111 protein-coding genes, 2 tRNA genes and 2 pseudogenes (2 of these 115 only partly in view) are annotated in these 112,582 nt (G+C 59.6%); 62 read left to right on the top strand and 53 right to left on the bottom strand.

The features are described from left to right. From clpB to rluD, 3 genes are all read right to left on the bottom strand, one after another. A protein-coding gene (clpB, locus tag LRO94_RS04785) for an ATP-dependent chaperone ClpB (RefSeq protein WP_032886186.1) crosses the window boundary here: on the bottom strand, nt 1-1,791 show its 5' portion. It extends 774 nt beyond the left edge of the window; 1,791 of the gene's 2,565 nt are visible here — the first part of the coding sequence; the start codon lies at nt 1,789-1,791; its stop codon lies off the left edge, out of view. A gap of 131 nt (nt 1,792-1,922) precedes the next feature. Continuing rightward, nucleotides 1,923-2,648 (bottom strand): peptidoglycan editing factor PgeF, encoded by a 726-nt coding sequence (pgeF, locus tag LRO94_RS04780; protein ID WP_032886185.1) that lies wholly within the window; start codon nt 2,646-2,648, stop codon nt 1,923-1,925. Continuing rightward, nucleotides 2,645-3,607: a 23S rRNA pseudouridine(1911/1915/1917) synthase RluD gene (gene rluD, locus LRO94_RS04775; protein ID WP_032886184.1), complete on the bottom strand. Its 963-nt coding sequence runs from the start codon at nt 3,605-3,607 to the stop codon at nt 2,645-2,647. Before rluD ends, pgeF (LRO94_RS04780) begins: the two co-directional genes overlap by 4 nt. A gap of 149 nt (nt 3,608-3,756) precedes the next feature. Between rluD and LRO94_RS04770 the strand changes: the two genes are divergently transcribed. After that, on the top strand, nt 3,757-4,782 hold the full coding sequence (locus LRO94_RS04770) for an outer membrane protein assembly factor BamD (protein ID WP_032886183.1): 1,026 nt from the start codon (nt 3,757-3,759) through the stop codon (nt 4,780-4,782). A 124-nt stretch (nt 4,783-4,906) separates the two neighbouring features. Next, on the top strand, nt 4,907-5,140 hold the full coding sequence (locus LRO94_RS04765; RefSeq protein WP_032886182.1) for a PP0621 family protein: 234 nt from the start codon (nt 4,907-4,909) through the stop codon (nt 5,138-5,140). Here LRO94_RS04765 and thiO read toward each other — a convergent pair. The 5 genes from thiO to pilV all read right to left on the bottom strand — a co-directional run bounded on the left by thiO (nt 5,127) and on the right by pilV (nt 8,437). After that, the gene (gene thiO / locus LRO94_RS04760) at nt 5,127-6,236 is read right to left on the bottom strand and encodes a glycine oxidase ThiO (RefSeq protein WP_099601964.1); all 1,110 of its coding nucleotides are present in this window, start codon (nt 6,234-6,236) and stop codon (nt 5,127-5,129) included. The genes LRO94_RS04765 and thiO overlap by 14 nt on opposite strands. 63 nt (nt 6,237-6,299) lie before the next feature. Then, nucleotides 6,300-6,701, bottom strand: a complete 402-nt coding sequence (locus LRO94_RS04755) for a type IV pilin protein (protein ID WP_099601962.1) — start codon at nt 6,699-6,701, stop codon at nt 6,300-6,302. Nucleotides 6,702-6,712: 11 nt separating this feature from the next. Next, nucleotides 6,713-7,243 carry a pilus assembly PilX family protein gene (locus LRO94_RS04750; protein WP_179179534.1) on the bottom strand — a complete coding sequence of 177 codons (531 nt, stop codon included), beginning with the start codon at nt 7,241-7,243 and terminating at the stop codon, nt 6,713-6,715. A gap of 7 nt (nt 7,244-7,250) precedes the next feature. Continuing rightward, on the bottom strand, nt 7,251-7,958 hold the full coding sequence (locus LRO94_RS04745; RefSeq protein WP_179179535.1) for a prepilin-type N-terminal cleavage/methylation domain-containing protein: 708 nt from the start codon (nt 7,956-7,958) through the stop codon (nt 7,251-7,253). Next, entirely contained in the window at nt 7,955-8,437 is a 483-nt protein-coding gene (gene pilV, locus LRO94_RS04740; RefSeq protein ID WP_179180098.1) for a type IV pilus modification protein PilV, read from the bottom strand. Before pilV ends, LRO94_RS04745 begins: the two co-directional genes overlap by 4 nt. 201 nt (nt 8,438-8,638) lie before the next feature. Between pilV and LRO94_RS04735 the strand changes: the two genes are divergently transcribed. After that, nucleotides 8,639-9,157: a GspH/FimT family pseudopilin gene (locus tag LRO94_RS04735; protein ID WP_050442823.1), complete on the top strand. Its 519-nt coding sequence runs from the start codon at nt 8,639-8,641 to the stop codon at nt 9,155-9,157. Nucleotides 9,158-9,173: 16 nt separating this feature from the next. Here LRO94_RS04735 and ispH read toward each other — a convergent pair whose 3' ends face one another. The 6 genes from ispH to murJ all read right to left on the bottom strand — a co-directional run bounded on the left by ispH (nt 9,174) and on the right by murJ (nt 16,701). Next, nucleotides 9,174-10,121 (bottom strand): 4-hydroxy-3-methylbut-2-enyl diphosphate reductase, encoded by a 948-nt coding sequence (gene ispH / locus LRO94_RS04730; protein WP_032886178.1) that lies wholly within the window; start codon nt 10,119-10,121, stop codon nt 9,174-9,176. A 189-nt stretch (nt 10,122-10,310) separates the two neighbouring features. Then, complete coding sequence (gene fkpB / locus LRO94_RS04725) at nt 10,311-10,748, bottom strand: FKBP-type peptidyl-prolyl cis-trans isomerase (protein WP_179180099.1); 438 nt, start codon at nt 10,746-10,748, stop codon at nt 10,311-10,313. Nucleotides 10,749-10,755: 7 nt separating this feature from the next. Next, a complete protein-coding gene (lspA, locus tag LRO94_RS04720) occupies nt 10,756-11,265 on the bottom strand; it encodes a signal peptidase II (protein ID WP_179179536.1) in 510 nt (169 codons plus the stop codon). Then, complete coding sequence (gene ileS / locus LRO94_RS04715) at nt 11,258-14,089, bottom strand: isoleucine--tRNA ligase (RefSeq protein ID WP_179179537.1); 2,832 nt, start codon at nt 14,087-14,089, stop codon at nt 11,258-11,260. The genes lspA and ileS overlap by 8 nt, the downstream gene beginning before the upstream one ends. Nucleotides 14,090-14,103: 14 nt before the next feature. Continuing rightward, the gene (gene ribF / locus LRO94_RS04710; RefSeq protein WP_032886174.1) at nt 14,104-15,042 is read right to left on the bottom strand and encodes a bifunctional riboflavin kinase/FAD synthetase; all 939 of its coding nucleotides are present in this window, start codon (nt 15,040-15,042) and stop codon (nt 14,104-14,106) included. A gap of 120 nt (nt 15,043-15,162) precedes the next feature. Then, nucleotides 15,163-16,701 (bottom strand): murein biosynthesis integral membrane protein MurJ, encoded by a 1,539-nt coding sequence (murJ, locus tag LRO94_RS04705; RefSeq protein ID WP_032886173.1) that lies wholly within the window; start codon nt 16,699-16,701, stop codon nt 15,163-15,165. A gap of 253 nt (nt 16,702-16,954) precedes the next feature. Between murJ and rpsT the strand changes: the two genes are divergently transcribed. Continuing rightward, on the top strand, nt 16,955-17,233 hold the full coding sequence (rpsT, locus tag LRO94_RS04700) for a 30S ribosomal protein S20 (protein ID WP_016976313.1): 279 nt from the start codon (nt 16,955-16,957) through the stop codon (nt 17,231-17,233). Between the two features lie 207 nt (nt 17,234-17,440). Here the strand turns inward: rpsT and LRO94_RS04695 are convergent, their stop codons facing one another. Continuing rightward, nucleotides 17,441-17,926 (bottom strand): FKBP-type peptidyl-prolyl cis-trans isomerase, encoded by a 486-nt coding sequence (locus LRO94_RS04695; protein WP_032886172.1) that lies wholly within the window; start codon nt 17,924-17,926, stop codon nt 17,441-17,443. On the opposite strand from LRO94_RS04695, the gene LRO94_RS04690 reads away from it, so the two are divergent. From LRO94_RS04690 to LRO94_RS04680, 3 genes are read left to right on the top strand one after another with little or no spacing between them, the layout of a single operon-like run. Next, complete coding sequence (locus LRO94_RS04690; RefSeq protein ID WP_032886171.1) at nt 17,895-18,230, top strand: DUF3565 domain-containing protein; 336 nt, start codon at nt 17,895-17,897, stop codon at nt 18,228-18,230. The genes LRO94_RS04695 and LRO94_RS04690 overlap by 32 nt on opposite strands. Before the next feature lie 60 nt (nt 18,231-18,290). Then, on the top strand, nt 18,291-20,390 hold the full coding sequence (pta, locus tag LRO94_RS04685; RefSeq protein ID WP_099601957.1) for a phosphate acetyltransferase: 2,100 nt from the start codon (nt 18,291-18,293) through the stop codon (nt 20,388-20,390). Beyond that, complete coding sequence (locus LRO94_RS04680; RefSeq protein WP_032886168.1) at nt 20,391-21,290, top strand: acyltransferase; 900 nt, start codon at nt 20,391-20,393, stop codon at nt 21,288-21,290. It abuts the gene before it with no gap. A gap of 174 nt (nt 21,291-21,464) precedes the next feature. Here the strand turns inward: LRO94_RS04680 and cysN are convergent, their stop codons facing one another. From cysN to LRO94_RS04665, 3 genes are all read right to left on the bottom strand, one after another. Further along, entirely contained in the window at nt 21,465-23,363 is a 1,899-nt protein-coding gene (cysN, locus tag LRO94_RS04675) for a sulfate adenylyltransferase subunit CysN (protein ID WP_122680396.1), read from the bottom strand. A 9-nt stretch (nt 23,364-23,372) separates the two neighbouring features. Continuing rightward, entirely contained in the window at nt 23,373-24,290 is a 918-nt protein-coding gene (gene cysD / locus LRO94_RS04670; protein ID WP_032886164.1) for a sulfate adenylyltransferase subunit CysD, read from the bottom strand. A 136-nt stretch (nt 24,291-24,426) separates the two neighbouring features. After that, entirely contained in the window at nt 24,427-25,185 is a 759-nt protein-coding gene (locus LRO94_RS04665) for a Nif3-like dinuclear metal center hexameric protein (protein ID WP_032886163.1), read from the bottom strand. A 102-nt stretch (nt 25,186-25,287) separates the two neighbouring features. Here LRO94_RS04665 and algW point away from each other — a divergent pair, with 102 nt between their 5' ends. Both algW and LRO94_RS04655 read left to right on the top strand, forming a co-directional pair. After that, entirely contained in the window at nt 25,288-26,442 is a 1,155-nt protein-coding gene (gene algW, locus LRO94_RS04660) for a Do family serine endopeptidase AlgW (RefSeq protein WP_032886161.1), read from the top strand. 112 nt (nt 26,443-26,554) lie between these two features. Next, a complete protein-coding gene (locus tag LRO94_RS04655) occupies nt 26,555-28,660 on the top strand; it encodes a TonB-dependent siderophore receptor (protein WP_179179538.1) in 2,106 nt (701 codons plus the stop codon). Here LRO94_RS04655 and hemH read toward each other — a convergent pair. Beyond that, the gene (gene hemH, locus LRO94_RS04650; protein WP_179179539.1) at nt 28,655-29,680 is read right to left on the bottom strand and encodes a ferrochelatase; all 1,026 of its coding nucleotides are present in this window, start codon (nt 29,678-29,680) and stop codon (nt 28,655-28,657) included. The two genes, LRO94_RS04655 and hemH, sit on opposite strands and share 6 nt — an antisense overlap. A 14-nt stretch (nt 29,681-29,694) precedes the next feature. Continuing rightward, nucleotides 29,695-30,594, bottom strand: coding sequence for a TIGR01777 family oxidoreductase (locus LRO94_RS04645; RefSeq protein WP_032886147.1), 900 nt, complete (start codon nt 30,592-30,594; stop codon nt 29,695-29,697). Between the two features lie 212 nt (nt 30,595-30,806). Between LRO94_RS04645 and LRO94_RS04640 the strand changes: the two genes are divergently transcribed. From LRO94_RS04640 to LRO94_RS04585, 12 genes are all read left to right on the top strand, one after another. Then, nucleotides 30,807-31,793 (top strand): NAD(P)/FAD-dependent oxidoreductase, encoded by a 987-nt coding sequence (locus LRO94_RS04640; protein WP_095183781.1) that lies wholly within the window; start codon nt 30,807-30,809, stop codon nt 31,791-31,793. Further along, nucleotides 31,790-32,005 (top strand): TIGR02450 family Trp-rich protein, encoded by a 216-nt coding sequence (locus LRO94_RS04635; RefSeq protein WP_179179540.1) that lies wholly within the window; start codon nt 31,790-31,792, stop codon nt 32,003-32,005. Before LRO94_RS04640 ends, LRO94_RS04635 begins: the two co-directional genes overlap by 4 nt. A 112-nt stretch (nt 32,006-32,117) precedes the next feature. Then, nucleotides 32,118-33,077 (top strand): YbgA family protein, encoded by a 960-nt coding sequence (locus LRO94_RS04630; protein WP_095183780.1) that lies wholly within the window; start codon nt 32,118-32,120, stop codon nt 33,075-33,077. 3 nt (nt 33,078-33,080) lie between these two features. Next, nucleotides 33,081-34,010 (top strand): MerR family transcriptional regulator, encoded by a 930-nt coding sequence (locus LRO94_RS04625; protein ID WP_095183779.1) that lies wholly within the window; start codon nt 33,081-33,083, stop codon nt 34,008-34,010. After that, nucleotides 34,011-35,453, top strand: coding sequence for a deoxyribodipyrimidine photo-lyase (gene phrB, locus LRO94_RS04620; protein WP_032886139.1), 1,443 nt, complete (start codon nt 34,011-34,013; stop codon nt 35,451-35,453). It begins immediately after the preceding gene. Then, a complete protein-coding gene (locus tag LRO94_RS04615; RefSeq protein ID WP_032886136.1) occupies nt 35,446-35,868 on the top strand; it encodes a nuclear transport factor 2 family protein in 423 nt (140 codons plus the stop codon). The genes phrB and LRO94_RS04615 overlap by 8 nt, the downstream gene beginning before the upstream one ends. Further along, entirely contained in the window at nt 35,865-36,647 is a 783-nt protein-coding gene (locus LRO94_RS04610; RefSeq protein ID WP_032886135.1) for an SDR family NAD(P)-dependent oxidoreductase, read from the top strand. The genes LRO94_RS04615 and LRO94_RS04610 overlap by 4 nt, the downstream gene beginning before the upstream one ends. After that, nucleotides 36,644-37,891 carry an NAD(P)/FAD-dependent oxidoreductase gene (locus LRO94_RS04605; RefSeq protein ID WP_179179541.1) on the top strand — a complete coding sequence of 416 codons (1,248 nt, stop codon included), beginning with the start codon at nt 36,644-36,646 and terminating at the stop codon, nt 37,889-37,891. Before LRO94_RS04610 ends, LRO94_RS04605 begins: the two co-directional genes overlap by 4 nt. Continuing rightward, a complete protein-coding gene (locus LRO94_RS04600; RefSeq protein ID WP_095183775.1) occupies nt 37,888-38,697 on the top strand; it encodes a DUF1365 domain-containing protein in 810 nt (269 codons plus the stop codon). The genes LRO94_RS04605 and LRO94_RS04600 overlap by 4 nt, the downstream gene beginning before the upstream one ends. Further along, nucleotides 38,684-39,955, top strand: coding sequence for an SAM-dependent methyltransferase (locus LRO94_RS04595; protein WP_032886130.1), 1,272 nt, complete (start codon nt 38,684-38,686; stop codon nt 39,953-39,955). The genes LRO94_RS04600 and LRO94_RS04595 overlap by 14 nt, the downstream gene beginning before the upstream one ends. Continuing rightward, nucleotides 39,948-40,427 carry a DUF2878 domain-containing protein gene (locus LRO94_RS04590; RefSeq protein ID WP_179179542.1) on the top strand — a complete coding sequence of 160 codons (480 nt, stop codon included), beginning with the start codon at nt 39,948-39,950 and terminating at the stop codon, nt 40,425-40,427. Before LRO94_RS04595 ends, LRO94_RS04590 begins: the two co-directional genes overlap by 8 nt. Nucleotides 40,428-40,481: 54 nt before the next feature. After that, nucleotides 40,482-40,787: a YkgJ family cysteine cluster protein gene (locus LRO94_RS04585; protein WP_032886126.1), complete on the top strand. Its 306-nt coding sequence runs from the start codon at nt 40,482-40,484 to the stop codon at nt 40,785-40,787. A gap of 122 nt (nt 40,788-40,909) precedes the next feature. Here the strand turns inward: LRO94_RS04585 and LRO94_RS04580 are convergent, their stop codons facing one another. The 6 genes from LRO94_RS04580 to hemA all read right to left on the bottom strand — a co-directional run bounded on the left by LRO94_RS04580 (nt 40,910) and on the right by hemA (nt 46,275). Then, nucleotides 40,910-41,428 (bottom strand): acyloxyacyl hydrolase, encoded by a 519-nt coding sequence (locus LRO94_RS04580; RefSeq protein ID WP_032886125.1) that lies wholly within the window; start codon nt 41,426-41,428, stop codon nt 40,910-40,912. A 111-nt stretch (nt 41,429-41,539) separates the two neighbouring features. Continuing rightward, on the bottom strand, nt 41,540-42,334 hold the full coding sequence (murI, locus tag LRO94_RS04575) for a glutamate racemase (protein ID WP_179179543.1): 795 nt from the start codon (nt 42,332-42,334) through the stop codon (nt 41,540-41,542). After that, nucleotides 42,327-43,082 (bottom strand): molybdopterin-synthase adenylyltransferase MoeB, encoded by a 756-nt coding sequence (locus LRO94_RS04570; protein ID WP_099601945.1) that lies wholly within the window; start codon nt 43,080-43,082, stop codon nt 42,327-42,329. The genes murI and LRO94_RS04570 overlap by 8 nt, the downstream gene beginning before the upstream one ends. Then, the gene (gene prmC / locus LRO94_RS04565; RefSeq protein WP_032886122.1) at nt 43,076-43,906 is read right to left on the bottom strand and encodes a peptide chain release factor N(5)-glutamine methyltransferase; all 831 of its coding nucleotides are present in this window, start codon (nt 43,904-43,906) and stop codon (nt 43,076-43,078) included. The genes LRO94_RS04570 and prmC overlap by 7 nt, the downstream gene beginning before the upstream one ends. Further along, on the bottom strand, nt 43,907-44,989 hold the full coding sequence (gene prfA, locus LRO94_RS04560; RefSeq protein ID WP_032886121.1) for a peptide chain release factor 1: 1,083 nt from the start codon (nt 44,987-44,989) through the stop codon (nt 43,907-43,909). Further along, complete coding sequence (hemA, locus tag LRO94_RS04555) at nt 44,986-46,275, bottom strand: glutamyl-tRNA reductase (RefSeq protein ID WP_032886119.1); 1,290 nt, start codon at nt 46,273-46,275, stop codon at nt 44,986-44,988. The genes prfA and hemA overlap by 4 nt, the downstream gene beginning before the upstream one ends. A gap of 182 nt (nt 46,276-46,457) precedes the next feature. Here hemA and LRO94_RS04550 point away from each other — a divergent pair, with 182 nt between their 5' ends. The 18 genes from LRO94_RS04550 to LRO94_RS04465 all read left to right on the top strand — a co-directional run bounded on the left by LRO94_RS04550 (nt 46,458) and on the right by LRO94_RS04465 (nt 60,883). Continuing rightward, nucleotides 46,458-48,182 (top strand): tetratricopeptide repeat protein, encoded by a 1,725-nt coding sequence (locus LRO94_RS04550; RefSeq protein WP_032886118.1) that lies wholly within the window; start codon nt 46,458-46,460, stop codon nt 48,180-48,182. Between the two features lie 4 nt (nt 48,183-48,186). Next, complete coding sequence (gene lolB, locus LRO94_RS04545; RefSeq protein ID WP_095183772.1) at nt 48,187-48,804, top strand: lipoprotein insertase outer membrane protein LolB; 618 nt, start codon at nt 48,187-48,189, stop codon at nt 48,802-48,804. Nucleotides 48,805-48,853: 49 nt separating this feature from the next. Then, a complete protein-coding gene (gene ispE / locus LRO94_RS04540; protein ID WP_185168227.1) occupies nt 48,854-49,657 on the top strand; it encodes a 4-(cytidine 5'-diphospho)-2-C-methyl-D-erythritol kinase in 804 nt (267 codons plus the stop codon). 37 nt (nt 49,658-49,694) lie between these two features. Next, nucleotides 49,695-49,769, top strand: a tRNA-Gln gene (locus tag LRO94_RS04535). Between the two features lie 46 nt (nt 49,770-49,815). Beyond that, nucleotides 49,816-50,757: a ribose-phosphate pyrophosphokinase gene (locus LRO94_RS04530; protein WP_003171603.1), complete on the top strand. Its 942-nt coding sequence runs from the start codon at nt 49,816-49,818 to the stop codon at nt 50,755-50,757. Between the two features lie 138 nt (nt 50,758-50,895). Further along, nucleotides 50,896-51,501, top strand: coding sequence for a 50S ribosomal protein L25/general stress protein Ctc (locus LRO94_RS04525; RefSeq protein WP_032886113.1), 606 nt, complete (start codon nt 50,896-50,898; stop codon nt 51,499-51,501). Between the two features lie 167 nt (nt 51,502-51,668). Further along, nucleotides 51,669-52,253: an aminoacyl-tRNA hydrolase gene (gene pth / locus LRO94_RS04520; RefSeq protein WP_003171596.1), complete on the top strand. Its 585-nt coding sequence runs from the start codon at nt 51,669-51,671 to the stop codon at nt 52,251-52,253. A gap of 22 nt (nt 52,254-52,275) precedes the next feature. Further along, on the top strand, nt 52,276-53,376 hold the full coding sequence (ychF, locus tag LRO94_RS04515; RefSeq protein WP_032886111.1) for a redox-regulated ATPase YchF: 1,101 nt from the start codon (nt 52,276-52,278) through the stop codon (nt 53,374-53,376). 303 nt (nt 53,377-53,679) lie between these two features. Further along, entirely contained in the window at nt 53,680-54,603 is a 924-nt protein-coding gene (locus LRO94_RS04510; RefSeq protein WP_032886110.1) for a sigma 54-interacting transcriptional regulator, read from the top strand. A 541-nt stretch (nt 54,604-55,144) separates the two neighbouring features. Beyond that, nucleotides 55,145-55,513, top strand: coding sequence for an EscI/YscI/HrpB family type III secretion system inner rod protein (locus LRO94_RS04505; protein ID WP_081797676.1), 369 nt, complete (start codon nt 55,145-55,147; stop codon nt 55,511-55,513). Between the two features lie 5 nt (nt 55,514-55,518). Then, nucleotides 55,519-56,319, top strand: coding sequence for a type III secretion system inner membrane ring lipoprotein SctJ (gene sctJ / locus LRO94_RS04500; RefSeq protein ID WP_032886108.1), 801 nt, complete (start codon nt 55,519-55,521; stop codon nt 56,317-56,319). A gap of 13 nt (nt 56,320-56,332) precedes the next feature. Then, complete coding sequence (locus tag LRO94_RS04495; protein ID WP_032886479.1) at nt 56,333-56,881, top strand: hypothetical protein; 549 nt, start codon at nt 56,333-56,335, stop codon at nt 56,879-56,881. A gap of 11 nt (nt 56,882-56,892) precedes the next feature. Next, nucleotides 56,893-57,486, top strand: a complete 594-nt coding sequence (gene sctL, locus LRO94_RS04490) for a type III secretion system stator protein SctL (RefSeq protein ID WP_233896946.1) — start codon at nt 56,893-56,895, stop codon at nt 57,484-57,486. Between the two features lie 84 nt (nt 57,487-57,570). Further along, nucleotides 57,571-57,789: a hypothetical protein gene (locus LRO94_RS04485; RefSeq protein WP_032886104.1), complete on the top strand. Its 219-nt coding sequence runs from the start codon at nt 57,571-57,573 to the stop codon at nt 57,787-57,789. Nucleotides 57,790-57,865: 76 nt separating this feature from the next. Beyond that, nucleotides 57,866-58,183 carry a type III secretion protein gene (locus LRO94_RS04480; protein ID WP_326490173.1) on the top strand — a complete coding sequence of 106 codons (318 nt, stop codon included), beginning with the start codon at nt 57,866-57,868 and terminating at the stop codon, nt 58,181-58,183. 14 nt (nt 58,184-58,197) lie between these two features. Beyond that, nucleotides 58,198-60,321: a type III secretion system outer membrane ring subunit SctC gene (gene sctC / locus LRO94_RS04475; protein WP_179179544.1), complete on the top strand. Its 2,124-nt coding sequence runs from the start codon at nt 58,198-58,200 to the stop codon at nt 60,319-60,321. Beyond that, nucleotides 60,318-60,521, top strand: a complete 204-nt coding sequence (gene hrpT, locus LRO94_RS04470; RefSeq protein ID WP_032886100.1) for an HrpT family type III secretion system protein — start codon at nt 60,318-60,320, stop codon at nt 60,519-60,521. Before sctC ends, hrpT begins: the two co-directional genes overlap by 4 nt. An 11-nt stretch (nt 60,522-60,532) precedes the next feature. Continuing rightward, nucleotides 60,533-60,883: a transcriptional regulator gene (locus LRO94_RS04465; RefSeq protein WP_179179545.1), complete on the top strand. Its 351-nt coding sequence runs from the start codon at nt 60,533-60,535 to the stop codon at nt 60,881-60,883. On the opposite strand, the gene sctU is transcribed toward LRO94_RS04465, so the two are convergent. Genes sctU through LRO94_RS04410 form a run of 11 tightly spaced genes read right to left on the bottom strand, consistent with a single transcriptional unit; the run spans nt 60,884 to nt 71,036 of the window. After that, the gene (gene sctU, locus LRO94_RS04460) at nt 60,884-61,981 is read right to left on the bottom strand and encodes a type III secretion system export apparatus subunit SctU (RefSeq protein ID WP_095183766.1); all 1,098 of its coding nucleotides are present in this window, start codon (nt 61,979-61,981) and stop codon (nt 60,884-60,886) included. It abuts the gene before it with no gap. Then, nucleotides 61,978-62,766 carry a type III secretion system export apparatus subunit SctT gene (gene sctT, locus LRO94_RS04455; RefSeq protein WP_179179546.1) on the bottom strand — a complete coding sequence of 263 codons (789 nt, stop codon included), beginning with the start codon at nt 62,764-62,766 and terminating at the stop codon, nt 61,978-61,980. Before sctT ends, sctU begins: the two co-directional genes overlap by 4 nt. A gap of 10 nt (nt 62,767-62,776) precedes the next feature. Continuing rightward, nucleotides 62,777-63,040 (bottom strand): type III secretion system export apparatus subunit SctS, encoded by a 264-nt coding sequence (gene sctS, locus LRO94_RS04450; RefSeq protein ID WP_032886096.1) that lies wholly within the window; start codon nt 63,038-63,040, stop codon nt 62,777-62,779. Nucleotides 63,041-63,047: 7 nt separating this feature from the next. Beyond that, nucleotides 63,048-63,701: a type III secretion system export apparatus subunit SctR gene (gene sctR, locus LRO94_RS04445; RefSeq protein ID WP_032886095.1), complete on the bottom strand. Its 654-nt coding sequence runs from the start codon at nt 63,699-63,701 to the stop codon at nt 63,048-63,050. Continuing rightward, nucleotides 63,698-64,714, bottom strand: a complete 1,017-nt coding sequence (locus LRO94_RS04440) for a FliM/FliN family flagellar motor switch protein (RefSeq protein ID WP_179179547.1) — start codon at nt 64,712-64,714, stop codon at nt 63,698-63,700. The genes sctR and LRO94_RS04440 overlap by 4 nt, the downstream gene beginning before the upstream one ends. Beyond that, on the bottom strand, nt 64,708-65,169 hold the full coding sequence (locus LRO94_RS04435; protein WP_095183763.1) for a type III secretion system HrpP C-terminal domain-containing protein: 462 nt from the start codon (nt 65,167-65,169) through the stop codon (nt 64,708-64,710). Before LRO94_RS04435 ends, LRO94_RS04440 begins: the two co-directional genes overlap by 7 nt. Then, on the bottom strand, nt 65,166-65,594 hold the full coding sequence (gene sctO / locus LRO94_RS04430) for a type III secretion system stalk subunit SctO (protein WP_032886091.1): 429 nt from the start codon (nt 65,592-65,594) through the stop codon (nt 65,166-65,168). The genes LRO94_RS04435 and sctO overlap by 4 nt, the downstream gene beginning before the upstream one ends. After that, nucleotides 65,581-66,939: a FliI/YscN family ATPase gene (locus LRO94_RS04425; RefSeq protein ID WP_179179548.1), complete on the bottom strand. Its 1,359-nt coding sequence runs from the start codon at nt 66,937-66,939 to the stop codon at nt 65,581-65,583. Before LRO94_RS04425 ends, sctO begins: the two co-directional genes overlap by 14 nt. Further along, on the bottom strand, nt 66,936-67,847 hold the full coding sequence (locus LRO94_RS04420; RefSeq protein ID WP_032886478.1) for an FHA domain-containing protein: 912 nt from the start codon (nt 67,845-67,847) through the stop codon (nt 66,936-66,938). Before LRO94_RS04420 ends, LRO94_RS04425 begins: the two co-directional genes overlap by 4 nt. A 34-nt stretch (nt 67,848-67,881) precedes the next feature. Further along, complete coding sequence (sctV, locus tag LRO94_RS04415; RefSeq protein WP_032886088.1) at nt 67,882-69,975, bottom strand: type III secretion system export apparatus subunit SctV; 2,094 nt, start codon at nt 69,973-69,975, stop codon at nt 67,882-67,884. Further along, nucleotides 69,972-71,036: a TyeA family type III secretion system gatekeeper subunit gene (locus tag LRO94_RS04410; protein WP_179179549.1), complete on the bottom strand. Its 1,065-nt coding sequence runs from the start codon at nt 71,034-71,036 to the stop codon at nt 69,972-69,974. The genes sctV and LRO94_RS04410 overlap by 4 nt, the downstream gene beginning before the upstream one ends. Before the next feature lie 263 nt (nt 71,037-71,299). On the opposite strand from LRO94_RS04410, the gene LRO94_RS04405 reads away from it, so the two are divergent. Next, nucleotides 71,300-71,851: an RNA polymerase sigma factor gene (locus LRO94_RS04405; RefSeq protein ID WP_032886085.1), complete on the top strand. Its 552-nt coding sequence runs from the start codon at nt 71,300-71,302 to the stop codon at nt 71,849-71,851. 51 nt (nt 71,852-71,902) lie between these two features. On the opposite strand, the gene LRO94_RS04400 is transcribed toward LRO94_RS04405, so the two are convergent. Beyond that, nucleotides 71,903-72,250: a hypothetical protein gene (locus LRO94_RS04400; protein WP_179179550.1), complete on the bottom strand. Its 348-nt coding sequence runs from the start codon at nt 72,248-72,250 to the stop codon at nt 71,903-71,905. On the opposite strand from LRO94_RS04400, the gene LRO94_RS04395 reads away from it, so the two are divergent. The 7 genes from LRO94_RS04395 to pgeF (LRO94_RS04365) all read left to right on the top strand — a co-directional run bounded on the left by LRO94_RS04395 (nt 72,218) and on the right by pgeF (LRO94_RS04365) (nt 80,092). Beyond that, nucleotides 72,218-72,294: transfer RNA gene (locus tag LRO94_RS04395), tRNA-Met, on the top strand. The two genes, LRO94_RS04400 and LRO94_RS04395, sit on opposite strands and share 33 nt — an antisense overlap. A 121-nt stretch (nt 72,295-72,415) precedes the next feature. After that, the gene (locus LRO94_RS04390; RefSeq protein ID WP_122755551.1) at nt 72,416-73,249 is read left to right on the top strand and encodes an EamA family transporter; all 834 of its coding nucleotides are present in this window, start codon (nt 72,416-72,418) and stop codon (nt 73,247-73,249) included. A 99-nt stretch (nt 73,250-73,348) separates the two neighbouring features. Beyond that, nucleotides 73,349-73,876: an RNA polymerase sigma factor gene (locus tag LRO94_RS04385; RefSeq protein ID WP_099601919.1), complete on the top strand. Its 528-nt coding sequence runs from the start codon at nt 73,349-73,351 to the stop codon at nt 73,874-73,876. Beyond that, entirely contained in the window at nt 73,869-74,825 is a 957-nt protein-coding gene (locus LRO94_RS04380) for a FecR family protein (RefSeq protein WP_179179551.1), read from the top strand. The genes LRO94_RS04385 and LRO94_RS04380 overlap by 8 nt, the downstream gene beginning before the upstream one ends. 102 nt (nt 74,826-74,927) lie before the next feature. Further along, complete coding sequence (locus LRO94_RS04375; protein ID WP_081797674.1) at nt 74,928-77,369, top strand: TonB-dependent siderophore receptor; 2,442 nt, start codon at nt 74,928-74,930, stop codon at nt 77,367-77,369. 147 nt (nt 77,370-77,516) lie between these two features. After that, complete coding sequence (gene ggt, locus LRO94_RS04370; protein ID WP_179179552.1) at nt 77,517-79,346, top strand: gamma-glutamyltransferase; 1,830 nt, start codon at nt 77,517-77,519, stop codon at nt 79,344-79,346. Nucleotides 79,347-79,369: 23 nt separating this feature from the next. After that, nucleotides 79,370-80,092, top strand: coding sequence for a peptidoglycan editing factor PgeF (gene pgeF / locus LRO94_RS04365; RefSeq protein ID WP_179179553.1), 723 nt, complete (start codon nt 79,370-79,372; stop codon nt 80,090-80,092). Between the two features lie 55 nt (nt 80,093-80,147). On the opposite strand, the gene ddlA is transcribed toward pgeF (LRO94_RS04365), so the two are convergent. Continuing rightward, the gene (ddlA, locus tag LRO94_RS04360) at nt 80,148-81,242 is read right to left on the bottom strand and encodes a D-alanine--D-alanine ligase (RefSeq protein ID WP_179179554.1); all 1,095 of its coding nucleotides are present in this window, start codon (nt 81,240-81,242) and stop codon (nt 80,148-80,150) included. Nucleotides 81,243-81,285: 43 nt separating this feature from the next. Beyond that, the gene (locus tag LRO94_RS04355) at nt 81,286-81,924 is read right to left on the bottom strand and encodes a LysE family transporter (protein ID WP_179179555.1); all 639 of its coding nucleotides are present in this window, start codon (nt 81,922-81,924) and stop codon (nt 81,286-81,288) included. Nucleotides 81,925-82,060: 136 nt separating this feature from the next. Here LRO94_RS04355 and LRO94_RS04350 point away from each other — a divergent pair, with 136 nt between their 5' ends. Next, the gene (locus LRO94_RS04350; protein WP_032886066.1) at nt 82,061-82,870 is read left to right on the top strand and encodes an AraC family transcriptional regulator; all 810 of its coding nucleotides are present in this window, start codon (nt 82,061-82,063) and stop codon (nt 82,868-82,870) included. A gap of 22 nt (nt 82,871-82,892) precedes the next feature. Here LRO94_RS04350 and LRO94_RS04345 read toward each other — a convergent pair whose 3' ends face one another. Next, nucleotides 82,893-84,239 carry an MFS transporter gene (locus tag LRO94_RS04345; protein WP_099601914.1) on the bottom strand — a complete coding sequence of 449 codons (1,347 nt, stop codon included), beginning with the start codon at nt 84,237-84,239 and terminating at the stop codon, nt 82,893-82,895. A gap of 122 nt (nt 84,240-84,361) precedes the next feature. Here LRO94_RS04345 and LRO94_RS04340 point away from each other — a divergent pair, with 122 nt between their 5' ends. After that, the gene (locus LRO94_RS04340) at nt 84,362-85,246 is read left to right on the top strand and encodes a LysR family transcriptional regulator (RefSeq protein WP_032886062.1); all 885 of its coding nucleotides are present in this window, start codon (nt 84,362-84,364) and stop codon (nt 85,244-85,246) included. Nucleotides 85,247-85,249: 3 nt separating this feature from the next. Here the strand turns inward: LRO94_RS04340 and LRO94_RS04335 are convergent, their stop codons facing one another. From LRO94_RS04335 to LRO94_RS04325, 4 genes and pseudogenes are all read right to left on the bottom strand, one after another. After that, on the bottom strand, nt 85,250-85,825 hold the full coding sequence (locus LRO94_RS04335; RefSeq protein WP_095183750.1) for a flavin reductase family protein: 576 nt from the start codon (nt 85,823-85,825) through the stop codon (nt 85,250-85,252). Between the two features lie 60 nt (nt 85,826-85,885). After that, nucleotides 85,886-86,317 (bottom strand): annotated as a pseudogene (locus LRO94_RS28000) (methyl-accepting chemotaxis protein); the annotation flags it as partial. A gap of 111 nt (nt 86,318-86,428) precedes the next feature. Beyond that, nucleotides 86,429-87,112: pseudogene (locus tag LRO94_RS27995) on the bottom strand (PAS domain-containing protein); the annotation flags it as partial. A 198-nt stretch (nt 87,113-87,310) separates the two neighbouring features. Next, on the bottom strand, nt 87,311-87,643 hold the full coding sequence (locus LRO94_RS04325; protein WP_032886058.1) for a DUF2790 domain-containing protein: 333 nt from the start codon (nt 87,641-87,643) through the stop codon (nt 87,311-87,313). Nucleotides 87,644-87,868: 225 nt separating this feature from the next. Here LRO94_RS04325 and LRO94_RS04320 point away from each other — a divergent pair, with 225 nt between their 5' ends. From LRO94_RS04320 to LRO94_RS04305, 4 genes are all read left to right on the top strand, one after another. Further along, on the top strand, nt 87,869-89,188 hold the full coding sequence (locus tag LRO94_RS04320) for an OprD family porin (RefSeq protein ID WP_179179556.1): 1,320 nt from the start codon (nt 87,869-87,871) through the stop codon (nt 89,186-89,188). Between the two features lie 340 nt (nt 89,189-89,528). Further along, nucleotides 89,529-90,203 (top strand): heavy metal response regulator transcription factor, encoded by a 675-nt coding sequence (locus LRO94_RS04315; protein WP_032886055.1) that lies wholly within the window; start codon nt 89,529-89,531, stop codon nt 90,201-90,203. Further along, the gene (locus LRO94_RS04310) at nt 90,200-91,585 is read left to right on the top strand and encodes a heavy metal sensor histidine kinase (protein WP_032886054.1); all 1,386 of its coding nucleotides are present in this window, start codon (nt 90,200-90,202) and stop codon (nt 91,583-91,585) included. The genes LRO94_RS04315 and LRO94_RS04310 overlap by 4 nt, the downstream gene beginning before the upstream one ends. A gap of 33 nt (nt 91,586-91,618) precedes the next feature. Beyond that, nucleotides 91,619-91,774, top strand: a complete 156-nt coding sequence (locus tag LRO94_RS04305; RefSeq protein ID WP_179179557.1) for a hypothetical protein — start codon at nt 91,619-91,621, stop codon at nt 91,772-91,774. A 376-nt stretch (nt 91,775-92,150) separates the two neighbouring features. Here LRO94_RS04305 and LRO94_RS04300 read toward each other — a convergent pair whose 3' ends face one another. From LRO94_RS04300 to LRO94_RS04285, 4 genes are all read right to left on the bottom strand, one after another. Further along, on the bottom strand, nt 92,151-95,285 hold the full coding sequence (locus LRO94_RS04300) for a CusA/CzcA family heavy metal efflux RND transporter (RefSeq protein ID WP_233896944.1): 3,135 nt from the start codon (nt 95,283-95,285) through the stop codon (nt 92,151-92,153). An 18-nt stretch (nt 95,286-95,303) separates the two neighbouring features. After that, nucleotides 95,304-96,410: an efflux RND transporter periplasmic adaptor subunit gene (locus tag LRO94_RS04295; protein WP_179179558.1), complete on the bottom strand. Its 1,107-nt coding sequence runs from the start codon at nt 96,408-96,410 to the stop codon at nt 95,304-95,306. Between the two features lie 18 nt (nt 96,411-96,428). Beyond that, entirely contained in the window at nt 96,429-97,649 is a 1,221-nt protein-coding gene (locus tag LRO94_RS04290; RefSeq protein WP_099601906.1) for a TolC family protein, read from the bottom strand. A gap of 185 nt (nt 97,650-97,834) precedes the next feature. Further along, complete coding sequence (locus tag LRO94_RS04285; RefSeq protein ID WP_032886045.1) at nt 97,835-99,124, bottom strand: MFS transporter; 1,290 nt, start codon at nt 99,122-99,124, stop codon at nt 97,835-97,837. A gap of 185 nt (nt 99,125-99,309) precedes the next feature. Between LRO94_RS04285 and LRO94_RS04280 the strand changes: the two genes are divergently transcribed. The 5 genes from LRO94_RS04280 to LRO94_RS04260 all read left to right on the top strand — a co-directional run bounded on the left by LRO94_RS04280 (nt 99,310) and on the right by LRO94_RS04260 (nt 104,926). Beyond that, a complete protein-coding gene (locus tag LRO94_RS04280; RefSeq protein ID WP_032886043.1) occupies nt 99,310-100,728 on the top strand; it encodes a short-chain fatty acid transporter in 1,419 nt (472 codons plus the stop codon). A 130-nt stretch (nt 100,729-100,858) separates the two neighbouring features. Continuing rightward, nucleotides 100,859-101,179 (top strand): hypothetical protein, encoded by a 321-nt coding sequence (locus tag LRO94_RS04275; protein WP_032886041.1) that lies wholly within the window; start codon nt 100,859-100,861, stop codon nt 101,177-101,179. 82 nt (nt 101,180-101,261) lie between these two features. Beyond that, the gene (gene acpA / locus LRO94_RS04270; protein WP_032886040.1) at nt 101,262-102,962 is read left to right on the top strand and encodes an acid phosphatase; all 1,701 of its coding nucleotides are present in this window, start codon (nt 101,262-101,264) and stop codon (nt 102,960-102,962) included. 121 nt (nt 102,963-103,083) lie between these two features. Continuing rightward, nucleotides 103,084-104,253, top strand: coding sequence for a hypothetical protein (locus LRO94_RS04265; RefSeq protein ID WP_032886038.1), 1,170 nt, complete (start codon nt 103,084-103,086; stop codon nt 104,251-104,253). A gap of 148 nt (nt 104,254-104,401) precedes the next feature. Further along, on the top strand, nt 104,402-104,926 hold the full coding sequence (locus tag LRO94_RS04260) for an SET domain-containing protein-lysine N-methyltransferase (RefSeq protein WP_179179559.1): 525 nt from the start codon (nt 104,402-104,404) through the stop codon (nt 104,924-104,926). On the opposite strand, the gene can is transcribed toward LRO94_RS04260, so the two are convergent. Then, a complete protein-coding gene (gene can / locus LRO94_RS04255) occupies nt 104,923-105,567 on the bottom strand; it encodes a carbonate dehydratase (protein WP_003188288.1) in 645 nt (214 codons plus the stop codon). The two genes, LRO94_RS04260 and can, sit on opposite strands and share 4 nt — an antisense overlap. A 139-nt stretch (nt 105,568-105,706) precedes the next feature. Between can and LRO94_RS04250 the strand changes: the two genes are divergently transcribed. Further along, nucleotides 105,707-106,111: a hypothetical protein gene (locus tag LRO94_RS04250; RefSeq protein WP_032886036.1), complete on the top strand. Its 405-nt coding sequence runs from the start codon at nt 105,707-105,709 to the stop codon at nt 106,109-106,111. Between the two features lie 72 nt (nt 106,112-106,183). On the opposite strand, the gene rimI is transcribed toward LRO94_RS04250, so the two are convergent. Then, nucleotides 106,184-106,636 (bottom strand): ribosomal protein S18-alanine N-acetyltransferase, encoded by a 453-nt coding sequence (gene rimI / locus LRO94_RS04245; protein WP_032886035.1) that lies wholly within the window; start codon nt 106,634-106,636, stop codon nt 106,184-106,186. After that, nucleotides 106,629-107,372 carry a hypothetical protein gene (locus tag LRO94_RS04240; protein ID WP_050442822.1) on the bottom strand — a complete coding sequence of 248 codons (744 nt, stop codon included), beginning with the start codon at nt 107,370-107,372 and terminating at the stop codon, nt 106,629-106,631. Before LRO94_RS04240 ends, rimI begins: the two co-directional genes overlap by 8 nt. A gap of 187 nt (nt 107,373-107,559) precedes the next feature. Here LRO94_RS04240 and mksB point away from each other — a divergent pair, with 187 nt between their 5' ends. From mksB to mksF, 3 genes are read left to right on the top strand one after another with little or no spacing between them, the layout of a single operon-like run. Continuing rightward, nucleotides 107,560-108,837: an Mks condensin complex protein MksB gene (mksB, locus tag LRO94_RS04235; protein ID WP_032886033.1), complete on the top strand. Its 1,278-nt coding sequence runs from the start codon at nt 107,560-107,562 to the stop codon at nt 108,835-108,837. Further along, complete coding sequence (mksE, locus tag LRO94_RS04230) at nt 108,827-109,534, top strand: Mks condensin complex protein MksE (protein WP_032886032.1); 708 nt, start codon at nt 108,827-108,829, stop codon at nt 109,532-109,534. Before mksB ends, mksE begins: the two co-directional genes overlap by 11 nt. Continuing rightward, nucleotides 109,531-112,371 carry an Mks condensin complex protein MksF gene (mksF, locus tag LRO94_RS04225; RefSeq protein ID WP_032886031.1) on the top strand — a complete coding sequence of 947 codons (2,841 nt, stop codon included), beginning with the start codon at nt 109,531-109,533 and terminating at the stop codon, nt 112,369-112,371. The genes mksE and mksF overlap by 4 nt, the downstream gene beginning before the upstream one ends. Nucleotides 112,372-112,466: 95 nt before the next feature. On the opposite strand, the gene LRO94_RS04220 is transcribed toward mksF, so the two are convergent. Further along, on the bottom strand, nt 112,467-112,582 hold the 3' portion of the coding sequence (locus LRO94_RS04220) for a PqiB family protein (protein WP_095183739.1). Its footprint extends 2,188 nt past the window's final position; 116 of the gene's 2,304 nt are visible here — the last part of the coding sequence; its start codon lies beyond the right edge, outside the window; its stop codon occupies nt 112,467-112,469.

Below are 112,582 nucleotides of genomic sequence, written 5' to 3'. Positions count from 1 at the left end.
CGGGCGGTTCGGGTCGGACAAGCCGGCCCGCGAACGCCGTACCGCGTTGGACACCGCCACGACCGCCTCTTCCTGGCCGATCACGCGCTGGTGCAATAGATGCTCCATCTTCAGCAGCTTGTCGCGCTCGCCTTCGAGCATTTTCGACACAGGAATGCCGGTCCACTTCGAGACGACTTCGGCGATTTCTTCCTCGGTCACCTTGCTGCGCAGCAACTGATTCTCGCTCTTGCCGTGCTGGTCGACCATTTGCAAGCTGCGCTCCAGGTCCGGGATGACACCGTACTGCAATTCGGCCATGCGGTTCAGGTCGCCCTTACGGCGTGCAGCCTCCAGTTCCTGACGGGACTGTTCGATCTTTTGCTGGATCTGCGCAGAGCCCTGCACTTCGGCTTTTTCCGAGGTCCAGATCTCTTCCAGGTCCGAATACTCGCGCTCAAGCCGCAAAATTTCTTCCTGGAGTTTTTCCAGGCGTTTCTTCGCAGCGTCGTCTTCTTCTTTCTTTAAAGCCTGAGATTCGACTTTCAGTTGAATCAGGCGCCGATCCAGGCGGTCGAGCACTTCCGGCTTGGAGTCGATTTCCATACGAATGCGGCTGGCCGCTTCGTCGATCAAATCGATGGCCTTGTCCGGCAACTGACGATCGGTGATATAGCGATGGCTCAATTTGGCCGCTGCAATGATCGCACCGTCAGTGATCGCCACCTTGTGGTGGACCTCATAGCGTTCTTTCAAACCGCGCAGGATGGCGATGGTGTCCTCTTCGCTCGGTTCTTCCACCAGCACTTTCTGGAAGCGACGCTCAAGGGCTGCATCCTTCTCTATATATTGACGGTACTCGTTGAGCGTCGTTGCACCTACGCAGTGCAACTCGCCGCGCGCCAAAGCTGGCTTGAGCATGTTGCCAGCATCCATCGAGCCCTCGCCTTTTCCGGCGCCGACCATGGTGTGCAGTTCGTCGATAAACAGAATGATCTGCCCTTCCTGCTTCGACAGTTCATTAAGCAGAGATTTCAGGCGCTCTTCAAACTCGCCGCGGAACTTAGCACCGGCGATCAACGACCCCATGTCCAAGGACAGCAGGCGTTTGCCTTTAAGGCCGTCCGGCACTTCACCATTGATGATGCGCTGAGCCAAACCCTCGGCAATCGCGGTTTTACCCACACCAGGCTCACCGATCAGCACAGGGTTATTCTTGGTGCGACGCTGCAGGACTTGGATGGTGCGACGAATCTCGTCGTCGCGGCCGATGACAGGATCAAGCTTGCCTTCTTCGGCACGCTTGGTCAGATCGACGGTGTACTTGTCCAGGGCCTGGCGCGACTCCTCGTGGTTAGGATCATTCACCGCGTCGCCACCACGCAGATTGTTGATGGCATTTTCCAGGGCTTTCTTGCTCACGCCCTGGCCCAGCAACAACTTGCCGAGCTTGCTGTTCTCGTCCATGGCGGCGAGCAGCACCAGTTCGCTGGAGATGAACTGGTCGCCCTTTTGCTGGGCCAGGCGGTCGGCCTGGTTAAGCAGGCGCGCCAGATCCTGCGACATGTTCACGTCGCCGGTTGGATTTTGGATTTTTGGCAGCTGGTCGAGCTCTTTGCTCAACTCCTTGCGCAGGCTGCTGACATCAAAGCCCACCTGCATCAGCAAGGGCTTGATAGAACCACCTTGCTGTTCCAGAAGAGCCTGCATCAAGTGTGCAGGCTCAATGGCCGGGTGGTCGAGACCCACCGCCAACGACTGGGAGTCCGATAACGCCAACTGTAATTTGCTGGTTAAACGATCAATACGCATTAGTCACCTTCCTTTTGAGCAGGCCGGAGCTATAAAACATTCCTGAATGAAGAAACCTGCCAGATACCCTTATAGATGGGGTGGATTCTGGAAGATTCAAGCTACGGACAGTTGACGTAAGTCAGGAGAGTCTAGCGTTCGAGCCAGATAAGGGAGGCAAATCGACCGGTGCGCGGACTGCGCCGGTAAGAAAAGAAGCGCGGATCGGTCACGGTGCACAAACCACCACCGTAAACAGCCGTGACACCCCGTGCGGCAAGGCGCAGGCGAGCCAGTTGATAGATGTCGGCCATGAACTTGCCAGGATTACGGCTCGGCACAAAGGCTTGGGCAGTGGTCGGCAGTTGCTGCATGAAGGCTTCACGCACCTCAGGACCGACTTCAAAGGATTGAGGACCGATTGCCGGGCCCAACCAGACCAATACGTCGGCAGGAGCGGTATCCAGACTTTCGAAAGCCGCTTCCAACACGCCAGCCGCCAACCCGCGCCAACCGGCATGGGCCGCTGCGACACGAGTCCCTGCGCGGTTGCAGAATAACGCGGGCAGGCAATCGGCAGTCATAGAGGTACAAGCGATGCCTGGGTTGCTGGTCCAACAGCCATCGGCTTCAGCCGTGCGGCCAGGATCAGCCTCAACCACGGTCACCCCGTGAACTTGGCGCAGCCAGGCCGGCTGAATATCAAATGCGTCGCTAAGACGACGGCGATTTTCAAGAACGGCCTCCAGCCTGTCCTCTACATGATCGCCCAAGTTGAGGCTGTCGAACGGCGCCAGGCTGACGCCGCCCGCACGGGTGGTAACGCAGGCCTTTACCCGAGCCGGCGCGGGCCAGTCAGGTATCAGCCAGTCACTCATCCAACAAACGCCTCACGGTCCTGCTTGAGCAGTGACAGCAACCAGACAAAATCGTCCGGCAGTGGCGATTCCCAGCTCATGCGCTTACCACTCGTCGGATGATCCAGTTCCAGGAAGCGTGCATGCAGTGCCTGGCGCGGGAACGTCTTGAGCGATTCAACCATTGTCTGACTGGCCGCAGGCGGAATGCGGAAGCGACCACCGTAGGCAGGATCGCCGACCAACGGGAAGTTGATGTGTGCCATGTGCACTCGAATCTGGTGAGTACGACCGGTTTCCAGCTTGACCCGAACGTGGGTGTGGGAACGGAAACGCTCCAATACACGGTAGTGGCTTACGGCCTGCTTGCCGCCCTCCATTACCGCCATGCGCTGGCGCTGCTGGCCGTGGCGACCGATAGGGGCGTTGATCTTGCCACCCGCGACGACCACGCCGATCACGATGCACTCATAGATCCGGCTGACGCTACGGCTCTGCAACTGCGTAACCAGTTGCGTCTGCGCCTGAATGGTCTTGGCAACCACCATCAGGCCGGTGGTGTCCTTGTCCAGACGGTGCACGATACCGCAGCGCGGCACGTTGATGATGTCCGGGATATGGTGCAACAGGGCATTGAGCAAGGTGCCATCAGCGTGCCCGGCCGCCGGGTGAACCACCAGGCCTGCGGGTTTGTTGATGACGAGGATGTCGTCGTCTTCATAGACGATATCCAGCTCAATGTCTTGGGCGACCCATTCTCCCTGGGCTTCCTGCTCGGCAGTCAGCTCAAGAATCGCACCGCCATGGACTATGTCTCGCGGGCGGATAACCGCTCCATCCACAGTCAGGCGGCCGTCTTTGATCCAGGCGGAAAGGCGCGAGCGCGAGTGCTCAGCGAATAATTGTGCGGCGACTTGATCGAGGCGTTGGCCGCCCAATTCGGACGGCACCTCTGCGCGAAGTTCAATTTTATCGGACATGCTCAGACTAGGCGTGGCACAGCCTTTGGTTTCGGCTGCGCGCTTGTGGTTAAATACGGCGTCTTTTGCCCCGAGGCTTTCAACGGGGCGCTCATCATAACAGGACGGCCCCGCCCAAGACAGCGGCCGTCATAGGGACGCAAGCCGCCATGCAAGTGAAACACCTGCTGCTGATCGCCATCCTCGCCATGACTGCTGCTTGCTCGTCAACAAAGGAAGTCGTCGACGAAAACCTGAGCGAAGTCGAGCTGTACCAACTGGCACAGAAAGACTTGGACAATAATAGCTACACCAGCGCCACAGCGAAGCTGAAGGCACTGGAGTCGCGTTATCCGTTCGGGCGCTATGCCGACCAGGCTCAGCTTGAGCTGATCTATGCCAACTACAAGAACGCCGAACCGGAAGCCGCCAAGTCCGCCGCCGAGCGTTTCATCCGTTTGCACCCGCAACACCCGAACGTGGACTACGCCTACTACCTCAAGGGCCTGACCTCGTTCGACCAGGATGTTGGCCTGCTGGCGCGCTTCCTGCCGCTGGACATGACCAAGCGTGACCCAGGTGCTGCCCGCGACTCCTACAATGAGTTCGCCCAGCTGACCAGCCGCTACCCGAACAGCCGCTACGCCCCGGACGCCAAGCAGCGCATGATCTACCTGCGCAACCTGCTGGCGTCTTACGAGATCCACGTAGCTCACTACTACCTGACCCGTCAAGCGTATGTCGCTGCTGCCAACCGTGGCCGCTACGTAGTAGAAAACTTCCAGGAGACCCCTTCCGTGGGTGACGGCCTGGCAGTGATGACCGAGGCCTACCAACGTCTGCACTTGGACGAACTGGCCAACACCAGCCTGGAAACCCTGAAGCTCAACTACCCGGATCACCCGAGCCTGAAAGACGGCCAGTTCGTGCCTCAGGTTGCCGAAGCGGACAACCGTTCGTGGCTGAGCAAATACACCCTTGGCCTGATCGAGTCGCGCCCACCGTTGCCGCCGGGCGAAACCCGCGCCAATCAGGACGTGATCAAGCAGTACCAGGACGCCAAGGAAGCCATTCCTTCGGAGCTCAAGCCGCACGACGAGAACGGCGACGTGATCGAAGAAGAAGAGCCAGAGGCCCTGGGCAACAATCAGGACCGCTCTTGGTTCAGCTACATGACCTTCGGTGTGTTCGACTGATCTGTCGACGCAACGCAAAAAGGAGCCCCTCGGGGCTCCTTTTTTATTGGGCAGTATTATTGCGCTGTGCGCTTGCCACGTCCTTGGCTAAACTGGCGCATTACTTATCGAGAAACCGCCCATCATGCTTCGTCTTCTGTTCTGGATTGCCGTTATTGCTGCCGCGGTATGGTTCTGGCGCAAATTCAAAAGCCCGGCCACCAAGCAGCGACGCACAAGCGAGCCAAGCGCTGCGTTGATGGTGCGCTGCGCCCACTGCGGCGTGCACCTGCCACAGGATCGCGCCCTAAGCTCACGCCAGGAGTGGTATTGCACTCAGGCGCATCTGGAGCAGGGACCGAAGTCTATCCAGCGCTGATCCGACCTTCAGGCGCGTAAGGTGCGGGGTCGATAATCGGCGTATGCCCTAGCAGCAAGTCTGCAAACAACTGACAGGACGCCGGCGCCAGAACCAGGCCGTTGCGGTAGTGCCCGCAGTTGAGCCACAGCCCTTTGAAGCCGGGCACCTGGCCAATATAGGGAATGCCTTCCGGTGAACCGGGGCGCAAACCGGCCCAATGCCCAACCACCTCGGCATCCGCCAGAGCGGGAATCAGTTCCACAGCCGAGGCCTTGAGACTTTCCAGCGCAGTTTCGGTGGGTGTCTTGTCGAAGCCCTCATGTTCCAGGGTACTTCCGATGAGAATGTGTCCGTCGCGCCGGGGGATGGCGTAACGCCCCTTGGCCAGGACCATGCTCGACAGGAAGTCCGAGGCGCACTTGTACAAAATCATCTGCCCCTTGACCGGCTCCACCGGAAGCGCCAAGCCCAGCGTGCCAAGCAACTCACCGCTCCACGCTCCTGCCGCCAACACTACATGCGCCCCCACAATCGGCCCCTCTGCCGTATTTACGCCCACCACATTGTCGCCTTCCAGAACAAATCCGGTGACTTCGCACTGTTCGTGAACGATTACGCCAGGCATCGCCAATAACGCGGCTTTAAGGGACTTAACCAAGCGAGGGTTTCGCACATTGGCCACATTCGCCATATAGATTGCCTGGCAATACCCGCCGCCCAGCACCGGCACCGCATCATGGGCGGCCGAAACATCCACTCTGGTCAGGGGCCGACCTTCACGGATCGCCCATGCCAGCGCTTCAGCCTCGTCGTCCAAGTCCAACCAGTACAAGCCGGTGACATGAACCTCCGGATCCACGCCGGTGGCGGCAAACAGGCGCTCACCCAGTTGTGGATAAAAATCCTGGGACCAATGGGCCAAAGCAGTGACCGCCGGGCTGTAGCGCCACGGATACAGCGGCGAAACAATGCCACCGCCCGCCCATGAAGACTCCTGCCCAACGCCGGCACGCTCCAACAGGACCACCGCCTGCCCCTGGCTCGCCAGGTTGTACGCCGTCAGCAGGCCAATGACTCCGCCCCCGACAATCACCACTTGCTGTTGCTTAGCCATCATTTGATCCAGCCGATAAAATAGGAACAGACGCGCCCGGCGCCCAATCATCCAGCCACCTCATCATTGCCCCCAGCATGTCTGGCGCGACATTTCAGGAGCAGCACCCGGATTGGCCCGTAGACCGGTGCTGCTGAGGCTGAAGCCACCGCAAGGGTCACCAGCCATCAACGAATCGGCGCCCGGCGTAGCGACCAAGTAGAAATCCTGAGGGTTCAACGCAGCGGTGATTCTATAGCGATCATTGCCCGTGCTGACGCCGCTTGCGTCAATAAATGTGCCGTTCCTCGTATAAAAGCGCTCCAGTAGCTGAGCTTGCTCAGTCAGCAGCGCGACAATTTCCGCGCGATAGACTTTTTTCACATGGCCGGTGTACCCGGGGTAAGCGATCCCGGCCAGAAACGCGATAATCGCCACAGCGATCAGTAACTCGATCAGGGTAAATCCCTGGCTGTCCATGCCCATTCCATTGCTCCTTATTGAAGTTGTCGCCAAGACACTCGCCTAAAACGCGAGCCACTGGCTTCTTCCACTCGCGCGTACACGGTCTCCAATACCGTGCGTGACTGACCACTGATCCCAATCGCCGTCACCCGGTACAACGTTGCTGGAGTTTGCGGTGGCAAATTCGCCAGTCCTACGCTCGGACCAAGGGATTGAATACCGTAGAGCCCCCCTTTGATGGCAACCCAGTTAACTGATGAAACAGGACTGGTACCGGCCGCGACCACCGACAACGCCTCATCCGGAGGCCCACAGGCAACAATCGAATGGCACTGCGGCAAATCCGCACCCTTTCGCCTCACAACTTCCTCCCCCAGCCTTAAGCCACTTTCTGCTGCTTGAAACGATTGGTTGCGATGCCACAGGCTGCCGGCAATTTTTTGCTGGGTGACTGCCCCCTGCATGGACGACAACCCGATCAACGCCAACAACAGCAGAAACACCAGGCTTATCAGCAGGACTATCCCTCTTTGTCGCAAAGAAATTCCTCCAGCACTCTTCATGGCTGCCCTACCCCACACGGTTTCGCAGAGCCACCACCACGCTGTAGGTTTGATCTCTCACCTTCCCAGTGGGGTCCTGCAGCGTCATGCGGATGCGCACGCTGCGGATCAATGCCTCATCGGATGGCATGGCGTCGTAGCCCACAACTCGCGGTGATGACGCCCTGGCAGCCACGCCGAAACTGATATCGAAATCCCGTACGTTATCCACCAGCACCGCCTTGGCCGGCGCTGCGAGCGTGCTGACCTTTAACTGGCTGGTCTCGAAGGTGTAAGTCAGCTGTCGAATCGCAAAACGAATCTGTCCAGGATCAGGGGCAGGTGGATTCCCTGCATAGGCTTGAGCGTTAGTCGTGCAGTCGGACAGCACCGTCCAGTCTGGCCTGCCAACCCCTCGGCCGACATCAGTGGTGACCAGCGTTAGCGACTTTGAGCTACCCCCGGCAGTCCAGCGCACGGGCTGTTCAAAGGCTGGCGGCGCGTTATCAATAACTTCCGTGGCCAAACAGCCAAACATCCCAGCCTGACGAATGTCCTGAATCATCTTGCCCAGCGCAAACCGCGCGTCATCCTGCAACAACATGGAAGCCTGCTGGCTGGCGTAGGTAACTCGGGAGCTGATCACCACTTGGCTCCCTCCAATCACCAGTACCAAACCGACGGCCAGTGCCAGCAACAATTCCACCAGGCTGAAACCGCTAACCAGAGGCCTCATTGCATTACCCCTGGTTCATTGTCGATGCGACTGGTCAGGGACAAGGTTTCCCGCGCGCCAGGCGTGTTCTCACTTCGGCTGCCATCCCAACTGATACTGACAGTCACTTCATTTGTGCTGACCGCCACTGAACCTTTGGCACCCTCCCCGGCAAAGGCGCGAATATTGGATTCGAAATCATGGAGGTCCAAATCACGCACGCTGACGTTCCCAGTACTGGGGGCCCGCACTCCGTGGCGCAATGAGTAGTCCGCGCCGGAATTGGCGCGGACTCGGTCGAGCATATCGTAGGCAATAAAACTGGCCTGACTGGTCATCCTCGAACTTTCGGTGTACTTGAGGGCATTGAGTTGAAGCACCACTGCGCCTAACAGGCCCACGATGAGAATCAGCATCGCCACCAGTACCTCGATCAACGTCATGCCGGTCTGGCATCGCGCAAAAGCGTGGGGAAAACAGGTGTTAAGGCAGGAAAGCATTACCGTCGTCATCCGTGTCGAAGGCCGAAGAAAGCAGGAAATCCCGCTGTGCGATCCAAGACTAGCGTCGGTTTTTCGCCCGTGCTGCCCACGGCACAAAGGGAAATACTTTGGACCTATAGGCCATCATTCGCCTCCCAGAAACGGACGCTATACCTATGCCTGACCTGTTTCCTAAACACGCCCACGGAGAGAAAGCCGATGGAACAGCGAGGTTTCACCCTGATCGAACTGCTGCTTGGACTCCTTGTGAGCGGCACTCTGCTGCATCTGGCAGCACCTAATTTCATGGGCCTGCTGGAGTCACAGCTGCGACAAAGCGCGGCACAATCACTTACCAGCGGGCTTCGCTTCGCACGCACTGAAGCCATCGCGCGTAACCGTGCGGTGGTCATCCACGCACTGGACGAGGACTGGAGCAAGGGTTGGCGGGTGATATTGGATGTGAGCGGACACGGCCATCAGGACGACGACAACCCCGTGCTCTTGGAGCGCCAAGACAGCGGGCGCGTGCCGATAGTCGGGAATGGGCCGGTCAAAAGCCAGGTGCGCTTCAGCAGTTCAGGCGAGCCGGTGTTTTCAGGGGGAGGTTTTCGTGCTGGCACTGTGCACGTATGCGCCAGGGACTCGGCGCAAAGCCTGCACCAGTTGGTGCTGGCGCCTAGTGGGCGTATCAGCCTGCGTAGCGATAAAGCCGAACAGGCGTTGTGCCGAAGTTAATCCGGCACCCTGACGTTCAAAGCAATGAGCGAACGCGCAGCTCCTTGGGCATGGAGAAAGTGATGTTCTCTTCACGTCCTGCCAGCTCATCAGCGCCGGTAGCGCCCCAGGCGTGCAGTTGCTGGATAACACCGCGCACCAGCACTTCAGGGGCAGAAGCACCCGCAGTGATGCCAATACGCTCGACGCCATCGAACCAACTGCGTTGCATGTCTTCGGCACCGTCGATCAGGTACGCCGGTGTCGCCATCCGCTCAGCCAGCTCACGCAGGCGGTTGGAATTGGAGCTGTTAGGACTGCCGACCACCAGAACCACATCGCACTCGTCAGCCAATTGTTTGACCGCGTCCTGGCGGTTTTGGGTGGCGTAGCAAATGTCATCCTTGCGCGGGCCGCCAATGGCCGGGAAGCGGCTGCGTAGCGCGTCGATCACACGGCTGGTGTCGTCCATGGACAAGGTTGTCTGGGTCACGAAGGCCAAACGATCAGGGTTGTGTACCTGAAGGCTGGCGACGTCATTCTCGTCCTCCACCAAGTAGATGGCGCCGCCGTTGCTGGCGTCGTATTGGCCCATGGTGCCTTCGACTTCCGGGTGACCGGCATGACCGATCAGAATGCATTCCCGACCATCACGGCTGTAGCGCGCGACTTCGATGTGCACCTTGGTAACCAGCGGGCAAGTCGCGTCGAACACTTTCAGGCCCCGGCCCGCCGCTTCGGTACGCACGGCCTGGGAAACACCATGGGCACTGAAGATGACGATCACGTCGTCTGGTACCTGCTCCAGTTCTTCGACAAAGATGGCGCCACGTGCGCGCAGGTCTTCGACCACAAACTTGTTGTGGACGACTTCATGACGCACGTAGATCGGCGGACCGAAAACTTCCAGGGCACGATTGACGATTTCGATCGCACGGTCCACGCCGGCGCAGAAGCCACGGGGGTTGGCGAGTTTGATTTGCATGCTGTGCCTCGTGTCTTGCAGCTACTATGGGTCAGTATTGAAGCTACTCAACTGACAATGAAGATCAAAGGTGGGAGGGGGCTTGCCCCCGATAGTGATGGGTCAGTAAAAAACTTTGACTGATGCCCCGCTATCGGGGGCAAGCCCCCTCACACAAGTCCGATCCACACATTTAGTGTGTTTCGTCAGTTAGAGCGCTTTAACGTCGATGATTTCAACGTCAAACGTCAAGGTTTTACCGGCCAGCGGGTGGTTGAAGTCGATGGTCACTTGCGCGTCATCGAACGCTTTCACCACGCCAGGCAGCTCAGTATTCGCGGCATCGTTAAAGATCACCAGCAGGCCTTCCGACAGGTCCATGTCCTGGAACTGCGAGCGCGGGATGATCTGCACGTTTTGCGGGTTAGGCTGACCAAAAGCGTTTTCCGGCAGGATCTGCAGGGTGCGCTTGTCGCCAGCCTTGAAACCGAATAGAGCCGCTTCGAAACCCGGCAGCAGATTGCCGTCGCCGACCTTGAAGGTCGCCGGGGCCTTCTCGAACGTGCTGTCGACCGTGTCGCCATTCTCCAGGCGCAATGCGAAATGCAAAGTGACTTCCGTGTTCTGGCCGATGCGTTGCTCAGCCAATACCTGATCAGTCATTGACGGTCTCTCCGGTTTTCTTACTTTTGAACATATCCAGCGCCAGCATGATTGCACCAACGGTGATGGCGCTGTCGGCAAAGTTGAACGCAGGGAAATAATGACGGTTCTGCCAATGCACCAGGATAAAGTCGATCACATGGCCCAGGGCAATGCGGTCGTACAGGTTACCCAGCGCGCCGCCCAGAACCAAGGCCAAGGCGACGGCCAGCCAGGTGTCATCGCGGCGCAGGCGCTTGAGCCAGACCACTAGCACCGCACTGACCACCACGGCGATCAGCGCGAACAACCAGCGCTGCCAGCCGCCACCGTCAGCCAGGAAGCTGAAAGCGGCGCCGGTGTTGTAGGCGAGGGTCCAGCTGAAGTAATCCGGGATCACCACGATTTGCTGGAACATTTCCAGGGAGCCTTCGAAATGAGCCTTGCTGACCTGGTCAATGACCAGGACCAACAAACTCAGTACGAGCCAGCCCAGACGTCCGAAACGACTGGTATTAGGCATAATGGCGAACCTCGCCTTCACCCGAGATGTTGTCGACGCAACGACCACAGATTTCTGGATGCTCAGGGTTCACGCCGACGTCTTCACGGCAATGCCAGCAACGAGCGCACTTGGCAAAGGCCGACTTGACCACTTTGAGCTTGAGGCCCGGCACTTCGGTGGCCACAGCGTCCGCTGGGGCCTGGGCGAATGGCGCCAAGCTTGCAGTCGAGGTGATCAGTACAAAGCGCAGTTCGTTGCTCAGCTTGGTCAAGTCGGCGGTCAGGCCTTCCTCGGCAAACAGGGTGACTTCGGCCTGCAGGTTGCCGCCGACGGCCTTGGCCGCACGCTGCACTTCCAGCTCCTTGTTCACTGCAACTTTGACGGCCATCACGCCTTCCCAGTACTCGCGGCCCAGTTCGAAATCGGCCGGCAGTTCGGTCAGGCCTTCGTACCAGGTGCTGAGCATCACGGACTCGTTACGCTCACCCGGCAGGTATTCCCACAGCTCGTCGGCGGTGAAGGCCAGGATCGGTGCGATCCAGCGCACCAGCGCTTCGGAGATGTGAAACAGAGCGGTCTGCGCCGAGCGGCGAGCCTTGCTGTTGGCGCCGGTGGTGTACTGGCGGTCCTTGATGATGTCGAGGTAGAAACCACCCAACTCCTGCACGCAGAAGTTGTGGATCTTCGAATACACGTTCCAGAAGCGGTATTCGCCGTAGTGCTCCTGCAACTCGCGCTGCAACAACAGGGTACGGTCCACGGCCCAACGGTCCAGGGCGAGCATGTCCTCGGCCGGCAGGATATCGGTGGCCGGGTTGAAGCCGGTCAGGTTCGACAGCAGGAAGCGCGCGGTATTACGGATACGACGGTAGGCATCGGCGCTGCGGGCCAGGATCTGGTCCGATACGGCGATCTCGCCCGAGTAGTCAGTAGACGCAACCCACAGACGCATGATGTCGGCGCCCAGGGTGTCGTTGATCTTTTTCGGTTCGATCACGTTTTTCAGCGACTTGGACATCTTGCGGCCCGTCTCGTCGACGGTGAAACCGTGTGTCAGCAGCTCGCGATACGGGGCGTGATCGTCGATGGCGCAACCGGTCAGCAATGACGAGTGGAACCAGCCACGGTGTTGGTCCGAGCCTTCCAGGTACAGGTCGGCACGCGGACCGGTCTCGTGGCCCATTGGGTGCGAACCGCGTAGCACGTGCCAGTGGGTGGTGCCCGAGTCGAACCATACGTCGAGGGTGTCGCTGATTTTGTCGTACTGCGGCGCTTCTTCGCCCAGCAGTTCGGCGGCGTCCAGCTTGAACCAGGCTTCGATGCCTTCCTGTTCAACACGCTGGGCCACCACTTCCATCAGTTCGACGGTACGCGGATGCAACTCACCGCTTTCCTTGTTCAAGAAGAACGGGATCGGCACACCCCAGTTGCGTTGACGGGAGATGCACCAGTCCGGACGGTTGGCGATCATCGAATGCAGGCGCGCCTGGCCCCACGCCGGGACGAACGTGGTGTCTTCGATGGCCTTGAGCGAGCGCACACGCAAGGTGTCGCCGCTGGTCGGTTCTTTGTCCATGCCGATAAACCATTGCGCGGTGGCGCGGTAGATCAGCGGGGTCTTGTGACGCCAGCAGTGCATGTAGCTGTGCTTGATGGTGTCGGTTTGCATCAGCGCACCGACTTCACGCAGCTTATCGATGATCGGCTGATCGGCCTTGAAGATGAACTGGCCGCCGAAGAACTCCAGCGAAGGCACGTAAACACCGTTGCTTTGCACCGGGTTGATGATCTCATCGTTGACCATGCCGTACTTCTTGCAGATCACGAAGTCGTCCACGCCATAGGCGGGCGAGCAGTGAACCACACCGGTACCCGAACCCAATTCGACGTAGTCAGCCAGGTACACCGGCGACAGACGGTCATAGAAAGGGTGACGGAAGTTGATCAGCTCCAGCGCAGAACCGGTGGTGGTGGCGATCACCGAACCTTGCAGTTCATAGCGAGCCAGGCACGCTTCGACCATTTCCTCGGCGAGTACCAGCAGGCGATCACCGACGTCCACCAGGGCATAGGTGAATTCCGGGTGCACGTTCAGCGCCTGGTTGGCGGGAATGGTCCACGGGGTGGTGGTCCAGATCACGATGGCAGCCGGTTTGCTCAGGCTAGCCAGGCCAAACGCCTGGGCCAGCTTGGCGTCGTCAGCAATCGGGAAGGCTACGTCGATGGTCGAGGACTTCTTGTCTTCGTATTCGACTTCAGCTTCAGCCAGGGCCGAGCCGCAATCGAAGCACCAGTTCACGGGTTTGAGGCCCTTGAACACGAAACCGCCCTTGACGATTTCGGCCAAGGCACGGATTTCACCGGCCTCGTTCTTGAAGTTCATGGTTTTGTACGGGTTGTCCCACTCGCCCAGCACACCCAGGCGGATGAACTCGGACTTCTGCCCTTCGATCTGCTCGGCGGCGTAGGCACGGCACAGTTCGCGGGTTTTATCGGCACCCAGGTTCTTACCGTAGGTCACTTCGACCTTGTGTTCGATCGGCAGGCCGTGGCAGTCCCAACCCGGCACATACGGCGCGTCGAAGCCCGACAGGGTTTTCGAGCGCAGGATCATGTCCTTGAGAATTTTGTTCAGCGCATGACCGATATGAATCGTGCCGTTGGCGTAAGGAGGGCCATCGTGCAGGACGAATTTCGGACGATCCTTGCCAATCTCGCGCAACTTTCCGTACAGGCCAATACTGTCCCAGCGCTGCAGGATCTGCGGTTCGCGCTGTGGCAGGCCGGCCTTCATTGGGAAGGCGGTGTCCGGAAGGTTTAGCGTGGCTTTATAGTCGGTCATTTAAGGCTCTTCGGTTAGCGATGGGCGCTAGGTGCGGCTAGTGCACGGGCGGCGGCGACATCCGCATTGATCGCCGTTTTCAACGCCTCAAGGGAGGCGAAACGCTGCTCTTCACGCAGCTTCTGGTGGAAAACCACCGTCAAACGCCGGTCGTATAAATCACCGGCAAAATCCAAAAGGTGAACCTCCAGGTGGGCCTTGCCATCACCTGCAACCGTGGGCCTGACGCCTATGTTGGCGACTCCCGGCCACGACTGGCCGTCGATATCGACGCTAACCAGGTAAACCCCTGTCAGCGGCACACGACGGCGCTTGAGTTGCACGTTGGCGGTTGGCGTGCCCAATTGGCGCGCCAGCTTCTGGCCGTGCAGCACCCGCCCGGCAATGCGGAACGGGCGACCGAGCAAACGCTCAGCCAAGGCGAAGTCGGCAGCCGCCAGCGCATTACGCACTTGGGTACTGCTCACGCGCAGGCCATCTAATTCGACGGTTTGCGCGGCTTCGACGGTAAAGCCCTGGATGACGCCGGCGTGCTGCAGGAATTCAAAATCCCCAACCCGGTCGCAACCAAAACGGAAGTCGTCGCCGACCTCCAGATGTTGTACGCCCAGGCCATCCACGAGGATGCGGTCAACGAACTCGGCAGCGCTGAGGCTTTGCAAGCGCTGATTGAAAGCCAGGCAGAGGACGCGGTCCACACCTTCTTCAGCTAGCAGTTGCAGCTTGTCCCGCAAGCGAGCCAAGCGGGCTGGCGCCGTTTCCGGAGTGAAATATTCCCGCGGCTGTGGTTCAAAAATCACCACGCAGCTGGGCACGCCCAACTCGACCGCACGCTCGCGCAGCCGGGCCAGGATAGCCTGGTGACCACGGTGAACACCGTCAAAGTTGCCAATAGTGGCGACGCAGCCCCGATGCTGGGGGCGCAGGTTGTGGAGACCTCGAACCAGCTGCATAACGCGCTTCTTGCTCATAAAGTGGTCGATTATAACCACACCCAGCCCCGGACGACAGGCAACAGCGCAGGGCAAGGTGGATGGAATCGATAAAACACCTGTTTTATCGCAGCAAACTCTCTAGCTCAGCGACTTGCGATTGAAATCGCGCAGGCGGAAACCCTGCAGCAGCAACATACCGAAGTACACCACCACACCGGCGACCACCAGCGCACCCAGGCGCATGAAGCGATCTAACATATGGCCTTGGTCCCACGCTGGCATAAAGTGCATCAGCCCAAGCAGAACCGCCGACATCATTGCCACCGCCACCAGCAATTTCAGGGCAAACATGCCCCAGCCCGGCTGCGGCTGGAACATCTGCTGTTTGCGCAGCTGATAAAACAGCAGTCCAGCGTTGATGCAGGCGCCCGCACTGATGGCCAGGGCCAGGCCGGCGTGAGCCAACGGGCCGATAAACACAAGGTTGAGCAGTTGCGTGACGATCAGCGTGAAAATCGCGATTTTGACCGGGGTGCGGATGTTCTGCTGGGCGTAGAAGCCAGGCGCCAGCACTTTGATCACGATGATGCCGAGCAGGCCAACGGAGTAAGCAACCAGCGCGTGCTGCGTCATCAAGGCGTCATGGGCGTCGAACTGTCCGTATTGGAACAGTGAGACCGTTAGCGGCTCGGCCAGAATTCCCAGCGCAAGGGCGCACGGCAACACCAGGACGAAACACAGGCGCAGGCCCCAATCGAGGATGCGCGAGTACTCCTGGCGGTCCTTGCTTGCGTAAGTACGCGCCAGGGTCGGTAGCAGAATTGTACCCAAGGCCACGCCGAGCACGCCGGAAGGCAACTCCATCAGACGGTCGGCGTAATACATCCACGACACCGAGCCCGATACCAGCAGCGAGGCAAAGGCCGTGTTGATAATCAGGGAAATCTGACTGACCGACACGCCAAGAATCGCCGGCAGCATATTGCGCATCACGCGCCAGACGCCGGTGTCTTTCAGATTCAGGCGAGGCAGCACGAGCATGCCGATCTTTTTCAGGTGCGGCAGTTGGTAGAGCAATTGCGCCAGACCACCGGCCAGCACCGCCCAACCCAAGGCCATGACCGGCGGATCGAAGTACGGCGTGAGAAACAGCGCGAAAATAATCATGCTGACGTTTAGCAACGTTGGCACGAACGCCGGCACCGAAAACCGGTTCCAGGTATTGAGGATCGCCCCGGCCAGGGATGACAGGGAAATCAGCAATATATAAGGAAAGGTCACTCTCAGCAGATCAGTGGTCAGCGCGAACTTTTCCGGCGTATTAGCAAAACCGGGGGCCGTCGCCCAGATCACCCAGGGAGCGGCGAGCATTCCGAGGAGGGTCACCAGCATTAAAACCAGGGTCAGCAGGCCCGAAACGTAGGCAATAAAGGTACGAGTAGCTTCCTCGCCCTGCTGAGTCTTGTATTCAGCCAGAATCGGCACGAACGCTTGGGAAAATGCGCCTTCAGCGAAGATCCTGCGCAGCAGATTGGGCAACTTAAAGGCAATAAAGAAGGCATCCGTGGCCATGCTGGCGCCAAAAATGCGCGCCAGCAGGGTGTCACGCACGAACCCCAAAACCCTGGAGATCATTGTGATAGAGCTGACGGCAGCCAACGATTTGAGCAGATTCATTGAAAGAGTTTGCGCCTATAGATAAAGAGCAGGCGAACAAAGCGCCCACTTATGCGATACTGCGCGCCTGCAACAGCACAGAGCCAAAGCTCGCGAGTTTACAGGTCAAGCGCCGGAAATAAATCACCCGCCTCTTCAGATCGACCACTCAGCAGTTCGCATCAGCCGCCCTTGACAACACATCAAGTCATCGGCATGATTCGCGGCCTATTTTGTTTGCTATTTCCTAAAAAGTCTTTCGAGGAGCTCGACGGTGGCCAACACACCTTCCGCCAAAAAACGTGCAAAACAGGCTGAGAAGCGTCGCAGCCACAACGCCAGCCTGCGTTCCATGGTTCGTACCTACATCAAGAATGTAGTTAAAGCCATCGACACCAAAGACGCTGAAAAAGCTCAAGCAGCTTACGTTCTGGCTGTGCCAGTTATCGACCGTATGGCCGATAAAGGCATCATCCACAAGAACAAGGCCGCTCGCCATAAGAGCCGCCTGAATGGCCACATCAAGGCTCTGAGCGTTGCTGCTGCAGCCTAAGTGGTAACAACTGCTACGTAACCTTGGTTGCGAAACAGTTAGGAAATGCCCCGTACCGAAAGGTCCGGGGCATTTTTGTTTGTGCCTGATAACACATGCGAGAGTGGGCTTGCTCCCTGCCACAGATGGAGCTGTGATGATTTCAGGCACAAAAAAACGCCCCGAACCAGTCGGGGCGTTTTTGCTATCAGCTGATTAACGCATCAATCAGTGCTGATGACCGCCTTCACCGTGAACGTGGCCGTGAGCAACTTCTTCCTGGGAAGCGTCGCGGATGGCAACGATCTTCACTTGGAAGTTCAGGCGCTGACCAGCCAGAGGGTGGTTGCCGTCGACGGTTACGTCGTCGCCGTCCAGATCACGGATGGTCACGATCTGCATTTGGCCGTCCGGCGCGGAAGCGTGGAACTGCATGCCCACTTCCAGCTCGTCAACGCCTTCGAACATGCTGCGGCTCAAAGTGCTGACCAGTTCAGCAGAGTATTCGCCGTAGGCATCTTCAGGTTCTACGGCTACGGTCAGTTCATCACCAACTGCCTTGCCTTCCAGGGCCTTTTCCAGGCCTGGGATGATATTGCCTGCGCCTTGCAGGTAGACCAGCGGCGCGCCGCCGGCGGAGCTGTCGATGACCTCACCAGCGTCGTTGGTCAGGGTATAGTCGATGGAGACAGCCTTGTTAGCGGCGATCGTCATGGGGCGAGACCTTTTGCATAAGAATGAAGAACGGACAAGTCTAAACAAGGATTTGCCCGAAAGCGAACGGAACCCGGACGGACGGGACCAATCAACGGTCATGATCATCGGTTTTCATTCGGACGAAGAAGGGCATTGGGTGGCCGAGCTGTCATGCGGCCATACCCAGCACCTGCGCCACCAGCCGCCGTGGCAATCCCGCGCGTGGGTACTCGACCCCGCACAGCGCCTGGAAAAAATAGGCCAGCCCTTTGCCTGCGGCTGGTGTGCGCAAGCGCCGAATAACGATAACCTTGACGCCTGATTCCCGGTAGGCACTCAGCCATAGAGCGCCACCGAAGCCATGCACCTCCAGAGAATTCGCATGCAGACTTTTTTTATCGCGCCCACCGATTTTGGTGTGGGTCTGACCTCCATCAGCCTAGGGCTGGTGCGCACCCTTGAACGGGCCGGGCTGAAAGTCGGCTTCTTCAAGCCGATTGCCCAACCGCATCCTGGCGACACCGGCCCAGAACGCTCCACCGAACTGGTGGCACGCACCCACGGCCTGAAGCCTCCACAACCCCTGGGCCTCGCCCATGTAGAGCGGATGCTCGGCGACGGCCAGCTGGATGAACTGCTCGAAGAAATTATCACGCTGTATCAGCAGGCCGCGGTGGGCAAGGATGTACTGATCGTCGAAGGCATGGTGCCGACCCGCAACGCCAGCTACGCGGCGCGGGTCAACCTGCACTTGGCCAAGAGCCTGGATGCTGAAGTGATTCTTGTCTCCGCTCCGGAAAACGAAGTGCTTACCGAACTCTCAGGCCGCGTGGAATTGCAGGCCCAGTTGTTCGGCGGCCCGAAAGACCCGAAGGTACTCGGCGTAATCCTCAACAAAGTACGCACCGACGAAAGCATGGAAGCTTTCTCGGCGCGCCTGAAAGAACATTCGCCGCTGTTGCGCAGCGGTGACTTCCGCCTGCTGGGCTGCATCCCGTACCAGCCGGAACTCAACGCGCCGCGCACCCGCGACGTAGCCGACCTGATGGGCGCGCAGATCCTCAACGCCGGCGACTACGAAACTCGGCGCATGACCAAGATCATCATTTGCGCCCGCACCATGCGCAACACCGTAGAGCTGCTCAAGCCCGGCGTGCTGGTGGTGACCCCCGGCGACCGTGACGACATCATCCTCGCCGTCAGCCTGGCCGCGATCAACGGCGTCCCCCTGGCCGGCCTGCTGCTGACCAGCGATACCCTGCCCGACCCGCGCATCATGGATCTGTGCCGCGGCGCCTTCCAGGCTGGGCTGCCGGTTTTGTCGGTGAGTACCGGTTCCTACGAGACCGCCAACCTGCTCAACAACCTCAACAAGGAAATCCCCATTGATGACCGCGAGCGCGCGGAGATCATCACCGATTTCGTCGCCAGCCACCTCGACGCGCGCTGGCTGCACCAGCGCTGCGGCACGCCGCGGGAGATGCGTCTATCGCCGGCGGTGTTCCGCTACCAGTTGATCCAACGCGCCCAGGCCGCCAACAAGCGCATCGTGCTGCCAGAAGGCAGTGAGCCGCTGACCGTGCAAGCCGCCGCTATCTGCCAGGCTAGGGGCATCGCGCGCTGCGTGCTGCTGGCCAAGCCGGCAGACGTGGAAGCCGTCGCCCGCGCCCAAGGCATCGAATTGCCTGAAGGCCTTGAGATTCTCGACCCGGACCTGATCCGCCAACGCTACGTCGAACCGATGGTCGCGCTGCGCAAAAGTAAGAGCCTCAACGCGCCAATGGCCGAGCAACAATTGGAAGACACCGTGGTGATCGCCACGATGATGCTCGCGCTGGACGAAGTGGACGGCCTGGTCTCTGGCGTTATCCACTCCACCGCGAACACCATCCGCCCTGCCCTGCAGCTGATCAAAACGGCGCCGGGCTGCACCCTGGTGTCGTCCGTGTTCTTCATGCTGTTCCCCGAGCAGGTGCTGGTCTATGGCGACTGCGTGATGAACCCGCACCCAAGCGCTGCGGAGCTGGCGGAAATCGCCCTGCAAAGCGCCGATTCGGCGGCGGCATTCGGCATTACCCCACGTGTGGCGATGATCAGTTATTCCAGCGGTGATTCAGCCAGCGGAGAAGAAGTGGAAAAAGTCCGCGAGGCCACCCTGCTCGCCCACGAACAGCAAAGCTCGCTGCTGATCGACGGCCCGCTGCAATACGACGCCGCCGCCAACGAAAACGTAGCGCGGCAATTGGCGCCCAACAGCCAGGTCGCCGGCAAAGCCACGGTGTTCGTCTTCCCCGATCTGAACACCGGTAACACCACCCACAAAGCCGTGCAACGCAGCGCCGACTGCGTAAGCCTTGGCCCGATGCTGCAGGGCCTGCGCAAACCGGTCAACGACCTGCCCCGTGGCGCCCAGGTCGACGACATCGTGTACACCATCGCACTGACTGCGATCCAAGCCGCCAACCGACCAATGGATATCTAAATGCTGGATTTTCTACCTGCCGCCGTGCGCGGGGTCATCGCTTCGCTGTTGCTGGCACTGAACACGATACTGCTGTGTTCGTTCCTGTTCATCGTCGCGCTGTTCAAGGCGCTACCGTTTGCCAAACGCTTCAGCGAATGGCTGATGAACCACACCCACGAAGCCTGGGTAACTAACAACAAGGGCTGGATGAACCTGGTACAGCGAACGCGTTGGCATCTCAAAGGCCTTGAAGGGCTGGACTATCAGCACTCGTACCTAGTGACCAGCAACCACCAGAGCTGGGTCGACATCATGGTGTTGCAATACGTGCTCAATCGACGGATTCGCCCGCTGAAGTTCTTCCTCAAGCAGGAATTGATCTGGGTGCCGGTGATTGGTCTGGCGTGGTGGGCGTTGGGCTTTCCGTTCATGAAGCGCTACACCAAGGCCTACTTGGAGAAGCACCCGGAGAAGAAAGGCAAAGACCTGGAAACCACCCGTAAGACCTGTGCGAAGTTTCGCGCCAACCCGGTAGGGATTTTCAACTTTGCCGAAGGCACTCGGTTTACGCCGGGCAAACATGCCCAGCAGAAGTCGCCGTTTCGCTACTTGCTCAAACCCAAGGCGGGCGGAATCGCGTTTGTGTTGGATGCCATGGGGGAACAGCTGAAATCACTGGTCAACGTGACCATTCACTACCCTGGCGGACGCCCTGGGTATTGGGACTTGCTCTGCGGCAAGGTGCAGGACGTGGTGGTGCAGTTTGAAGAGGTGCAGATTCCAGCCGAGTTCGTCGGCAGGAATTATGAGCAGGATGCGGAGTATCGGCTGGCGTTCCAGGGGTGGATTAACCAGCTGTGGGAAACCAAGGATGCGTTGCTGGAGCAGCTTCACACCGAATTCCCAAGCAAGCGATGATCAACCTGCGGGAGGGGGCTTGCCCCCGATGAGGGAGTATCAGTTGATGCAGCCGTAGCGGACCCACCGCTATCGGGGACAAGCCCCCTCCCACATCTGACCGCGCCCGATCTTGAAGATGTGAAAAGCCCGCCACCGATCACTCGGTGGCGGGCTTTTTTTTTTCCGCGAAGTTTAGATCGCGCCGCGCTGACGCAACAGCTCCAGCACTTGCTTGACGCTCTCTTCCAACGACAGAGCCTGGGTGTCGAGTACCAGATCGGCATTCAACGGCACGTCGTACGGGAAGGACTCGCCAGGGATGTTATCCCCACCGGCAGCGTACAAACCTTGCGGATCACGCTCGGCGCACACCAACGGCGACGCTTGCACGTAGACGGTCAGCAGGCGGTCGCTGCCAATCAGCGCCTTGGCCTGTTCACGGCCTTCGGCGTCCGGGGCAACGAACGCCGCCAGGGTCAGCAGGCCGGCCTCGTTGAACTGACGCGCCACGTGAGCAGCACGACGCCAGTTCTCGGTGCGCCCGGCACGATCCTGAGGCAAGCCTTTGTTCAGGTCGTGGCGTAGGTTCTGACCATCCAGTACGAACACGGCACGGCCCATGTCGAACAGCTTGCGCTCAACCGCGTAGGCCAAGGTGCTTTTGCCAGCGCCCGAGAGGCCGCTGAACAGAACGGTGGCCGGTTGCTGACCAAAGCGCAGGGCACGTTCTTCAGTGGCCACATGAGCCAACTTGCCGTGCTGCGCCGCGCTGCCGTGGGTAACAGGCGGTGCGATGATCATGCCCGCGGCGACGGTGCCGTTGGTCAAACGGTCGATGACAATAAACGCGCCCGTGGTGCGATTGCTGTCGTAACCGTCCAACGCGATGGCGGCGTCGAGGCTGACCTTGACCCGGCCAATCTCATTCAGTTGCAACGAACTCGCCGGGCCTTCGGCCAGGGTGTTCACGTCCACGCGGTGCACGATGCTGGTGATGGAACCCGGCACATAGCTGGTGGCGCGCTTGATGTCGTATTTCTTGCCCGGCAGCATCGGTTCTTCGGCCATCCACACCAGCATGGCGTCGAAGGCGTCAGTCACTTGCGGCACGTTGTCGGCATGCACCAACAGGTCGCCACGGGAGATGTCAATCTCGTCTTCCATGGTCAGGGTCACGGCCTGACCTGGGCCGGCGTGCTCCAGTTCACCGTCGAAGGTGACAATGGATTTGACGCGGCTGCTCTTGCCCGATGGCAGAACAACGATTTCGTCGCCCTTATGCACGATGCCGCTGGCCAGGGTACCGGCGAAACCGCGGAAGTTAAGGTTTGGACGGTTAACGTACTGCACCGGGAAACGCAGGTCGGTGTAGTTGCGGTCGTTGGCAATCTCGACGGTTTCGAGGATTTCCATCAGCGACTGGCCGGTGTACCAAGGCGAACGCTCGCTCTTGTTCACCACGTTGTCACCCTTGAGCGCCGACATCGGCACGAATGCCAGGGTGCTCGGCTTGAACGCGATACCGTCGGCGAACTTCAGGTAATCAGCCTTGATCGACTCGAATACGCTTTGGTCAAAGCCATTGATGTCCATCTTGTTGATGGCAACGACGATGTGCTTGATGCCCAGCAACGAGGCGATGAAGCTGTGGCGACGGGTCTGGGTCTGCACACCGTAGCGGGCATCGATCAGGATGATCGCCAGGTCACAGGTGGAGGCACCGGTAGCCATGTTGCGGGTGTACTGCTCATGGCCAGGAGTGTCGGCGATGATGAATTTGCGTTTGGCGGTGGAGAAGTAGCGGTAGGCAACATCGATGGTGATGCCCTGCTCACGCTCGGCCTGCAGGCCGTCGACCAGCAACGCCAGGTCGATGTCATCACCGGTGGTGCCGGACTTCTTCGAATCGCGGGTAATGGCTTCCAAGTGATCTTCGTAGATCATCTTGGAGTCGTGCAGCAGGCGCCCGATCAGGGTGCTTTTGCCGTCGTCGACGTTGCCGCAGGTCAGGAAGCGCAACATCTCTTTGCGCTCGTGCTGGCCCAGGTAGGCGAGGATGTCCTCGCTGATCAAATCAGATTGATGCGACATGACAGCCCCTTAGAAATAGCCTTGACGTTTTTTATCTTCCATCGAGCCTGCACCATCGTGGTCGATGACACGGCCCTGGCGCTCGGAAGTTCGCGTCAGGAGCATTTCCTGAATGATGTCCGTCAGCGTCTCGGCTTCGGACTCCACCGCGCCCGTCAACGGGTAGCAGCCAAGGGTACGGAAACGTACTTTCTTTTTGACGATACGGGCTTTGTCTTCGTCGGACAGGTGCTCGAGGATGCGGTCGTCGTCGATCATGATCAACGTGCCGTTCTTCTCGATGACATCGCGTTCGGCGGCAAAGTACAGCGGCACGATCGGGATGCCTTCAAGGTAGATGTACTGCCATATGTCCAGCTCGGTCCAGTTGGACAGCGGGAACACACGGATCGACTCACCCTTGTTGACGTTGCCGTTGTAGACATTCCACAGCTCGGGGCGCTGGTTCTTCGGGTCCCAGCGGTGCTTGCTGTCGCGGAACGAGTACACGCGCTCTTTGGCACGGGATTTCTCTTCATCGCGACGGGCACCGCCGAAGGCAGCGTCGAAACCATGCTTGTCCAATGCCTGCTTAAGGCCTTCGGTCTTCATGATGTCGGTGTGTTTGGCGCTGCCGTGGGTGAATGGGTTGATGCCCTGCGCAACACCATCGGGGTTGACGTGGGTGATCAGGTCCAGGCCCAGTTCTTCGACCATCTTGTCGCGGAACGCGTACATCTCCTGGAATTTCCAGCGGGTATCGACGTGCATCACCGGGAACGGCAGTTTGCCCGGGAAGAAGGCCTTGCGTGCCAGATGCAACATCACGGCGGAGTCTTTACCGATCGAGTAGAGCATCACCGGGTTGTCGAACTCGGCGGCGACCTCGCGGATGATGTGGATGCTTTCCGCCTCCAGCTGTTTCAGATGCGTCAGTTTGTCGACCATGGCTACTCACGGAAAAACGATCTTATGGACGGCCAGCGGGCCGTGTTCGAGCGAGGCATGCTAGCACAGCACCTTCTTCTATTCAGGGAGCCAGCTAGATCGAAACGATATAAGAATATGCCCCCAGGTTTGGCGCTCAAATCGGGTTGGGACAATCGATAAACAGATGCTCCAGGGCGAAACGTCGCGCTAAATAATCTCCCAAAGCCTGCACACCGTAGCGCTCGGTTGCGTGGTGCCCGGCGGCAATGAAGCTGATGTCGTTTTCCCGCGCACTGTGGAAGGTTTGCTCGGAAGCTTCACCGCTGAGGAACAGATCGACGCCGGCGGCAATCCCATGGTCGATGTAGCCTTGGCCACCGCCGGTGCACCAACCGACGCGGCGGATCATCTCGCTGCCTTCGATCAGCAGCGGTTCGCGGCCCATGACGTCCTGTACGCGGCGGGCGAAGTCACGGGGCGACAAAGGTTCGGCAAGGGAGCCGACGAGGCCGACGATCTTGGGGTTACTTGGGTCCAGCGGGCCCTCGACGGTGATGTCCAACTGCTTGGCAAGCTGCACGTTGTTGCCGACGTCGGGGTGCAGGTCCAACGGCAGGTGGTAGGCCAGGAGACTGATGTCGTGCTTGAGCAGGGTTTTCAGTCGCCGTTGCTTCATGCCGGTGATGCAGGGGTTTTCGCCTTTCCAGAAATAACCGTGGTGCACCAGGATCAAATCGGCCTGGGCTTCGACGGCTGCGTCCAGCAGGGCTTGGCTGGCGGTCACGCCGCTGACGATGCGCATCACCTGCGGGCGACCTTCGACTTGCAGCCCGTTGGGGCAGTAGTCGGGGATTTTTGCACTGCCGAGGTAGCGGTCTGCTTCCTCAACGAGGGTGGTAAGGGGGACGGCCATAAAAGACTCCTAAATATCCCGTTCCGAGGCGCTCGCAGCCTCGTATAATGCGCGACATTATGGGCGCTCTCCCGCCCCCTGCAACCTGTCAGGACTTACTTGATGCTCAAGGCACTGCGTTTTTTTGGATGGCCATTGTTGGCTGGCGTGCTGATCGCGATGCTGATTATTCAGCGTTTCCCCCAATGGGTGGGCTTACCGAGCCTTGATGTGAACCTGCAACAGGCACCGCAAACCAGCGCGGTGGTACAAGGCCCGGTGACATACGCGGACGCAGTGGTCATTGCCGCGCCGGCAGTGGTCAACCTGTACACCACCAAGGTCATCAACAAACCAGCGCATCCGCTGTTTGAAGACCCACAGTTCCGCCGCTATTTCGGCGACAACGGGCCCAAGCAACGGCGCATGGAATCCAGCCTGGGTTCCGGGGTGATCATGAGCCCCGAGGGCTACATCCTCACCAACAACCACGTGACCACCGGCGCCGACCAGATTGTGGTGGCCCTGCGTGATGGTCGCGAGACCCTGGCTCGTGTGGTGGGCAGCGACCCGGAAACGGATCTGGCGGTATTGAAGATCGATTTGAAAAGCCTGCCGTCCATCACTCTCGGCCGCTCCGATGGACTGCGGGTGGGTGATGTGGCACTGGCCATCGGCAACCCGTTCGGGGTGGGACAGACGGTGACCATGGGCATCATCAGCGCCACCGGACGCAACCAGCTGGGGCTTAACAGCTACGAAGATTTCATCCAGACCGACGCGGCGATCAACCCTGGCAACTCCGGCGGCGCGCTGGTGGATGCCAATGGCAACTTGACCGGTATCAACACGGCGATTTTCTCCAAGTCGGGCGGTTCCCAGGGCATCGGTTTTGCGATCCCGGTGAAGCTGGCGATGGAAGTGATGAAGTCGATCATTGAGCACGGCCAGGTGATTCGCGGCTGGCTGGGGATCGAAGTGCAGCCGCTGACCAAGGAACTGGCCGAGTCGTTTGGCCTGACCGGGCGCCCAGGCATTGTGGTCGCCGGGATCTTCCGCGACGGTCCGGCACAAAAAGCCGGGCTGCAATTGGGTGACGTGATCCTGAGCATCAACGGCGAACCGGCGGGTGATGGTCGCAAATCGATGAACCAGGTGGCACGGATCAAGCCGACCGATAAGGTGACGATCCTGGTGATGCGCAACGGCAAAGAGATCAAGTTGTCGGCGGAAATCGGACTGCGCCCGCCGCCGGCTCCGGTTAAAGAAGAGGAATAAGCCGCTTCGCTCAGGTGCCCGTTCGCGGGCACCTACAAGCCAACATTTCATAGCGATTCATTCTCATTGGTCATGTTATATTGTTTCAATATCGCTATTGGAACGCTCTATCATGCCGCCTCGAAGAATTGCCCCCTTAGCTGGCCTGGCCTTGGGCTTGCTGCTTGATCCCGCTTTTGCCGAAGAAACCACCGTCGAACTCGATACCATCAGCGTCACCACCGACGCCTATGAATCCGCAACCGGCCCAGTGAAGGGCTACCGCGCCACGCGTTCAGCCAGTGCGACTAAAACCGACACGGCCCTGCGCGATATCCCACAATCCATCAGCGTTATTCCGGCCACGGTGCTCAAGGACCTGGGAAGCACCAACGTGGAACGCGCCCTGGAATTCGCGGGCGGCGTATCCAAGCAAAATAACTTTGGCGGCCTGACACTCTACGAATACAGCGTGCGCGGCTTCACGACCTCAGAGTTCTATCAAGACGGTTTCAGCGCCAACCGTGGTTACCCGAGCACACCGGACGCGGCCACTATCGAACGCATCGAAGTGCTCAAAGGCCCCGCGGCCAGTTTGTACGGGCGTGGCGACCCAGGGGGCACCGTGAATATCGTGACCAAAAAACCTCAGCCAGAAGCCTTCACTACCCTGCAAACCAGTGCCGGTAGTTGGGACCGTTATCGCACCGCTCTCGACGTCAACACGCCGCTGGACAACGAAGGCCACGTGCTGTCGCGGGTCAACCTGGCAGTGGAAGACAGCCACAGCTTCCGCGATCACGTGCAGAGCAAGCGCGTGTTCGTCGCGCCCTCGTTCAGTTGGCAATTGGACCCAGACACCAGCCTGCTCGTCGAAAGTGAATTCGTGCGCCACAGCTCAACCTTCGACCGTGGCATCGTCGACGCCCCCGGCCTGTCACGCGAAACCTTCCTCGGCGAACCCAACGACGGTGACATCGACAACCACAACAATCGCATCCAGGCGACCCTCGAACATCACCTAAACGACGCCTGGAAACTGCGCCTGGCCAGCCACTACAAACAAGGTAGCCTGTGGGGCGACGCCTCGGAAAACCGCGCTCTCAATGCAGATGGCCATACCCTAAACCGCCGCTACCGCGAACGCTCCATGGGCTGGCACGACAGCATCACCCAGTTGGAACTGCGCGGCCTGTTCGACGTCGGCAGCTGGCAGCATGAACTGTTGATCGGCACTGAATACGAGGACTACCGCAAGAAGGAACGCGTGACGGCCATCGCCGGCAGCCCCGGTAGCTCGTACGCCATCGACATCTACAACCCGGTCTACGGCCAAACCAAACCCAATGGCATACGCTCCGGCACCGACTTTTTCGAGCACACCAAAAGCCACGCGCTTAACCTGCAAGACCAGATCGTCTTTACCGATCGCCTGCGCGGCATGGTCGGCGCACGCTTCGAGCATTTCCAGCAAACCGTCGACGACTTCACTCGAAATGTCCCACCGAGCCGGCAAACTCACGACGCTCTTACCCAGCGCGCCGGCCTGCTTTATCAACTCACCCCCGAAGTCGGCGTGTTCGCCAACGCCTCCACTTCGTTCAAACCCAACAGCGGCCTGGACGCGACAGGTAACACCTTCAAGCCCGAAGAAGGCGTGGGTTATGAAGTTGGGATCAAGAGCGAGCTGTTCGACGACCGCCTCAGCGCTACCCTCGCGGCGTTCCATATAGAAAAGGAAAACGTATTGGCCCTGGACCCGGCCACCAACACCAACCGTGCAATGGGCAAGGCGCGCAGCCAGGGCTTTGATCTGCAACTGACCGGGCAACTGACCGACGCGGTGCGAGTGATCGGCGCCTTCGCCTACATTGACGCCGAGGTGACCAAGGGCGACAAGGCCATTCCGGCGGGCAGCCGCATTCTCGGCGTGGCCAAGCGCAGCGGCAGTCTGTTGGGGGTGTATGAATTCCAGGACGGCGCCTTGCGCGGCTCAGACGTGGGCGCGGCGTTCACCTATGTGGGTGACCGCTCGGGTGAAGCCGGCAGCAGTTTTGAACTGCCGGCCTACCACACCGTGGATTTGCTGGCGCACTACAAAGCCACCGAGAACGTGACTGTGGGCCTGAATCTGAACAACCTGTTTGACGAGAAGTACTACGAGCGGTCCTACAGCAACTACTGGATCAGCCCCGGCGAACCGCGCAATCTCACCGTCAGCTTGAGCCTCAGCCTATAGGGACAACGGCGCTCTTTCGCACAAAGTATTGAGCGCCGCCGCCCACTGCGGATCATCATTCAAGCACGGCACCAACACCAACTCCTCGCCCCCCGCCTCACGGAATTGCTCCAACCCCCGATCGCCAATTTCTTCCAGGGTCTCGATGCAATCGGCCACAAACGCCGGGCACATCACCAGCAGCTTTTTCACGCCTTGCTGGGCCAGCGACTCCAGGCGAGCTTCAGTGTAGGGCTCGATCCACTTCGCACGGCCCAGACGCGATTGAAACGCCACCGACCATTTGCCATCCGGCAAACCCAGACGGGCGGCCACATCGCGGGCAACACTGAAACATTGTGCGCGATAGCATTTGGCAAGCACTTCAGGCGAGGCTTTCTTGCAGCAGTCGGCATCCTTGAAACAATGCTGGCCGGTCGGGTCGAGCTTAGTCAGATGGCGCTCGGGCAAACCGTGGAAGCTCAGCAGCAAGTGATCGTAATCCTGCTCGACATAACGCCGTGCGCTCGCCGCCAGGGCATCAAGGTATTCCGGCTGGTCGTAGAACGGCTGCAGAATCGAGAGTCGCACATTCAGTTTCTTGCTTCGCACCACGCGCCGGGCTTCTTCGATCACCGTGGTCACGGTGCTGTCGGCGAACTGCGGGTACAACGGCGCCAGGGTGATCTTCTGAATACCCTGGGTGGCGAGGCGCGTCAGTGTCGTTTCCAGGGACGGCTCGCCATAACGCATGGCCAGTTCCACCGGGCCTTGTGTCCACTGCGCCGTCATCTGCTGTTGCAGGCGACGACTGAGCACAACCAGCGGCGAACCTTCATCCCACCAGATCGACGCATAGGCATGGGCAGACTGCTCGGGGCGCTTGATCAGGATCAGCGACACCAGCAATCGACGTACCGGCCACGGCAAGTCGATCACATAAGGGTCCATCAAAAACTGGTTAAGGTAGCTGCGCACATCCGCCACCGAAGTGGACGCCGGTGAACCCAGGTTGACCAGTAACAACGCGTGATCCGTCATGCAACATCCTATTTCTAGAGGCGGCTGGACAAGTCATCCAAAGCCGTATGCAACTCAGTGAACTGGAAAGTGAAACCGGCGGCCATCAAGCGTTCGGGAATCGCCTTCTGCCCGCCCAGCAACAGCCCCGACAACTCCCCCAAGCCTACCTTCAGCGCAAAGGCTGGCATCGGCATGAACGCCGGGCGGTGCAGTACCTGGCCCAGCGTCTTGGCGAACTCGCGGTTACGCACTGGGTGTGGGGCGCAGGCATTATAAGGACCGCTGGCGTCATCCTTGTGCAGAAGAAAATCAATCAGGGCGATTTGATCCTTGATATGCACCCATGGCATCCACTGCCGACCATTACCGATAGGCCCGCCCAGCGCCAGTTTGAACGGCAGCAGCAGCCGCGACAAAAAGCCGCCCTCGGCCGCCAACACCAAACCGGTGCGCACCAGAACCACGCGCATGCCCAAGGCTTCGGCACGCTGGGCGGTTTCCTCCCAGGCGATACAGAGCTGGCTGGGAAAATCGTCCTGTACCGGACCACTGGCCTCGGTCAGTTCGCGCTCACCACCGTCGCCGTACCAGCCCACCGCCGAGCCGGAAATCAACACCGCCGGCTTTTGCGCAAGACCTTCCAGCCACGCCAACAGGGTTTCGGTAAGACCGATGCGACTGCTCCACAACAGCGCCTTGCGTTTGTGGGTCCAGGGACGATCGGCGATGGCGGCGCCGGCGAGGTTGACCACAGCGTCCACGACGCCGATCACCTCTTCCAGGCGCGCAACGCCCAGCACCTCGGCGCCACACAAGGCGGCAACCTCTTCGGGATGACGGCTCCACACGGTCAGGCGATGGCCTTGACCGAGCCAGTGTTGGCAGAGTTGGCGGCCGATCAAGCCGGTACCGCCGGTCAGCAAAATGTGCATGGGATCTTCCTCATGTAACGTTCGCCGCCGATCACTGGTCTATTTTATAAGCAGGGATCAATTTGTAATCGTGCGTGACTGTTGTTTAAGCCTCAGCTTTAACCATAGGCCACGCCACACGTTCAGGTACGCCAAAACTTATACCAAAAAACAATATTGTACAGCTATTGGTGTCGGCGTAGTCTGTACCCAACGGTAGAACGAGGCCCTCCATGACTGTCCCCATCGCGATCATCGGTACCGGCATCGCCGGTCTCTCCGCCGCCCGAGCGTTACGAGACGCCGGGCACGCTGTGCAACTCTTCGATAAAAGCCGCGGCAGTGGTGGCCGCATGTCCAGCAAGCGCAGTGATGCCGGTGCGCTGGACATGGGCGCCCAATACTTCACCGCCCGCGACCGACGCTTCGTCAATGAAGTGCAACGCTGGCAAAGCAACGGCTGGGCCGAGCAGTGGAAACCGCAGTTGTACAACTTCAAATCCGGCCAGCTCACCCCTTCCCCCGACGAGCAGATCCGCTGGGTAGGCTCACCGCGCATGAGCGCCATCACCCGTGCCCTGCTCGATGACTTGCCGGTGGAGTTCGGTTGCCGCATTACCGAGGTGTTCCAAGGGACTCAACACTGGAACCTGCTCGACGCTGACGGTGGCAATCATGGACCATTCAGCCACGTGATCATCGCCACGCCAGCGCCACAAGCCACCGCCCTGCTCGCTGCTGCGCCAAAGCTGGCCAGCGCCGCCGCTGGGGTAAAAATGGACCCCACCTGGGCCATCGCCCTGGCCTTCGACACACCCCTTGATACGCCAATGGAAGGCTGCTTCGTGCAGGACAGCCCCCTCGACTGGCTGGCGCGCAACCGCAGCAAACCTGGACGCGACACCACCCTCGACACCTGGGTGCTGCACGCCACCAGCGCCTGGAGCAAAGCCCACTTGGACCTGTCCAAGGAAGCCGTGATCGAACACTTGCACGGCGCCTTCGCCGAGTTACTGCACAGCGCCATGCCTGCGCCGTCGTTCAGCCTGGCGCACCGCTGGCTCTATGCGCGGCCGTCCAGCAGCCATGAATTCGGTGTGCTGGCCGATGCCGACCTGGGTCTGTACGTGTGTGGCGACTGGTGCCTGTCCGGTCGAGTGGAAGGCGCCTGGCTCAGTGGCCAGGAAGCCGCGCGACGCCTGATCGAGCACCTGCAATGAACCGCATCAACCCCGCCAAGCTGCTGCTGTCAAAGTGGACAGCAGCCCATCCCCGTAATAAGGAAAAACACTTTTTGGTCACCGAGCTGTTTCGGGATGAAGAAGGCACGGTGCTGGAAATCGAGCTGCAAGCCATCATGACCAAACGCGGCGAACGCCTTCCGTGGCAGACCTTGCAGGATGCCGAGGCATGGAAAATGGGCTGGAAATAGTCCCCCCGCAAAAAACCTGTACAAATAATTTGACTTGTACAGCTTCAGACCTATGATGAGATTAGTTGTACAGAAATCAACGCTTGTACAAGAATCTTGCAGAGGTTTGGCCATGTCCAGCAGCGCAAAACCGAAGATCGCTATCAGCGCCTGCCTACTAGGCGAGAACGTGCGCTTCAATGGCGGCCATAAACAGTCCCTGCTCTGCAGCCAAACCCTCGCCGACTACTTCGACTTTGTGCCCCTGTGCCCCGAAGTTGCGATCGGCCTGGGCATCCCCCGCGAACCGATCCGCCTGGTTGGCGACCCTGCCCATCCGCAGGCCGTGGGCACTGTGCGCCGCGAACTCAATGTGACCCAGCCCCTGAACGAATACGGCCAGCAGATGGCTGAAGAACATACCGATCTGTGCGGCTACATCTTCATGCAGAAGTCGCCGTCCTGTGGACTGGAGCGAGTCAAGGTGTACCGCGAAAACGGCACACCGGTCGACGGTGGCGGACGCGGCATCTATGCCCAGGCGTTTTGCGCGCGCCACCCCAACCTACCGGTCGAAGAAGACGGCCGACTGAACGACCCGGTGCTGCGGGAAAACTTCCTGACCCGCGTTTTCGTCTACGCCAGTTGGCAAAAGCTGCTGGCCGAAGGGCTGACCCGTCACCGCCTGCTGGCCTTTCACTCGCGCTACAAATACCTGCTGATGGCCCACAGTCCCGCCCATTACAAAAGCCTGGGTCACCTGCTGGGCAGCATGGGCAAAGGCACCGACCTCAATGAGCTCGCCGAGTCTTACTTCAGCGATTTGATGACCGGCCTGACCAAATGCGCCACTCGCGGCACCCACACCAATGTGCTGCAACACATCAGCGGCTACCTCAAGCAGGTGATCAGCGCCGATGACAAGCAGGAAATGCAAACCGTCATCGGCCAATACCGCCACGGCATCGTGCCGCTGGTGGTGCCGCTGACGCTGCTCAAGCATCACTTTCGCCAACACCCGGACCGCTACATCGCGCAGCAGGCGTACCTGCAACCGCACCCGGAAAATCTCAGCCTGCGTAATGCGATCTAGACCATGAAAGCTGCCCTGCAAGACGAACCCGGCGAAGACATCGCTCAAGCCCTGGAAGACGGCTGGCTGCCGATCCGCGAAGTGGCGCGCCAGACCGGCGTCAACGCTGTGACCCTGCGCGCCTGGGAGCGTCGCTATGGCCTGATCGTGCCCCAGCGCACACCCAAGGGCCATCGGCTGTTCAGCGCCGACCATGTACAACGCATCCACGCCATCCTCACCTGGCTCAATCGCGGCGTGCCGGTCAGCCAGGTGAAGCACCTGATCGACTCTGCCCAGGCCAACACCGACACGTCGCAGAATGAATGGCACACCCTGCGCCAGACCTTGGTACAGGCCATCAGCGAACTGACCGAACGCCGGGTCGACGATGCCTTCAACCAGGCCATGGCACTGTACCCGCCGCGCACCCTGTGTGAACAACTGCTACTGCCGCTGATCAAGGAGCTGGAGCAGCGTTGGCAGGGCCAGTTCGGCGCGCAGATGGAGCGGGTATTTTTCCTGTCCTGGCTGCGCAGTAAGTTCGGTGCGCGCATCTACCACAACAATCGCCAGTTGCACGGTGCGCCGCTGCTGCTGATTAACCAGTCCGACCTGCCCCTGGAGCCGCATTTGTGGCTCAGCGCCTGGCTGGCCAGCAGCGCCGACTGCCCCGTGGAAGTGTTTGACTGGCCGCTGCCCGCCGGCGAGCTGGCCCTTGCAGTCGAGCACCTGCAACCGCGCGCGGTCTTGCTGTATTCGAGCAAAGCCCTGCACCTGCCGGGCCTGACCAAGCTGCTCACGGGCGTCAGTCGCCCGACGCTGCTCGTCGGACCAACGGTCTGCATCCATCAGGCGGAGTTAGCCGTATTAACCCATGACACTCCTGAATTATTCGTGGCCGAAGATGTGTTGTCGGCCCACCAGCTACTGATACAGCGTGGACTTATTTAAATGCACTTGATCTGGCTGCGCACCGACCTGCGCCTACACGACAACACCGCCTTGGCCGCTGCGACCCAGCGAGGCCCGGTTGCCGCCGTGTACCTGATCACGCCTGAGCAATGGCTGGCCCACGATGATGCTCCGTGCAAGGTCGACTTCTGGCTGCGCAACCTGCAGCACTTGAGCAAAGACTTAGGCGAGCTGAACATTCCCCTGCTGATCCGCACAGCTGCCACCTGGGACCAGGCGCCCAGCGTGCTCAGCGAACTGTGCCGGGACCTGTCGGCGCAATCGCTGCACGTCAACGAGGAGTACGGCATTCATGAAAGCCGTCGTGACGCCGCCGTGGCCCAGGCGCTGGAAGCCGAGGGCGTGACCTTCCACAGTTACCTTGATCAATTGTTCTTCCAACCGGGCAGTGTGCTGACCAAGACCGGCACCTACTTCCAGGTCTTCAGTCAGTTCCGCAAGGTCTGCTACACACGTCTGCACAGCGCGCTTCCACAGGTAGTGCCCACGCCAAAGGCCCAGGCCAAACTCGACCTTAAAAGCGATCCGGTGCCGACCACCGTCGCAGGCTTCGAGCCGCCCAGCGACACCCTGCGTGCCCTCTGGCCCGCCGGTGAGGACGAAGCCCGGCGGCGCCTCGATGCATTCGCCGACCAGCAGATCAGCTACTACAAAGACGAACGCGACTTCCCCGCCAAGCCCGGTACCAGCCAGCTGTCGGCCTACCTCGCTGCCGGCGTGGTTTCGCCGCGCCAGTGCCTGCATGCAGCCTTGCAGAGCAACCAAGGCGAATTCGAAAGTGGCGACATCGGCGCCATCACCTGGATCAACGAACTGCTCTGGCGTGAGTTCTATAAACACATTCTGGTGGGCTACCCAAGGGTGTCCCGTCACCGTGCGTTCCGCCCCGAGACCGAGGACGTGGCCTGGCGTGATGCGCCCAAGGATCTGGCAGCCTGGCAAGAAGCTCGCACTGGCCTGCCGATCATCGACGCCGCCATGCGTCAATTGCTGGAAACCGGCTGGATGCACAACCGCCTGCGCATGGTAGTGGCAATGTTCCTGACCAAAAACCTGCTGATCGACTGGCGTGAAGGCGAGCGCTTCTTCATGCGTCACCTGATCGACGGCGACTTGGCCGCCAATAACGGTGGCTGGCAGTGGAGCTCGTCCACCGGTACCGACTCGGCGCCCTACTTCCGGATTTTCAGCCCGCTGAGCCAGTCAGAAAAATTCGACAGCGAAGGCGTGTTCATCAAGCACTGGCTGCCGGAATTGGCCGCACTGAATAAAAAGGAAGTGCATAACCCCGAAGCCGCCGGTGGTCTGTTTGGCGTGGCAGATTATCCGCGCTCGATTGTCGACTTGAAGAAGTCCCGCGAGCGCGCCCTGGCCGCCTTCCGTAGCCTGCCTTCACGTCAATCGGTCGTCGAACATGAGTGACTTCCTGCAACGCTTCGCCCAAACCTTCGCCACGCTGGACAAGCACAATCTGCACCTGCTCGACAGCCTGTACAGCAAGGACATTGCCTTTACTGACCCGCTGCACGAGGTCCATGGGCTGACCGCGTTGCACAGTTATTTCGCCGAGTTGTACAGCAACGTCAGCCAACTGCGCTTCGACTTCCACGGTTTCGACCAAGTGGCCGAAGGCGAAGGCTACCTGCGCTGGAAAATGAGTTTTTGCCACCCGCGCCTGGCCAACGGCCAAGTCATCCGGGTGGAAGGATGCTCGCACCTGATGTGGCGGGACAAGGTGTACCGCCACCGCGATTACTTCGATGCCGGCGCCATGCTCTACGAGCACCTGCCCGTGCTGGGCAGAGTCGTCAGTTGGCTCAAAAGGAGAGTGGGATGAACGCAGTGTCGCCACGTCGTTATTGGCTGACCGGTGCCAGCAGTGGGATAGGCGCCGCCTTGGCCGTGGAGCTGCTTAACAGCGGCGCCCATGTCGCCTTGAGTTCTCGCACCCAGGCACCGCTGGATGCGCTGGCTCTACGCTACCCCGGCCAAGTGTTGGTGGTGGCCGGTGACCTAACCAACAGCCAGACCGTGCGCGAAATTGGCGAGCACATCGGTGACGTCTGGGGCTCGCTCGACACCGTGATCCTTAACGCCGGCACCTGTGAATATGTCGACGCCAAGCAGTTTGATTCATCGATCATCGAGCATGTGGTACGCACCAACCTGCTGGCCAGCAGTTATTGCATCGAAGCGGCCCTGCCGTTGTTGCGTGTCGGGCGTGCACCGCATCTGGTGGGCGTCGCCAGCGCCGTGACCTACCTGCCGATGCCCCGCGCAGAAGCCTATGGCGCGTCCAAGGCCGGCCTGCGTTATCTGTTCGAGTCCCTGCGCATCAGCCTGTCGCCGGAAAATATCGATGTCACCGTGATCAGCCCGGGCTTCGTCGATACGCCACTGACCGAGCGCAATGACTTCCCGATGCCCCTGAGCTGGCCGGCCGACAAGGCTGCTCGGCATATATTCTCCAAGCTGGACAAACGCCCGCTGGAAATCGCCTTCCCGGCCTTGTTTATCGCCACTTTGTGGCCGCTGTCGAAACTGCCTAATCGCGCGCAATTGATCATCGGCAAACGCATGCTGCGCAGCCCGCCACCGAAAAAGGACGACCTGTGAAGATCGCCATTATCGGCAGCGGCATTGCTGGCCTGACCAGCGCCTACCTGCTTAGCCGCAGTCACGAAGTCACCGTGTTCGAAGCGGGCGACCGGATCGGCGGGCATACCCATACGGTCAACGTCAGCGTCGACGGCAAAAGCTACGCAGTGGATACCGGCTTCATCGTGTTCAACGACTGGACCTACCCCAACTTCATCCGCTTGCTGGGGCAGATCGGTGTCTCGTTCAAACCCACCGAAATGAGCTTTTCGGTGTGTGACGAAAAAACCCGGTTCGAATACAACGGCAATAACCTCAACAGCCTGTTCGCCCAGCGCCGCAATATCCTGTCGCCGGGCTTCTGGGGCATGTTGCGCGACATCCTGCGGTTCAACCGCCAGGCACCGCTGGACCTGCAGGAGCAACGCATCAGTGCCGAGATGACCTTGGGCGATTACCTCACGGCCGGCGGCTACGGCGAGCGCTTTGTGCGGCACTACATCGTGCCGATGGGTGCGGCGATCTGGTCGATGTCCCTGGCGGACATGCTGGGTTTTCCGCTGCAATTCTTTGTGCGCTTCTTCAAGAACCACGGCTTGCTGTCAGTGAACAACCGGCCGCAGTGGTGTGTGATCGAAGGTGGATCCAGCAGCTATATCGAACCGCTGACCCGCGGCTTTCGCGAGCAGATCCGCCTCAACAGCCCTGTGCATAACGTCGAGCGCACCGAGCAAGGCGTAGTTATCCACAGTCCTGCCGGCAGCGAGGCATTTGATCGGGTGGTGTTCGCCTGTCATAGCGACCAGGCGCTGGCATTGCTCGCCGACCCAAGCCAGGCCGAACAAGAGATTCTCGGTGCCCTGCCCTACGCCGATAACGACGTGGTTTTGCACACCGACACGCGCCTGCTGCCCGACCGCAAACTGGCCTGGGCCAGTTGGAATTACCGGCTGAGCGGTAACACCCAGACTCAGGCCGCCGTCACCTATGACATGAACATCCTGCAAGGCATCGACAGCGCTACCACCTTTTGCGTCAGCCTCAACCAGACGCCGATGATCAACCCGCTGAAGATCCTCGCGCGCTTCACCTACGCGCATCCGCAATACAGCCTGGCGGCAGTGGCCGCGCAAAACCGCTGGGAAGAACTGGCCGGCGTGCGCAACACGTTTTATTGCGGTGCCTACTGGGCCAATGGTTTCCACGAAGACGGCGTGGTCAGTGCGCTGCGCGTGGCCCAGGCCTTTGGGGAAACCCTGTGAACAGCGCCCTGTACAGCGGCTGGATTGCCCATCGACGGTTTGCGCCCAAGGCCCATGCCTTTCGCTACCGCATCGGCCTGCTGTACCTGGATTTGAGCGAACAAGACGAAGTCCTCGGACTGTCACCGTTGGCCGGACCAAGTCGCCTGGCGCCCTTCGGCTTTCGTCAGCAGGACTATCTGCGTGAATTCACGCGTCACGGCATGAGCTTGAGCGATGCCGTGCGCCAGGAAGTCGGCAAGGCTCTGGGGCATACGCCTCAGGGCGTTATCTGCCTACTGACCCAGGCCCGCAGTTGGGGCCTGGCTTTTAATCCCGTGAGTTTCTTCTACTGTTTCGAGGCCGATGGGCAACTGGCCGCGATCTTGTGTGAAGTGACCAACACCCCGTGGCGCGAGCGCTACCACTACGTACTGCCGGCCCAAGCCCTGGGCGCTGATGAGCACCAGCATTTCGCGGTGGCCAAGGCCTTCCATGTGTCGCCGTTCCTGCCTCGCGACCTGGAATACCGCATGAGCTTCAGCCCGCCCGCAGACAGGCTCGGCGTGCACATGGCCGACTGGCAGGGCGAGCTGAAAGTCTTCGACGCCACCTTGAGCCTGCAAAAGGAAGCGCTGACCCGCGCCAGCCTGCATCGCTACTTGTGGCGATTTCCGTGGATGACCGCCAAGACTTGCCTGGCCATTTACTGGCAGGCGATACGCCTGTTTCTTAAACGCACACCGATTTTTTCCCACCGGGCCGCCGATGGCGCCTCTCGTACAGCAGTCGGGTATACCAAGGATCGCCGCCATGAAATCCCCTAGCTTATCGGTCAAGACCAGCCGCCTGAACGTCAACGGCGTGACCAGTGCGCTGCTGCGCAAGGGCGTACTGCGCCAACTCAGCCAATTGCGCCATGGCCAATTGGTGGTGATCGAGGACGGCGAACGGCAAGTGTTCGGCGCACGGGAAGCGCACTTGCTGGGGGAAATCCAGATCCTCGACCCTGCGGTGTGGGGCCTGGTGGCGGCCAACGGTTCCATCGGCGCCGGCGAGGCGTTTATTCACGGCTATTGGAGCAGTCCGGACCTGACCGCGGTGGTACGTGTGATGGTCAGCAACCTGGACGTGCTCGACGCCATGGAAGGTGGCCTGGCGCGGCTGGCACGCCCGTTCACTCAAGGTCTGCACTGGCTCAACCGCAATACGCGCAAGGGCTCGCAGAAAAACATCGCCGCGCACTACGACCTTGGCAACGACCTGTTCGAAGAATTCCTCGACCCGACCATGATGTATTCGGCGGCGCAATTTCTGAGCGACGACGACACACTGGAACAGGCGCAACTGAACAAGCTTGAACGCATCTGCCAGAAACTCGCGCTCAAACCCACCGACCACCTGCTGGAAATCGGCACCGGTTGGGGCAGCATGGCGCTATACGCGGCGCAACACTATGGCTGCAAGGTCACCACCACGACCTTGTCCAAGGAGCAATTCGCCTACACCGAAAAACGCATCGAAACCCTCGGTTTGCAAGGCCAGGTCACGCTGCTGCTGAGCGACTATCGCGACCTCACCGGCCAATACGACAAGCTGGTGTCCATCGAGATGATCGAAGCCGTGGGCCATCGCTTTCTGCCCACCTACTTCAAGCAGTGCGCGCATTTGCTCAAGAGCGATGGGCTGATGCTGCTGCAGGCCATCACGATCCGTGAGCAACGGTTTGAGCAGGCCAAGAACAGCGTGGACTTTATCCAGCGCTACATTTTCCCCGGCGGCGCCCTGCCCAGTGTGCAGAACATGCTGCAGATCGTCAGCCGCGACACCGATATGAACCTGCTGCACATGGAAGACTTTGGCCTGCACTACGCGCGAACCTTGCGCCTGTGGCATGAGAACTTTCGCCGCGCCCACGGCCGTCTGACGGAGCTGGGCTACGACGAATACTTTTTGCGGTTGTGGGAGTTTTACCTCTGCTACTGCGAAGGTGGCTTTATGGAGCGCACCATCGGCACCGCGCAATTGCTGCTGGCCAAACCGGCAGCCATCAACCCGCCGTTGCTCGGGCGCTTCAATGCTTAAAACCCTGGCCAATGCCGCGCTGTTCCAGTGCGGCTGGTTTGCCTGTGTGCTGGGCGGCGACAGCCTATGGCTGCTGGTTGGCCTGGCGGTGCTGGCCGTTCACCTGCTGTGGATAAGTGCGTGGGCCGAGGACGGTGTACTGATCATCAGCGTGATGCTAGTGGGCACCGCAGTGGACACGCTGCTGCGCGCCGTAGGGGTTTTCCAGTTCAGCGAGCCGGGGCCATTGATTCCGTTCTGGTTGATGCTGCTATGGGCATTGCTGGCGACCACCTTGCGCCATTGCCTGGCCTGGAGCGCGCGGCCGCGGTGGCGTGCCGCACTGCTGGGCGCGATGGGCGGGCCGCTGTCCTACTACGCGGGGAGCCAATTGACCGATGTTCAATTTGGCTATGGCCTGGGCCCTACAATGGCCGGCCTTGCCGTGCTTTGGGCGGTGCTTTTTGTCGGGCTGCACCGGCTGGCACGCTGACGTCCGTCAGAGCATTCATACGCAAATGACCGGCTTGCCTTACACTGCTCGCCTATGACCAACATCCCCCACACCCAAATCACTGAGCCCACCGTCACCTGCTCGACGTGCGCGGCCTGCTGCTGCCAGCTGGAAGTCATGTTGATCACCGACACCGGCGTGCCGGAGCGCTATATCGACACCGACGACTGGGGCGGCGAAGTGATGCTGCGCCTGGACGACGGCTGGTGCGCGGCGCTGGATCGGGACACGATGATGTGCACGATTTATGAGCGTCGGCCGCTGATTTGTCGGGAATTCGAGATGGGCGCACCGGAGTGCCTGACCGAACGCGAAGGAATCGCCACGGCGTACCGCTGATCTAAGGCCAGTGACGACCTCAATGTGGAAGGGGGCTTGACCCCGATAGCGGTAGATCAGTTGGAAAATTCCTCGACTGACACTCCGCCATCGGGGCAAGCCCCCTCCCACAAGGTTTTGAATTACAGCGGCATGGTGTAGTGCAGTGAGTAGCTTTCTACACCGTCGTTATTGCTGCTGATCCCGGCATTAGAGTAGTGCGTGGCGCGAATGCCCACTTCATGCCCACCGGTGAAGCGCAGGCCGAAACCCAAGCGGTCTTCGAACTGGAAAGCCTGGCCGATGTTGTTGTCCTCCAGTTTGGTACGGGAGAACACCGCCACGCCGATCCCGGCTTCGATGTAGGGCTTGACCGACTGACCGGCAAATTCATACACAAAGACAGGCGAGAACGACAGGCTGCTGGCGCCTGCACGGTCATCACCTTCCCAATAGGTATAGGCGCCGCTCCAATAGCCGGTCAGGCGACCGACATCACTTTGCATCCAACTCTTGTCCCAATCCGACGTCAGCCCCAATCGATAGGTGAGCGTCGAATCACTGGTGGCCCCCAGGCCAAACTCAAGCCCGGCGGCCTGCGCCGAAAAAGAGTGTCCCACCACAGCGGCCGCAATCGCAGCCAAACAGAACAAGCGCTTCATAAGAAACATCCTTTCCGAACGAAGTTATATGGTTTTGTACAAGCAATCTGGCTATAGAAGCCTACGAAGTGCCAGAAGTTCAGCGTCTAATGGCGATATTTCACGAAATTTTCACGCGCCAAAGCTTCGCACAACTCCGGAATATTTCCACAGTGTCGGTAGGATATTTCTTAGGTGATACACATCACCGCTGGTCCAGAACTGCGCAGGCTCAGGATCACCGTGGGCAAGCAGGTCGCGCTCGCCCAATAAACGCTTGAGCTGGCGAGCCACGGCGGCGCCGGTGTCGATGAGGATGATGCTGGGGGGCAGCATCTGCGCCAGGAGCGGCTTGAGGAAGGGATAGTGGGTGCAACCGAGGATGAGGGTGTCGCAACCGGCGCTTAGCAGCGGCTCGATGTAGCCCTGCAACAACTGACGCAGGGCCGGGCTGTGCAGATCACCGGTTTCAATCAGCTCCACCAGGCCCGGGCACGGCTGGGTGATCACCTGCACATCGGTGGCGAAACGGTCGAGCAACGCGGCGAACTTGGCACTTTGCAGAGTACCGGTGGTGGCCAGCACACCGACCACGCCACTGCGCGTGGCGGCAGCCGCAGGTTTGACGGCGGGTTCCATGCCCACCAGCGGCCAATCGGGATAGTCCTGGCGCAAGTCGGCTACGGCGGCGACGGTCGCGGTATTGCAAGCGATCACGAACGCCTTGGCGCCCCGTTCGCGGAAAAACTCAGCGACCCGCCGTGAACGCTCACGAATAAATTCGGGGGTTTTCTCGCCATAGGGGATATGCCCGCAATCGGCCACGTACAGCAGCGATTCGTGGGGCAACAGTTGCTGAATTTCATCCAGCACCGACAAGCCGCCGACCCCGGAATCGAACACACCGATCGGCGCGTCCTTAATCATGTTGCGTCCCACAGACACTGCATCCGGGATCACGCTTGACCCGCAATTCACGAAAGCGCGTGGTCAAGGCATCAATCAATAACAAGCGGCCCACCAGCGGTTCACCAAAACCGGCAAGCAGCTTCAAGGCTTCCAAGGCTTGCAGGCTACCGACCAGCCCCACCAACGGCCCGACCACCCCCGCTTCGCTGCACGTAAGCTCGGTGTCGCTGCCATGCCCGTATAAACAGTGGTAACACGGGCTTTCAGCGCGACGCGGGTCGAAGACAGACAATTGGCCTTCAAGCCGAATTGCCGCGCCGCTGATCAACGGCTTGGCTGCGACGACGCAGGCGGCGTTGACCGCTTCGCGTGTGGAGAAGTTGTCGCTGCAATCGAGCACCACGTCTACCGCCGCCACTGCGGCCGCCAGGGAGTCGGCGTCCAGCGCGGTGCGATGGGCAACCAACGTGATTTCAGGGTTGATGGCGGTCAGACGGCGCAACGCCGAGTCGACCTTGGTCTGCCCGACGCTGTCGGTGTCATGGATGATCTGGCGTTGCAGGTTGGTCAGGTCGACGGTGTCGAAGTCAGCCAAATGCAGCTCGCCCACGCCCGCTGCGGCCAGATACAGCGCCACCGGCGCGCCCAGGCCACCGAGCCCGACGATCAGAGCACGGCTGTTTTTCAGGCGTAATTGGCCCTCGATGTCGACATGTTGCAACAGAATCTGTCGGCTATAGCGCAACAGCTCCTGATCAGTCAGCACGGGCGACGTCCCAGGGTGATGCGTTCGTGACCACCGAGGTCGAGACGGCTATGCACTTCGTCAAAACCCTGGCTCAGCAATAGATCACGTACGGCCAAGGCCTGATCGTAACCGTGTTCGAGCAGCAGCCAGCCACCCGCATTCAGGTGGGCCGGCGCCTCGTTGATGATCAATCGCAAGTCGTCCAAACCATCGTGGCCGGCAACCAGCGCACTGGCTGGTTCGAAACGTACATCGCCTGCGACCAGATGCGGGTCGTTGTCGGCGATATAAGGCGGATTACTGATGATCAGATCGTAGCTGCGACCTTGCAGTGAGCTGAACCAATGACTGCTCAGCACTGTGGCGTTATTCAGGTGAAGACGCTGGCGGTTGCGTTCGGCCAGGGCCACGGCTTCAAGCACACGGTCGACGGCCGTGACTTGCCAGGCCGGGCGCTCACTGGCCAGGGCCAGGGCGATGGCGCCGCTGCCGGTGCCGAGGTCGAGCACCTTGGCTGGCGTGGCCGGCAGTAATTCCAGGGCCGCCTCCACCAGCAGTTCGGTTTCCGGACGCGGGATCAGCGTGTGAGGCGCGACCTCCAGGTCCAGCTTCCAGAAGCCTTGCTGGCCGAGAATATAAGCGACCGGCTCACCCCCGCGGCGGCGCTGGAGATAGTCGGCAAAGGTCAGAGCGTCTTCGCTGCTGACGATTTTTTCCGGCCAGGTGTGCAGGTAGCTGCGGGATTTGCCCAGGGCAGCCGCCAGCAACAATTCCACGTCCAGGCGCGCAGTGGGCGAGTCTGGCAAATCAGCGGCACGCAGCAGGCTGGCGATGATGGTCATTTATTCACCTATCGCGGCCAGTTGATCGGCCTGGTATTCGGCGAGCAAGGGCTCGATCACCGCATCGACGCCACCGGCGAGAATCTCGTCGAGGGAGTACAGGGTGAGGTTGACCCGGTGGTCGGTGACCCGGCCCTGGGCAAAGTTGTAGGTGCGAATGCGCTCTGAACGGTCGCCCGAACCCACCAGCAACTTGCGCTCACTGGCAATCGCATTGGCGGCGGCGCTGGTTTGCTGGTCGTTGAGTTTGGCCGACAACCAGGACATGGCCCGTGCACGGTTCTTGTGCTGGGAACGCTCTTCCTGGCATTCCACCACGATGCCCGACGGCAAGTGGGTGATGCGGATCGCCGAGTCGGTCTTGTTGACGTGTTGCCCCCCGGCACCCGACGAGCGATAAGTGTCCACGCGCAAGTCCGCGGGGTTGATCTCGATGGCTTCCTGCTCGTCAGGCTCAGGCAGTACGGCCACGGTGCACGCGGAGGTGTGGATACGGCCTTGGGATTCGGTCGCTGGTACACGTTGTACGCGGTGCGCGCCGGATTCGAACTTCAGCTTGCCGTAGACATTTTCGCCTTCAACCCGCGCGATGACTTCTTTATAGCCGCCGTGCTCGCCCTCGTTCTCGGACAGGATCTCCACACGCCAGCCACGTCGCTCGGCATAGCGCGAATACATACGGAAGAGGTCGCCAGAGAAAATCGCCGCCTCGTCACCACCGGTGCCGGCGCGGATTTCGAGGAACACGTTGCGCCCGTCGTTGGGATCCTTGGGCAGCAGCATGCGTTGCAGGTCGCCTTCCAGCGCGATCAGCTTGTCCTTGGCTTCGCGGACTTCTTCGACGGCCATTTCGCGCATGTCCGGGTCGCTGTCCTTGAGCAGCGCCTGGGCGCCTTCAAGGTCGGCTTGGGTCTTCAGCCATTGCCCGTAGGTGCTTACGATCGGCTCAACTTCCGCGTATTCCTTGGAATAGGTACGGAATTTGGTCTGATCGGAGATGACTTCGCCATCGCCGAGCAAGGCGGTCAGTTCTTCGAAACGGTCCTGGAGCACGTCCAGTTTATTGAGCAGTGACGCTTTCATTGCGATTTTTTATCCGAAGAGCTATCTGACGCGCCCTCACCGAGGGCAAAGAGTTCCTGGGCCATGGCCAGCGCATCGAGGCGGCCTTCGGCAGTCAATTTTTTAAGCTGCACGCTGGGGGCGTGGAGTAACTTGTTGGTCAACCCACGGGCCAGTTGCATCAGCACCTCTTCGGCGCTACCGCCGTTGGCCAGCAAACGCTGGGCCTTGAGCAGTTCCTCGTCGCGCAGGCGTTCGCCCTGCTGACGATACGCCTTGAGCACATCCACCGCCGCCAGTTCACGCAGGCGCACCATAAAATCTTCGGCACCGGTGCTGACCATCTCCTCGGCAGCCTGGGCAGCCCCTTGGCGACTCTTGAGATTTTCGGCGACCACTTCGTGCAGATCGTCGACGCTATAGAGGTAAACGTCGTCCAACTCGCCGACTTCGGGCTCGATATCCCGGGGAACGGCGATATCCACCATGAAAATCGGTTTATGCTTGCGCAGCTTCAGCGCACTTTCCACCGCGCCTTTGCCCAGAATCGGCAATTGGCTGGCAGTGGAGCTGATGACGATATCGCTGCGCACCAATTCAGCCGGAATATCCGCCAGCAGCACGGCGTGGGCACCGAATTGTTCGGCGAGGATGCTAGCCCGCTCCAGGGTGCGGTTGGCGACCACGATGCGCTTTACACCCAGGTCATGCAGATGACGGGCGACCAGGGTGATGGTCTCGCCGGCGCCAATCAGCAAGGCCTGGCTGCGCTGCAAGTCGCTGAAAATCTGTTTGGCCAGGCTGACGGCGGCAAATGCCACGGACACCGGGTTTTCGCCGATGGCTGTATCAGTGCGCACTTGCTTGGCGGAATTGAACGTGGCCTGAAACAGCCGACCCAGCAACGGACCAACGGTACCGGCCTCACGCGCCACGGCGTAGGCGGACTTCATCTGGCCCAGAATCTGCGGCTCGCCCAACACCAGCGAATCGAGACCAGCGGCCACACGCATCATGTGACGAACTGCCGCATCCTCTTCGTGCACATAAGCGCATGCGCGCAGGTCGTCGAGGCTCAAATGGTGGTAATCGGCCAGCCAGCGCAGGACGACATCCGCTGAAAGATGTTCCTGCTCTATATAAAGCTCGCTGCGATTGCAGGTCGAAAGGATCGCAGCTTCGCGGCTGTCGGTGAGCCGGCAGAGCTGCTGCAAGGCCTCAACCAACTGCTCTGGCGTAAACGCCACGCGCTCGCGCACGTCTACGGAGGCAGTCTTGTGGTTAATACCGAGTGCGAGGAAGGCCATTCAATATCGCTGATGATGTCGGGAAGCCGACAATTGTCCTACTTCGAAAGATTCAGAACAACCACCGTCGTCTATTGTCCTAATGCCTTGTGTCTATAAAGGCATCAACTGAGACTCGGTTATGTTTGGCCGAAGGCTTGTGTCATGATGATCCGACCGCAGGTTAGTCGTCCTCTTCCTATATGAATAGATCCTCCGCGTTGCTCCTTGCTTTTGTCTTCCTCAGCGGCTGCCAGGCCTTGGCCCCCGTGTCGTCGGACGGTACGCCGCCGGTAGAAGACAGCACCCCCGCCCCTGAAAAGCCCAAGGTTTATTCCTCGTTCAGTGAAGAAACGGTGTTCAGCCTGCTGAGTGCGGAACTGGCTGGCCAGCGCAATCGCTTCGATATTGCGCTGGATAACTATGTGACCCAGGCCATCAACACCCAGGATCCAGGCATCTCCGAACGCGCATTTCGCATCGCCGAGTATCTGGGAGCCGATCAGGCTGCGCTGGATACCTCGCTGATCTGGGCAAAAAACGCACCGGACGATCTGGAGGCGCAACGTGCCGCAGCCATTCAACTGGCGCGGGCCGGGCGCTATGACGACTCCATGGTCTATATGGAGAAAGTCCTGCAAGGCAAGGGTGATACCCATTTCGACTTCCTCGCGCTGTCGGCTGCCGACACCGACCAGGACACGCGCAATGGCCTGATGAAGAGTTTCGACCGCCTGCTTCAAAAGCATCCCAAGAACAGCCAACTGATTTTCGGCAAGGCCCTGTTGCTGCAACAGGACGACGAGCCTGACGCCGCGCTGAAGCTGCTGGAACAGAACCCGCCGGACGATGGCGAGATTGCGCCGATCCTGCTGCGTGCACGCCTGCTGCAAAATCTCAATCGCGGCAAGGAAGCCATTCCGCTGCTGGAAAAAAGCATCAAGAAGTACCCGGACGACAAACGCCTGCGATTGACCTATGCGCGCATGCTGGTTGAGCAGGACCGTATGGAGGACGCCAAAGTGCAGTTCGCCAATCTGGTCCAGCAATACCCGGACGACGATGAGCTGCGTTACTCACTGGCGCTGGTATGCCTGGAGGCCAAGGCCTGGGATGAGGCCAAGGGCTATCTGGAAGAACTGATCGAGCGTGAAAGCCATGTGGACTCCGCACACTTGAACCTGGGCCGTATCGCGGAAGAACGCAACGACCCACAAGCTGCCCTGCTCGAATACGCTCAGGTTGGCCCCGGCAACGACTACCTGCCCGCCCAGTTGCGCCAGGCCGACATCCTGATGAGTAACGGGCGCACTGATGAGGCGGAAAAACGCCTGACCGCGGCCCGCGATGCCGAGCCGGACTACGCGATCCAGCTGTACCTGATCCAGGCCGAGACCTTGTCGGCCAACAATCAGGGCGAGCGCGCCTGGAAACTGCTGCAACAAGCCTTGTTGCAATTCCCCGACGATTTGAACCTGCTGTACACCCGTGCCATGCAGGCGGAAAAACGCAATGACCTGGCGCAGATGGAAAAAGACCTGCGCCTGATCATCAAGCGCGACCCCGACAACGCCATGGCTCTCAACGCCCTGGGCTACACCTTGTCTGACCGCACCACGCGCTACGACGAAGCCAAGGTGCTGATCGAACAAGCGCACCAACTCAACCCGGAAGACCCGGCCGTACTCGACAGCCTGGGCTGGGTGAATTATCGCTTGGGCAACCTGGATGAGGCCGAACGCTTGCTGCGCCAAGCGCTGGAGCGCTTCCCCGATCAGGAAGTCGCGGCACACCTGGGTGAAGTGCTGTGGGCCAATGGCAAGCAGCGCGAAGCACGTCAAATCTGGGAAAAATTCCTCAAGGAACAACCCGAAAGCCCCATCCTGCGCGGCACCATCAAGCGCCTGACCGGATCCGAGACCCTTTAAGCTTATGTTCTTGCGCCACGTTGTAGTGTTCAGTCTTATTGCCCTGCTCGCCGGTTGCGCGGGTGTAGGCACCCGTGAATCCGTTGAAGGCCAGGGCAACCCGGCGCAATGGAAACAGCATAAGGATCAGCTCAGCAGCATCGATGGCTGGCAGATCGAAGGCAAAGTCGGCGTTCGCGCCCCCAAGGACTCGGGCAGCGGCACGTTGTTCTGGCTGCAGCGCCAGGACTACTATGACATTCGTTTGTCGGGCCCGCTGGGCCGTGGTGCCGCTCGCCTGACGGGTCGCCCGGGTCAGGTCAGCCTCGAAGTGGCCAACCAAGGTCGCTATGAGGCGACTTCGCCGGAAGCGCTGCTTGAAGAACAGATTGGCTGGAAGCTGCCCGTATCGCACCTTGTGTGGTGGGTGCGTGGCTTGCCCGCGCCCGATAGCAAGAGTCGACTGAGCCTTAATGGCGACAGCCGCCTCGCCTCGCTGGAGCAGGATGGCTGGCAGGTCGAATACCTCAGCTATACCGAACAGGGCGGTTACTGGCTGCCGGAGCGTATCAAGCTGCATGGCACTGACCTTGACGTCACGCTGGTGATCAAGGACTGGCAACCGCGCAAGCTGGGGCAATAACGTGACTGTAGAAAAACTGACTCTGCCCTCCCCCGCAAAACTCAATCTGATGCTGCACATTCTCGGTCGTCGTGAAGACGGCTATCACGAGTTGCAGACGCTTTTCCAATTTCTCGACTACGGCGATGAACTCACCTTCGCCGTACGCGACGACGGCGTGATTCAACTGCACACCGAATTCGAAGGCGTGCCCCACGACAGCAACCTCATCGTGAGGGCAGCAAAAAAACTTCAGGAACAATCCGGTTGTTCGTTGGGCATCGATATCTGGATCGATAAAATTTTGCCCATGGGCGGCGGAATCGGTGGTGGCAGCTCAAATGCCGCGACGACATTGCTGGGCTTGAATCACTTATGGCAACTCGGTTGGGACCATGATCGCTTAGCAGCGCTGGGCCTTACGCTGGGGGCCGACGTCCCGGTTTTCGTGCACGGACACGCCGCTTTTGCTGAGGGTGTAGGGGAGAAACTCACCCCGGAATACCCGGAAGAGCCGTGGTATGTCGTGCTTGTGCCGCAAGTATCTGTAAGTACAGCAGAAATTTTTTCAGATCCGTTGTTGACACGTAACTCTTCTCCCATTAAAGTGCGCCCCGTTCCCAAGGGAAACAGTCGAAATGACTGCTTACCGGTTGTAGCAAGGCGTTATCCAGAGGTACGTAACGCTTTGAATTTGTTAGGTAAATTTACCGAAGCAAAATTAACCGGAACTGGAAGTTGTGTGTTTGGGGGCTTCCCAAACAAAGCTGAAGCTGATAAAGTCTCGGCCCTTCTTACAGAGACCCTTACAGGGTTTGTAGCAAAGGGAAGCAACGTTTCGATGTTGCATCGCAAGCTGCAAAGTCTGCTCTAAAAGGAACCGAGTACTGGGTACTCGTTGCAACAGATACAGGGGCGTCGCCAAGCGGTAAGGCAGCAGGTTTTGATCCTGCCATGCGTTGGTTCGAATCCAGCCGCCCCTGCCATTTTCTAATACTCATCCAGGTTACCCTCAGCCTCTAGGTACTGCGCGTGTCCAAGATGATGGTCTTTACGGGGAACGCCAACCCCGATCTGGCTCGACGTGTCGTACGTCAGCTGCATATCCCTCTCGGTGACATCTCTGTCGGTAAATTTTCCGACGGCGAAATTACAGCCGAGATCAATGAAAACGTCCGCGGTAAAGACGTATTCATTATTCAGCCGACCTGCGCTCCGACCAACGATAACCTGATGGAACTCGTCGTGATGGCTGATGCCTTCCGCCGCTCCTCAGCGACTCGAATCACAGCTGTAATCCCTTATTTTGGTTATGCCCGTCAGGATCGTCGTCCGCGTTCCGCACGTGTGGCTATCAGTGCGAAAGTCGTTGCTGACATGCTCACCGTGGTAGGTATCGATCGTGTTCTTACGGTTGACCTGCACGCTGACCAAATCCAGGGGTTCTTCGATATTCCAGTAGATAACATCTACGGCTCGCCAGTACTGGTGGACGATATCGAAGACCAGCGCTTTGAAAACCTGATGATCGTGTCCCCGGACATTGGTGGCGTCGTGCGTGCACGGGCTGTTGCCAAATCCCTGGGCGTTGATCTCGGGATCATCGACAAACGCCGCGAGAAAGCCAATCACTCTGAAGTGATGCATATCATCGGTGATGTCGAAGGGCGTACCTGTATTCTGGTTGATGACATGGTCGACACCGCCGGCACCCTGTGCCACGCGGCGAAAGCCTTGAAAGAGCACGGTGCTGCAAAAGTGTTCGCCTACTGCACACACCCTGTGCTGTCGGGCCGCGCGATCGAGAACATCGAGAACTCTGTGCTGGACGAACTGGTGGTGACTAACACCATCCCGTTGTCCGCTGCTGCACAAGCCTGTGCGCGTATCCGTCAACTGGATATCGCACCGGTAGTTGCCGAAGCGGTTCGCCGCATCAGCAATGAAGAATCGATCAGCGCGATGTTCCGCTAAGGGTCAAACCTTCGGATCACCTCACTGACGAAAAGCGCCCCGCCCCAGCATTCTGCTGGGGCGGGGCTTTTTTGCCCATATCGCCTTTAGCGCTGGTCGCAAACGCTGGGGCGAATGTGGTTATTTTGGAGATACAACATGAACGATTTTACTCTGAATGCTGAAGTGCGTTCCGACCTGGGGAAAGGTGCGAGCCGCCGCCTGCGTCGTCTCGCAAGCCTGGTTCCAGCTGTAGTTTACGGTGGCGAAAAAGCCCCTGAATCCATCAGCATGCTGGCTAAAGAAGTTGCCAAACTGCTCGAAAACGATGCTGCCTACAGCCACGTTATCGAACTGAACGTTGGCGGCAAAAAGCAAAACGTCATCATCAAAGCTCTGCAACGTCACCCATCCAAGGGTCACGTCCTGCACGCTGACTTCGTACGTGTCGTAGCCGGCCAGAAACTGACCGCTATCGTGCCTGTGCACTTTGTTGGTGAAGAAGCTCCGGTCAAGAAAGGTGGCGTTGTTTCCCACACCACTACCGAGCTGGAAGTAAGCTGCCTGCCGAAAGATCTGCCTGAGTTCATCGAAGTCGACCTGTCGGCTGCTGAAATCGGCACCATCATTCACCTGTCCGACCTCAAGGCCCCTAAAGGCGTTGAGTTCGTTGCACTGGCTCACAACGACGACAAGGCTGTTGCCAACGTCCACGCGCCACGTGTTGTAGCAGAAGATGAAGCAGGCGAAACCGCTGCAGAGTAATGCTCTCTGCGGCATCGGAGCTTGAGGAAACATCGCGGACCGAAACGTAGCGAGAAAGCGGGCGATAACGCGAAGTTTATCTCTGGATAAGTGAGCTCCTGTCGTCCACTTTCGCCGCACTCCGGTCAGGCGATGTTATCCACAACTCCAAAGGAAGGGCCCCTGTCGTGACTGCCATTAAACTGATCGTTGGCCTGGGAAATCCAGGCGCCGAATACGAACAGACCCGGCATAACGCGGGGGCCCTTTTTGTTGAGCGTATCGCCCATGCCCAAGGTGTAAACCTGGCGGCCGATCGCAAATATTTTGGCCTGACCGGGCGCTTTTCGCACCAGGGTCAGGATGTTCGTCTGCTGATTCCCACCACCTACATGAACCGCAGCGGCCAAGCTGTTGCGGCGCTTGCGGGCTTCTTTCGAATCAAACCCGAAGAAATCCTGGTGGCCCATGACGAACTGGATCTGCCACCCGGCGTAGCCAAGCTCAAGCTTGGCGGCGGGCACGGCGGGCACAACGGCCTGCGCGACATCATCGCGCAGTTGGGTAATCAGAATAATTTTTACCGTCTGCGGCTCGGCATTGGCCACCCAGGCGTTGCGAGTATGGTTTCAAATTTCGTCCTGGGTCGTGCGCCACGCGCCGAACAGGAAAAACTCGATGCCAGCATCGACTTTGCCCTCGGCGTGCTGCCGGATATCTTCGCCGGTGAATGGAACCGCGCGATGAAAAACCTGCACAGCCAGAAGGCCTGACTTTTTTCCGAGGGGAAACACCATGGGATTCAATTGCGGCATCGTCGGCCTGCCCAACGTCGGCAAATCCACCTTGTTCAACGCTTTGACCAAGTCCGGTATTGCGGCGGAGAACTTCCCCTTCTGCACCATCGAGCCTAACAGCGGTATCGTCCCGATGCCGGATACACGCCTGGACGCTCTGGCAGCGATCGTCAATCCGAAGCGTGTACTGCCGACCACCATGGAGTTCGTCGACATCGCAGGCCTGGTAGCCGGCGCATCGAAAGGTGAAGGCCTGGGCAACAAGTTCCTGGCCAACATCCGCGAAACCGATGCCATCGCCCACGTGGTCCGCTGCTTTGAAGACGAGAACGTGATTCACGTCTCCAATAGCGTCGACCCGAAACGCGACATCGAGATCATTGACTTGGAATTGATCTTCGCTGACCTCGACAGCTGCGAGAAGCAACTGCAGAAAGTGGCGCGCAACGCCAAGGGAGGCGACAAAGACGCCGTGGTCCAGAAAGGCCTGTTGGAACAGTTGATCGCGCACTTCACCGAGGGCAAGCCGGCACGCAGCCTGATGAAAAGCATGGGCACTGACGAGAAGGCCGTGATCAAGGGCTTCCACCTGCTGACCACCAAGCCAGTGATGTACATCGCCAACGTGGCTGAAGACGGTTTCGAGAACAACCCGTTGCTCGACGTGGTCAAGGCCATCGCCGACGAAGAAGGCGCCATCGTGGTGCCGGTTTGCAACAAGATCGAAGCGGAAATCGCCGAGCTTGATGACGGCGAAGAAAAAGACATGTTCCTCGAGGCCCTGGGCCTGGAAGAACCAGGTCTGAACCGCGTGATCCGCGCCGGCTACGAAATGCTCAACCTGCAGACTTACTTCACCGCTGGTGTCGAAGAAGTCCGCGCTTGGACCGTCAAGGTCGGCGCCACCGCGCCACAAGCTGCTGGCGTGATCCACACCGACTTTGAAAAAGGCTTTATCCGCGCAGAAGTGATCGCCTACAACGACTTCATCCAATTCAAAGGTGAAGCCGGTGCCAAGGAAGCCGGTAAGTGGCGCCTGGAAGGTAAGGAATATATCGTCAAGGATGGCGACGTGATGCACTTCCGCTTTAACGTGTAAGCAGCCGCCGCAAATAAAAAAGCCGATGCAATGCATCGGCTTTTTTGTGGGCGACGATTAAAACTCAGACAAAGAAAACACCCACACTCAATTATCAGATTCCCCCTACTCACTTCCCAGGCTTATAGATACAACAACACTCAAACAACTAAATAGCTATAACCAACGATGTTTTCCTACACCATTGCAGTACATACCCGCTTTAAGCGCACATCATAATCCTTATACGCTTCACTTTAGCGATCGGCGTCTGGATAACGCCGTTAAACAGTGAAACACTCGCAACAATGGAGCGCCCAGTTAATGCCGGCCCACTCTAATGGGGAAAATGAATCGACCATCTTACTTAATGATGGCCCGGATATTGAAAACACACTTAACAGTACGGCATCCCTCAACATTGACATTTTACTACTGGGGGAAACCGGTACTGGCAAAGATACATTGGCACAACGGGTTCATCGCTTATCGGGACGACGGGGTAATTTTGTTGCCGTGAACTGCGCAGCTATTCCTGAAAGCCTCGCAGAAAGCCAATTGTTCGGAGTCAACAGCGGTGCTTATACCGGGGCAATGCAATCACGGGCCGGATTTGTCGAAGCCGCCCATCTAGGTACCCTGTACCTCGACGAAATCGACAGCATGCCATTGAGCTTGCAAGCCAAACTGCTACGAGTGCTGGAGTCGCGTGGGGTGGAGCGCTTGGGCTCAACCCGTTTTATCCCGGTGGACATGCGTGTCATTGCGTCCGCACAGCATTCGCTTTATCAGATGGTCGAGCACGGCACTTTCAGGCGTGACCTGTACTTTCGCCTGAATGTCGTCAACATCCAGCTCCCGCCGCTGCGCGATAGGCGAGAACGCATCATCCCGCTGTTTCTGGAAATGATCCAACAAGAAGCTGCCCAGTTCAAATGCAATGCCCCGCCACCGCCTGGTGGGCTGTTGCAACAGCTGCTGTGCCACCCCTGGCTAGGCAATGTTCGTGAACTACGCTCGACGGCCAAAAGATTCGTGCTGGGCCTGCCACCGCTTTCGACGTCGTCGAGCCAGTTGCAGGATAACCAAATGAACCTTAAGGCACGCCTGCAGCACATTGAAAGGGCATTGATTGAAGAGTCCTTGTGCCGCCATCTCTACTGCGTGGATACCGTGGCGATTGAGTTGGGTATTGCGAAGCGCACGCTGTACTACAGGATGAAACAATTGGACATCTCATTGGCTTGAGGACACAGAGCTCATTAAAGACTCAGTAAGGGGGCCATGCTTCTACCCTCAGCACTCCAATCATCCAGAAATATCTAGCCATAGACATATCAGGAACGCTTTAGCGTTGCGAGCCACATATTCAAAGCCTGGTTCAAGTTACAAAAAGTTCCAGACATCAGGGCTTGGCTCACGACACGTGAATCAACGTTCAAAATATCCAAATCGGAGTCTTATTATGAATGGTATATCCGGTAGCAGTTCATACGGTGGATACGCATACGGCAACAGCATGATGTCCAGTGAACTCGATGGAGTACAGAGTGGCAGTGGTTCCCGTTCCGCTTCTGAACGCGCAGAGGAAGTCGCCGAGCTTACGTTCCAAGAAAGTTTGAAATCAAAGATGATTTCGGGCTTGTACGCCGCGGCTAAAGAAATTCGCTCGTAACATGATTACCTCCCTGGCTCATTAGCCGGGGAGGTTGTCATATGAGTCGATGTAATAAATGCGGCATCAGCCATTATCAAGAACCTGCTTCAGACACCTCACCGCAGGCCCTATATGCAGATAGAAGCATTTGACTTTTCAACGCCAAACAAACTTCACAGCAACACGGGCGTCACTCGGGAACCTTCGGCTTCTAGTACGGATGTTGGTTTCTTCACCTCAATGCTCGAAGGGTCGATATCAAACACGCCTGCCTCCGCCAACCATACTGTATTGGACATGCTGACAGAGCCATCAAAACATATCGTAGATGCCAAAGATCGCCTTGCACGCGCGTTGAAATCATCAAGTAAAGGGATGGACGCTGACAAGCTCAGAGAGTATCCGCAGGAACTTTCTAATGTAGCGCTAACGACCCAACTTTTAGTAAAGAGCCTTGGCAAGACAAGCCAATGCATCGACAAAATCTGTAACCTGCAATAGTGAACATGACTAAATACCTGCCTGCCGCCCTACTTCTGACTTTTGCATTCATGCTAAACGGTTGCAGCGACCGCGTTGAACTTCATCGACAGCTTTCTGAGCAAGAAGCCAATGAAGTGGTAGCGGAATTGGCAGACAAACATATTCGCGCCCAAAAAATCCCGTCCAAAGACGGTGTCGTCGTGGCGGTTAACACCGCCGATATCGGGCGTGCCGTACGTACATTGGAAGCCGCAGGATTACCTAGAGTGGCACGAACCACGCTGGGCGATACCTTTCGCAAGGAAGGGGTTATTTCCACTCCACTGGAAGAACGAGCACGCTATATCTACGCCTTATCCCAGGAGCTTGAAGCCACCTTATCCAACATTGACGGGGTAATTATTGCCCGGGTGCACGTGGTATTGCCCGAACGCATCGCACCGGGAGAACCAGTCCAGCCCGCTTCAGCGTCAGTATTCATTAAGCATGACCCACGGCTGGATCCCGATAATATTCGCGCGCGCGTTCGCAGGATGGTGGCGAGCAGCATTCCAGGCATGACCACTGCAGTGGATAACCTGCAAAAACTCAGCGTGATCTTTGTACCTGCCACCACCTACCAGGAGCAGCAGCGGCTGGTGTATTTCGGCCCTTTCCTGGTGCCAAGCGATGATCTTGGGTTTTGGCGAGGCAGTGTTATCGCGGTACTGCTTGGCGTGGCGTCCTCCTTGGTTGCCGGGCTATTCCTGTTCAGCCGCCGCCAACATCCTCCGCAAGAGCCGCGCATAGCCCACGAACAGGATGGCACCTCTCATGACACCTGAGCTGGATCACTCCATGAGTGAACATCTGGCCTGGGCTCAATGGTGGGCGTTCCCTTGGAGGCACGCCCACGAGGACTGGAGGGGCGACAAGTACCCCGCAATTAAAGTGCTTTATCGCAACAGGCGGTCCGCGCCGGACGACCTCACTGGCATTGTTGCGTGCTTGCCTCCTGCCCCTCACCCGACGGTACTTCGCTTGGCCCTTGCTTCAACTGAACAACTCAACCTGGCGCTGACACTGGTTCACGACACGTTCAATCCTGAAGCGGCGACGCCGTTGAGCGAGAGTCAGCACCTGTGGTGCATGCGTTTATCCAAGGCGCTGCCCCCTACCATGCTGTCGCACGATGCTGATCCATTGCAATTGCTCTCCAGCTGGGTAGAGCCCGATACCTGGCGGCGCCTTCGACTGAGATTCCCCCGTAACCGCGTACAGGCGGTTGAGAAAAGTACCGTCTCACTCGAAAACGCAAGCAGTCGACTGAACACGCTATGGCAAGCCGTAGTCTGGCGCGTGACGACACTGGCAAACGCCCCCCTGTCACCTGACCCGAACGCGTAAGGAAAACAGCGATGTTATGCCGACACACCATTGAGTTGCTCAAGGATGCTTCGGAATTGCCACGTTGCCTGATCCCCCGGGAAGAGCTTGCAAACTGGGCACACGCCAACCAACTCATCAGTCGCGCCAAGGCACAGGCCGATGAACTGGTAATCCAGGCAGAGAAGCGATGCGAAATGCTGCTGGAAAAGGCGTCCCTGGATATCTGGCAACGCGCAGACGCCCAACTCAAGCGCTGGGAGCGTGACCGTCAAGCGATGTGTGACAACCTGGAGGTGTATGCAACATCAATCACCAACCAGGCGATTCGCCGCCTGCTTGACGACACGGTGCCCCCCGAGCGGCTGGCCGCCCTTCTGAGGCAACTACTGGCAAACCAGATTCATGAGATCAACGCCTCACTGCTCTGTCACCCACAGGACATTGAGGAGATAAAACAGTGTCTCGCCAATCAACAGGCAACACTCTGGAAGCTTCAGCCCGACGAAACAATCCCTGCGCAGACCCTTGTATTGAAAACCGATGAGGGTGATTTCCGTATTAGCTGGCACTCGATGCTCGATGCTTTTTTCAATCACGCAAAGGAATACCGGATAGACATTTAATTGCATCCGCCTGGCGTCCTGCACAACGCTACTTAACAACAATTGATCCACCCATGCACGTCCACCCAAGACAAAGGAACGCCCATGAGTCTTTCCAACAATCTTTCACAAGAACTTTCAAGAAGCAGCAGTATTGCCCACAAGCTGTATAAGCAGAGTTCAAGCAACGGCTCTAAAGATGGGGCTGACGCTGAATTATTCTATGAACTTGCCGTCAAGAACACCCTTTCCCAAATGGCGTATCTGGAACATAACCGCGTTTCGCATATGTTGCTCAAAAGTACTTTTGAGAGTTTCCAATAACATGCAATCGCTAGTTCGTGATTGGTTAAGTGGCTGTAGAGAACAACTCAGTTTGTTTGAGGGTGATGACCAAATCATGCTGAAACGTCAGGGAGACGCGTTGTTACTTAGCGCTCAACTGACCTCAATCCGCGCAGACACCACCACCTTGCAGCACTGGATGCGCCTGGGCGCGGCCAGCCTGAATCATTTCCATGGCGCACTGGCTCAAAAAGCTGACAGCGGCGCTTTATGGCTGATTCAGAAACTGCCAGGTGGGCAGGGAGAGGCTTACGTGCTCGGTTGCCTTGAGGCCCTGCTGAACCAACGCGACACCTGGCGCGCCACAGTCGCGCGCTTTGCTCGCCCGACTCAAAACCTCAAACCCACCTCGCTACGCTCACTGTCGTACTAACCCGAGAACCGACAATGCATAACAAGAACCATGAGCACAGTCGCTTACGCCGTGCTTCGCCCAAAGAATTTCCCTGGCGTAACGCTATTCTGCTTTCCTGGCTGCTGATCCCGGCACACACCGCATTGGCCGCCATCCCTTCCGATTGGAAAAACACCGCTTACGCTTATGAGGCAGAACATAAGCCCTTGCGTGACGTGCTCGTCGATTTCGCTCAAGCCTTTGGTACTCAACTGCAAGTCGAGGGGCTGCTGGAGGGCAACGTCAATGGCAAGATCCGCGCTAATACCCCGCAATCGATGCTCGACAGGTTGGGGGTGGAACACCGTTTCCAGTGGTACATGTACAACAACACCCTCTATATCAGCACGCTGGACCAGCAAGAGTCTGCGCGCCTGGAAGTCTCTCCCGAGACCATTGCCGATCTCAAGCAAGCGCTCACGGATATCGGCTTGCTCGATAGCCGCTTCGGTTGGGGTGAGTTACCAGAAGACGGCGTAGTACTCGTATCTGGCCCTCGTCGCTATATCGAGCAAATCAAACAGTTCAGCAGTCAGCGTCGTTCGCCGGATGAAAAACAGAGTGTGTTGAGCTTCCCGCTCAAGTTTGCCAATGCAACGGACCGGCAAGTGGATTATCGCGGCGAGAAACTCAACATTCCGGGGGTGGCGAGCATTTTGCGAGGGTTACTGGAGCCTCGCGCCAACTCGACCCTCAATCGACTGAATCAGGGCTCCACGTCACAGCCTGCGCCCCTCGTGCCGAACATCCCAAGATTGGGCAATCCGTTGCTGGGGCAAATGCTGGGTGCAAACGGCCATACCGCGCCGTTGGACGCTCCACCCACACTCACACCGCGCGCTGCGGCGCCTGGCAGCCGAATTCGCGTTGAAGCCGATGTGCGCAACAACGCCGTGCTGATTTACGACCTGCCTGAACGCCTGGCCATGTACCGCGAGCTGATCACCCAACTCGATGTCGCGCGCAAACTGGTGGAAATCGACGCGATTATTCTCGATATCGAGCGCACGCAATTGCGAGAGTTCGGGGTGAACTGGGGCTTTCAGAACAGTCGGTTCCGCGGCGGCGTCAATATGGCTCCGGGCACTTCGTCGCAGCTGTCGATTGAAAACCGCGAGCGCTTCTACGCGGATATACGCGCGCTGGAAGCCAAAGGGTTGGCAAGCATGGTGTCCAACCCCTCCGTTCTCACGCTGGAAAACCAACCGGCGGTAATTGACTTCAATCGCACCCAATACCTGACACCGGGTCGAGAGAATGCCACCATTTTACCGGTCACTGTGGGCACCAGTTTCCAGGTTGTTCCCCGTGTCATCACCAGCCGTGGCGGTCACCAGATCCACCTGGCGGTGGATATTGAAGACGGTAATTTCGACGAAACCAACCCGTCCCCAGGCAATCTGGATGTGCGCCGAGGCAAGGTCAGCACCCAGGCGGTCATGGAGGAAAAACGCTCGCTGGTGGTCGGAGGCTTCCACGTCACCGAAAGCAGCGACCAGCGCAACAAGGTGCCCTTGCTGGGCGATATTCCATTCATAGGCAAGGCGCTGTTTTCGTCGACCGAACGGCAGAACAACCGGCGTGAACGCTTGTTCATCCTCACTCCGCGCGTCATTGGCGATCAAGCAGACCCTTCTCGCTACCTGCCCCAGGCGGACCAGGTCGAATTGCAAGCGGCCCTTGCACCTCTGGCCAGGCGCGATGCCCCTCACCCGCCCGTGATAAAGCGCAGCGATATCATCAGCACACTGGCGCATATGGTCAGTGGTGAAATCCCCAAGGGCTTCAAGTCTGCGCCAATGCCACTGGGGCTGAACACCTTGTGCAGCACCCGCGACATCCTGGCACTGAACACCGAACGCAGCCAGTGGTACACCGGCCCGGATTACAACGTGGCGGTGGTAGTGCTGAGCAACCAGTCCAAGCGCTATGCCCGTATTGACGAAAATGAATGCAGCACGCCGCAGACCCTGGCTGTGAGCGTGTGGCCGCGGGCCTGGCTGAAGCCGGGTGAAGAAGCCGAGGTATTTATCGCCATGCGCCCAGTGGTGAAGGATGAACACCTCAGCGTGCCCCGCCCCTCCTTGATCACTCCTGCTCCGAAGGCCACACCATGAAACATCGCCTATTGTGCGTCACCCTGATCGGCACGGCACTGCTCGTCGCCGGCTGCACGCCCACCTGCAGGGGCGACTCCTGCTCACGCCCTCAATCGAGCAAGGACAAGATGGTGATCTGGTGGCCACCTCAGATGCGCGCCGAACCTGGCCCCGCCGGGGAACGGGCGGACTACCAGACCATCTCGCTGGAACGGTGAGTCGCCAAGAAATGCCCGACACTCAACGCCAGGTATTTCTGGACAACCTGGTGAGCGGCGCTGCCGCTCACCTGGCACTCGCTCCCGGTATCACGGCCTGTGCACTGCACGCAGGTGAGCGTTCGGGGCTGGCGTTGCAGGTGGCGCGTGAAGCGTTGCAGGCCGGGCAATTGCAGCGGATGCTGGAGCGGCGCTTTGAGCAGGCCGTCGTATTTGATGGCTGTTTTATCTACCTCGACGCCCAACACACCTTGGTAATCTGGCACGCACTGTCCGCACCGCGTAGCGCGCTCGACAGGATCCTCAGCCGGATGCTATCGCTGGCCAATCTCGAAGCCTTGGACACAAGTTCCGGTCGCTGATCAGCGCCGCTCCAACTCTGGCAACTCCAAGGTTTCGCGTTTGGCTTCATCATCGAGTTCACGCAAGGTGCGGTAGATCAGCGCCACAGCCTGCAAGGTTTCACGGGGAATGCTTGCGCCCAACTCCTTTGTGTAGAGCAACCGGGCCAGCCATACACATTGGATGACCGGCACCTCGGCGGCCTTCGCCTGCGCAATTAATTGGCGGGCCACGGCATCCGTACCTTTGCTCACCAACAACGGCAGCGGCGTCGTGCCGGGGCGGTAATACAAGGCGACTGCAAAGTGGGTCGGGTTGACCACCAACATATCGGCCTCTTCCAGCTTGGGCAGCTTGACCTTCGGTTCTTCCTGGGCCAATTGCTGCGCCAATGCACGACGCTGGCCCTTCACATGGGGGTCGCCTTCCATGTCCTTGTACTCTTTGACAACCTCGACTTGCGTCATGCGCATGCGCTTGGCGAAGAAGTGCTTCTGCAATGTAAAGTCGAGAATTGCCAGTATCAGCAATAGCCCAAGACAGGCATGCAGCAGATAGCGGAACAATGCGATCAGTGCCAGGAGGTAACTTTGCAGATCGCTGTTGGCAAGGTTGATCAACGCCCCAAGAGAAGGCCAGACCACTACATACACGATCACACCCAAAAGCACGGCTTTGACGATGCTCATCAACAGCGTCATTAGCGACTGGGCAGAAAAAAATTGCTTGAATTGACTGATCGGGTTGAGGCGATTGAAATCGAGCTTCAGTGTTTCCGGGGCAAACAGCAGACCGAATTGCATCCAACTGCTGATCAGCTTGGTGGCAATCGCTACGCCGGCCATCAACAGGCCGAATGAGAAAAACACCACCAGGCCTTCAAACAGCACTTCTTCCAGCGCCCGCACAAAGGGCTGGTCAAGACGTGAGATCGGCAACACCATCAATTGCTGGAAACGCTGCAAGCTGCTCTCGGCGGTGAATAAGGCAATTTCACTGATGGCGGCCAGCACCAGCAACTTGGCCACATCCTGACTTTGAGCAACCTGGCCTTTTTTACGCTGATCGCGCAATTTCTTGGCTGAAGCCGGGTGCTTCTTTTCCCCCGAATCACTCATGGCATTGAGGCCTTAAATAAAAGGCCCAGCGAGTGTTTCAGATCACCCAACTGGCTCATACGTCCAACGATCAGGTCCTGCAGCAGCGCAAAGTACAACAGCAGAATACCGATACCCGCCAGACACTTCACGGGAGGTGCCAGCGTACTCACCTGTAACTGCTGGCTGTAGACCCCCAGCAGCGCAATGCCGAACTCCAGCAACAGCAGCACCGCAATAAAGGGTGCTGCGTAGAGCATCATATGCATGAAGGTGTCCCCAAGCAGGCCGAGGAATACGCTCATGCCATTCGGTGCAGGGAGTGGAAACCACACGGTGGGTGGCCAGATCAGGTAACTGTCCCAGATCACCTGGGTCAATGCGCCTAAGCCCAACGTCACCATCAATAGAAAAATCGCCAATTGCTTGAACAGATGTCCAATCGGTGTGGCGTCCGGACCCAGTGAAGGATTGAGCTGACCACCCGCCAAGGCCCCGCGCTGGTTATCCAATAGCGCGCCCACCGCTTCGAACATCCAGAACGGCATCGCCAGCAGCACCCCCAGCAACAAACCCAGCGCTACCTCCTTGATTATCAGCGCCGCGAGTATCAGCGCCGAGTAGTCCTGGCCCTCCAACATCGCGTGAATGCCCGGCGCCGGCATCAGCGCCATGACCATCACAAGGACGTGCCTGAGCATGCCGCGTATATGCTGGAAACAGAACGCAGCCACCAGGATGCAACAGGGGTAGATACGTGCCATGCCGATGACCAGGCTGGGCAGGTAGTCGAGATAGAGCAACACAGGCGAGACCTCAGTTCAGGGCCGAGCGGCCAATCATGTCGAAGGTCAAATTGATCAGTTGGATCAACTCCACGCCAATCCAGCGTCCCGTCAGGATCAATGTGATCCCTACTGCCACCAGCTTGATGCCAAACGGCAGCGTCTGGTCCTGGATCTGCATCAGTGCTTGCACCAGGGATGTCAGCACCCCCACCACCACAGCCACAATCAACGGTGGCGCCGACAGCACCACCACCAGCAACATGCCCTGCTTGAACAGCACGATCGGTTCCATACGCCACTCATAGATAGGAAAGGAACAAGCTGTCGAGCAACCGCGACCAGCCGGACACCAGCACGAACAACAGCAATTTGAGTGGCAGGGAAATGGTCATTGGCGAGACCATTTGCATGCCCAGTGCCAGCAGCAGGTTGGAGACAATCAGGTCGATCACGATGAAGGGAATGTAGATCAGGAAGCCGATCTCGAACCCTGCCTGCAGTTGCGACAGTACGAACGCCGGAATCAGCAGGATCAGGTCTTCGCGCTGCACCTCCCGCGCCATTTGCTCAGGCCACAGGCGCGTGGTGTTTTCCTGCAGATGCGTCAATACATCTGCATCCACATTGCGCAGCATAAATGCGCGCAACGGTTGGATGGCCTCACTGCCCGTCTGCAGAAACGTTTGCACGTTACTCATGTCCAGGGGTGAGACCTTGACGCTCTCGGCAATCTCATAGCCAACCGGCGCCATGATGAACAGCGTGGCCGCCAGCGCAATACCATTGATGGCCATGCTTGGCGGCACCTGCTGCACACCGATAGCGTTGCGGGTGATCATCAGCACGATGACGATCTTCAAAAACGATGTGCAGATGATCAGCAGCATGGGCATCAACGCCAATGCCCCCAGAAATACCGCCAGGATAAGGGGGTCTATCCCCTGAAGCGTCATGGGCCGAACATCACACGGGACAACTGCAACCCCAGGCGCCCGTCGACTTCCACCAACTGGCCCACGCCAATGGGCCGATCGCCGTAATACAGACCGGCCATACCGGGAGCATAACCGGCAATGCCCAGCACCGAGCCGGGCGCGAGGTTACGCAGTTCACCCAAGGTCAGGTTCAGTGTTCCGCAGCGTACGTTCAGTGCCATGCTTAACTCATCGAACGGCTCATTGCCGAATACATCCATCACGGGCTCCTCTTCCTCATGTCCCGAGTGGTGGGGGGGTGCAAAATCTTCGTCCACAGACGTGTCCTCGATAGATGTAACAGTCAGACACAACTGCCTGGTGTCGTCGTCAATGCAGCCATGCAGCCGCTGCCTGCCAGCCTGTACATAACCGGTGCCCTGAGCTTGGAAAAAACTCTGCTCAAACACCAACACATCACCGGTGCGCAGGCTGCGTAGTTGTGCAATTGGTAACTTCATGCACCCGAGGGTGACGGCAATGGCCAGTTGAAAAGACGCCGGCATCGGCGCAGCAATGGCACGCCAAGGTCCGGCCTCACACAAGGCCAGAAAGCTTTCACAGTTCAGCCAAACGTAACCGCCGACCCGGGAGCCTCCCAGGGTCACGCTGAGCCGACAGCCAAACTCCGTGGGGCGATCCGTTTCCAGCAAGCGCACATAACCCAGCAACGACCGTATCTCGGGGCTCAGGTGGTACTGATACAACGCCCAGAACCAGGAATCCGGATCGTTGCCAAACTGGGCCAAGGTCATCGGGCACTCACTCATCAGGCTGAGCAACGGCCCCGCTTCATCGAGCGCCAGCACACCACACGCCGTCTCAAAGCACACAGGCTTGCCACCGCCAGCAGGCGCACGCCCCGGCTCAAGCCGCAACTCGCCGGCCTGCCCGGCAACCTGAAACGGCAGGCTTAGCCCGCGCCCCAATCGACGGCGGGCGGCAACCGTATCGCCATTCATCAAGGGAACTGTCAGCGCCGGCATCAGCATGCGCAACCGACGGCGGGCAGACGCAGGCTCACCGCAAGGCCCAGCTCTCCAGCGAGCCGACCCTCACACTGCTGGCGTACGCCACTGAGCCAGCGCGCCGTAGCGTCCTGTTCCGCCTCCAACTCGATCGCCCAGCCCCCCTGCTCACGGCGCACGCTGGCGTTGATTCGCCCCAAGCGAGGCAAGTACAAAACCGCCTGCAACGGCCAATGCGAAGCGAGCTGCACACGAGGCGCCAGTTGCTCGGTCAGTGCCACGATCATGGCAATGTCAGACGACGCCTTCTTGCTGGACAAGGAAGCCCCCGCCCCAGAAGCATTACCGTCGTCGGTAAAAAGTTGGGCGAACACTCGCCCGAGTTCCAGAGGCACACCTCCTGTCGCGCGTGGCTCAACATCTTCGCGTGGCTCACGGGGACGTGGGCGCTCCGTGGGTTTATTTGAAACCTGGGTCATGTCGGTTCCTCAGCAAGTAAACGGGACAATTCCTGAAGTTTTTCTACCTGCCGCAGGCACTCGGTGACCTGCTTCTGGGCGCTGCCAACGCGACTTTCTCTTTCACCCTGCTGGCTGCGTAACGCCTCCAACTGGCCCATGTCCCGCTGGGTGCTAGCAGAGAGGGATCGCTCCTTCGCACCCCACGATTTCAGAGCCTTCAGGCTCAGCACCTGACCCTGATGTTGACTGAACAATTGAGCACTCTTGCGGGCTTCCTCTTGCCGCGTTTGTTCAAGCGCATCCTGAGCCCGCTGGATATGTGCGAGCAGGGCCTGCTGGGCTCGCTTCGCCTCACGCAGGGCGCGCTCGGCCCGGTCAGCCCTATGCCTGCGCAGGCGCCGCAGCATTTCGACTTCACCAAGGTGCACATCAGAAGGGGACATGAGTGGTCAGATCCTTGAGTTGCTCCAGTGTCGTTTGCATGGGTGTCGGCTCACGCAGATCCTGGCGCAGGAAGCCATCGACCGCCTGACGACTGTCCACCGCCAAATCGGTCAGAGGATCGCTGCCTGGTTGGTACTCCCCCAATTTGAGCATCAGTTCGATCTGCTGGTACGCCGACAACAAACGACGCAACGCCGTACCCGCCTGGATATCTATGGGTTGCGCGACGTTGCTCAATATCCGCGAAAGACTTGCCAGTACATCCACCGCCGGGTAATGCCCACGCTCGGCTAATTTGCGCGACAGCACGATATGCCCGTCGAGTAGCGAGCGAACCTCATCAGCGACCGGATCATTCATCGAGTCCTGCTCAATCAGCACGGTATAGATCGCGGTAATCACGCCCTCACGGGTCAACCCGGCGCGCTCCACCAACCGTGGTAACAAGCTGTACACCGACGGCGGCAAACCTCCACGACCCAAGGGCTCACCGGCAGCCAAGCCGATTTCGCGCTGCGCCCTGGCAAAACGAGTCAACGAATCAATCAGCAGCAATACCCGCTGCCCCTTGCGCCGGAACCCCTCGGCCAACGCCGTGGCCGTGAACGCGGCACGGGCGCGCTCCATGCTGGATCGGTCGGAGGTGGCGCACACCAGCACGGCTTTGGCACGTAGTTGCTCATCCAGTTCATGGTCAAGAAACTCGCGCAGCTCCCGCCCCCGCTCACCGATCAGGCCGAAGACGATGACATCGCACTCCACGTTACGGGCGATTTCGGCCAGCAAAGTGGTCTTGCCGCAGCCCGCACCAGCGAATAGACCGACACGCTGACCTTCGCCAAGCGTCAACAACCCATCAATCGAACGCACGCCGGTAGCCAGCGCCCGGCTGATCCTCGGTCGCTCGGTGGGCAATGGCGCTTCACACAACACCGCGCTGGTATCCGGTAAGTCAGTCTCGACAAACGCACTCACGCCCTGCCCTGTAATCGGCCGTCCGAACCCATCCAACACCTGGCCCAACAGTGCCTCGCTGACGCGCACACGGTGCGATACCCCAAGGCGCTCCACGCTGGCACCTACCCGTACGCCTTCCAAATTTCCCAGGGCACTGAGCACCGCGTCCTGCTGATCGAAACCAATGATTTCGGCGAGCATGGAGTCGCCTGGATTTTTTTCCACTTGGCACAAGTCACCGATGCGCGCGTGGGGCAGCCGACACTGCAGCAGCATGCCGTTGACGCGTTGGATTCGGCCACGCATCGTCACCGGAGCAAAGCTGATCAGTGATTGGGCCTGGCGCTGCTGCCAGGCGTGGAGACGTGCCTGCATATCTTCACTCACCAGCGCACCTCGTAACGCTGCTCGCCATCGAAAACCACCTTGCCGTTATCGATCTGCACCAGTCGCAACCCTTCCACTTCGTCCCCAAGAAACAGTCGAATGCCCTCTTCCAAGAGAACGTGACCGTTCGGCCCTCCGACGATCTGAACAATCCTGAATGGAAGTGCGTTATCACGCACACGCACACGGCTGATCACCGGCACCGAGCTGTCGAACTGCTCACCAAAACGGCTGAGCATGCGCGTCACCAGTTCCACTTCGTCCTGGGAGACATCGCCATTGAGCGCGACCTGGCCATTGATCACTTGCAAGCTGACGCGCTGACCCAACTCCCGCTCGCTGAGCATCTTCAGCAACTGCTGGCGCACCTCGAAGGGCGATGCCAATTCGTGCTTTTGAACCACAGGAGCCTTCAAGGACGCCTGTGCCTCGCGCTCCCCAGTGGAAACCATGCCAACCACAATGATGATGACCGCCAGCACTAACACCAGGCTGATCAAACGCTTTTGCTGCGAGTGGGAGATCGACGATAACTTCAGCTCCCACTCCGGCGCATTTTCGGTCGGTATCAGTGCCGGTTCAGGTGCTGCCACTGGTGCTGCTACCGGGGGCCAGGGCTGCTCGGCCAAGGTGACACACAGGCGCACGCCCCCCATTGAAAACGGTGAGTTCAGCTCCAGGTTCGCGATCTGGGCCAGTAGCTGCCCCTCAGGCCCCTGCAGCAACCCCGCTTCGGCCTGCACCAACCACTCGGCGTCCATAAACCGCAAGCGCGCATGCTGATCGACTACGCCCGGATCGTTTAAAACCAGGTCAGCGTCCGCATGGGAACCAATGCTCCACTGCTCCCCAAACAACGGCAACGCAGCGCCCTGGCGCAGCCCGTCAAGCACACGTAGCTCAAACATCTTCAAAACCTCCACGCTGGCCATGGCCAAGTACTCATGCCACCGCACCACGCATCAGTTCGTCCTGGCCCAGGTCGATGCGCCCCAGCACTTTGACCTTTGAGGTACTCCCTAACTCGGCAAACGACAGCACCGGGACATGGTTGAACTCTTCCAACAGCAAGGTCCGCAAGGGGCTGCGCAGGTCCTGCGCCACCAACATCACGCTCTTACTCTTGGCCCTCAAACTAAAAGCTTGATTGAGCAGGTTGATCAACGCGGCGCTGTTGTCGTCGTCAAGCGCGAAAAACACACCCGTCTGAGTCTGTCGCAATGCTTCACGCAGGATGTTTTCAGTGTGTGGTGACAGCAGCCAGGCATGCAGACCGTCGGCCTCGCTGTACTGGTGGAAGATCTGCGCCTTGAGTGCAATTCGCGCATAGTCAGCCAATGCTTCCGGCTCACGCTCATGCTGGCCGTACTCGATCAGCGATTCGACGATCAGTCGCACAGCCCGCAGCGGTACCCCTTCGCTGGCGAGGCGTTGCAACACTGCCGAGAACCGTGACAGCGGCATGATTCGCTGCAGTTCCTGCACCAGTTCCGGCTGGTTGTGCTCCAGCCAACTGAGGATCGACTTGCTCTCCTGGATCCCCAGGAACTGAGGCCCACTGAGCATCATGGCCTGCTTCATGCGTTCAAGGATCAGGCTTGTCGCCGTGAAACGCTCCAATTGCGGATCATCAAGCAATGGATCATCCGGCTCCAGCCAGATCCATTCCTGCTCATCACGCTCAGCCAGCCCCCGTACTCCGTGCTCATGCTCACCCTTCAACGCGTTACGATCAACGGCAAGCAGGCTGACAACCGACGCCTTGACCATCGGCACTTCATGCACACAAAAACGCATCTCGTCGATGGCCAGCGAGTCATCGAGTTCGACTTCGAAGGGCGGCAGTGTCAGGCCGATGTTGGCAACCAGAGCATTTCGAGACTGGCGGATCCCGTGAATCAGCTCCATCACCTCCGGCGTTCCACGCAAAACTGGCGGAAACTGCAACAGGTAGGGGCGAGACGGGTCGAACCCGCGCAAGTCCTCTTTTCCGTTCTCCTCAGGACGCACGGCTTCGCTGGTTTCGGACGCGGGTTGCGCTTGTCGTTGACGCTGGCGCATCAGGTAATACCCAAGGCTGCCGGTTATGAGCGAAATAAAGACAAATACCCCGGTAGGCATGCCGGGCACTATCGCAAACGCGAGCATCCCCACCGAAGCGATCATCCAGCTCTTGGGCTCGCTGGTCATTTGCCGGGCGATTTCAGCGCCCATGTTGCTGACGCCCTTGCGCCCCTCCGGTGCAACACGGGTGATGATCATGCCGGCAGTCAGGGAGATCAGCAGCGCCGGAATCTGCGCAATCAGGCCATCGCCGATGGTCAGGACCGAATACAACGCCATCGAATCAGCCGCACTCAAACCGTGCTGAAACATGCCCGTAGAGAAGCCGCCCAAGAGGTTGACCACAACGATGATTAACCCCGCGATGGCATCACCCTTGACGAACTTCATGGCCCCATCCATGGCGCCGAACAATTGGCTCTCACGGGACAACTGCTCCCGCTTGTCTCGTGCTTGCGCGCCGTCAATCAGACCGGCACGCAAGTCGCTGTCGATGGACATCTGCTTGCCCGGCATGGCATCCAGACTGAACCGCGCCGCAACCTCGGCAACCCGCTCCGAGCCCTTGGTGATCACCAGGAAGTTGACCAGGGTAAGGATCAGGAAAATCACCATCCCCACCGCCAAGTTGCCTCCCACCACGAAATTGCCGAAGGCCTCGACGATGTCGCCGGCGTCTTGCTCCAGCAGGATCAAACGCGTGGTTGCAATCGACAGTGCCAATCGAAACATGGTGGTCAACAACAGGATCGACGGGAAGGACGAAAATGCCAGGGGGCCCGGCAGGTAGAGCGCAAGAACGATCAACAGGCACGATATGCAGATATTGAGGGCAATCAGAATGTCCACCAGCCAGGTGGGCAGCGGCACAATAAAGATAAATACGATGGCCATGACCACCACAGCGCCCAACACCTCGGCGCGCTGTGCCACTTTGAGCAATATACGGTTGACGGCTGACACAGCCGTCACGTCATGGGCCTCGGCTCACCGGCAAACTGTAAGGGGCCACGCACGGCTCGGTCCAACTCACCGATCAGCGTCAAAAGAATCTGCAGGGACTCCTGACGGACCCGCTTGTCGGGCCACAAGGCCAAGGGCAACTGCTGAAACAGCGGGTAGAGCGCATTGAGGGATGCCATTTGTCGGTCAACCGGACCGCCACCCAAATCGTTTCCCAACCGCAGCATTTCATCGACAGAGATACCGCCGCCGGCGTACCCCAGTATGCGTTGCAGCAAGCTCACGGCGTCATGCTCAATACTCAAACGCTGGATCAACGTGTGACAACCGGATAACACCGCGCTCAACTGCCCGCAGCTTTGCAGACCCAGCAGCAAAGTGCGCAACAAAGGTGTGGGCATTGACGACACCAGGGCCGCCAGGTCATCCGCCAAGGCCTTACGCATCGCGTTGAGCACGTCGCGAAACCGCTCGCCACCGTAATCACCCAGCAAAGCCTGCATCATGGTTGCCAAGGACTGGCGCGTGACCACACTGGCGTAGTAAAGCTGGCGCAGTTTCTGGCGCTCATGCGGGTCGGCCACAGCTGCCTGCAACGCCGTAGCAATGTTCAGGCCTGCCTGAATTTCCCCTTTGAACCGGAGTTGCAGCTGGGCAATGGCATCGCGTGCCAATGCAGCCTCGGACGGACGCACTTCGCTGTCTGCCTGGGCCGTCACGTAGTTGAGCACTACGAACGCACGCGCCGGGTCACCTCCCGCGAGGCTGACCAATTCCTCAGTACTGACGCTCTTGCGCAACTGCTCAATGATGCTTCGTGAAATGGAAGCCATGCTCTTCTGGGCCGGATGGCCCAACTGATTATAAAGCTGCACAAGCTGCTCAACCGGGGACACACGCAACCCCATCTTCCGCCCGCTCAGCGCCCGGCTGTTGAGCTCCACCTCCTGATTGAAAATATGTCCCATCTCATCAACGCCCTTCGCGGGCACAGGCACTGAGGAGGGGCTGGTAACCGCTTGATCCAAGGGGCGGATTGTTTGCACATCGTTGTTGGATTCAACTTTCATGGGCACGCCAGTACAGGGAGAGAGTGTGTCCCTCTGTGGCAGTGCCTATGCATACGGTTCCATCGAAATCTGATCGCACACAGCGTGTGAAAAAATTTGCACGAGCCTTCCGTGCTCCATGCAAAGTACTGAGTGAAATCGTCACGATTCAAAATATTTATGTATATAAATCAACAACCTACGATTTTTTTCTTTTGGCACAGGGAGTGCAAAAGGGTGCTGTCGACTCCCGCTCGACTGCGTCTACCCTAAGGAAAAAAATCATGAATATCCCTATCGGAGCTTTAGCTCAGCTCGTTGGCAGCTCACCTCAATTCATGCTTCACCTGACAGACGACCAGCAAAAAAAACTCAAACGTTTCATTCACAAGCGCGTACTCAATCCGGAAGATGCGGATGATCTTCTGCAACTCACTTACCTGGAAGCCTGGCGCAACCGCGAGCGATTCTGCGGGAATGCTTCGCTTAGCACCTGGATGTGCGGCATAGCACAGAACCTGATCCGCAATCACTTCAGGCGCATGTACGCCAAACCCGTACATTGCGAATTTGATGAGTCGTTGTGGCATGGCCACGAGGAAACCAACAACCTGGATTGGGAATTTGAGATCAACCGCCGCTTGGAGAACACGTTGAGCGCCATCGACCACTTGCCGACGGAAATGCGAAAGACGATGTACGCCTCGCTGGAAACCGACGGCAGTTACCAGGATACGGCCAACGTATTGGACATCCCTATCGGCACCGTTCGCTCCCGTCTGTCGCGTGCACGCGAACAGCTCAAGCGCGCCACCCACAACCCTTTTCAACCTTAAATCTGGCTGACTAGCCAAACGTTGGGCGACAGGGATATTTGCCCAACCGAATCAGGCCTCTTGCATGCGCGCAAGAAAGAGCGCCAACCTCCCAAACAGCGCAAAGACCGAGCCCAGTGTGTGAACCCACTTGATGTCATGAGCATCCGCCCGGTGTCCCAACAGCGCCGCCATCCCGGTAAAACCAAACATCCGCCCGAGCAATCCCCCGGCAATCATCCGCACGTTGCCCAGCCCCATACCTGTGTAGACGCCGCCTACGGCCAGCCAACACGGCCATTTTCGATAAACAATTGAAAGCGTAGAAAAATTCTTAATAAAAATGCTTGACGCATTCCCGTTCTGCGCGAATAATGCGCGCCACTTGGCTACATAGCTCAGTTGGTTAGAGCATAGCATTCATAATGCTGGGGTCCGGGGTTCAAGTCCCTGTGTAGCCACCAAGTACTAAAAACGGCTTACCGAAAGGTAGGCCGTTTTTTTATGCCTGTAGAAAAGTGCTGAGGCATACTCGCAACGGTCTACCTCCACGACGCGGCGCTGAACCCCACAGGACATCCCTTCATGAGCCTTGATGTGTTCGTAATCATCATGCTGGGCGCTGCGCTGCATGCCACGTGGAATGCAGTGGTCAAGGGGGGTGACGACAAGCTGCTGACCACGTGCATGATCGCGTCCTTCGCTTCACTGATCGCGCTGGCGGTCATTCCGTTCCTGGCAGTGCCTGCGACGCAAAGCTGGCCCTTCATCGGCGCGTCGGTGATATTCCAGGTGCTGTATTTCGTACTGGTCGCCTCGACCTACCGCGTTGCGGACATGAGCCAGACCTACCCGATCATGCGGGGCACCGCGCCGTTGCTGGTGGCGACGGCGAGCTTCGGGCTGCTGTCCGAATCCTTGTCCGCGTTTGCCTGGCTCGGCATTGCCGTGATCTGCATCGGTATTTTGAGCATGGCAGCAGCCCCTTCAGCCGGTCAGCGTAAAGGGATACTCCTTGCGCTGCTTAACGCGGCTGTCATCGCGGGCTACACCCTCATCGACGGAATAGGTGTGCGCAAATCCGGTGCCCCGGCGGCCTACACGTTGTGGATATTCCTGTTGACCGGCATCCCACTCGGCGCATGGGCATTGGCCCGCCGTCGACGCGAATTCAGCCGCTATCTGGCGCGTCACTGGCGCCCTGGCGTGATAGGTGGCTTCGGTACCGTCGCGTCCTATGGCCTGGCGCTGTGGGCTATGACCGCGGCCCCCATCGCCACGGTTGCGGCGCTCAGGGAGACCTCGATTCTGTTTGGCGTGGTGATCTCGGCGCTGGTGCTCAAAGAGCAGTTGACCCGCGCCCGCATCGTGGCCGCGTGCATCATTGCCGCCGGGGCGATGGTGTTGCGACTAGGCTGACGCGTCGACAAACAAATCTTCCATCACCCTATCAAATGAGACAGCTTCTCATTAGTATGCCCGCTATCCGCGCAATGCAGCATCAAGGTATCAGGGGCCATGGAGACAGGGACGCCAGGGGATCAGGAAAAACTCAGCGCCGTTTTCATCGGGCAGCGCAGTGCGTTAATCCGTATGCTGTCGCGCGTCGTCGGCTGTTCGAGCCAGGCGGAGGACCTGGCCCAGGAAACCTATCTGAAGGTAGCTAAGGCGCTGTACACCCGCCCGATCGAACACTTGAAGCCGTTTCTTTATCAAACTGCGCAGTATCTGGCCTTTGATCATTTGCGCAGTGTGCGCAGTAAAAGGCGCTACGAGTGCCACTTGGCCGAAAGCCTGGTTGTCGAGGTGCCCACAATGGCACCCGGACCGGAGAGCCAGGCTCAGGGCCAGCAGCAACTGCAGCGGTTTCAACAGGTGCTCGCTACCTTGCCCAAACGCCAGCAACAAATCCTGGTATTGCATCGACTGCACGACCTGTCCCAAGGCGAGATCGCCCAGCGCCTGCAGGTGTCGTTGAGTACGGTGGAAAAAGACCTGCGCCAAGCCCTCACTGCCTGCGTCAAGCAAACGACCTACCATGATTGACCGTCCCGTCATTCCCGAAGCAGTACGTGAGCAGGCGGCTGATTGGTTCGCCCTGCGCGATGAAAGTGCGCGCAACCTCATCACCCGTCAGCGCTTTGAGCAGTGGCGCGCGGCCGATCCCCTGCACGCCACCGCCTATGCCGAAGTGGAGACGCTGTGGGAAAACCGCGCCTTCGAACAAGCCTTGAAAGACCTCGCCGTCGACCTAGAGTTGCCCTCTTCCCCGGTAACCGCCAAGCCTCCCAAGACACGTTTTGTGGCTGCCGCCGCGACCCTGTTGCTCGCACTGGGCATCGGTTGGATGGCCGACGTGCCGATGCGCCTGCAAGCCGATCACATGACCGACGTCGCGCAGCTGGAACGCTTTGACCTGGAAGATGGCTCTCACATCGTGCTGGGCAGCCACAGCGCAATCAGCACCACCTTCGACGGCGCCCAGCGGCGCATCAAGCTATTGCGTGGCGAGCTCTACGTCGAGGCCGCCCACGACTCTAAACGCCCACTGAGCATCGAGACCAACGAGGCCAGCGTGACCGTGGTCGGCACGCAATTCAGCGTCAGCCAGCGAGACTCGGGGGTCACTGTCGCCGTGCGCGAAGGCCAGGTGCGCTTCGCCAACCGCAAGGGCGAGCAGAGCCTGCTGCAGGCGGGTAACTGGCAACAGCTACGAGATGGTCAACTGCAACCGCTGTCCCTGGAAGGCAGTGAACGGCAGATGGCCTGGATCAACGGGCGACTGTCATTCCAGAACGCGCCACTGGTGCAGGTGCTGAAAGAGATCCAGCGTTACTACCCGGCGCCGATCCTGTTATTCAACGATGCCGCCGCCGGTGAGCGGGTCAGCGGGAATTACCAGTTGGACGACCCCCTGGCGATCGTACAGGCGTTGAGTAAAGTCACGTCCACCCACGCCCAGCGACTGCCCGGTGGCATCCTGGTGATTCGCTGACACAGAGCCCCCGATACCTTCGAAAAGTTTTACGGCTTTCGAAGGTTCAACCCGTCAAGAACTTTGCCTTTGCAAATCATTCCTATTTCTAACGGGGCTCACATGCACTTTCCAACACTCAATCCGACCCATGCCCGCAGCATGCTCGCGCTCGCCATCTGCCTGGCGTGCAGCCCGGCGGTTGCGGTGGAGCCAGCAGGCCAGCCAGCCACTCGCGAAGCGGCGGACACCCGCAGCTTCGCGATAGCGCGTCAGTCGCTGGTCAATGCACTGGATCAATTGAGTGTGCAGAGCGGGCTGCAAATTGCCTACGCGGCGGACCTCGCTCAGGGCGTCGAATCGCCCGGCGTCAGCGGCCGCATGACCGCCCTGGAAGCGCTGGCCCAACTGCTCAAAGGCACGCCCCTGAGCTTCGAGCCCAACGGCCCCAACGCGGTGATACTGAACCGCACCGAACAACCCGGCGCGGCCTTGCAACTGGGCACCACCACGGTGATCAGCAACCAACTGGGCACCGTCACCGAAGGCACTGGCTCCTACACCCCGGGGACCATCGCCACGGCTACGCGCCTGGTACTGACGCCCCGGGAAACACCACAGTCCATCAGCGTCGTCACGCGCCAGCACATGGATGACTTCGCCCTCGACAGCGTTGACGACGTGATGCGCCACACGCCCGGTATCACCGTTTCGGCCTACGACACCGACCGCAGCAACTACTATTCGCGCGGTTTCTCGATCAACAATTTCCAATACGACGGCATCCCCTCGGCCGTGCGCAACGTGGCCTATTCGGCGGGCAACACCCTGAGCGACATGGCGATCTATGACCGTGTCGAAGTACTCAAAGGCGCCTCTGGCCTGCTCAGCGGCGCCGGTTCCCTGGGCGGCACCATCAACCTGGTACGCAAGAAACCCACGTCGGAATTCCTCGGCCATATCACCACAGCGGCGGGCACCTGGGATCACTACCGCACGGAAGTGGACGTCAGCGGCCCACTGACCGAAACCGGCAATGTGCGCGGGCGGGCGGTAGCGGCATATCAGGACAACAAGTCCTGGATCGACCGCTACTCCAACAAAAGCTCAGTGTTCTACGGCATCCTCGAATTCGACCTGTCGCCCGACACCCTGCTCACCGTGGGCGCCGATTATCAGGACAGCAAACCCAAAGGCTCGACCTGGTCCGGCAGTTTCCCGCTGTTCAACTATTCGGGTGCGCTCAACGACGCCAAGCGGTCGTTCAGTAATGCCACCGACTGGAGCAGTTGGCAGCAATACACCCGCACGGTGTTCGCGAACCTGGAGCACGACCTCGGCGACGGCTGGGTCACCAAGCTGCAACTGGACCACAAGCTCAATGGCTACGATGCCCAGATGGGTGCGATCCAGTTCTACCAGCCGGCAGCGGATGGCACTGCCGACATTAACGCCCAGCGCTACAAAGGCGAGACCACCAGCGATTCCGCGGACCTGTACCTCAGCGGTCCGTTCAACTTCCTCGGTCGCGAACACGACCTGGTGGTCGGCGGCTCCATCAGCACCGCCCACTGGAAGGGCAAGGGCTACTGGGACGAAACCTTCCCCACGGCCAACCTGGTCGACTACTTCAACTGGCACGGCAACCTGGCCAAGCCGGACTGGGGCGTGGCCTCACAAGTCATCGACGACACCATTCGCCAGACCGGCATGTACGTCACCACCCGCTGGAACCTCACCGACGATCTGAAACTGTTGCTCGGCGGGCGCGTGGTCGACTACACCCTGACCGGCACCACTGACACCTACCGAGAGACCGGGCGTTTCATTCCCTATGCCGGGGCCATCTATGACCTCACGGACAACCTGTCGGCCTATGTCAGCTACACCGATGTGTTCATGCCCCAGGAAAGCTACAACCTCGACCGTAACCGCAAGCTGATCGACCCGGACGAAGGCGAGAACTACGAAGTGGGCCTCAAGGGCGAATTCCTCGACGGTCGCCTGAACGCCAGCCTGGCGTACTTCGAAGTCAAGGAAAGCAACCGCTCCCTGCCCGACGATGCATACAACAACCAGACCCCAACCCCGCCCAACTTTGCCTTCAAGGGCACCGACGCGACGACCAAGGGCTATGAGCTGGAGCTGTCCGGCGAAATCGCCCCCGGCTGGCAGTTGCAGGGCGGCTACACCCACAAAGTGGTGCGCGACGATGCCGGCAAAAAAATCTCGACTTTCGAGCCCGAGGACCAGGTGAGCATGTTCACCATCTACAAGCTCAAGGGCGATCTGGACAAAGTCAGCGTCGGCGGTGGCCTGCGCTGGCAGAACACGGTGTGGCAGGACATCTACAACGGTCCCAAAGGAACGACGGACGCGTTTTCCCAGGAGTCCTATTGGGTGGTGGACTTGATGACGCGCTACCAATTCACCAAAAACCTGTCGACGACGCTGAACCTGAATAACGTATTCGATAAGTACTACTACACCAACGTGGGTTTCTATAACTCCGCCATCTACGGCGCGCCGCGTCACTTCATGCTGACCACCCGCTGGGACTTCTGATCACTTGAGCCACACGGCCTATCCCAGGGTAGGCCGCTTTTGACGCCCTCGTTTGCCACTGTTAGTGTCCAGCCTCCCCACACACGGAGTGCTCACTGCGACGCACCTGTAAACCGCTGCCCCCAAGGACAACAGATCATTCTCAAAATGAACGGAGTTCAGCACGTGCTTTCGATTTCTCGCCGTCAGTTGTCGGTTATTGCCGCAGCCCTGGCCCTTGCGGCCTGTCACACCCCGGTCAACGAACAGCCGCCGGCACCGGAGCTGGGCTCGGGCTATCGCACCGACCTGACCACTCAACACGCCGAACGCCATATGGCCGCCGCCGCCAACCCGCTGGCCGCCGAAGCCGGGCGCGAGATGTTGCGCAAAGGCGGTTCGGCGATTGATGCAGCGATCGCCATGCAGGCGGTGTTGACCTTGGTGGAGCCGCAATCCTCCGGCATTGGCGGCGGCGCGTTCATCATGCTGTGGGACGGGAAAAAGGTGCACGCCTATGACGGTCGGGAAACGGCGCCGGCAGGCGCGACGGAGCGGTTGTTCCTGAACGCCGACGGCACACCGATGACCTTCACCGACGCGCAGATTGGCGGGCGCTCGGTGGGTACGCCCGGTGTGCTGCGCGCCCTGGAGATGGCCCATAAGAAGACCGGTCAACTGCGATGGGCCGAGCTGTTTGAGCCAGCGATTCGTTTGTCGGAACAGGGATTCGCCATTTCACCACGCTTGCACAGCCTGATCGCGGCTGACCGATTTATTGCGCAATCGCCGGAGATGGCCGCCTACTTTCTGAATGCCGATGGCACACCCAAAGCCACCGGCACGCTGCTGAAAAACCCGGCGCTGGCCGCCGTGTTCAAGCGCATCGCCAACGAGGGCCCTGACGCGCTGTACCACGGGCCAATTGCCGATGAAATTGCGCGCAAAGTGCAGGGCAATCGCAATGCGGGCAGCCTCTCCCAGGCCGACCTGAAGGGTTACGCCGCCAAGGAGCGCGAACCGCTGTGCACCGACTACAAACGCTGGAAAATCTGTGGCATGCCGCCGCCGTCGTCAGGCGCGGTTGCGGTCGCGCAGATCCTTGGTACGTTGCAGGCCCTGGAAGCCCGCGACCCGCGCCTGGCTATCGCACCGATGACACCGATAAAAAGCGCGTTGCCTGCCGGGTTTGAGCCGACGCCCGAGGCCGTGCACCTGATCGCCGAAGCCGGTCGCCTGGCCTTCGCCGACCGCGCGCTGTACCTGGCTGATTCAGACTTTACGCCGGTGCCGACCGCCGGCCTTGTCGCGCCCAACTACCTGGCCCAACGCGCCGCGCTGATCGGTGAGCGCAGCATGGGCATCGCCAAGCCAGGCCAGCCTGCGGGCATACAAGTGGCCTACGCGCCGGACCGTTCGCCACTGCGCATTTCCACCTCCCAAGTGGTGGCCGTGGACGACATGGGCGGCGCCGTGTCGATGACCACCACGGTGGAAGCCGCGTTTGGCTCCCATGTGATGGTCCAGGGCTTTTTGCTCAACAACCAGATGACCGACTTCTCATTCATCCCCGAAGAAAACGGTCAGCCGGTAGCCAACCGCGTACAACCCGGCAAACGCCCGCGCTCGGCCATGGCGCCGACCCTGGTGTTCGACCGCGAGAGCGGTGAGTTGCTGGCCACGGTCGGTTCGCCGGGCGGCTCCCAAATCATCGAGTACGTGAGCAAATCCCTGGTGGCCATGCTCGACTGGAACCTCGACCCGCAAGCCGCCATCAGCCTGCCCAACTTCGGCAGTCGCAATGGCGCTACCGAGTTGGAGGCCGGTTTGTTCAGCCCAGGGCTGAAGCAGGCGTTGAAGGACAAGGGCCATGCACTGAGCGAGATCGACATGACCAGCGGCATACAGGCCATCGTGCTCAAGCGGGACGCCCAGGGCAAGGTGTCACTGAGCGGTGGCGCCGACCCTCGTCGCGAAGGCGAAGCGCTCGGCGACTGACTTTATTGAACGGAGGTGATCCCTTGCATCAGGCTGAAAATCTCGCTGCCATCCCTGGCATCGACCACGGTTTCTGTTCGATAGATGACCCACTGCGCCCGGATGACGTGTTCATCTGCAAGCAAGTGCACAGCGCCTCAGTGATTGAATGGCAGGCGGGCCAGGTACCCAACACGATCGAGGCCGATGGTGTGTTGACGCACCACGCTCACCCGATCGCGGTGATCACCGCAGATTGCCTGCCCATTCTGTTCGCATCGAAAACGGGCGAACGGGTCGCCGCAATACATGGCGGTTGGAAGGGGCTGCAACGCGGGATTATCGCCAACGTCATCCAGCGCTTTGCTGCCGAGGGGATACCAGCCAACCAGTTGCAAGTGGCTATCGGCCCTTCGATCAAGCCGTGCTGTTATGAGGTGAGCGAAGGGTTTATTGCCGAGTTCCAGATTGACCAGGGGCACCTGTGGCAACACTGCATGGCACCGTGGAGCTTGGAGCAACCGGCACCGCTGCGGTCACCGGAAATTAGCCCGCCCCATGCAAGGCAAGCAGGTAGCGCATGGTTTGACTTGAGCGGCTATGGGTTGTTGTTGCTGCAAGCGGCGGGTATCAAGCGAGAGCAGATCGACGTGAGCGAGGTATGCACTTACTGCACCTCGCCGACGTTTGCCAGCTATCGCAGGAGAACCCATCACCCGGCGGAAGCGAAGACGTTGATTTATTCGTGGATTGCTCGTAAACCCTGACGAACCTACGCCCCCTTGTGGCGAGCGGGCTCGCCACAGGTATTTACCCCATCCGTTAGCGGCTGATCTTCAACCCCTTACGCCCCGCATGCCGCTCCAACGCCAGCTCAATCAACCGGCTCACCAACTCGCTGTAGCTCATCCCCGCCGCCTGCCATAACTTGGGGTACATACTGATGCGGGTGAAGCCGGGCAGTGAGTTAATTTCGTTGATCAGCACTTCGCCGTCGTCGGTCAAGAACACATCGACCCGCGCCAACCCTGCGCAGCCGAGCACGTCAAACGCTTCAAGGGCCAAGCGGCGAATACGCTCACTGGCTTCATGGCTGATATCAGCCGGCACCACCACCTGGGCCGCCTGGCCGTCGATGTATTTGCTGTCGTAGGAGTAGAAACCGCCGCTCACCACGATCTCGCCGCAGCCGCTTGCGACGGGGTTTTCGTTACCCAACACCGCGCATTCTATTTCGCGGCCGCGCACGGCGGATTCCACCAGCACCTTTTGATCAAACCCCAGGGCCAATTCAACGGCGGCGTGGTACTCGGCCTCGTTGCCAACCTTGCTCACACCCACCGAAGAGCCCTGGTTGGCCGGTTTGACGAACATCGGCAGGCCGAGTTTATTCACCGCAGTTTCAAAGGAAGTACGCGCGGCGTTGCTGCGGGTCAGGGTAATGAACGGCGTCACGGCAATGCCGGCGTCGCGCAGCAAGCGCTTGCTGATGTCCTTGTCCATGCACACTGCCGAGCCGAGCACGTCGGAGCCGACGAAAGGCAGGTCAGCCATGCGAAGCAGACCTTGCAGGCAGCCGTCTTCGCCGAGGGTGCCGTGGACGATGGGGAAGATCACGTCGATGTGTGCCAGCAGGCCGTTGCCGGAGGTTTCCACCACCTGCTGACTGGCTTTGCCGGGCACCACCGCCAGTTCGCGGTTGGATTGGTTAAGGGCGATGAGTGCCGGGTTTTCCTGGTTGATCAGGAAGTTCGAGGTGTCGTTGAGGTGCCAGTGGCCGGCCTTGTCGATGCCGATCAGGACCGGCTCAAAGCGTGCACGGTCAAGCGCATCGACAATATTGCGCGCCGACTGCAACGAGACCTCGTGCTCAGCCGAACGACCACCAAAAATAATCCCCACCCGCACCTTGCTCATGACTCGCCTCACTGTTGAAAGTAAGGCTTCTTACCATGGGCAGTCAGCGATTCGCTACCAGATGTGCGCCGAACAACACGTAGCAACCACCGGCAAAACGATCGAGCCATTTGCGTGAGCGACTGTAGAGGTTGGCCATGCGCGCACTGGAAAACACCAACGCCACGCAGGAATACCAACTGAACGACAAGCTGGCCATGGTGATCACCGCCAGGGTCAGCAGCATCGGCGACGGAGACGGCGGCATGGTGGAGGCGAAGATGGTGGCGACGAACAACGCGGCCTTGGGATTAGACAGGTTGCCCAACAACCCCAGGCGCCAGGCGGAAAACAGCGAACGTCGCGTGTCATCCGGCAATAGGCTCTGGCCCATCGACGGTGCCGAGCGCTTGAACAGTTTCAGCCCCAGGTAAATCAGGTAGCAGCCGCCGATGATCTTGAACGCCAGGTACAACATGGGTGCAGCGGTAAACAGCGATTTGATGCCCAGGCCACCCGCCAGCCCCCACATGATCGTGCCGGTGGACACGCCCGCCGAAGCCACCACGCCATGGCGGCGCGAACAACTGGCAGCCAACTGTGCCGTGTTGAAGAAGTTGGGCCCAGGCGTGACCACCGCCACCGTCCACAGCAGGGCCAGCGAGACCAGGGGAGCCACGTAGGCGGGGTTGATAACTTCCATTGGGCAGCTCCATCAGCGCAGGGACGAGCAAGGAGCATAGACCTCGCCAATCGCCTGCACAATCGTACAAGACCCCGGCAGACAAGGGTTGCAGACTGGGTTAACGTATTTCCATCTCTTCTTGTGACACGCCACCATGGGCAACCCCACCCACACTCTCGACTGGCTGCACCGCGCCCCGCATGCCAGCGGCCTGGATCGTATCGAGGCGTACTTTGCGGGCTTTGCGTTCGATCCCCATCGCCATGACACCTACGCCATCGGGCGTACCTTGTCTGGCGTGCAGAGTTTTCACTACCGCGGCGACATGATCCACAGCCTGCCCGGCACGACCATGGTGCTTCATCCCGACGAGACCCACGACGGCCACGCCGGCAGCGACGAAGGCTTCAAGTACCGGATGATCTACGTGGAGCCGTCACTGATTCAGCAGATACTCGGCGGCAAGCCGCTGCCGTTTATCCCCAGTGGTTTATCCACTGACCCAAGGCTGTTCCGCGCCAGCGAAGTGCTGCTGCAGAACCTCGATCATCCGATTGACCCGTTGCAGGAACAGGACGCGATGTTCGACCTGGCCCATGCGCTCAACAATGCGTCGGGGGCGATCGTCAGCCGTAAGACCTTCGATTACGTAGCCGCCGAGCGCGCCCGGGAGTTTATCCACAGCACCCTGGGCCGCAGCATCACCCTGGACGAAATCGCTGATCACGCTGGCCGCGACCGCTGGGCATTGTCGCGGGATTTTCGCGTGCTGTTCGGCACCAGCCCCTACCGCTACCTGACGATGCGCCGCCTGGACCTGGTGCGCAGTCTGCTGGCGCAGGGACAGTCGCTGGTGGACGCCGCGCTGATCGCCGGCTTCACCGACCAGAGCCACATGACCCGGCAGTTTCGCAGCACCTACGGCATGCCGCCGTCCCGGTGGGTGAAGATGCTCGGGCGCTGAGTCAGCGTTTTAAACATGCACTCTAAATGTGGGCTTGCTGTGATGAGTTCGACATGGGATGGCGCTCTTTCAGCGCCAGCACCAACACCGCTCCCACTAGCGCAATCGCCGCACTCCACCACAACGCCAACTCGATCCCACCCGCATTGGCCACCGACACCAACACCGCCAACCCCAGAGCGCCACCAATCTGCTGGCTGGTAGACGCCATCCCCGCCGCCACGCCCTGCTCCCCAGGACGGATGCCTAGCCCGGCTGCCACCCACATCGCCGTCCACGTCATGCCCTGGCCAATGCTCAGGATGAAAATCCCCGGCAGCAGCGACCAGAATCCCACCCCGGTGGGCAATGCCCAACACACCAGCGCAATCCCCACCGCGCCGGCCAATTGCCCGCTGACCAAGGTGTTGCGCAGCCCCAGCCGCGCCATCGAGCGTTCCGCTAGCCAGATGCCAAATGTGCACACCAAGGTTGCCGGCAAAAACGCCAAGCCCGCTTGCAACACGCTGTAGCCGTAGACCTGCTGGTAATACAGCGCCAGGAAGTAGTACTGCACGCCAAAGCTGCTCATGAACACTGCCGTCAGTACCATGGCCATGCGCAATTCTCGATAAGCCAGCAAGCGCAGCGGCATCAGCGGATCGCGGCCGCGATGTTCAATCCAGGCGAACAGCCCCAGCAATGCCACAGCCAAGGCGATACAACCGAGGGTCGACGGTGCCGCCCAGCCCCACTCGGGGCCTTGCACCAGGGAAAACACCAGCAACGTACCGCCGACGGTCACGGTCAGCGCGCCGCTGATATCGAAATTACGGCCGTGGGCCCGCGCGCCATCGGCAGGAATCCAATAACGCGCCGCCCATGCACAACCGCCAGCCAACGGCACGTTGACCAGAAACACCGCCTCCCAACCCCACACCTGGGTCAGCACACCGCCGAGCAAGGCGCCAAGCGCCAACCCCGCGGCTGACGCTGCGCTCCATACCGCGAACGCACGGTTGCGTGCCGGACCTTCGGCGTAGTGGGTGTTGATCAACGCCAGGGTCGCCGGGAACAACAGCGCGCCGCCCACGCCCTGCACTGCTCGCGCCAACACCAGTAACACCGCGCTGCCGCCGACCACTGCCGCCAGCGACGACAGCGCATACAGCGACTGGCCCACGCGATACAGGCGGCGCTTGCCCAACAAGTCAGTGGCACGGCCACCCAGCAACAAGAAACCGCCAAACGCTACGCTGTAGGCACTGACCACCCACTGCAATTGCTGGGCAGAGAAATCCAAGTGAGTGCCGATCTGCGGCAGCGCCACAAATACGATGGTGGCATCAAGGGCGATGATCAACTGAGCGGTGGCCAGTAACGCCAGCATCCAGCCTGAAGGTCGAGAGGGAGACATCACAGCGTCCTGTCCGAAAATGAAGTGCCGCCAGTGTCTTTTATGCCGACCAAGTGATAAATAGCCCTACCACTCTTTCAGTAATGACTTTAATCATGGATCTGAATGCTGTTCGCCTACTGGTCCGCGTGGCCGAAGCCCGCAGTTTTACCCGTGCGGCGGGTGATCTGGGGCTCACTCAGTCGGGCCTGTCCCGCGCCATCTCACGCCTGGAAAACGAATTGGGCGTGCGCCTGCTGCAACGTAATACGCGCAGCGTCAGCCTGACCCCCGATGGCCAGATGCTCTACGAGCGCAGCGCGCCACTGCTGGCGGAACTGGCCGAAACCGAAAAGCTGATGCTCGACCGGCGCTGCAGCCCATCGGGCCTGTTGAAAATCAGTACACCTTCATTGTTCGGCCGCAAGGTGGTGATGCCGGTCATCGGCGAGTTGACCTTGCGTTACCCCGAGTTGCGCATCGAAGCCGTGATGACCGACCGCCTGGTGGATATCGTCGATGAAGGCTTCGACGCGTTGTTGCGCACCGGAGAAATCCAGGACCAACGCCTGATCGCCCGCAACCTGGCACCCCTGCGATGGATCACCGTTGCCGCACCCGCCTATCTGGCGCGCTTTGGTACTCCGCAGACAATTGATGAACTCAAGGACCACCACTGCCTCACCGTGCGCAACTTACGTACCGGCCGTATGGTGGATTGGCAATTCATGATCGACGGCAAAGTGCAGGACGTCAGTGTCGAGGGGCGGCTGATCTTTGATATCGGTGATGCGATGGTCGACGGCGCCGTGGGAGGCTTTGGCATTGCCCAGGTAATGGATTTCGCCGTGCGGGATGACCTGGCCACAGGACGCCTGGTGCCAGTATTGGAGACAGTCGCCGGGCGCAGCCGGGGCATCTCGTTGGTCTACCCGCCATCCCGGCAGTACTCGCCAAAATTGATGGCGTTTGCCGAGGCGCTGGCAAACGCACGCTGGTGAGGCTTAGAGCTGCCGCCCCACAATCGGCTGGCCGATGCTTAGGAAATTGCCGCCGGCTACATGGTGCAAAGTGCGCAACTCATCATGACCTTCAAAGTGCCAGTGGCCTTCACTGAACACCCGCTCATCGGCATAGGCCGCGACCACTTCGCCTAGGAACAGGTCATAGGTCTGCTGGTTGTGGGGTTCGGGAAGCAGGCGACATTCCAGCCAGGCTACGCAGCCTTCCAGCAAGGGCGCATCGGTGTGTTCACCGCTGAAGGTTTGCAAGCCATACGTGGCGAACTTGTCGCGCTCGGTGCCGGTGGTATTGCCGACTGTCTGAACCAGATCGGCCTGGGCCGCGCAGGGCACCTGCAGCACGAACGTGCCGGCGCCTTCCAACAGCTGACGGGTCCAGGTGGCCTTGTCCAGCACCACAGCGACTTTCGGCGGTTCGAAGTCCAGCGGCATGGCCCAGGCCGCCGCCATGATATTGCGCTGGCCGTTGTGGGCCGCACTGACCAGCACGGTCGGGCCGTGGTTGAGCAAGCGATAGGCCTTGGACAGCGGAACGGGGCGGCAGTGGGCAGGGCTCATGGAGGATCGGCTCTTCTAAACGGAAAAAACCTACGATACCTCAAGCATGAGCCCTACGGGTCAGGTCGACAGCTGGTTAGCGAATTGCCCCACAGCGCTGACCACCTTCTGTGCGCCGTCCTGGATCTCCACAATCACCGTGCCCGCTTCCGCCGCCAGGGCCAGACCTTGCTCGGCTTGCAGACGGCCGTCGGTCATCAGGGCTACCGCATCGCGGGCCATGTCCTGGTTCTGACGCACCACACCGACGATTTCCTCGGTGGCTTTGCTGGTACGCGACGCCAATTGGCGGACCTCATCGGCCACTACCGCAAAACCGCGGCCCTGCTCGCCGGCGCGCGCCGCCTCGATGGCCGCGTTGAGCGCCAGCAAGTTGGTCTGCTCGGCGATGCCGCTGATGGTCTTGACGATGGTGCCTATCACCTGGGATTGCGCGTTCAGCGCCTCAATGCCTTCACCGGCCTGTTGCATGTGCGTAGCCAGATCGCGCATCACTTCCACCGCCTGAGTCACCACCGTGGTGCCGCGTTGGGCGCTGTTGTCGGTTTGCAGGGAGGTGGTGTACGCAATGTTCGCGGCGTCGGCCACCGTTTGTTCTCGGTTGACCTGATCGGTGATCACCGTAGCGAACTTGACCACTTTGTACAGGCGTTCATTGGCGTCCATCACCGGGTTGTAGGTAGCTTCCAACCACACCACATGCCCACGGCTGTCCACACGTTTGAAGCGCGCGGCGACGAACTCACCGTTGTTCAGACGATTCCAGAAGTTCTGGTACTCGGCGCTGTTGTACTCCTGCGGCTCACAGAACATACGGTGATGTTTGCCCTGGATCTGCGCCAGGCTGTAACCCATGCCGCCGAGGAACCGATCATTCGCGGTGAGCACATGGCCGCCCAGGTCGAACTCGATCACAGCGGTGGAACGCACCAGTGCAGTAATCAGGTTTTCATGCTCGCGCGATGCTTCGATGGTGCGGGTCAGGTCGCTGGCGTAAATCGAAAAATGCTTGATGCGCCCATCGGAACTGCGCACCGGCTGCACGATCGAGCGCAGCCACACTTCCAGGCCATTGCCACGCATCAACCGCACAGTGCCAGCGAAGTGCTCGCCACGTCGCAGTGCGTTGTTGAAGCGCTGCTGGAACTCATCCCTGCGTACATGAACTGGCACCAAATCTTCGATGGGGCGCCCCACAATATTGCTCGACTGGTAAGCCAGCTCCTGCAGGAAATTGGCATTCGCCCATTCCACCCGACCTTCGGCGTCCAGCGTCAGGCACAACATTTCGCTTTCCAGGCTCTCCTTAACCTGCTGCAAGCTGGACAATTCTTCGCGAAGAGCCGACAGCTCCTGCTTCAAACGGGTGTTGAACATTGGTCACCGATGGTCAAATGGAGAAAGAAAGATCTGACATGCATCGGCCCTGCGGAGCCTTTCTGAAGCGTACTTTAGTGCCATTCCCGACTCTTTTTTTTGACGCCATTAACTGCCGTTATTTCGACACACGCCCATGACTTGATATTCCAAGGTAGTGAGTGTTCCGCTGGAGTCCTCATAGGTCATGCGCGAGGGCACAGGGTTACAGGCGCGGATCGGCGGTGTGACGTTGACCACCTTGGCAATGTCCAGGTCCATGCCATAGCGATACACCTGCACCTGGGGCGCGGGTTTGCCGTTTTTCTCCGCGTAGGCGGCCATGGCTTTTTCATTGCGCTCCATCATTCGGTCAAAGGTGCGGTCACCGCCGCCTTCGGCCAGTGCCCCGAATGACAACGTAGCGATCAATACACCCAAGCCAATGCGATAAAAGTTCATGGTTAATTCCTCGACTGAAAGTTCAGTGCCGAGACTAACCAACCCACCCTGTCACGATGTTCACCAGAACATTACTTATTTGTTAGGCGGCGGGGAGTTTCCAGAATTGTAATGTTCAAGCCATCCAATCGTTATCCACGGTTTGCAACTATCAGCCCGGGCCAAATCAATAAGAACGCCCACCTCCATAAGAAGCTGATAACTGCCAATACCGAGGAGCGAAACATGCAGATCCGTTATTACACCCTTCCCCTATCACTGTGCGCCGCTTTACCCCTGGCGGCGGTAGCGGTTGAAGACACGCCCGAAGGGTTTATCGAAGGCAGCAGCCTGAACGTGCTGGCGCGCAATTTTTACTTCAATCGCGATGATCGCAAGGGCCAATCCAGCCCGACCGGCAATGGTTATTCGGAAGCCTGGGCCCAGGGTTTGATCGGTAAATTCGAGTCTGGCTTTACCCAGGGCACCGTGGGGTTTGGCCTGGACGCCTTCGCCATGGTCGGCGTGAAGCTCGACTCGGGCACCGGCCGCAGCGGCGGCAAGGGCTCGTTCGGTGTGATGCCGGTGGACAGCAACAACCATCCCGAAGACAGCTACAGCAAAGTGGGCGGCGCGGCGAAATTGCGCGTATTGGACACGGTGATCAAGGCCGGCGACGTGTTCCCGCTTACGCCGGTGGTGGCCTACGGCGATTCACGGGTGCTGCCGGAAAGCTTCCGTGGCGTGACCGCGCAGAACACCAGCCTGGAAGGCCTGACCTTGCAGGGCGGGCGCCTGAGCGGCATGAGCCAACCGGCTGAAAGCGGCATGAACAAAGGCTTTGCGACGTTTTACGCAGGCCCCGTGGACTCGCCATGGATCGCCTATGGCGGCGGCGATTACCAGTTCAACAAACACCTCAGCCTAAGCCTCTATAGCAGCCGACTCAAAGACGCGTGGAACCAGTATTACGCGGGCAGCGCGGCCAGTTACCCGCTGAGCGACGACGTCTCGTTGTTCGGCGACCTGAACGTCTATAAGGCTGTGGACGAAGGTAAAAAACTGCTCGGTGAATTCGATAACACCATCTGGAGCGCCCGACTCGGCGTGAAGGTCGGCGCCCACAGCCTGGCCGTGTCCCATCAACGCAACAACGGCGATGACGACTTCGACTACCTGCGCAACTCGGACTCGATCTTCCTCAACAACTCGATCCAGTACAGCGACTTCAACTCGCCCAAGGAACGCTCGTGGATGGTTCGCTATGACCTGGACATGCAGGCCTTCGGCATCCCCGGCCTGTCGTTCATGACCCGCTACGCCAAAGGCACCGGCGCCGATTACAGCAACGCCAACGCGGTGTACATGCGCCGCGATTCAGCCGGCGATCCGCTCACCGATCAACGCCGATGGGAGCGGGATATCGAAGCCAAGTACGTGGTGCAAAGTGGCAACTTGAAAGATCTGTCGCTCAGGCTGCGCCAGGCCACCGTGCGCTCAAGTGCCTTCGAGTCGGACCTGGAAGAAGTTCGCGTGATTATCGAGTATCCGTTGGCCGTGCTCTAGGTGTTCCACTTACATTCAGTTGCCGATGCCGTACATCTGTTCACAAGTTGAAGTCTGTCAGAACTGTAATATCGGCCCCACCTTCTCGTTAAGTTGCACTTTTTATACTGCACATCGAACACACTTCATCTCTGCAGCTTTTGTGTAGCTCCTTTGGAACAGAGATGAATTTTTACGCCCCATCTGGGGCGTTTTTTTTGTGCGTGTGTTCAGCGACGAATCGTCGCAGCGGCCTGGGCTGCCTTGACCCTAAAGCTACTTCAGGCTTCAGAGTTTTCCTACAGATCCCTCAGAGCCTCTATGAGGCCATCTCCTTTCGTTTCCTTGAAGGTAAATCCCCATGCGTATCCTTGTGGTTGAGGACGAGCAGAAAACCGCCGATTACTTGCAGCAAGGCCTGACCGAAAGCGGTTACGTCGTCGACTGCGCCGCCAGCGGCATCGACGGTCTGCACCTGGCCAGGCAAAACACCTATGAACTGGTGATCCTCGACGTCAACCTGCCCAACACCGACGGTTGGGAAGTGCTGGAGCAACTGCGCCGTGAGGGCAATCAGCGCGTGATGATGCTCACAGCGCGAGGGCGCCTGGCCGATAAAATCAAGGGCCTGGACATGGGCGCCGACGATTACCTGGTCAAACCCTTCGAATTTCCCGAGTTGCTCGCCCGCGTGCGCACCCTGCTACGGCGCAGTGAACATATCCCGCTGCCGGAGGTGCTGCGCGTCTCGGACCTGGAGTTGGACCCACGCCGGCATCGTGCCTATCGCGGCAACCGGCGCATCGACCTGACCACCAAGGAGTTCGCCCTGCTGCATGTGCTGATGCGCCAGACCGGCGAGGTGATGACCCGCACGCAGATTATTTCCCTGGTGTGGGACATGAACTTCGATTGCGACACCAACGTGGTGGAAGTCTCCATCAGCCGCCTGCGCGGCAAGGTCGATGACCAGAGCGAGGTCAAGCTGATCCACACCATTCGCGGCGTGGGTTATGTGCTGGAAGCGCGCCAATGAAGACCAGCAGCCTATCGATGCGCCTGGGCCTGACGGTCAGCCTGATGGGCGCGGGGCTGGTCGTACTGCTCGCCACCCTCGCCTACCTGGCCCTGACCCACGAATTGGAAAACCTCGCGCGCAAAGGCCTGGAAAACAAGATGGAGCAGTTGGAACACAGCCTGCGCCAGGATTTAAAACCCCACGACATCGCCGCCCGCCCTCACTCGTTGCTGGACCTGGTGATGGGCCACGACAACATCTACCTGACCATCACCGGCACCCAGCCTGACGCGCCGGTGCTGCTCAGCGTTGGCGCCAAACCTCAGCAGCCGCTGTTGCTCGACGCCCCCGCCGGCAAAAACCTGGCCTACGTGAATTGGGTGGACGGTCGCGACAATCGCATCCTCACCGCCACCCACGTGATGCCCTTGCGCGGCGGCGAGTATGTGCGGGTATTGCTGTCGCTGGACCGCTCCGACGATGAAGCGTTACTCAGCGCCTACCTGCGCTCCACGGTGATCGCCTTGCCGTTGTTGTTGATCCTGATCGGCATGGGCGCCTGGTGGCTGGTGCAACGCGGCTTGGCACCATTGAAGCAGTTCAGCCATGTGGCGGCCCAAGTCACCACCCAGGACCTGACCCATCGGTTGTCTGTGGATAACCTGCCCAAGGAACTGGGCGAGTTGGCCCAAGGTTTCAACGTGATGCTCAATCGCCTCGATGCCGGGGTGCAGCAGCTGTCGCAATTCTCCGACGACCTGGCCCACGAACTGCGCGCGCCGTTGACCAACCTGATGGGCAAGGCCCAAGTGACCCTGTCCCGCGAACGCCCTTCGGACGAGTACAAAGCCGGGCTGGAATCCTGCACCGAGGAAATGGAACGCCTGTCGCGCATCGTCTCCGACATGCTGTTTCTCGCCCAAGTCAGCCACCCGGCGGCACGGGCCGGGTTTGGCGCGGTGTCACTGGGGGACGAAGCGCAGCGGGTGATCGAACTGTTCTCCCTGAGCGCCGAGGACAAGCAGGTCACCCTGAGCCTGCGCGGCGACGCGTGGGTGAACGGGGATCGCCTGATGATCCAGCGCGCCATCTCTAACCTGCTGTCCAACGCGATCCGCCACACGCCCAGCGGCGCCAGCGTGTTGCTGCTGGTGGAAACCTACGACCAGAGCGTGGCGCTGTCGGTGGGCAACCCCGGCCGAGGCATAGAAACGCAGCACCTGCCGCACCTGTTCGAACGTTTCTACCGCGCCGACAGCAGTCGCACCCGCGCCGAAGGCGGCACCGGGTTGGGACTGGCCATCGTGCAATCGATCATGCACCTGCACCAAGGGCACGCCGACGTCAGCAGCCAACCAGGGTGCTTTACGCGGTTCAGACTGGTGTTTCCCCTTCCTTGAACACGCCGTTTTTTAGTGATCAGGCTTGTTGTGGTGAGCGGGATTATTGTGGTCACCGCACTTGTTGTGCCGATCGAGCTTATTGCGGTCACCGCACTTGTTGTGCCGAGCGGAATTATTGTGGTGAGCGGGCTTGCCCCGCGCTGGGCTGCGAAGCAGCCCCAAAAACAGGCGCTGCGGTTTGTCTAAAAAACCTCGGTAGCCGGATTAGGGCCGCTTCGCAGCCCAGCGCGGGGCAAGCCCGCTCACCACAGACACCACAGAAGCCCCACTTCAACCACCTCAACCATTGCCCTCTTCCTTGCGATGCGCCCACTGGTAAAACGCCGGCAACACCAACAAGGTCAGCAACGTGATCGGGCTTATTTTGGTCACCGCACTTGTTGTGCCGAGCGAGCTTATTGTGGTGAGCGGGCTTGCCCCGCGCTGGGCTGCGAAGCAGCCCTGAAAACAGGCGCTGCGGTTTGTCTTAAAAACCTCGGTGTCCGGATTAGGGCCGCTTCGCAGCCCAGCGCGGGGCAAGCCCGCTCACCACAGACACCACAGAAACCCCGCTTCAACTACTTCAACCATTGCCCTCTTCCCTGCGATGCGCCCACTGGTACAACGCCGGCAACACTAGCAAGGTCAGCAACGTCGAAGAAATAATCCCCCCGATCACCACTGTCGCCAGCGGCCGTTGCACCTCGGCCCCGGTGCCGGTGGCCAGGGCCATGGGGATAAATCCGAGGGACGCCACCAGCGCGGTCATCAACACTGGGCGCAGTCGGGTAAGAGCGCCTTCGTTGATCGCCACCGACAATGAGCGCCCTTCCTCGCGCAGGTTGCGGATAAACGCAATCATCACCAGGCCGTTGAGCACCGCCACACCGGACAACGCGATAAAGCCCACCCCTGCCGAGATCGACAGAGGAATATCCCGCAGCCACAAGGCCATGATCCCACCCGTTAACGCGAACGGAATGCCGGTAAACACCAGCAGCCCGTCCTTGAGGTTGTTGAACATCATAAACAGCAAGCCGAACACCAGCAGCAATGCCACCGGCACCACGATGCGCAAGCGCTCGGAGGCTTCCTTGAGCTGTTCGAACTGGCCGCCCCAGGTGGTCCAGTAGCCCGCCGGTACTTTCACCTGATCGGTGATGGCCGCTTCGGCCTCTGCCACAAACGAACCAATATCGCGCCCACGCACGTTGGCGCTGACGATCACCAGGCGCTTGCCGTTCTCGCGGCTGATCTGATTCGGACCGAGCACCAGGTCCAGGCTGGCAACTTGGGACAAGGCAATAAAACCCAGTTGCCCGGAAGCCAGCGCCGGCACCGGGATCAGCAGCCGCGACAGGCCGTCGATATCGGTGCGCAGGGCGTCGGACAAACGCACAACCATGTCAAAACGGCGGTCGCCTTCATACAACGTACCGGCCTGGCGCCCACCGACGGCCACCGCAATAGTGTCCTGCACATCACCGACATTCAGGCCAAAACGCGCAGCCTTGTCGCGGTCGATATTGATGGTCAGCACCGGCAAACCGGAGGTCTGTTCCACCTTCACTTCCGAGGCGCCATCAAGCTTCTGCAAGGTCTCGGCGATTTCCCCGGCGGTCTTATTCAACACCGCCATGTCATCGCCAAACACCTTGACCGCCACATCACTGCGTACCCCGGAGATCAGCTCGTTGAAGCGCAGTTGGATCGGTTGCGACAGTTCATACGCGCTGCCTGGCACGATCGCACTGGCGCGCTGAATGTCCGCAATCAGCGTTTCGCGGGTTTTGTCCGGATCGGGCCATTGGTCCTTGGGTTTAAGCATCACGTAGCTGTCGGAAATATTCGGCGGCATCGGGTCAGAGGCGATTTCTGCGGTACCGGTGCGCGCAAACACCCGCTCGATTTCCGGCACCTGGGCCATCAATACTTTCTCAAGCTGCTGCTGCATCTGCACCGATTGCGTGAGGCTGGTGCCGGGCACACGCAGGGCCTGTTGGGCGAAATCGCCCTCGCTGAGGCTGGGGATAAATTCACTGCCCATTCGGCTGGCCACCGCGCCCGAACCAACGATGGTCAGCAGCGCCAGACCGAACACCAGCGGACGGCGCGTCATCACCCAATCCAGCACCGGCGCGTAGACCCGGCGTGCGCTGCGCATCACCAGATTTTCCTCTTCCTTGACCTTGCCAGTGACAAACAGCGCAATCGCCGCCGGTACGAAGGTCACCGACAGAATCATCGCGCCCAGCAGGGCGATCACGACAGTGAAGGCCATGGGGTGGAACATCTTCCCGGCCACACCGGTGAGGGCGAAGATCGGCAGGTAGACGACCATGATGATCAACTGCCCAAAGATCAACGCACGCCTTGCCTCCTTGGCGGCGGCGAACACTTCGTGCAGGCGCTCGCTGCGGGTCAACAGACGGCCGTGGCGCTGTTGCGCGTGGGCCAGGCGGCGGATGGCGTTCTCGACGATCACCACCGCGCCGTCGACGATAATGCCGAAGTCCAGCGCGCCGAGGCTCATCAGGTTGGCGCTGACTTTGTTGGTGAACATGCCGGTGAAGGTGAACAGCATCGCCAGGGGAATCACCATCGCGGTGATCAACGCCGCCCGGATATTGCCCAGGAACAGAAACAGCACCGCGACCACCAACAGCGCCCCCTCAAAGAGGTTCTTCTTTACCGTGGCAATGGCTTTTTCGACGAGGTTGGTACGGTCGTAGACCGTCACCGCCACCACGCCTTCGGGCAGCGAGCGGTTGATGTCTTCGAGTTTTTTCGCCACGGCCTGGGCCACGCTGCGGCTGTTTTCGCCGATCAACATAAACACCGTGCCCAGCACCACTTCACGGCCGTTTTCCGTGGCGGCGCCAGTGCGCAGTTCACGGCCGATCTCGACCTGGGCCACATTACGCACGCGAATCGGCGTGCCGTCCGCAGACGTGATGACGATATTGGCGATGTCATCAATGGACGCCAATTGCCCCGGTGCGCGGATCAGCAGTTGCTCGCCACTGCGCTCGATATAACCGGCGCCGACGTTGGCGTTGTTGCGCTCCAGCGCAGTGACGAGATCGTTCAAAGTCAGGTTGTAGGCCGCCAAACGCTTGGGATCTGGGGCGATCTGGTATTCCTTGGCAAAGCCGCCGATGGTGTTGATCTCGGCCACGCCGGGCACGTTGCGCAGTTGCGGCTTGATAATCCAGTCCTGGATCACCCGCAGGTCCGTCGGTGTGTAAGGCGTGCCGTCGTCCTTGAGCGCGCCGTCCTTGGCTTCCACGGTCCACAGGAAGATTTCCCCAAGCCCGGTGGAGATCGGTCCCATCGCCGTTTCGATGCCGCTGGGCAATTGCTCGCGCGCGACTTGCAAGCGTTCGTTGACCAATTGACGGGCGAAGAACAGATCGGTGCCGTCCTTGAAAATCACCGTGACCTGGGACAAGCCGGAGCGCGACAGCGAACGCGTCTGCTGCAAACCCGGCAGACCGGCCATCGCAGTTTCGATGGGAAAGGTAATGCGCTGCTCGGTTTCCAATGGCGAGAAACCAGCCGCCGCCGAGTTGATCTGTACCTGCACGTTGGTGATGTCAGGCACCGCGTCGATGGGCAATTTCTGATAGCTGGCGATGCCGACACCGGCCATCAACAGCACCGCCAGCAGCACGATGATGCGCTGCTCAATGGCGAATTGGATAAGGCGCTCAAACATGGGGAATCACTCGCAGGATCAATGGGCGTGCTCGGCCGAGCCTTTGCCCAGTTCGGACTTGAGGATGAAGCTGCCGACCGTGGCCACCTGCTCGCCGGCGTCCAGCCCTTGGCGCACTTCGACGTAGCCGTTTTCACTGACGCCCAGTTCAAGATGGCGAGTGATAAAACCGTCCGGGGTGCGCACGAACACCGAGGGTTTGTCCTCGACGGTCTGGATCGCTTCCTGCGGTACGGTGACCTTGGCCTGGGCGGTGTCCGTGGCCAGTTGCACCGTGACAAACAGCCCAGGGCGCCAGGCATCTTCAGGGTTGGGCACGCTCACGCGCACGGTGGCGGTGCGCGTTTGCTCGCCGAGTAGATTGCCGACGTAGGCCACGGTGCCGCGCACGTGGGTACCCATTTCCGTGGAACTGACGGTCACCGGTTTGCCGATGCGAACCTTGTTCAAGTCCTTGGGAAACACGCCGAAGGTGACCCACACCTGGGACAAGTCCGAGAGGGTAAAGGCGTTACTGGTTTCGCTCACGACCTCGCCAACACCGAGGTGTTTTTCAACCACCACACCGGCGAACGGTGCACGCAGCTCATACCGATTGCCGCCGACCAACACCGCACTGCCGCTGAGGGCGGTCATCTTCTGGCGGGCATTGTTCAGCGCGATTTCGGCCTCTTGCAGGGCCTGACGCGCCAGCAGGTAATCCTGCTCGGCGGAGATCTTGTCCTGCCATAACTGGCGCTCACGCTGGAAGGTCGTACGCGCCAGTTCCACCCGGCGCTCGCTGGCAGCCAGCTCGCTGCGCTGGTCAGAAATCTGTTGGCTGGCGATCACCGCCAGCAACTCGCCCGCCTTCACTGATTGACCGAGATTGACCTTCACCGACTCCACAACCCCGGCAGCACGCGGGACGATGTGCGAGGTGCGGTCTTCGTCAAACCGCACCTCTCCCGGCAGCGTCAGCAAAGTACTGATCGGCCTGGGTTGGGCCTGGGCAAGTTGAATGCCGGCAGCCTCGATTTGCTGCGCGGTGAGTTCGAGTGCGCCTTCTTCTTCCTCGGCATTTGCCAGGCTCGACAGCATCAGGCCCAAGGCGACGGCAAGCGCCACGCCGTGTTTTCTATTCATAGGGGACTCCAGAAAAAATCAGAACCGGGCGAGGTCGCCGTAAATCCGCTCGATGCGCAGCCAGGCGTCGGTGGCCTGGGAGGTGGCCGTCAGGTATTGGGTGCGCGCCGCAATCAGGGTGCGCTGGGCGTCGAGCACGTCGAGGAAGTTGAACTTGCCCATCTCGAAGCCACGGGTGGCGGCGTCTACCGCGCTTTGGGCGGCGGGGAGGATCTGCTGGTTGAACGCGCGCACCTCGTTATTGGCGGCTTGCCACAGGTCGAGGGCCTGGCGGGTTTCGGTGCGCAGGCGAAGTTCGGCGGCATTGCGCAGATCGCGGGCCTGATCAGCGCGGCGGGTGGCGGCAAGCACGTTGCCCTGGTTGCGGTTGAACAGCGGGATCGGCATCGACACCCCCACCAGGTTCACGCGCTCGCGCACGCTGGCGTCGTATTGGCTGCCGATGGACACATCGAGGTCGGGAATCCGCTGGGCTTTTTCCAGGCCCACATTGGCCTCGTTCTGCAGGATCTGCAGTTCGGCCAGGCGCAGCTCGGTGGTTTGCTCAAGGCGCGCCAGCAATTGCGCAGCGGGCGGCAACGCAGGTGTGGATTGACTTGGCGGGGCGACGGACGCGAAGTCGGCGCTGGCGCTGCCCGTGCTGGCGGCCAGGCGGCGATAGGCATCGGTAAGGCCGATCTGTGCGCGGTTGAATTCCAGGCGGATTTCCGACAACTGCACTTGTGCGCGCGTGGCTTCCACCGGAGACGACTTGCCTGCGGTGACGCGACCATTGGCGATCACCAGACCACGCTCGGCCAAGGCCAGGGAGCGTTGCGCCAGATCAAGCCGCTCCTGGGCGCGAAGGGCGGCGTAATAGCTATCGATCACGTCAGTGCGCAGGCTGTTGCGGCGCTGTTCCAGGGTCAGCGCGGCGGCGTCCTGAGTGCGGGAAGCGACATCGATGCGTGCACCGCGCTTGCCGCCCAGTTCCAGAGTCTGGCTGAGCTTGATGGTGGTGGTGCGTGAGTCGCGGCGGGTATCTTCGGCGTCCCAGGAAGCGACCGGATTGGGGATCAGCCCAGCCTGTTGGCGACCGCCCGCAGCGATATCAATTTCCCACTGCGCAGCGGCCAGGTCCGGGTTGTTGGCGAAGGCGTTTTGCAGGGCGCTATCGAGGGTCAGGGGTTGCGCCAGGGCCGCGTTTGCAGCCAACCACAACACTGTCGCCCCCATCAGTTTTTTAACGGAAATTGCCATAACGAGAGTTCCACGGCCATGAAGTCCAAGCGCTGGCAATGTAGCGCTCGCGACTTATCAGGTCGGTGGAGCAAAGATTACAAAATCGACAGCAAGGGCTCTGGGGCGGGCTTTTTCGTTGACGCTGCAAACGACCGTTTCAGTGACCAGGTTGATCAGTGCTCGGGCACGTTCCTAGCCGATCTTCACGCGGCTAACGTGTGACGCTTGCCAAACAGCGCCACACTCGCCACCCCCACTGCCCCCATCACCACGCAATACCCCACGCAAATCCATGGGCTGGTAGGCATTAACGCGATCAGCATCAGCGGTGTGGTGCTCGCCCACAGCGCGTAGGCAATGTTGTAGGTAAAGGAAATCCCCGACACCCGCACCTGCGCCGGAAACAGCCCGACCATCACCGACGGCACCGCGCCCACCACGCCGCAGCTCAAGCCGGCCAAGGCGTACGCCGCGCCCAGCCACACGCCGCCATTGATCAGGCTGGCGTACAACACCGCGATGCCCATTGGCAGCAACAGGCTGTAAACCAGCACCGCGCGCCAGGCGCCGATGCGGTCAACCAGCAGGCCGGCGAGGACGCAGCCGATGTTCAGGAACACGATGCCCAAGGCGCTCAGGGCGAAGGTGTGGCTGGGGCTCATGCCGAAGGTTTTTTGCATCATGGTCGGGGTGATGACGACAAGGACCACCACCGCAGAGGTGAGCACACAAGTGAGGATCATCGCCGGCAACAATACGGCGCGGTGGTCGCGCAGTACGGTGCGCAGGGGCAGTTCGGCAGCGGCTTGGCGGCGGGCCTGCATTTCGAGGAACACCGGGGTTTCGCTGAGCCAGCGGCGCAGCCATACGCCGATCACGCCGAACACACCGCCGAGCAGGAACGGGAAACGCCAGGCGTAATCGAGGATTTCGGCCGGGGTGAAGACTTGCGCCAGCAGCGTGGCCGTCAAGGCACCGAGCAGGTAACCGAAGGTCAGGCCAGCTTGCAGGAAGCCCAACGCATACCCACGGTGATTGCGCGGCGCGTGCTCGGCGACGAAGGTCCAGGCACTGGGCACTTCACCCCCCACCGCCGCGCCTTGCAGCACGCGCAGCGCCAGCAGGATCAGCGGGGCGAAATAACCGATTTGCGCGTAGGTCGGCATAATCCCGATCAGCAGGCACGGCAGCGCCATCATCAGGATGCTTAGGCTGAACACGCGCTTACGCCCCAGGTGGTCAGCAAAATGCGCCATCAGGATCCCGCCCAACGGGCGCGCCAGGTAGCCGGTGACGAAGATGCCGAAGCTTTGCAGCAGGCGCAGCCACTCGGGCATTTCCGGGGGGAAAAACAGTTGGCTAAGGGTCAGCGCAAAAAACACGAAAATAATGAAATCGTAGATTTCCAAGGCACCGCCCAAGGCGGCCAGGCCCAGGGTTTTGTAGTCGGAGCGGGAAAAACGCTGCGCCTGTGAGGAAAAGGTGGCAGTCATGTAGAGGCTCGGCAGACAAACAAAATGGCGTGCAGGTTATGAGGTGAGCCGAAGGATGGCAATCGCCGCAGATATATTTGTTTTCCTCATGGATCGATGAAGATAACTGCATTCCCATATCAATGGCCGTGGAGGAACATGCGCGAAAACTGCCGCCCTCATAATAAATACAAGAGGTATGACCCGTGGCCGATGCTATCGAAGAAAGCCGCTATGCCCGATTTGCCCTGCGCTGTTCCAACTTCGCCGAACGCTGGTTCCCTGACTCCTGGGTATTTGCAGCCCTCGCGGTGATCATCGTCGCTGTGGCGACCCTGGGCATGGGCGCGGCGCCCACCGAGGCCGCCAAGGCGTTTGGCGATGGGTTCTGGAGCCTGATCCCGTTCACCATGCAGATGGCCTTCGTGGTGATCGGCGGTTACGTGGTCGCCAGTTCGCCGCCAGCAGTGAAACTGATTGACCGCCTGGCGCGCATCCCCAAGAACGGCCGTTCGGCCGTGGCCTGGGTGGCGTTGATTTCCATGGTCGCGTCGTTGCTCAACTGGGGCCTGTCCCTTGTGTTCGGCGGCTTGCTGGTAAGGGCACTGGCGCGGCGTACGGATCTGCGCATGGATTACCGCGCCGCGGGTGCTGCGGCCTATCTGGGTCTGGGCGCGGTGTGGGCACTGGGCTTGTCGTCGTCGGCCGCTCAATTGCAGGCCAACCCGGCCAGCTTGCCGCCGTCGATTCTGTCGATCACCGGGATGATCCCGTTTACCGAGACCATCTTCCTGTGGCAATCCGGCGTGCTGTTATTGGCGCTGATCGTGGTGTCGCTGATCATCGCCTATGCCACCGCGCCCGGCCCGAACAGTGCCCGTGACGCCAAGGCCTGCGGCGTCGACCCAGCCTTCAACCTGCCCAAGCCGCAAGCACCGACCCGGCCTGGCGAATGGCTGGAACACAGCCCGCTGCTGACCATCTTGCTGGCACTGCTGGCGGCCGGTTGGCTGTTCCATGAGTTTTCGACCAAACCGGCGATCAGCGCCATCTCGGGACTCAACACCTACAACTTCCTGTTCATCATGGCCGGCGCCCTGCTGCACTGGCGCCCGCGAAGCTTCCTGGATGCCGTGGCGCGCGCAGTGCCGACCACCACTGGGGTGCTGATTCAATTTCCGCTGTACGGCTCGATTGCGGCACTGATGACGGTGGTTAAAGGCGGCGACGGCCAGACCCTGGCGCACCATATCTCGACCTTCTTCACCTCCATCGCGTCCCACGACACCTACGCGCTGCTGATGGGCGTGTACTCGGCGGTGCTGGGCTTCTTTATTCCGTCGGGCGGCGGCAAGTGGATCATCGAAGCACCGTACGTGATGCAGGTGGCCAATGACCTGCAATACCACCTGGGCTGGGCGGTGCAGATCTACAACGCAGCCGAAGCGCTGCCGAATTTGATCAACCCGTTCTATATGTTGCCGCTGCTGGGTGTGTTGGGGCTGAAGGCACGGGATCTGATCGGCTTTTCGTTTGTGCAGTTGCTGGTGCACACACCGCTGGTGTTGTTTTTGCTGTGGGCATTGGGGACAACGTTGAAGTATTTGCCGCCAGTGATGCCGTAGGTCACGACGTTTCTGATGAAACGCATAGGGGTTGTCCCACGCCATGCGGCGACAACCCCTGACTCCTCCTGCCCGCGCCCTTGATTAACCTGACCCGGATAAATCCTCACACTAGACCAAGGAATATCCGATGACCCCTCTATCCAAGACCCTGGAAACGCTGCTCAACGAAATTTACCAGGACGACAACGTATCGTTCGTCGAGTACAAGACCCTGCGCGACGAGGCCGACCGGCGCATGGACGCTGTTATCAAGGAGTTCGGCCTGCACAACAACGTGACGGCCTTCCAGAAAGCCATCGATGTGGCCATGCAGTTGCTGCAGACCAGCGTCATCGACGCCAAGAAAGACAAACTGACCGACACGGGCGAGGCCATCGTAAAAGATGCGATAACAGCCCAAGTAGAGTACTTGCGTGCCGGCAGCCAGTTGGCGCTGCGGCTGCTTTAAGCGCCTGTCTTCGTTCCGTCATATTGCGTTGCTACCGTCCTGCGAAATATCTTGCAACAACTCGCCAGCAAGGACTCCCGCAATGAGTGACGAGCACGAAGACCGCCCTTCCCCTGATTCCATCCCCCAACCATCTGTAGACAGCAGCCGCCGGCGTTTCCTGGGTGGTGCGGCGGTGTTGGGGGTGGGTGCGACCTTGAGTGCCTGCGGCAACACCAGCGAAGCGCCCGGAAAACCGGTAGCGCGACCGCTCACACCTCAAGAGCTGGACAAGGCCTTGCACGACCAGGTGAAAACCGTGGTAGTGATCTATGCCGAGAACCGCAGTTTCAACAATCTGTTTGCGGATTTCCCTGGTGTCGAGAAACCGCTCTCCGCGCTTTCCGCGACCGATACTCAGCAACGCGACCGCGACGGCAGCCTGTTGACCACCCTGCCACCGGCCTGGGGCGGTGTGCTGCAAGTCGGCCCGCAAACCGTGGACGGGGTGACCTACCCCAGCGAAATGCAATTCCAGGAAAACCTGCCCAACGCCCCTTTCGACCTCAAGGGCCCGAGTGGCGAGGACCTGCCCTTGAGCCTTGTCACCCGCGACTTGTGGCATGTGTTTTACCAGAACCAGATGCAGATTAACGGCGGCAAGAACGATGGCTTCGTTGCCTGGGCGGACTCCGGCGGGCTGGTGATGGGCCGTTACGCCCAAAGCCGCTATTCCCTGCGCCTGTGGGACGTGGCCAAGGAGTTTGTGCTCTGCGATAACTTCTTCCAGGGCGCTTTCGGCGGTTCATTCCTTAACCATCAATACCTGATCAGCGCTACGGCGCCGGTGTATCCGAACGCAGCAGCGTCGGTGGCCAAGGCGCAGATCGCCACGCTGCAAAGCGATGACCCCACCGACACGCGCCTCAAACCGCTGGAAAAATCTCCGGCAAGCGCCATGACCGGTCCACCGCAATTCGGCCCCAGCGCGCTGACGCCGGACGGTTACGCAGTCAATACCTTGGCCCCGCCCTACTGGCCGACCTGGATTCGCGACCCGCAGAATCCGGACTATTCCAAGCCCGACCTGCCGAACGTGCTGGTGCCACAGACCCACGAGCACATCGGCGACAAGCTGTCGAAAAAAAACGTCGACTGGGCTTGGTACGCCGGAGCCTGGCAAGCGACGCTGGATCAGTTCAAGGATTCGGGAGGTATTCCGAAAATCCCGAATTTCCAATACCACCACCAGCCGTTTAACTACTTCAAAAAACAGGGCCCCGAGAACCGTGCCGAGCGCGACAAGCGCCTGCGCGATGGGGGATTGGGCGATGAGTCCAGCACCAACAAGTTTTTCGCCGATGCCCAGGCCGGCAAGCTGCCGGCGGTGACGTTCTATAAACCCCAGGGCAACCTGAACATGCACGCTGGCTACGCCGACGTGGCCTCGGGCGATCGCCATATTGCCCGCGCCTTGAAGGTACTGCAGGAAAGTCCACAGTGGAAAAACATGGTGGTGGTCGTCACCGTCGATGAAAACGGCGGCTGGTGGGACCACGTCGCACCACCTAAGGGTGATCGCTGGGGCCCTGGCACGCGGGTTCCGGCGCTGGTGGTATCGCCGTTCGCACGTAAAGGCACGGTGGACCATACGGTATACGACACCGCATCAATCCTGCGATTGATCACCCGAGTCTTCCAATTGGAGACGCTGGACGGTCTCAAACAGCGCGATGATGCAATGATCGCCCGTGGTCAGAAGCCCATGGGCGATTTGAGCAACGCGTTGCAGTTCAACGTGTAGGACGCTTATCCAATAGCGACACGCCCGGCGATTTAGCACGCGGTTTTCCTGGTCAGCCGCTACTGTGAAGAGGTGGGCTTTCATCCCGCGCAGACGGGCTTTCGCTGACAAGGAACCAACTATGCTTACATCGACCAGGCTGTATTTGACCCTGGCCGCACTGATGGCCAGTGCGGTCGTTCAAGCCGATATCGAAGTACCGCTGGGCAGCACGCAGCGTGTCACCCAGTTGTTCGCTTACCCCAACAACTGCAACGTCATCTGCTTTCGGCCTTGGACGCTGGAGCAGACCGTCGAGCACTACCTGAACCAGAGCGTGCAGCGCGACGGCTACAGCCGGGCCAAGGTCAGCGTCAAAGTCCATGATGGCCTGGTGGCCGCGACCTTCAGCGGCGTACCTGACAGTTATGGCCAGCCCCTGACGGCACTGCTCAATACCGCCGACCTCGCCTACCAAGGCGCCAGCAAGCTCAACAGCGACGGTAAATGGGCGTTTAACTGGTACCTGTTCCTGCCGTTGGGCATGGCGTTGGAAAACCGCAAAAGCATCGAGTTGATGCACTTCCCGCCGGACTACTCACTCACTCAGGCACAGGATTACCTGGAATCGAAAACCACGGATCGCTGGGCCGACTTGCTCACCGACAACGGGGTGCCGGCCGCCGAAACCCCGGCCTACCAGACCATGATCGACATCGCCCCCATCGCCGCACCGTCCACGGCGGGCAAAGAGCTGGAGGGCGTCTACAGCTACTTCACCAATTATCAGACCCGTATGGTCAAGGAACTGAGCCTCCAGCCCGACGGCTCGTTGCCGATGGTGGCGTTCGGGGCACCGGTGCGTAGTTGGATCAAGCAGCAATACGGACAAACCGTGAATGTGCTCGGGCTGGCGCAGATAAGCCCGGCCGAGGGCAAAAGCGTTTCAGTACTGGGTGCCAACCATCCCAGCTACATCTGGTATGCAGCTGACCCCGAGTCTTATGACGGCGATGAGCAAAAGGCCGACGAGGCGGGCTTGAAGGTGATGGGCCAGGATCTTAGCGCCGCCTGCTGGCAGGCCGGGATGGGCCAGAAACCGGCGAGCGATCCGAATGTGCTGCTTAAGGCCTGCATGAATACCTGGCAGGTCACGCGCAAAGAACAGACCTGTGAATTGTTCTACACCTCGGTGCGCAAACTGAGCCAGGAGCAAGCCAATGCCAAGTGTGCAACGCCAGCAATAAAAACTCAGTTGAAACAATTGAGGAACGCCGCCCCAGCTCCCTTCAATGCGGAACCTGCGTTGTAAATCCCACAAAAAAAGATCCGATTTCTACTGTCAGATTTGACAGTAGAAATCGGATCCAACTTAAGCGAATGTTTAGCCGCGCCCATCCGCTGCAAGACTGGTAGTCAGACACCACCCGCAGGTCGATGCAGCCTAACCAAGGAGAGTTATGAAAACTCAGGCCATGGACAAGGCTAGAACTGCTGTGACTGAATGCTTATATCCGTTCAAGACGCTGCGAATTGAGCAAGGCTACCCCTCGTCCGAGCATTTCAAAGTCGTAAGCACCGCAAATGACATGGAAGGCGGGGTCAAGGCGCGCACAGCCTTTGGCTGCCGCATACGCATTGCTCATGTCTCCGGCTATGCCGTGGGCGAGAGACGCCCACATACGCTGCAGCTGTCACCGCGCATCCACTTGTACGATTGCTGGTTCTGCGGCCTGTTACAGCACTCCTGCAATCCGAATGTATTCTTCGACACGACGTACCTGGAACTCTGGACCGTTCAACCTATCGCCGCCGGCGCCTGGCTGACCCTGGACTACGCGAGCACTGAGGACGTGCTGTTCCGGCAGTTCGCTTGCCAATGCGGCGAACTGAACTGCCGGGGCTGGATCACTGGCAGCCAGGAGCCATTGAACGCCGAAGGCCAAGCGTTCATGGCGCAGTGGCGAATGCGCAAACGACCTTAGGCTTCGCCCAACGGCCGCAAGCGATATTGCGGCGGTAGTTGCTCGAAGCCACTGATGGTGGTGTTCAAACTCTTCCAGCGGCCATCCTTGATGCCGTAGATGCAACCATGGATCGACAGGCTTTGCCCCCGGTGCCAGGCGTTTTGCACAATGCTGGTGTGGCCTACGTTGGCCACCTGCTGAATCACGTTCAGCTCGCACATGCGATCGACGCGTTCCTCTTCGGTCGGCAATTGGGCCAGCACATCGCGGTTTTCGTAATACAAGTCGCGAATGGTGCGCAGCCAACCGTCGATCAGGCCGAACTGGCGATCCTGCATCGAAGCCCGCACACCGCCACAGCCATAGTGGCCGGTAACGAGGATGTGTTTGACCTTGAGCACGTCGACCGCGTACTGGATCACCGACAGGCAGTTGAGGTCGGTGTGCAACACCACGTTGGCCACGTTGCGGTGCACGAACAGATCACCCGGCAGCATGCCGACGATCTCGTTGGCCGGTACGCGGGCGTCGGAGCAGCCGATCCACAGGTATTCCGGGGTTTGCTGGCGGGCGAGCTTGGCGAAGAATTCGGGATCTTCCTGTTTGATCGCGTCCGCCCAGCGTTCATTGTTATCAAGCAGGTCTTGTAGTTCGTTCATCAGGGAAAGCCTCAGGAATGATGCGCAGTTTTGTGACTGACGACCTTTCGTCCAGGTCACGCGATGCGCAAATTAGCTTGAATCTTTGGCGAGCCGTGCCTGTCCACACACTATAAGCCCCACAGTATGAGGATTGGCCATGACTGAATCACGACGTCCCTACGGCGCTACACAGCCCGAACCGATTGACGACAACGAAGATCGCATGGGCTCGATGCGCGAGCTGGATTTTGACGAGGAGGCGCCGACGGCGGAAATCGGCGATGAAATCCCGCCCCGCGAACGCGAACACCTGATGCCCGACGAACGGGTACGTGAAGCCGGTCTGACTGGCGCTTCGACGGATGACCACGAGCCGACCGATGACGATATGAGCCCGGAAACCCTGATCCATGAAGATGGCGCACGGGATGCCCGGGAGGCGGGTGAAGACAACCCGGCAGATTTTGACCTGAGCATTGTGGATGAAGATGAAATTGGCGGCGGCAATGGCCTGGATGAAGCGGAGCTGGCTGATCTGGACCCGGTAGACGGAAACCGCTGACACTGCGCAAATCCAAATGTGGGAGGGGCGGTAAGACGATTCGACTTGCCTCTCCCACACTGGATCGCGTGTTTAATCGACCAAGGTGCAGGCCATGACGACCGCATCTTCGCGCCCGCCGACAGCCGGGTAGTAGTCGCGGCGACGCCCAATCTCGTTGAACCCATAACGCTCATACAGACGGAACGCGCCGGTATTGCTGTCGCGCACTTCCAGGAAGCATTCGCGCGCCTTGGCAGCATAAGCGCGGGACATCAGGTGCTCCAGCAACGCCAAACCCAGGCCACGGCCCTGGTTTTCCGGCTTGACAGTGATGTTCAGCAAATGCGCCTCATCAAGGATGATCTGCACTACGCCGTGGCCCACTTGCTGCTCGCCTTCGAACATCAGCCAGATCTGGTACTTGCCCAGCCCATCGAGAAAGATCCCGCGAGTCCAGGGGTGGCTGAACGCCGCGTATTCGATTTTCAGCACGGCATCGAGGTCAGCCTCGGTCATCGGGCGGAAGGATAAAGCCTCACTCATCGGTTGTTTTCCAGCGCGCCATCAGCCGGCGCATGGCTTGCCAGACATCAGCCTTACGCTGTGGCTCTTCCATTAATAATTCCAGGCCCGGCAGGGCCCATACAGAACCCAGGCCCTCGACCTGCAGTTCGCGGTACCAGGACTCGGCATTCGCCTCGCCGGCAAACCGCACGGCGGGGAGGCCGATCAGCCACAGGCAGACACAGGGTTCGTCTTCCAGGCGCGCCGAGACAAAGCCTTGCACAAAGTCCCGCGCCGCTTCAGGGCCTTGGTCCATGGTGCCGCGTACCAACAGCGGCCAGCGTACCGGGTCCCCGACGATTTGCGGGCTGTCAGGCAGACCCGCAGCGCGCAGCATGTCTTTGAGCAGCATGTAGGCGGGGTCGCGCGTCTGGAAGCGTTCACCGGTGGGCAATTCCACCAACAGCAGACAGCGCCCGGCCCGCAGCAATTGCAGGGCAAAGCGCGGCGGCGGCACTACCGGGGCCTTGACCACCGGGGCTTCTGCTTCGGCGACCACGGGCTTGGCCACCGGCGACGGACGTGGCACTTCGATCTTGGTGCGTTCGACCGCCGGGCGCGCCTGCGGCTCTGGCTTGACGACTGCCACCGGTGCAGCGGCCTCCTCGCCCGAGGTCTCGAACGCGTCATAAGGCTCAAGCGCCTGCAGCAACTCGGGCCGCGACGGCGCGGCAAACGGCAGTTCGGTGCGGGGCAGCCAGTTGACCACCTGCATGGCGGTCAAGTAAGCGCGACGTCGGGACTCGATAAGCACAGCTCGGCCACTTGTGGATAAGTAAAGAGCGGGGATTCTACCGCTGTTCGGTAACAATCGCCCACTGCGCACTGACCGGCTGTGGATAAATCCCACGCCTGATGCAGTACAATCGCGACTTTTAATCGCCAACCAGCCGGCCATTCCCATGATCGAACCCAAGCGCGTCCTGCGCGCCCTCGCCGAACACTGGGCCTTACTTGAGCCACTGTGCGAACACTTCGACCAAGGCACCCTGAGCCTGAGCGAGCTGCGCGCACAACTGGCCGCCCAACAACTGGACAGCACGCCCCAGGACATCACTAGCCTGCTGGACGTGTGGATTCGCTTGGATATCCTGGTGCCTGTCGCCAAGAGCCCGAACCGTTTCGAGCTCAACGCGCAGATCCACGACTTCCTGGCGTATCTTCGCAAGGAGCACCGGCTTGGCCTGTGCCTGGAAATCGAAGCTTACCTGCGCCATCTTGAGCGCCTGGCCGGTTATATCCAGGACGCCTTCGACATCCGCGATGGTCACGACCTGGCCCGGCAACTGCGCCTGCTGGATATGCGCGTGCGGGATGTGCTGAAAAAACTCGCCAACGACGAACAAGCCCTCGCGGCCGTGGCCGACCGTGCCAAGACCAGCGACCGGCAGATCCCGTTGCGCCAGCGTTACGCCGAAGTCCTGGCGACCTGGGACGAATATGTCGAACCGATGATCCAGTTGGTGAACGCCGACGGCGCCTTCGAGCAAGGCGTGCGCAAGGTCGAGAATGTGCTGCTACGCATGCTCACCGAGCAGCAGCGCCTTGGCCACCTGGTGGACGACGACATGCTGCTGCGCACCCACGCGCGCATCCTCGAAATGCAGACCAGTGCCCAACTGACCTTGCGTCATGCGCGGGAGCTGCTGTTGCCACTACGAGAGGAAGCACGCCGGCACAACGCCGTGACCCGTGGCGCCGCGCTGGCATTATCGGCCATCCGCCGTAAAGGCCTGGACGCTGTGCCGCAGGCGGCGATGCCCATGTTCACCCGGCCGCAAAGCACCTTCCTGGGCAGTGCCAGCCAGGTCGAGGCCTATGTGTACGCCCTGGCGAATTTCGAGCCGAAACCGGCGCGATTCCCCAAGGCGCACAAATCCCACAAGGGCGAAGCCCAACGCGCGCCGCGTACGGTCAAGGAAATGCTGGAGCGTTGCGAAGATGCTCTGCCAATGCCGGACCTGATGAACTGGCTGCTGGAGCAGGAACCGGACGGCGCAACCGACGAATTGCTGTACTGGTTCTCGCGGCTCTCGCGGGAAAAACGCTTCAAGCGCGAACGCCTGGAACGCCGCGATTACCACACACACGAGCACCAGGTCAGCCTGCGCTCCTTCGCCCTGCTCCCGGCCAGCACCGACTCCGCCGAGAATTCTGCGAGCACCCCTTATGCATCTTGATCTATCCGAACTGTCCCAGCTGGCGCCGATCTTTCGCGAGCTGTTCAAGGGTTACCACGTCAGCCGCCGCGACCCGGAGCTGTACGCGCAACTGTCGAACTTCCAAGACCAGTACCGCACGCTGTTCCGGGCGCTGGGTTTTGAGCTGGTCTGCGATACACGAGGCTTCTACTACTTCGTGCCGGACTCCGCGATCGCCAGCGCGCAAGTCAACAAGACAGCGCAGCGCCTGGCGCTGTTCACCTTCATCATCGTCGAGCACTTGGCCGACCAGGGCCGCGATCCGATCGCCGTGCTCGACGGCGGCAGCCTTGGACGGGATGAGTTGCCGTCGCTGCTGGAAAAATACCGCGACCTGTTTATCCAGGCCGAAGTGCAGACCCAGGAAGAACTCGAAGAAAAAATCATGCGCCGCATGACGCAGTTGGGTTTTGCCAGCGAAGACAACGGCATCTATCGCTTCCTGCCGCCGATGCACCGCTTCCTCGACGTGTGCCTGTCGGTGCAACAAGACCGTGACCTCGCCGCCAGCGTGCACAGCGTATTGCCATTGCCAGCGCCAGTGATCATCGACGAAGACAGCGATGAAAAACTGCTGAAAACCGATGATCCGCTGGACCTAAGCGACTTCGCAGAAGAAAGCGAAGAAGACGCACTGGCCCGTGCCATTGCCGAAGAACAGGAGACCGACGCATGAGCAAGGAACGCTACGGCATCCGCCGCTTCGCCCTATTGAACACCGCCGGTTACAGCCTCGGTTTGTTCCCCCTGGAAGAGCCGCTATCGGTGTATGGCGCGAACAACCTGGGTAAATCCGCATCGATCAACGCCTTGCAGTTCCCGATCCTGGCGCGCATGTCGGACATGAGTTTCGGCAAGTACACGTTGGAGCAATCGCGCCGTTTCTACTTTGCAACCGACACCAGCTACATCCTGGTGGAAGTGTCCCTGCCCCACGGTCCGCACGTGATCGGTGTGGTAGGACGCGGCCCGGGTGGCGGTTTCGGTCACCAGTTCTTCGCTTATGCGGGCAAGCTGGACCTGGCTCACTACCAAAAGAACGACACGTGCCTGCGTCAGAAAGAACTGTTTACCAACCTTGAGCGCGAGGGTCTGAAAGCCTACGAACTCAAGCCGGATGAACTGCGCCGTTTGCTGGTGGGCGGCCACACGTCGATCCCCCTGGACCTGACGCTGATCCCGCTGCGTTCCACCAGCGAACAGAGTCTGAAGACCTTCCGCGCGCTGTTTATCAACTTGCTGCATATGCGCGAAATCACGGCGGCCAAGCTCAAGCAATTGTTCCTCGATGCCTTCGAACACAGCCTGCGTTCCGGCAGTGTGGACTACATCGCCGCGTGCGAAGAAGCCTTCCGCGATGTGCGACGTATGGAACAGGATTACAACTCCCTGGTCGCAGCGGGCCCGTTGGTCGAGGCACTGGCCAATGGCGTTCGGCAGCGCGACACACTGCGCGGCAAACTGCATCGCCTGTCGCCATTGCTCGACTCGTTGCTGGGCACTTGGTCGGACTACGCCAGTGCACGTAAGGAAGAGCTGACGATCCAGGCCGAACACTATCGCAACGAGCAGGACGCGCTGCAGAACGACCAGCGTGGCGGCACCCAAGAGCTGATGCGCCTGGAGCGTGAGATCAGCGGCATCCAGCGTTGGTTGGGCGAGCTGTCGGTGCTCAAGCATCGCTTTGCCCTGGTGGATGACGTGAAGGTCCTGGAGCAACAACTGCTGGCGGCCAAGGATGCTCACGATGAACTGGCTGGCGCTTTGGCGCAGTCACGCCAGTTCAGCGCCGAGGATTTGGACGAGCGTCTGCGGGATCTGGAAAAGCGTTTGAAGTCGGTCAAGCAGCAGCTTGATCACGCAGACAACAACAGCTACGCCAAGCTGCGGGAAGAATTCTCACAGCAGGATGTCGAGCGTCTGATGCGTCTGTTCAACAGTTCGTTGTTCAGCCTCCCGTTGGGTGAACACGGCATCACGCTGGATGAGGACGGCCAGTGGGTCAAATCCCTGGAGCAGATTCTCGATGGCTTCAAGGGCGAGCGTTTCGAAGTGCCGGGGCTGTCCATCGACATCTCGCACATCGAACCACCGGCGTTGCAGGCCCTGGCAGATCGCGCCGCATTGCGCGACCAGAAAGAGCGCCTGGAAAAAGAACTCAAGCAGCTCAAGACGCAGCAGGCTGTAACTTCCGACCGCGCGGCGAGCAAGACCCAAACCGAGGCGCTGTACCAGCAAGTGCTGGACGCGCAAAAGGCCTTGGAAGATTTTCGCCGTGCGCAAACCCTGAGCGCCGAAGAAGGCGAGAAGCTGGAAAACCTGGCGCAGATGGAAGCCGCTCAGGACGAGTTGAAGCGGTCCAGTGATGCATTTACCGAGCGCGTTCAGCAACTGTCGGCCAAGCTCCAACTGGTCGGTCGGCAGATCGGTGATATGGAAGCCAAACAGCGTACGCTTGATGACGCCTTACGCCGTCGTCAGTTGCTGCCGGCGGACTTGCCGTTCGGTACGCCGTTCATGGATCCGGTCGACGACTCCATGGACAACCTGTTGCCATTGCTCAACGACTATCAGGACAGCTGGCAAGGTCTGCTGCGCGCTGATGGCCAAATCGAGGCACTGTATGCGCAGGTGCGCCTCAAGGGCGTCGCCAAGTTCGACAGCGAGGATGACGTCGAGCGTCGCCTGCAACTGTTGATCAATGCCTATGCACACCGCACCGATGAGGCGCTGACCCTCGGCAAGGCACGCCGTGCGGCGGTCACTGATATCGCGCGGACCTTGCGTAACATCCGTAGCGACTACGACAGCCTTGAGCACCAACTGGCGCTGTTCAACCGCGAGATCAACAAGCGCCAGGTGTCCAACCTGCAAAGCTTCCGTATCGTGCTGGCCCCGAATAAGGAAGCCCTCAAGCATATCGACCAGATCATCCACAGCGCGGGTCAGTACGAGGAAGGTGAAACCTTGTCGGTCTTCGACCTCAGCCAGAGCGCCGAGCAAGACAACAAGAACGAAGAGGCCAAGGAATACCTCGCACGCCTGGTGGCGGCTAACCATAACCAACTGGGCCTCAAGGATCTGTTCGAGCTGGCTTTCGAGATCACCAAGGTGCATGGCCAACCGGTGATTCACACCGACATCGACGGTGCGGCATCCAACGGCACCACCATGACCATCAAGGCGCTGACCAACATGTATTTGTTGCTGCACTTGATGGACCGCGACCAAGCCGGGCGTGTGCGCTTGCCGTATTACCTTGATGAAGCAGCGGACATCGATGAAAAGAACCAGGCCGCATTGCTGGAAACCAGCTTGCAGCTGGGCTTCGTGCCGATCCTGGCCAGTGTGAAGCCGCAGGTGTCTGCCCAGGTGGCAATCGACCTGGAAGGCGGCAGCGGGCCGAACGGGATCTACATCGATGAGGCGGACTGGAAGTACATTCGTCGCCATGATGCAGTGAAGGCGACGGTGAATGCGCAGGCGGATGAGCCGGAATTGGATGAGGTCTGACGTGTTGCGCTGAAATGCAAAAAGGCCGCGATCTTATGGATCGCGGCCTTTTTTTAGGACAGGTTTTTGCAGTGCTTTTGAGGGCGCTATCGGACCTACTTGCCGAGCGGAATTTTAGGCGCCCAGGTCAGCCATTCATCCTCAACCTTATCGAACAGCGGAAAGGTTTGCTGCGGCCGTGCAGCGTTGCCCATGCGCTCGCCGTCTGGCG

It is taken from the genome of Pseudomonas sivasensis, assembly GCF_021391435.1.
Classification (GTDB): domain Bacteria; phylum Pseudomonadota; class Gammaproteobacteria; order Pseudomonadales; family Pseudomonadaceae; genus Aquipseudomonas; species Aquipseudomonas sivasensis.
This window is presented reverse-complemented; position numbering and strand designations above follow the sequence as displayed.

What these genes read in the sequence shown, in the direction of transcription:
- pgeF (WP_032886185.1), bottom strand. Translation starts at nt 2,648, where the DNA reads ATGAGTGACTGGCTGATACCTGACTGGCCCGCGCCGGCTCGGGTAAAG.
- rluD (WP_032886184.1), bottom strand. Translation starts at nt 3,607, where the DNA reads ATGTCCGATAAAATTGAACTTCGCGCAGAGGTGCCGTCCGAATTGGGC.
- LRO94_RS04770 (WP_032886183.1), top strand. Translation starts at nt 3,757, where the DNA reads ATGCAAGTGAAACACCTGCTGCTGATCGCCATCCTCGCCATGACTGCT.
- LRO94_RS04765 (WP_032886182.1), top strand. Translation starts at nt 4,907, where the DNA reads ATGCTTCGTCTTCTGTTCTGGATTGCCGTTATTGCTGCCGCGGTATGG.
- thiO (WP_099601964.1), bottom strand. Translation starts at nt 6,236, where the DNA reads ATGGCTAAGCAACAGCAAGTGGTGATTGTCGGGGGCGGAGTCATTGGC.
- LRO94_RS04755 (WP_099601962.1), bottom strand. Translation starts at nt 6,701, where the DNA reads ATGGGCATGGACAGCCAGGGATTTACCCTGATCGAGTTACTGATCGCT.
- LRO94_RS04750 (WP_179179534.1), bottom strand. Translation starts at nt 7,243, where the DNA reads ATGAAGAGTGCTGGAGGAATTTCTTTGCGACAAAGAGGGATAGTCCTG.
- LRO94_RS04745 (WP_179179535.1), bottom strand. Translation starts at nt 7,958, where the DNA reads ATGAGGCCTCTGGTTAGCGGTTTCAGCCTGGTGGAATTGTTGCTGGCA.
- pilV (WP_179180098.1), bottom strand. Translation starts at nt 8,437, where the DNA reads ATGCTTTCCTGCCTTAACACCTGTTTTCCCCACGCTTTTGCGCGATGC.
- LRO94_RS04735 (WP_050442823.1), top strand. Translation starts at nt 8,639, where the DNA reads ATGGAACAGCGAGGTTTCACCCTGATCGAACTGCTGCTTGGACTCCTT.
- ispH (WP_032886178.1), bottom strand. Translation starts at nt 10,121, where the DNA reads ATGCAAATCAAACTCGCCAACCCCCGTGGCTTCTGCGCCGGCGTGGAC.
- lspA (WP_179179536.1), bottom strand. Translation starts at nt 11,265, where the DNA reads ATGCCTAATACCAGTCGTTTCGGACGTCTGGGCTGGCTCGTACTGAGT.
- ileS (WP_179179537.1), bottom strand. Translation starts at nt 14,089, where the DNA reads ATGACCGACTATAAAGCCACGCTAAACCTTCCGGACACCGCCTTCCCA.
- ribF (WP_032886174.1), bottom strand. Translation starts at nt 15,042, where the DNA reads ATGCAGCTGGTTCGAGGTCTCCACAACCTGCGCCCCCAGCATCGGGGC.
- murJ (WP_032886173.1), bottom strand. Translation starts at nt 16,701, where the DNA reads ATGAATCTGCTCAAATCGTTGGCTGCCGTCAGCTCTATCACAATGATC.
- LRO94_RS04690 (WP_032886171.1), top strand. Translation starts at nt 17,895, where the DNA reads ATGGAGACAGCCTTGTTAGCGGCGATCGTCATGGGGCGAGACCTTTTG.
- LRO94_RS04695 (WP_032886172.1), bottom strand. Translation starts at nt 17,926, where the DNA reads ATGACGATCGCCGCTAACAAGGCTGTCTCCATCGACTATACCCTGACC.
- pta (WP_099601957.1), top strand. Translation starts at nt 18,291, where the DNA reads ATGCAGACTTTTTTTATCGCGCCCACCGATTTTGGTGTGGGTCTGACC.
- LRO94_RS04680 (WP_032886168.1), top strand. Translation starts at nt 20,391, where the DNA reads ATGCTGGATTTTCTACCTGCCGCCGTGCGCGGGGTCATCGCTTCGCTG.
- cysN (WP_122680396.1), bottom strand. Translation starts at nt 23,363, where the DNA reads ATGTCGCATCAATCTGATTTGATCAGCGAGGACATCCTCGCCTACCTG.
- cysD (WP_032886164.1), bottom strand. Translation starts at nt 24,290, where the DNA reads ATGGTCGACAAACTGACGCATCTGAAACAGCTGGAGGCGGAAAGCATC.
- LRO94_RS04665 (WP_032886163.1), bottom strand. Translation starts at nt 25,185, where the DNA reads ATGGCCGTCCCCCTTACCACCCTCGTTGAGGAAGCAGACCGCTACCTC.
- algW (WP_032886161.1), top strand. Translation starts at nt 25,288, where the DNA reads ATGCTCAAGGCACTGCGTTTTTTTGGATGGCCATTGTTGGCTGGCGTG.
- LRO94_RS04655 (WP_179179538.1), top strand. Translation starts at nt 26,555, where the DNA reads ATGCCGCCTCGAAGAATTGCCCCCTTAGCTGGCCTGGCCTTGGGCTTG.
- hemH (WP_179179539.1), bottom strand. Translation starts at nt 29,680, where the DNA reads ATGACGGATCACGCGTTGTTACTGGTCAACCTGGGTTCACCGGCGTCC.
- LRO94_RS04645 (WP_032886147.1), bottom strand. Translation starts at nt 30,594, where the DNA reads ATGCACATTTTGCTGACCGGCGGTACCGGCTTGATCGGCCGCCAACTC.
- LRO94_RS04640 (WP_095183781.1), top strand. Translation starts at nt 30,807, where the DNA reads ATGACTGTCCCCATCGCGATCATCGGTACCGGCATCGCCGGTCTCTCC.
- LRO94_RS04635 (WP_179179540.1), top strand. Translation starts at nt 31,790, where the DNA reads ATGAACCGCATCAACCCCGCCAAGCTGCTGCTGTCAAAGTGGACAGCA.
- LRO94_RS04630 (WP_095183780.1), top strand. Translation starts at nt 32,118, where the DNA reads ATGTCCAGCAGCGCAAAACCGAAGATCGCTATCAGCGCCTGCCTACTA.
- LRO94_RS04625 (WP_095183779.1), top strand. Translation starts at nt 33,081, where the DNA reads ATGAAAGCTGCCCTGCAAGACGAACCCGGCGAAGACATCGCTCAAGCC.
- phrB (WP_032886139.1), top strand. Translation starts at nt 34,011, where the DNA reads ATGCACTTGATCTGGCTGCGCACCGACCTGCGCCTACACGACAACACC.
- LRO94_RS04615 (WP_032886136.1), top strand. Translation starts at nt 35,446, where the DNA reads ATGAGTGACTTCCTGCAACGCTTCGCCCAAACCTTCGCCACGCTGGAC.
- LRO94_RS04610 (WP_032886135.1), top strand. Translation starts at nt 35,865, where the DNA reads ATGAACGCAGTGTCGCCACGTCGTTATTGGCTGACCGGTGCCAGCAGT.
- LRO94_RS04595 (WP_032886130.1), top strand. Translation starts at nt 38,684, where the DNA reads ATGAAATCCCCTAGCTTATCGGTCAAGACCAGCCGCCTGAACGTCAAC.
- LRO94_RS04590 (WP_179179542.1), top strand. Translation starts at nt 39,948, where the DNA reads ATGCTTAAAACCCTGGCCAATGCCGCGCTGTTCCAGTGCGGCTGGTTT.
- LRO94_RS04585 (WP_032886126.1), top strand. Translation starts at nt 40,482, where the DNA reads ATGACCAACATCCCCCACACCCAAATCACTGAGCCCACCGTCACCTGC.
- LRO94_RS04580 (WP_032886125.1), bottom strand. Translation starts at nt 41,428, where the DNA reads ATGAAGCGCTTGTTCTGTTTGGCTGCGATTGCGGCCGCTGTGGTGGGA.
- murI (WP_179179543.1), bottom strand. Translation starts at nt 42,334, where the DNA reads ATGATTAAGGACGCGCCGATCGGTGTGTTCGATTCCGGGGTCGGCGGC.
- prmC (WP_032886122.1), bottom strand. Translation starts at nt 43,906, where the DNA reads ATGACCATCATCGCCAGCCTGCTGCGTGCCGCTGATTTGCCAGACTCG.
- prfA (WP_032886121.1), bottom strand. Translation starts at nt 44,989, where the DNA reads ATGAAAGCGTCACTGCTCAATAAACTGGACGTGCTCCAGGACCGTTTC.
- hemA (WP_032886119.1), bottom strand. Translation starts at nt 46,275, where the DNA reads ATGGCCTTCCTCGCACTCGGTATTAACCACAAGACTGCCTCCGTAGAC.
- LRO94_RS04550 (WP_032886118.1), top strand. Translation starts at nt 46,458, where the DNA reads ATGAATAGATCCTCCGCGTTGCTCCTTGCTTTTGTCTTCCTCAGCGGC.
- lolB (WP_095183772.1), top strand. Translation starts at nt 48,187, where the DNA reads ATGTTCTTGCGCCACGTTGTAGTGTTCAGTCTTATTGCCCTGCTCGCC.
- ispE (WP_185168227.1), top strand. Translation starts at nt 48,854, where the DNA reads ATGCTGCACATTCTCGGTCGTCGTGAAGACGGCTATCACGAGTTGCAG.
- LRO94_RS04525 (WP_032886113.1), top strand. Translation starts at nt 50,896, where the DNA reads ATGAACGATTTTACTCTGAATGCTGAAGTGCGTTCCGACCTGGGGAAA.
- ychF (WP_032886111.1), top strand. Translation starts at nt 52,276, where the DNA reads ATGGGATTCAATTGCGGCATCGTCGGCCTGCCCAACGTCGGCAAATCC.
- LRO94_RS04510 (WP_032886110.1), top strand. Translation starts at nt 53,680, where the DNA reads ATGCCGGCCCACTCTAATGGGGAAAATGAATCGACCATCTTACTTAAT.
- LRO94_RS04505 (WP_081797676.1), top strand. Translation starts at nt 55,145, where the DNA reads ATGCAGATAGAAGCATTTGACTTTTCAACGCCAAACAAACTTCACAGC.
- sctJ (WP_032886108.1), top strand. Translation starts at nt 55,519, where the DNA reads ATGACTAAATACCTGCCTGCCGCCCTACTTCTGACTTTTGCATTCATG.
- LRO94_RS04495 (WP_032886479.1), top strand. Translation starts at nt 56,333, where the DNA reads ATGAGTGAACATCTGGCCTGGGCTCAATGGTGGGCGTTCCCTTGGAGG.
- sctL (WP_233896946.1), top strand. Translation starts at nt 56,893, where the DNA reads ATGTTATGCCGACACACCATTGAGTTGCTCAAGGATGCTTCGGAATTG.
- LRO94_RS04485 (WP_032886104.1), top strand. Translation starts at nt 57,571, where the DNA reads ATGAGTCTTTCCAACAATCTTTCACAAGAACTTTCAAGAAGCAGCAGT.
- LRO94_RS04480 (WP_326490173.1), top strand. Translation starts at nt 57,866, where the DNA reads ATGCTGAAACGTCAGGGAGACGCGTTGTTACTTAGCGCTCAACTGACC.
- sctC (WP_179179544.1), top strand. Translation starts at nt 58,198, where the DNA reads ATGCATAACAAGAACCATGAGCACAGTCGCTTACGCCGTGCTTCGCCC.
- hrpT (WP_032886100.1), top strand. Translation starts at nt 60,318, where the DNA reads ATGAAACATCGCCTATTGTGCGTCACCCTGATCGGCACGGCACTGCTC.
- LRO94_RS04465 (WP_179179545.1), top strand. Translation starts at nt 60,533, where the DNA reads ATGCCCGACACTCAACGCCAGGTATTTCTGGACAACCTGGTGAGCGGC.
- sctU (WP_095183766.1), bottom strand. Translation starts at nt 61,981, where the DNA reads ATGAGTGATTCGGGGGAAAAGAAGCACCCGGCTTCAGCCAAGAAATTG.
- sctS (WP_032886096.1), bottom strand. Translation starts at nt 63,040, where the DNA reads ATGGAACCGATCGTGCTGTTCAAGCAGGGCATGTTGCTGGTGGTGGTG.
- sctR (WP_032886095.1), bottom strand. Translation starts at nt 63,701, where the DNA reads ATGACGCTTCAGGGGATAGACCCCCTTATCCTGGCGGTATTTCTGGGG.
- LRO94_RS04440 (WP_179179547.1), bottom strand. Translation starts at nt 64,714, where the DNA reads ATGCTGATGCCGGCGCTGACAGTTCCCTTGATGAATGGCGATACGGTT.
- LRO94_RS04435 (WP_095183763.1), bottom strand. Translation starts at nt 65,169, where the DNA reads ATGACCCAGGTTTCAAATAAACCCACGGAGCGCCCACGTCCCCGTGAG.
- sctO (WP_032886091.1), bottom strand. Translation starts at nt 65,594, where the DNA reads ATGTCCCCTTCTGATGTGCACCTTGGTGAAGTCGAAATGCTGCGGCGC.
- LRO94_RS04420 (WP_032886478.1), bottom strand. Translation starts at nt 67,847, where the DNA reads ATGTTTGAGCTACGTGTGCTTGACGGGCTGCGCCAGGGCGCTGCGTTG.
- LRO94_RS04410 (WP_179179549.1), bottom strand. Translation starts at nt 71,036, where the DNA reads ATGAAAGTTGAATCCAACAACGATGTGCAAACAATCCGCCCCTTGGAT.
- LRO94_RS04405 (WP_032886085.1), top strand. Translation starts at nt 71,300, where the DNA reads ATGAATATCCCTATCGGAGCTTTAGCTCAGCTCGTTGGCAGCTCACCT.
- LRO94_RS04400 (WP_179179550.1), bottom strand. Translation starts at nt 72,250, where the DNA reads ATGCTATGCTCTAACCAACTGAGCTATGTAGCCAAGTGGCGCGCATTA.
- LRO94_RS04390 (WP_122755551.1), top strand. Translation starts at nt 72,416, where the DNA reads ATGAGCCTTGATGTGTTCGTAATCATCATGCTGGGCGCTGCGCTGCAT.
- LRO94_RS04385 (WP_099601919.1), top strand. Translation starts at nt 73,349, where the DNA reads ATGGAGACAGGGACGCCAGGGGATCAGGAAAAACTCAGCGCCGTTTTC.
- LRO94_RS04380 (WP_179179551.1), top strand. Translation starts at nt 73,869, where the DNA reads ATGATTGACCGTCCCGTCATTCCCGAAGCAGTACGTGAGCAGGCGGCT.
- LRO94_RS04375 (WP_081797674.1), top strand. Translation starts at nt 74,928, where the DNA reads ATGCACTTTCCAACACTCAATCCGACCCATGCCCGCAGCATGCTCGCG.
- ggt (WP_179179552.1), top strand. Translation starts at nt 77,517, where the DNA reads ATGAACGGAGTTCAGCACGTGCTTTCGATTTCTCGCCGTCAGTTGTCG.
- ddlA (WP_179179554.1), bottom strand. Translation starts at nt 81,242, where the DNA reads ATGAGCAAGGTGCGGGTGGGGATTATTTTTGGTGGTCGTTCGGCTGAG.
- LRO94_RS04355 (WP_179179555.1), bottom strand. Translation starts at nt 81,924, where the DNA reads ATGGAAGTTATCAACCCCGCCTACGTGGCTCCCCTGGTCTCGCTGGCC.
- LRO94_RS04350 (WP_032886066.1), top strand. Translation starts at nt 82,061, where the DNA reads ATGGGCAACCCCACCCACACTCTCGACTGGCTGCACCGCGCCCCGCAT.
- LRO94_RS04345 (WP_099601914.1), bottom strand. Translation starts at nt 84,239, where the DNA reads ATGCTGGCGTTACTGGCCACCGCTCAGTTGATCATCGCCCTTGATGCC.
- LRO94_RS04340 (WP_032886062.1), top strand. Translation starts at nt 84,362, where the DNA reads ATGGATCTGAATGCTGTTCGCCTACTGGTCCGCGTGGCCGAAGCCCGC.
- LRO94_RS04335 (WP_095183750.1), bottom strand. Translation starts at nt 85,825, where the DNA reads ATGAGCCCTGCCCACTGCCGCCCCGTTCCGCTGTCCAAGGCCTATCGC.
- LRO94_RS04325 (WP_032886058.1), bottom strand. Translation starts at nt 87,643, where the DNA reads ATGAACTTTTATCGCATTGGCTTGGGTGTATTGATCGCTACGTTGTCA.
- LRO94_RS04320 (WP_179179556.1), top strand. Translation starts at nt 87,869, where the DNA reads ATGCAGATCCGTTATTACACCCTTCCCCTATCACTGTGCGCCGCTTTA.
- LRO94_RS04315 (WP_032886055.1), top strand. Translation starts at nt 89,529, where the DNA reads ATGCGTATCCTTGTGGTTGAGGACGAGCAGAAAACCGCCGATTACTTG.
- LRO94_RS04310 (WP_032886054.1), top strand. Translation starts at nt 90,200, where the DNA reads ATGAAGACCAGCAGCCTATCGATGCGCCTGGGCCTGACGGTCAGCCTG.
- LRO94_RS04300 (WP_233896944.1), bottom strand. Translation starts at nt 95,285, where the DNA reads ATGTTTGAGCGCCTTATCCAATTCGCCATTGAGCAGCGCATCATCGTG.
- LRO94_RS04295 (WP_179179558.1), bottom strand. Translation starts at nt 96,410, where the DNA reads ATGAATAGAAAACACGGCGTGGCGCTTGCCGTCGCCTTGGGCCTGATG.
- LRO94_RS04290 (WP_099601906.1), bottom strand. Translation starts at nt 97,649, where the DNA reads ATGGCAATTTCCGTTAAAAAACTGATGGGGGCGACAGTGTTGTGGTTG.
- LRO94_RS04285 (WP_032886045.1), bottom strand. Translation starts at nt 99,124, where the DNA reads ATGACTGCCACCTTTTCCTCACAGGCGCAGCGTTTTTCCCGCTCCGAC.
- LRO94_RS04275 (WP_032886041.1), top strand. Translation starts at nt 100,859, where the DNA reads ATGACCCCTCTATCCAAGACCCTGGAAACGCTGCTCAACGAAATTTAC.
- acpA (WP_032886040.1), top strand. Translation starts at nt 101,262, where the DNA reads ATGAGTGACGAGCACGAAGACCGCCCTTCCCCTGATTCCATCCCCCAA.
- LRO94_RS04265 (WP_032886038.1), top strand. Translation starts at nt 103,084, where the DNA reads ATGCTTACATCGACCAGGCTGTATTTGACCCTGGCCGCACTGATGGCC.
- LRO94_RS04260 (WP_179179559.1), top strand. Translation starts at nt 104,402, where the DNA reads ATGAAAACTCAGGCCATGGACAAGGCTAGAACTGCTGTGACTGAATGC.
- can (WP_003188288.1), bottom strand. Translation starts at nt 105,567, where the DNA reads ATGAACGAACTACAAGACCTGCTTGATAACAATGAACGCTGGGCGGAC.
- LRO94_RS04250 (WP_032886036.1), top strand. Translation starts at nt 105,707, where the DNA reads ATGACTGAATCACGACGTCCCTACGGCGCTACACAGCCCGAACCGATT.
- rimI (WP_032886035.1), bottom strand. Translation starts at nt 106,636, where the DNA reads ATGAGTGAGGCTTTATCCTTCCGCCCGATGACCGAGGCTGACCTCGAT.
- LRO94_RS04240 (WP_050442822.1), bottom strand. Translation starts at nt 107,372, where the DNA reads ATGCAGGTGGTCAACTGGCTGCCCCGCACCGAACTGCCGTTTGCCGCG.
- mksB (WP_032886033.1), top strand. Translation starts at nt 107,560, where the DNA reads ATGATCGAACCCAAGCGCGTCCTGCGCGCCCTCGCCGAACACTGGGCC.
- mksE (WP_032886032.1), top strand. Translation starts at nt 108,827, where the DNA reads ATGCATCTTGATCTATCCGAACTGTCCCAGCTGGCGCCGATCTTTCGC.
- mksF (WP_032886031.1), top strand. Translation starts at nt 109,531, where the DNA reads ATGAGCAAGGAACGCTACGGCATCCGCCGCTTCGCCCTATTGAACACC.